The organism is Nannocystis exedens (genome assembly GCF_002343915.1).
Lineage (GTDB): Bacteria > Myxococcota_A > Polyangia > Nannocystales > Nannocystaceae > Nannocystis > Nannocystis exedens.
In genome coordinates this window covers 865,074-979,460 of record NZ_NETK01000001.1, presented here as the reverse complement: position 1 = coordinate 979,460, position 114,387 = coordinate 865,074, and the positions used below count along the sequence as shown (strand labels likewise).

Sequence of the window (114,387 nt, the reverse complement as noted above, 5' to 3'; positions counted from 1 at the left end):
TGCCGACAGCGCAGGCGGGCTTCGGCCCCGACGGGTCGTGCTGGAACGGCCCGATCGAGACGATCGAGCAGTGCCTCTACGCCTGCGAGAGCGGCTGGGAAGCGCTGCACAACGGTCACCCCGACGAGCCGGCCTGCTACCTGTGCGTCTCCGACGACGACTGCGCGGCCGGGCTGGCCTGCGTCGACGGTGACTGCCGGTCCCCCAATTGCGGCGACGGCACGCTCGACGACGACGAGGTGTGCGACGGTCAATTCGGCTGCAAGCTCGACTGCACCGCCGAGGGCTGCAATCCGCTGAGCAGCGCCGGCTGCGGCGAGGGCGAGCAGTGCTTCGTGGACCAGTCGTCGACGCTCTGTCTCGCTCCTGGGGGCGACCTGCCGGGGGCCCACGAGCCCTGCGAGCCGGAAGCGCCCGGCACCTGCGCGGCCGGCCTGCTGTGCGTGTCGGCGTTCGATGTCCCCGACTGCGACCCCGAGGTCTTCGAGTACTGCTGCGAGCATTTGTGCAACGTCCAGGACGGGCCGGAGGCGTGCCCGGGCGGCCTGACGTGCTACGGGATCGGGCTCGAGCCGCCGCAGGGCGAGTACGTCGGCGTCTGCCTGTTCTTCTGAGGCGATCGACGGGCGAGGCCCGGTCCGCGCGCATCTCGCCGGTGCTCGTCCACGGGGCGCCGGCCCGGCATGCCGAGTCCGGCCGTCGAGGAGGCGCGACGGCGACCCTGGTGATGCGGACGGAGGTCGATCGAAATCGATCGCCCGCGCACATGCGGAGGTGCGCGCGAGGCGAGGTCGCGGGAATCGCGGCGCAGCGATGTCCAGTGATCGAAAACCGGGGCCCCGTTACTCGACAGGACGACGTTCGGGGCCGCCGAACCCGCGGCTCCGCGTGTGGGGACCGACCCCATTTCCGCGCCCTGTCTCGCTCGCGAAGGACACCGACCATGACCCGACTTTCCTCCGTGCTCGCCCATCGCATTCTCGTCTCGCTGGTGCTCACCGGCGGCCTGGCCGTCAGCGGCTGTGTCGAGGACATGACCGCCGAGGAGGCGGAGGCCGATCCAGCCGCGTTCTTCGGCGACGAGGAGTGGTGGGACGAGGGCCCGCCGGCCGGCGAGGAGGCGAAGGACGAGGCGCTCGAGCCGATGGACGACCTCCGCGCGGAGACCGAGATCGCCGCCGCCCCGGCGTTCCAGCTGCCGTTCCCGTGCGGCCAGGTGTGGGCCGGCCAGACCCGCACGAATCACAGCCCGGTCAACTCGATCGACTTCAACCGCACCGACGACGTCAACGACCCGGTGGTCGCGGCCGCCGCAGGCAAGGTCACCCGCGTCGCCAACGAGGGCAACACGAGCTACGGCCGCTGGATCGAGATCGATCACGGCGGCGGCTACCGCACCCGCTACGCGCACCTGAACACGCAGACCGTGTCGGTCGGCCAGAGCGTGAGCCAGGGCCAGAAGATCGGCACCGTCGGCAGCACCGGCGGCTCCTCCGGCCCCCACCTGCACTACGAGCAGCGCCTGAACGGCACCGCCCAGAAGCCGGTGTTCAACGGCGCGACCGCGCTGTTCTTCGGCACCAAGAACTACACCAGCAAGAACAAGTGCAGCGGCGGCGGCTCCGGCGTGACCGGCACCGTGAACACCAGCGGCGTGGCGCTGACCGTGCGCTCGGGCCCGAGCACCGGCTCGACCGCGGTCGGCTCGGTCCAGGACGGCGCGACGGTGACGATCACCTGCCAGAAGCACGGCACCTCGGTGACCGGCACCTACGGCACGACGACGCTGTGGGACTTCATCGGCACCGGCTACGTGTCCGACGCCTATGTCAACACCGGCTCCGACGGCCAGGTCGCGCCGACCTGCAACTGAGCCCGCCTGAACGCGCAGCGCGCCGGCTCGCGAGCACCGCTCGCGCCGGCGCTCTCGTCGCGAGCGGGTCGGCGATCGCGAGCGCCGCCGGCGGCAGCGGAGCGCCGGGATCGGTCATCCCATGTCCTTGGGGACAGATTCTTCGACGCCGCGCGGCGCGTGCTCGTCAGCGGCAGACCGGCAGCGCGCCGGTCGAGGCGACCTGGAACGAGACGATCCGCGCCGGCTGCCCGCGGTCGACGGCGATCGACAGCTTCGCGGTGCCCTTGTCGCACTTGAGGGCGTAGGTGGCCTCGCGCGGGCCGCGGACCTCGAGCGGCTTGTCGAGCTGGCACGCGCCGTGCTCGAACTGCACGTCGTCGATCGTGCGCGTCAGCGCCGACCGGCGGAAGCCGGGCGAGAAGTGGGCGAGGAACGTGGCCTCGTCGAACTGCGCGAGCATCGGCGCGGCGGCCTCGGCCAGCGCCTGCAGCTCGGGGGCGGGCTGGCCGGACAGCCAGCCGAGGCTGAAGCTGGCGATCTTCGGCGTCTCCGCGCTGGTGAGGTGGACCGTCAGCTCGGCGTCGCCGTGCTCGCACTTGGCCCGGTACACGCCGGACCACGGGCTGCTGGCGCGCTTGAGCGCGCCGAGCGTGCAGGCGCCGAGGCCGGCGTGCAGCCACTGCATCTCGGCCGTCAGCAGCTTGGCGTTGCCCGGGGCGGTCCAGGCGTGGGTGCTCCACTCGCCGAACTTCGCCGGGTCCCACGCGGGCATGAGGCCGACGATCCGCTGCGCCGCCTCGGTCAGCTCGGGCAGCGGCTGCGGGGCGCGGGTCGCCAGCACGCCGCCGTCGGCGAGCACGCGCTGGAGCTGCACCGCGATCCCGTCGGTGTCGGTCCAGCCGGCGTTGCCGAGCACGATGATGCCGACGCCGGCGTACGGGAACATGCGGATGGTGGCGAAGTAGCCCTCGAGCGCGCCGTTGTGGCCGACGACGTAGGAGGCCTCGCAATTGTGGCCGACGCTCCACGGGAAGCCGACGCCCGAGGCGCCGCCCTCGACGCCGGCGGCGGCCGCCTCGTCGCCGGTGGTGCGCGCGCGGAAGCTGCGGAGGGCGCGGAGCCGCTGGGCCTCGCGCAGGGTGGAGCGGGCGATCGGGCCGACGTCGGCGTCGCCGCGCGGCGGCCAGGCGTCGAGCTGGAAGGCGACGAAGCGGGCGAGGTCGGCGACGGTCGACCACAGCCCGCCGGCGGCGCTGAGGGCGCTGTGACGACCCGCGGTGGTGGCGACGATCTTGCCGTCGACGGCCACGTGCCCGCGGGTGCGCTGCTCTGCCGGCAGTTCGGTCGCCTCCCACACGGTCTCTTGCATGCCCAGCGGCTGGAGGATCGAGTCGCGGATCGTGACCCCGAACGGCTTGCCCCCGGCGGCGGCGATGATGTGGCCGAGCAGCACGAACCCGAGGTTCGAGTACTCGGAGCCGATCCCCGGCGGGCGCAGCAGCGACAGGCCGTCGATCGCCTGCATGACCTCCTCGCGCGTGTGCGGCTTGCCGGTGATCGGCAGGTCGGGGTCGCGCGGCAGACCGGCGGTGTGCGTGAGGATGTCGCGCACGGTCAGCGGCCGCGCGTCGGCGTTGGGATAGACGAGGTGGTTCAGCTCGGGCAGCACGAGGGCCGCCGGCGCGTCGAGGTCGAGCAGGCCCTCGTCGGCGAGCCGCAGCGCGGTCATGCCGGAGAACACCTTGGTGATCGAGCCGATCCGGAACGCGGTGTGGACGTCGATCGGGCCGCCCTCGTCGACGTGGCGCACGCCGAAGCCCTCGCCCCACACCAGCTCGCCGTCGACGACGACGCCGACGGCCAGGCCGATCAGGCGGTCGTCGGCGACGATCTTGGCGGCGACGTCGTGGAGCTTCGGCAGCACGGCGGCGACCTTCTGCGAGCGCTTGACGTCGCTGAACACCGCCGGCGGGACCTCGCGCACCGCGAGGGTGACCCCGCTGCGCGGCGACTCGGCGGGGACGAGCGCGGCTCCGGGCGTGAAGGCGGGCCTCGGCCCGTGGGCACAACCGAGCCCGAGAGCGACGATGAACGGCAGCTGAGCGATGCAACGACGCATCCCGGCGATTATGGTCCGAGCCCCCCGGCCGGCGGTCACGGCCGGTCGCGGCTGTGCAGCGCGCCACCGGCGAGTGGCGCTCGCGCGCGTCGTCGCGACCCGCTCGGCCTCTCGCTGCATCAGGTCGACCCGGCGAAGCCTCGCGCCGCGGCGCTCACGAGCTCGTCGGCGGGCCTTCGAGGAGCACGCGGCGGAACACCTCCGAGAGCTCGCTCTGGCGCTCGTCGGCGGCCGGCTGGGGCGTGACGCGCTCGGCCCGGGTGTGGCCCCGCTCGTCGCGGTGGACGGTGTAGAGCCGCTGGTCGGGGTCGTGGAGGTCGAGGCCGGCGAGGATCGCCGGGTCGCGGGCGGTGAGCAAGATCTGCTTGCCGTGCCGGGCCGCCAGCGCGACGAGCCGGCGCGTCAACGCGGCGCCGAGCTTGGGCCCGAGCGCGGCGTCGATGTCGTCGATGGCGAACAGCTTCGGCGTGTCGGGGCTGATGACGAGGGCGAAGCAGAACAGCAGGAGGAGGAAGCCGTCGCTGGCGCTGCGCTGGTCGAAGTACGCCGGCGGACCGCCCTCGCCGGCGGCGAGGTGGCGGTCGCGGATCCGCACGGCGCGCTCGTAGGGCATCAGCTCGGCGCCGATCTGCAGGTCCTCGAACCAGTCGACCAGGCGCAGCTGCTCGCGCAGCTCGGCGAGCCGCGCCTCCTCGCTCGCGAGCGCCTTCAGCAGCGCGAACAGGCCCTCGCCGCGGACGCCGAGCGGGAGGATCTGGCCCTCCTGCTCGAAGCTCCGCAGGGCCCGGCTCTCGGGCGCGTAGATCAGGAACGACTTGAGCGGGTCGAAGTTGTCGAGCAGGAACATCTGCGCGAGGCGCCCGTCGATGAACTCCGCCAGCTCGTCGTCGCTGATCCGCTCGGCGTCGTCCTGGATCACCGACTTGAAGGCGGCGCGGAAGCTGTCGACGAGGAGGGTCTCCTTGGGCGAGCGGACGCCTCGCTCGGTCAGGACCTTCTTCCAGAAGCCGCGGCGGGACGGCGAGGTCTCGACGTGAAAGCCGACGCGCTCCTGGCCGTGGGCCAGGCGGAAGTCGATGCGCGTGTCGTCGCCCGGCGCGAACGCCGAGCGCATGAAGCGAGGCTCGGTGGCGCGGATGCCTCGACTGGCGAGGAACTCGTGGTCCAGCTTGTCGGCCAGCGCCGCGCCGGCGAACGCGACCGCCTCGAGCAGGTTGCTCTTGCCGCTGCCGTTGTCGCCGAGGAGCACCGTGACGCGGCCCGGCTCGAGGCGGAGGTCGCGGATCGACTTGAAGTTCTTGACCTGGAACTCGGTGAGCACGGGGCGCCAGGCTTACCGCCCCGATGCCGGACGGTCAACGCGGGTGTCATGGGCATCGGCGTCCGCGTCGCGGAGGACGCGGACGCCGATGCGTGACGACCGCGGCGAGCCGTCAGTCCGCGTAGGCGTCCATCGGCGGGCAAGTGCAGACGAGGTTGCGGTCGCCGAAGGCGTTGTCGATGCGGGCGACGTGCGGCCAGAACTTGCCGGCGGCGACCCACGGCGCGGGGAAGGCGGCGACCTCGCGCGGGTAGGGGCGCGCCCACTCGGTGGCGGTGACGACGTCGGCGGTGTGCGGCGCGTGCTTGAGCGGGTTGTTGTCGCGCGGCCACTGGCCCTGCTCGACCTTCCGCACCTCCTCGCGGATGGCGATCATCGCGTCGCAGAAGCGGTCGAGCTCGGCCCTGGGCTCGCTCTCGGTCGGCTCGATCATCAGCGTGCCGGCGACCGGGAACGACATCGTCGGCGCGTGGAAGCCGTAGTCCATCAGCCGCTTGGCGAAGTCCTCGGCCTCGATCCCGGCGCTGGCCTTGAGCGGGCGCAGGTCGAGGATGAACTCGTGGGCGACGCGGCCGCGCTCGCCGCGGTACAGCACCGGGTAGTGGCCCTCGAGCCGCTTCGCCATGTAGTTGGCGTTGAGGATCGCGACCTTGGTGGCGCGCGTGAGGCCGGCGGCGCCCATCATCAGGATGTACATGAAGCTGATCGACAGGATGCTGGCGCTGCCCCACGGCGCGGCCGAGACCGGGCCGATCGCCTGGTCGCCGCCGCACTTCACCACGGGGTGCCCGGGCAGGAACGGGGCCAGGTGCGCGGCGACGGCGATCGGGCCCATGCCGGGGCCGCCGCCGCCGTGCGGGATGCAGAACGTCTTGTGCAGGTTGAGGTGACAGACGTCGGCGCCGTAGTCGCCCGGGCGGCACAGCCCGACCTGCGCGTTCATGTTGGCGCCGTCGAGGTAGACCTGGCCGCCGTGCTCGTGGATGACGCCGCAGATCTCGCGGATCTGGGCCTCGAACACCCCGTGCGTCGACGGGTAGGTGATCATCAAGGCGGCCAGCTTGTCCGCGTGCTGGGCGGCCTTCTTGCGCAGGTCGCCGACCTCGACGTTGCCGCGCTCGTCGCAGGCGACGGCGACGACCTTGAAGCCGGCGAGCACCGCGGAGGCGGGGTTGGTGCCGTGCGCGGAGGTCGGGATCAGGCAGACGTCGCGGTGGCCCTGGCCGCGGCTCTGGTGATAGGCGCGGATGACGAGGAGGCCGGCGTACTCGCCCTGCGAGCCGGCGTTCGGCTGCAGCGAGACGGCGGCGAAGCCGGTGATCGCCGACAGCGAGCGCTCGAGCGCGGCGAACATCGCGGTGTAGCCGGCGGCCTGGTCGCGCGGGACGAACGGGTGCAGGTCGGCCAGCTCGGGCCACGACAGCGGGATCATCTCCGAGGTGGCGTTGAGCTTCATCGTGCACGAGCCGAGCGAGATCATCGAGCTCGTGAGCGAGAGGTCGCGGCTCTCGAGCTTGTGGATGTAGCGCAGCAGGTCGTGCTCGCAGTGGTAGCTGTGGAACACCGGGTGGGTGAGGAACTCGCTCGTGCGCGTCTGCTCGCCGAAGCCGAGCTCGGCCCCGCGGGCCAGCTCGGTGACGTCGAGCGACGTCGGGCCGCCGGCGAACACCTCGAGCAGGGCGGCGACCTCCTCGACGGTGCTGCGCTCGTCGAGGGCGACGCCGACCCGGCCGGCGTCGATCGGCCGCAGGTTGTAGCCCTTCGCCAGCGCGCGCGCGTGGACGGCGTCGGCGTTGACGCCCTGCAGCGCGACGGTCAGCGTGTCGAAGAACGGGGCGTCGCCGGGGTCGTGGCCGAGCTTGCGCAGGCCGGCGGCCAGCGCGGCCGTCAGCGCGTGCACGCGGGCGCCGATCCGCTGCAGGCCCTGCGGGCCGTGGTAGACGGCGTACATGCCGGCCATGATGGCGAGCAGCACCTGCGCGGTGCAGATGTTGCTGGTCGCCTTGTCGCGGCGGATGTGCTGCTCGCGGGTCTGCATCGCCATGCGGTAGGCCCGCTTGCCGCGCGCGTCGCGGGACACGCCGATGACGCGGCCGGGCAGCAGGCGCTTGTGCTCCTCGCGGCAGGCGAGGAAGGCCGCGTGCGGGCCGCCATAGCCGAGCGGGACGCCGAAGCGCTGGGCCGAGCCGACGGCGATGTCGGCCCCCATCTCGCCCGGCGGGCGCAGCAGGGTCAGCGCGAGCAGGTCGGTGGCGACCACCGCGAGCGCGCCGGCGGCCCGCGCCCTGGCGATGAGGGCGCTCGGGTCGCCGATCCGGCCGTAGGTGTCGGGCACCTGCAGCAGCACGCCGCAGACGTCGCTTGTCCCGAAGTCCATGTCCGCAGGGGCAGCCACGCGGACGGCGACGCCGATCGCCTCGGCGCGGGTCTTGACGACCGCGATCGTCTGCGGGTGGCAGTCGTCGGCGACGACGAAGGCGCGCTTCTTGCCGCCGGCGACGTGCAGGCACATCGCCATCGCCTCGGCGGCGGCGGTGCCCTCGTCGAGCAGCGAGGCGTTGCTCAGCGGCAAACCGGTGAGGTCGCTGACCATCGTCTGGAAGTTGATCAGCGCCTCGAGGCGGCCTTGCGAGATCTCGGCCTGGTACGGCGTGTACTGCGTGTACCAGCCCGGGTTCTCGAGGATGTTGCGGAGGATGACCCCGGGCGTGTGGGCCGCGTAGTAGCCCATGCCGATCAGCGAGCGCAGCACCTTGTTCTGCTGCATCAGCCTGCGGAAGCGGACCAGCGTCTCGGCCTCGCCGGGCTCGCGGTCGGCGACGACGCCTTCGCCGAGGTCGAGGCCGCCGGCGAGCCGGATCGAGCCGGGCACGGCCTCCTCGACGAGGGCGTCGAGCGACGACAGCCCGAGCGTCTGCAGCATCGCGGCGATGTCGTCGGGGCGTGGCCCGATGTGGCGGTGGACGAAGGTGTCGGTGGGCGCGAGGAGGGCGGCGATCGGGTCGACGGCGGGCATCGGCGGAGCGCATAGTAGCCGCGCGCTCTCGGGCCCCCAGGCCCCTCAGGCGAGAGTTTGGGCACTCACCGCCACGCGCTCATGGCGTCGACGATCGTGCGCGCCGCCTCGGGCCGGGCCGCGGTGCGCATGGCGTTGCTCATGGCCTGGAGTCGCTCGGGCGACTGGAGCAGACCGACGAGCGCGCCCGTCAGCGCCTCGGGCGTCCACTCCGACTCGCGCAGGAGCACCGCGCCGCCGGCGTCGACCAGCGCGCGGGCGTTCCACTCCTGGTGATTGTCGGTCGCGTGCGGGAAGGGCACCAGCACCGCGGGCTTGCCGACCGCGGTGAGCTCCGACAGCGAGGTGGCGCCGGCGCGGCACAGCACCAGGTCGCACCAGGCGTACGGCGCGGCCATGTCCTTGAGGAAGGCGGCCACCCGCGCGCGCGGCTCGCCGAGGCCGAGCGCCGCGTAGCCGCTCCTCACCCGCTCCTCGTCGCCCTTGCCGGTCTGGTGCCAGATCTCGAGGTCCGGCAGGCGCTCGAGCAGGGCCGGCAGGGCGGCCAACACGGCGTCGTTGATCGCCCGCGCGCCCTGTGAGCCGCCGAACACGAACAGGCGCGGGCCGTGCGGCGCCGCGGCCGCGGCGGAGGTCTCGCCGGCGGCGACGAGTTGGCCGAGGATCTGGCGGCGGATCGGGTTGCCGGCCAGCACGACCTTGCGCGCCGGGAACCGGCCGCGGACGTCAGGGAAGGTGCAGAACACCTTGCGCACCAGGCGAGACAGGATCCGGTTGGTGATCCCGGGGATGCTGTTCTGCTCGAGGATGGCGGTGGGGATCCGCAGCATGGACGCGGTCGCGACCACCGGCCCCGAGGCGTAGCCGCCGACGCCGACGACCACGTCGGGCCGCAGCCGGCGGAGCAGGCGGAGGCTCTGCCACCACGCCCGCGGCAGACGCAGAAGCCCGCGCACGAGGCCCATGACGCCGCGGCCCTTGATGCCGGCGACGTCGATCAGCTCGAGCGGATAGCCGCTCTCCGGCACCGCGCGGGCCTCGATGCCGCGGGCGGTGCCGACGAAGTGGACCTCGCCGCCGCGGGCCCGGATCTCCTCGGCCAGGGCGATGCCGGGGAACAGGTGCCCGCCAGTGCCGCCGCCGGCGATCACCACGCGCAGGCCGGCGGTGGTCGCCGCCGCCGCGCCGGGGCGGGCCTGCGGGGCCGCGCCCTGGGGGGTCACCGCCTCGCCGTCGCGCAGCAGGAGCCGCGGCAGAACGGGGGTCTCGGCGGTGGTGGCGAGGGCGCGGGTCATGACGCCGGGATATAGACCCTTCACTCCGAAGAGGCCAATTGGCGGCGCGTGGCGCTGCCGGTGCGCGTCCAGATCTTGACCAGCTTGCCGACCCGGGCCTCGTCCTGCACGAGGTCGACCAGCCGCTGGCCGTCGAGGACCTCGAGGAAGCGCTCGCGCGCCTGCGCCAGCGCCCGCACGAGGCCGCACGCCGGCACGATCGGGCAGGTGTTGTGGGCCCGGTCGAAGCACTCGACGAGGTGGAAGTGCGGCTCGGTGGCCCGCACGACCTCGCCGACGATGACGTCGGCCGGGTCGCGGGCGAGCCGCAGACCGCCGCCGCGCCCCCGCGCCGACTCGACGTAGCCGAGCCGCGCCAGCTGGTGCGCGACTTTGACCAGGTGGTGGTTCGAAATCCCATAGGCGGCGCTGACCTCGGCGACCGGCACCAAGCGGTCCCGATGCACCGCCAGGTAGAGGAGGGTGCGCAGGGCGTAGTCGGTGAACTGTGTGAGCTGCATCCTGGGGCTGGCCTCGTGGACAGAAAATATGTATGAAGAATACAACTTTTTTCCGGCGCGAGGCCGGGGGAGCGAGAGAGCGATGACGAGCCTTTACGACGAGCTGGGCGGGGCCGTGGCGATCGACGCCGCGGTCGACATCTTCTACCGCAAGGTCATGGCCGACGAGCTGTTGGCGCCGTTCTTCGACGACGTCGACATGGAGCGGCAGGCGGCCAAGCAGAAGGCGTTCCTGACGATGGTCACCGGCGGCCCGGCGCACTACACCGGCCGCGACATGCGGCGGGCGCACGCCCACCTGGTGGCCGAGGGCATCGACGACACTCACTTCGACGCGGTCGTCGGCCACCTCGCCGGCACGCTCAAGGAGCTCGGGGTCTCCGACGACAAGATCGCCCGCGTCGGCGCGCTCGCCGAGTCGGTGCGCAACGACGTGCTGGGCCGCACACCCGCGGTGTGAGCCATGACGGGACGGATCCGCCGCGGCAGCCTCGATGTGGTCCTCGAGCCCGGTGAGACCGCGCTCGAGGGCCTGTTGCGCGGCGGCGCCGAGGTCCCGTCGTCGTGCCGCGCCGGCGCGTGTCAGGCCTGCATGCTGCGCGCGGTGTCCGGCGACCCCGGCTCGGTCGCGCAGCAGGGCCTCTCCCCGGCGCTGCGCGAGCAGGGCTGGTTCCTGCCCTGCATGTCCCGCCCGACCGGCGAGCTGGTGATCGAGGAGGGCCCGCCGCCGGCGATCGGCGCCGCGATCGTCGACGTCGCCGAGATCGGCCGGGCGATCGTGCGGGTCCGCCTCGAGCCCGACGAGGAGCTGTCCTATCGGCCAGGTCAGTACGTGCAGCTGATCCAGGGCGAGCACGTGCGCGCCTACTCGCTGGCCAGCTCGCCGGCCGACGGCCGCACGCTCGAGCTGCACGTCCGTGTCCACAGCCTCGGCCGCATGAGCCGCTGGCTGGCCGCGGCCGCCCCGGGCGCCCGCGTCGGCCTGCGCGGCCCGGCCGGGTCCTGCTTCTATACCGAGGGTCGACCCGACCAGCCGCTGCTGCTCGTCGGCACCGGCGCCGGCCTGGCCCCGCTGCGCGCGATCGTCCGCGACGCCCGCCGCCGCGGCCACACCGGCCCGATCGCGCTGGTCCACGGGGCCTGCGACCCAACCGGGTTCTACCTCGTGGATGAGCTCAAGAGCATGGCCGATGAGACAGGAAACTTTCGCTATGTCCGTTGCGCCATGTCCGGAGAGCCATCCGATGGGGTGGAGATCGGCGACCTGACCGCGGTGACGCTGCGGCTGTTCCCGTGCCTCAAGGGCTGGCGGATCTTCCTGTGCGGCAGCCCCGACCGCGTCAACGCGCTGAAGAAGCAGTGCTTCCTCCGCGGCGCGGGCCTCAAGGACATCAGCGCCGACGCGTTCCTGACCGCCCGGATGCCGCCGCCGCCGCTGCGGCGCGGGCCGGCGCCGCCCGGGGGCTGAGGTCGCGCGTCACAGGCTCTGCTCGACGCAGTAGAGGTGGGCCATCAGGCTGCACTGCTTGCCGGCGCAGCCGGCGGTCCAGCGGGCGTCCGGCACCGTGCATTCGCCGACGCCGGCCAGCTCCACGAGCGCGACGTTCCAGTCGCCGCAATCGTCCCCGAAGTAGGCCCCCTGCGGGCTGGTCGCCGTCCACACCGAGCACACCCCGCAGCCCGCGCCGACGCCGACCTTGCCGTTCTTCTCGCTGCGGTCGATCGCGTTGTCGAGCATCCCGTCGACGAGGTCGACCCAGTCGTCGGCCAAGGGCATGCCGTCGATCCGCTTGTACGGCCGCTCCGAGTGCTCGAGGCGATCCCCGGCGGCTTGGCTGTCGGTGCTGAGCCAGGCCATGAACCGGCCCTTGAGGCCGGCGTCGTCCGCCAGCTCCTGACACTTCTCGTCGGCCTCGTCGAGCCCGCCGAGGCTGGACTTCAGGTTGACGCTCGAAACGAACACCCGCATGTACACGCGGACGCAATTCTCGCAGTTGTCGCCGTCCTCGTCGCACTCCTCGACGCCGGCCTGGACGACGCCGTCGCCGCAGAAGGCGGCGATGCAGCCCGAGCAGGCGTCGGTGTCGACCCTGTTGCCGTCGTCGCACGCCTCGACGCCGGCCTGGACGAAGCCGTCGCCGCAGACCGCGAACTTGCAGCCGACGCAGTCGTCGGTGTCGATCCTGTTGGCGTCGTCGCACTCCTCGCCGCCGTCGACGACGCCGTCGCCGCAGAAGCCGGGCCCCACGGTCGTCGAGGTCGACGTCGTCTCCGGCTCGGTGCTGGTCACCGGGGTGGGCTCGGTCGTGCTCGAGTCGGGGGTGGTCGTCGTGCCGGGCTGGGTCGTGCTCGCGTCGACGCCGGTCGTCGGGCTCGTGGTCGGATCGAGGGTGGTCGTGGTCGTCGACGTCGAGGTCGAGCTCGACGTCGTGCCGCTGGTGGTCGTGGTCGTCGCCGGATCGGTGGCCGAGCCGGTGTCCGTCCCGGAGGGCGAGAAGCAGGCCGGACTCAGCAGTACCAGGAGGACCCAGAGCGCGCGCGGGGCGACCATCGGCGCCATTGTTCAGGAGACGGCGCGCGCCGTCAAAGCGTCCGACCCCGCGCTTCCGGTGCCGGTGCGCCGGGATGTCCTCGCGCTCGACCGGGTGTTGGCCGGCGCGAATTCGTGCCCGGAAGCGCGGACACCCGCCCGCGACGCAGGTGCGCCAGCGAATACCGCGAGCGATGCCGAGGGGATCGGGCCAATCACGACAGCCTGGCGATCGTCTCGACCAGCCTGGTGCATGGCCGTGGGCGCGCCGCGAATGTCCACAGCAGCGCGGCGCGCCGGTTCGACCGGCTCAGCGCGGTTCGGGGGCGGCGCCGACCTCGGCCGCGGGAGAATCGTCGAAGCTGGTGCCGCGGTCGCTCGAGCGAGCGCGCATGTAGCTGATGCCGAAGATCGTCGCGATGAGCCCGATTCCTACCAGCAGGACGGCGGAGAGGGGGAACTTGTTGGGCGTGGGCACGCGTCCTGTATGGGCCGACGCGCCCGGCCGGCAACCCGGGCGAGCGGACCGCCGGCGTGCGGCGCCGACCCGGCGAAGCACGGCAAGCCGACCTCGCTCGCGTCACCTTCGCCCGAGGGCCGGTGATACGCTGGTCGGGTGCCGCGCAAGGTCATCTTTCTCGACATCGACGGGGTGATGAACGACCTCGGCACCAAGTCCGCGCGCAGCGGCCTCGCCGGGTGGCTCGACCCCGATCACGTGGCCGTGCTCAACGAGGTCGTGCGGGCGACCGGGGCCGTCGTGGTGCTGTCGTCGAGCTGGCGCCTGGCGATGCCGCTCGACGCCCTGCGGCTCGCCTTCGCCGAGGCCGGCTGCGTCGCCGAGCTCCTCGACGTCACCCCCGACCTCGACCGTGCCCGCCGCGGCCGCGAGATCGCCGCCTGGCTCGCCGTCCAGCCCGAACCACCCGTCCGCTACGCGATCCTCGACGACAGCTTCGACATGCCCGAGCTGCCCGGGAAGCTGGTCAAGACCTCGCGCGAGGTCGGCCTGACCGCGCGCGAGGTCCCGCGCTTGCTCGCGTTGCTCGCCGACTGACGACGCGGCTCGAGCCGCGGCGAGACACGGCCGGGCTTGAGATGCCCCGAAGGACATGTCAGGGAGCGCGCCTGCGAATCGCCGTCAGTTCGGCCGGATGCGCGTCCAGATCATCGCGGCGGGCTGGTAGGTGGCGAGGGTATCGCCGGGGCTGCAGGCGGGCCGCGCTCCGCCGGGGCAGGTGATGTCGGCGTAGTCGAATTCGTCCTGCAGGCGCGGGGTGCCGAGGCACAGCGCGCCGTTCGGGCCCCAGATCGCCTCGGTCTCGGTGAATTGCGCCGGGTTCGACCAGTCGTGGACCGGCCACTCGTCCTTGATGTCGATCGCCTGTCCGGGCTCGGTCCACGACACGCCGTCGCCGCAGTAGTCGGCGCGGACCATGCGGATCGCCGCCTGATAGGCCGACGCGCCCAGCGCCTGCGGGCGATAGCCCCACTTGAGCGCCTTGCCCATCGCGCCGGACAGGCAGGCGATCAGCATGGTGTCGCTGCGCGCGGACACGACCGAGGTGACCGGGTCGACGTGATGGCCGGCGAGCACGATCGCCTCGATGCTGCCGTCCTCGGCGACGGTGCAGGCGCCGGCGGTGGCGCCGAGGTCGCGGACGCGACCCGGGTCGACGGCGTGCGCGCCATAGGCGGGATCGTCGGGGAACGAGAACGTGTAGCCGTGGTAGTCCTCGGTCGGGTGGTACTGATGGGCGTGGATGTAGAGCTCGCGCGTGAGCGTGCCGGTGGGGGTGAGGACGTCGATGGTCCAGCGGGAGCGGATGAAGTCGCCGCCGGAGTACTGGGTCGCGCCCAGGCTGCCGTGGATCTCGCCGGCGCCGTCGACCCACACCGCGTCGAGCGGATCGGGCGCGTAGGCGCTGCGCGCCCGGTCCCACAAATGGACGTGCTGGAAGACGTGGCCGTCGTGCGGCGCGTGCGTCAGGTCGAGCTCGTTGAACGCGTGCTCGCCCAGGGCGCTGGTGTTGCCGTAGACGGGCGGGTTGGCGCCGCTGCCGCTGCCGTAGGTCGTGCGGAACAGGAGGTCGTCGTCGCCGGCGGCGTCCGCCGGTCCGTCGTGGTTCGCCGGCGGATCACAGCCGACGAACAGCGAGGTCGTCACGGAGAGCGCGAGCACGCCCGCGAGCGAGAGTCGTCGTAACATCATCGATTACCTTTCAGTCCGCGCATTCGCGCGTGGATGCAAATGTTTGTAGCAATGGTGGCAGCGTGAAGACGATCGCGCGCGCGGATCCGCCGGTTCGTGCGGTTGCACGGGCTCGTCGGGATTCGAGTACGCGCGGGTCTTCGCGCCGGAGGTCGTGGCGCCGTCCCGCTGAGCAAGCGCCGTGCCGTGTCGTCGCCATAGGGGGGGAGGGGGCCGTGGCGCCGTGTTTGCGAGTCGCAGGCGACGTCGCCCCATGGGGTCACCGACGCCGACCCCTGGGGCTTCCGGCGACGCCGGGTTCCGGGTCGGGGGGCGATCCGACGGGCTGGCTCACGGCCGCAGCCGGCCGGCGGGCGACCGCGGCCCCGCCCGCGCGGTCGATGCATTTGCGTCGCCGGCGGACTTCGGTCACAATCGGCCTCCGCTCCGGCCAGGCCCCTCCCGTGCACTGAAATCGCTCGCCATCCCCGGTTCATCGCGGTCTGAGCCGCGCTCGCTTCGCGCGCGGTGACGGCCGCCGCGTGCGCATTTCAGTCATTCGGAGTCGAGGGCCATGAGGCTCGGATTGATCTCGGACATTCATGCGGACCATCGCGCCCTCCTGCGGGCGCTCGACATCCTCGCCGAGCGCGGGGCCGACAAGGTCGTGTGCCTCGGCGACATGGTCGAGAAGGGGCTCGACGGCGATCGGGTGGTCGATACGCTGCGCGAACACGCGATCGTGTGCGTCCGCGGCAACCACGACGACAACGCGGTGCGCCGCCACCACGAGGGCGACCGCGCCGCGAACGAGCCGCTGCTGGGCGCCGACGCGGTCGCCTTCCTCGAATCGCTGGCGGGCGAGCGGGACTACTGCTGGGAGGGCGTGCGGGTGGTGCTCAGCCACATCGCGCCCGGAGGCGTCGACGAGCCGGTGCTGCCCGAGCTGCTGCCGAAGCGGCTCAAACGGGTCCTGCGCGGCTACGAGGCGGACCTGGTGCTGCTCGGTCACACGCACCGGCCGATGAAGGCGCGGCACGGCGACGTATGGTTCGTCAACCCGGGCTCGGTGGCAGGCTCGCGCCTGCGCGACAGCCATACCTGCGCGATCGTCGAGCTGCCCGCGATCGCCGTCGAGGTCTTCTCGCTGCACGACGGCCGACCGGTGGCGTTGCCGTCCGCCGAGCCGGCTCCGTGATCGCTGCGGCGGGCTCCGAAATGCCTGGCGAGGTCGGGCGGTACCGCGAATGGACAATCACCAGAGCGTGAAACGTGAGCGTGTCGGAGCGCCGATCACGAGCGTCGTCGCACCGCTGCAACTCGAGGAGCTTCGACACGCCGATCCTCGCCCTGGCGGGGCGGGCGCTCCGCCGGGGTGCGCGGCGCGACCTGCGACCGGGGCGGACCTGTGCGACAGGCTCGCAGCGTCATTCGCAGATGTCCCGAAGGGCAGGTCGATGCGCGGCCGCGTCACGCGGGTCTGTGAATATCGGTCCGGTTCCGGGTGACTCGCACACCGGCGCAGCGGGCGTCCCCCGCCTTCGCGGATGCGTGGAAACCCTGCCTCGGTCTCGATACTCTTGGCGAGTGGACGATCGCAGTAACGCTGCTCCTCTGATCATCATCGAGCTGGACGACGTTCTTCAGATCACGGGCTGGAACCGCCGCGCCGAACGAGCCTTCGGGATCACTGCGAGCGAGGCGGTGGGTCGCCCCATCGACGAGGTCCTGCCGGTGGCCGGAGACCCCGATTCCTGGGGGACAGCGTTGGTGGCCGACAGCGAAGACCCCGAGGTGCGAATCATCGCTCGCCCCGATGGCGAGGCGCTGCACTTCGAGGCGTGGTCGCAGCTGATCCGCGACCAGGACGGGGTCGTCGTCGGCGCGACGCTGTGCGGCCACGACGTGACGGCCCGCCAGCGCGAGCATCGTCGCCTCGGGATCGATTCCAGGCTGCTGGCGGCGATGCTCGACAACCTCGACCTCGCGGTGTGGGCGATCGACAAGCAGGCCAAATTCGTGCTGCAGCGGGGTAAGGCGCTGCACACGGCCGGGCTCCAGCGCGACCAATTCGTCGGCCAGAATTACTTCGACCTGTACGGCAACCTGTCGAACGTCGAGGACATCCGGCGGGCGATCGCCGGCGAGGCCTCGCTGGCGACGCCGGCCGAGGTGTACGGGATCCACTGGCTCAACTGGACCCTCCCGACGCTCGACGACGAGGACCTGTCGCTGATCTCGGTCGCGCTCGACGTCACCGAGACGAAGCGCACCGAGCTCGAGCTGCGGGCCAAGCTCGAGCTGATCGAGCGCCAGCAGGAGGTCATCCGCCAGCTCTCGACCCCGATCATCGAGGTGTGGGACGGCGTGATCACGCTGCCGATCGTCGGCCTCATCGACACCGTGCGCACGGCGGAGATCATGGACAACCTGCTGCAGGCGGTCACGCGCACGCGGGCGCGCTACGCGATCCTCGACCTCACCGGCGTCGAGGTGGTGGACACCGGCACGGCGAGCCACCTGATCCGCATGATCCAGGCGATCCGCCTGCTCGGCGCCGAGGGCATCCTCACCGGCATTCATCCGACGATCGCCCAGACGATCGTGTCGCTCGGCGTCGACCTGACGCGCGTGGCGGTGTTCGGCAAGCTGCGCGACGCCCTCGTGCATTGCCTCGGCAAGCTCGGCCGCGGCGTGCGAGCGGCCTCCTGAGGATCAGGGCTCGCTCGCCGGCGCGTCGACGCGGCGCGGCCGCCGGAAGCGGATCCAGTCGAAGCGCGCGATTAGGTCGGGCTCGCCGTCGACCAGCACCCGATTGTTGTAGGCGCGCACGCGCTTCCACACGAAGTAGGAGCGCGACGAATTCCCGTCGGTGGAGGCGATGAGGCGGACCTGCAGCGTCGCGCACCGGCGTTCACGAGCTGCGCCCGCTGCAGCGCTGGCTGCCGACGCTCGACGACGGGCCCAACCCGCTGATCCGCCAGGTCCAGGTCGCGCTGGCGGCCGTCCGCGCCGGAGTCACGGTCGCCGTCGACCTCGAGCTCGACGGCTTCGACACCCACGTCGACCACGACGCCGAGCACGTCCCGCTGCTCGCGCAGCTGCTCGCGGCCGTCGAATTCGCCGGCGAGGAGGCCGAGCGCCAGGGCGTCGCCGACGACCTGGTGATCGTGGTCGGCTCGGAGTTCGGCCGCACGCCCGGCTACAACGGGCTGCGCGGCAAGGACCACGGGCCGGTGACGAGCGTGCTGGCGCTCGGCAAGGGGATCGCCGGCGGGCGAGTGGTCGGCGCGACGACGGAGCGCCACGCGGCCCTGCCCGTCGACCCGACGACGCTGGCGGTCCGCGAAGACGGGGTGCGCATCGAGCCGAAGCACATCCACCAGGAGCTCCGCGGCCTGGCCGGCATCGCCGAGGTCTGCGAGGCGCTGTACCCGCTCGGAGTCGGCGACGGCGAGGACCTGCGCCTGCTGGGCGGGCGCGGCGAGGCGGCCGCACGCGCGCTCGCGTGAGCGGACGCGGGGGTCGAGGCCGGTCTCGCGCGAGTGCTCTGCCGCGCGCTGCAGCTGTCCTTCGGGACAGGACGCCGGGACGCGCCCGCCGGGCCCGCCCTGGGGCGGACCGCTCGCCCGCTGGCGTACGCGACGTTCGCGGCCACGCTTTCGCCGCGGCCTGCGCCGCGAGGGGACGAAGTGTCCATGCAGCGAATGACCGGACTCGACGCCAGTTTCCTGTACATGGAGTCCCCGGCGGTGTCGATGCACACCGTCAGCGTGATGCGGGTCGATGTGTCGAACATGCGCGGCGGCTACGCCTTCGAGCGCGTGCGGCGGCTGTTCGAGCGCCGGATCCACCTCGTGCCGCTGCTCCGGCGCAGGCTGGTCGAGGTCCCGTGCAACCTCCACCACCCGGTGTGGATCGAAGATCCGGACCTCGACCTCTCGCGTCACCTGCGACGAGCGACGCTCCCACCCCCGGGCGACATGCGGGCCCTCGAAGCCCTGGTCGGCGAGGTCGTCTCGACGCCCATGAACCGCGCGTACCCGCTGTGGGAGATCACGGTCGTCGAAGGTCTGCGAGGCGGTCAGGTGGCGCTCGTCTGCAAGGTCCACCACGCGGTCATCGACGGCGCGGCGATGGTCACGGTGCTCGAGCGGGTGATGAGCCGCGAATACGACGCCCCCGACGTGGCACCCGCGTCCAGGGCGTGGGCTGCCGAGCCGATCCCGGACGATCGTCGGCTGATCGTCGACGCGCTCCGCGATCGTCTGCGCGGCCTGCTCCGGCTGCCGCGCCTCGTCGGGCTGACGGCGCGCGCCGGTGTGCGCCTGCTCCTGCGCACGCGGGGCCAGGGGCTGTCGCTCCCGTTCACGGGGCCCAGCGCCTCGTTCAACGCCCCGCTCACGCCCCGGCGCCGCTTCGCCGCGCTCGACCTGCCGCTCGCCGACCTGCAGGCGATCAAGGTCGCGCTCGGTTGCACGCTCAACGATGTCGTCCTCGCCATGGCCGCCGCCGCGCTGCGACGCGCCCTGGAACGCCGCGGCGAGGCCCATCGCCGGCCGCTGCTCGCCAGCGTGCCGGTGGCCACCGGCGGGCCGGAGGATGCGCGGCTCGCAGGCAACAAGGTGTCGAGCCTCCTCGTCTCGCTGCGCACGGATCTCGCCGATCCGCTGGTCCGCCTGCGGGAGATCCATGCGCTCACCGAGGCGGCCAAGCACGCGCACGATCTCGAGGTCGGCGGCTTGCTCGAACAATGGACCGAATACGCTCACCCCTGGCTGGTCCGTCTGCTCATGAGCCGCGTGCTCCCCCGCCTCCCGCGGCCGCCGCTCAACCTCGTGATCTCGAACGTACGCGGGCCGGCGGACACGCAGTACCTCGTCGGCGCCGCGCTCGAATGCCTGTACCTCGGCGGACCGCTGCTCGAACGGATCGGGCTCAACCTCACGGTCTGGAGCTATCGCGAGACGGTGCATCTCGCCGCAGTGACCTGCCCGGACGTGAGCCCCGATCCCCACGTGCTCCTCCAGGATTGCGAGCAGGCGCTCGCCGAGCTCGTCGCGGCGATCCGGCCCGGGGTCGCCGCGGAAGGACGGCGCCCGCCGAGCGTGCATTCGCCGCGGCGGTCCGCGAGCGGCCATGCTCGTCGCTCCGCGAGGCCGACGACGAGCGGCCCGAAGCGACCCTCCGGATGAGCACGAACGCAAGCGGACGAGGGACCGCCGGCGGGCGGGGGGGCTGGCGACGCTCCTGCAGGGGCCCGGAGTCGGCGTGGCGTGAGCGGCGGACTCGACGCCGCCAGCGCCGCCATCACGGCGTGGATGGCATGGCGACGCAGACCGGGCTCATCGTTGGACCGCACGCGACGTCGACGCTCGAGTCACGACGGCGCGGATGTCGCGAGAGGGTCGTCCCGAGCAGCGCGACGGCACCGACCCTGTCGCGCAGGGACCGCCGGTCGACGCACCAGCCCGGCGGACCGGGTCGGGGCCGCTCGACCTCTCGCCCGCGAGGATCTCGATCCATGTCTGGGTCGCATGAGCGACACGGACACGAATTCGGATCGTCGAGAACAGGCGCGCAGAATCATCCTGACCGCGACGGTCGTGGGCGCGTTCTATCTCTGCTGGTTGATGCTCAGGCCATTCGTCGACGTGCTGCTCTGGGCAGCCGTCCTGGCCCTCACGTTCCAGCCCGTGCATCGGCGGATCCTCGCACGCACGCAGCGGCCCAACTTGAGCGCGGGGTTGACGACCCTGTTCGTGGTGGTCGCGATCGGGGTCCCGATGGGCCTCGTGACCTGGGCGATCGTCCGCGAGATCACGCCGGCGGTCGGGCTGCTCCAGACGGCCTTCGCGCAGCTCCTCGACCCCGAGTCCGAGCTGACCGGGCCGGCGATGCGGTGGTTGGACCGCCACGTCGACCTCGAGCAGATCCGCCACCAGATCAGCGAACAGCTGCAGACGCTCGGCCTGCAGCTCGCCAACCGGACCCTCGGCGTCCTCGGCGACGTGCTCGGCCTGCTCGTCCGGGCGCTGTTCGTCGTGTTCGTGCTGTTCTATCTGGTCCGCGACGGGAGGTTGGTGCGCGACGCCATGGCGAGCGCGATCCCGCTGCAAGACCGCCAGACCCGGGAGATCCTGCGCCGGATCGGCGAGGTCGTCGGCGCCAGCGTCAACGGCGTGCTCGTCATCGCGACCCTGCAGGGCGTGCTCGGGGGCCTGGCCTTCGCGGTGCTCGGGGTGCCGTCGGCGATCATCTGGGGCGTGGCGATGATCTTCCTGTCGCTGATCCCGCTCGCCGGCGCGTTCGTGGTGTGGATCCCGGCCGCGATCTACCTCGCCGTGTCCGGGGCCTGGATCAAGGGCATCCTGCTCGCGCTGTGGGGCGTGTTCGTCATCAGCCTGGTCGACAACTTCCTGCGGCCCCGGCTCGTCGGCAAGCGGGCCAAGCTGCACGAGCTCTTCATCTTCTTCGCGGTGCTCGGCGGCCTCCAGGTGTTCGGGCTCATCGGCCTCGTGCTCGGGCCCGTGGTGTTGGCCATCGCCCTCTCGCTGTTCGAAGCGTTTCGCTACCCGACGGAGGCCACTGCCCCGGGGCCATGAACGGCTCGCCTCGCTGCGACGAGCGGAGGCGTCGATCTCGACGCGGGTCGCAGGTCCGGGCCGTCACTCCTCCGCGCGGAGCTTGCACAGCTTGAGCCACTGCTGGACCTCGGGGTCGCGCAGCTCCGCGCCGAAGGCGACGCAGCCGGCGAAGTCGGCGAGCTCCATCGCCGCCTTGGTCTGCAGCTTGCGCGCCTCGGCCTCGGACGCCCAGCACTCGCGGTGTCGGCTCTGGTCGCGCAGCACGCTCCACCGCTGCGCGCGGCGGGCCTCGCTCGCCTTGGTGCGGATCCGCTGACAACGCGGGGTGAGGTGCGCTTCGTCGGTGCTCACCGCGGCCGCCGGCGCGGCGAGCTCCGGCTCCTGCGCGGGGCGGCGAGCCGCGGGCTTGCCGATCGCTTCGGACTTCCGTGGCGCCGGCTCCGGCGGGAGCGGCGGGGCGACGACGGGGGCCGGCTCTGCGGGCGGGACGACGACCGGCGGCGGTTCGGCCTGTGCGGGCGAGGGCGCAGGGGGCGGTGAGACCGGCGCCGACGCGGCGAGCTCGGGCTCCGTCGCGCCCCGGGGCCACGCCACGAACGCGACGCCGGCCGCCAACACCACGCCGACGGCGAGCGCGACCGGCCACGCCCGCCGGCGCCGACGAACCGGCTCGATCGTCGCCGCGACGTCCTCGGCCTGCAGCGGCGTTTGGCGGCGCAGATCGGCGAGCACCGCGTCGAAGCGGGGCACCAGCGCCGCGCCGTCGGCCGGGCGCGCGGCGGGATCGATGCTGAGACAGTCGGCGATCAGCCGCACGAGCCGGGGCGGCAGGCCGGGGCGGCGGGCGTCGATCGACGGCGCGGGGTGCAGCAGCTTGATGTTCAGCAGCTCGAACGCGTGCCGGGCGGTGAACGGCAGCGAGCCGGACAGCAGCTCGTAGAGCATCACCCCGACGGCGTAGACGTCGATGGCCGGGGTCGGCGCGACGCTGGTCGCCTGCTCCGGCGCCATGTAGTCGGCGGGGCTCGAGTGGGCGCCGGCCTCGGACGGGTGCTCGCCGGATTCGGCGTTCAGCGCGATCTTGGCGGCGAGCCCGAAGTCGAGCAGCTTGACGACCTCGCCGCCCGGCTGGGCCGCCACCATCACGCTGCTCGGCTTGAGGGCGCGGTGGACGATGCCGGCGCCGTGCGCCGCCGCGAGGGCCAGCGCGACCTGGCGCATCAGCACGCACGCGCGCTCGGCGTCGAACACGAGCACCTCCTCGAGCTCGTGCGCGAGGTTGCGGCCCGCGAGGTGCTCCATCACCACGAACAGGCGGCCGTCCGGCAGCGCGCCGGCGTCGAACACCTCGACGATGTGCGGGTGCCCGAGCGACCCCGCCTTGCACGCCTCGGCGCGGAAGCGGCGGGCGATCGACGCGCGCGCGCTCGGCTCGGGGTTCAGCACCTTGATCGCGACCTTCTGCCCGACCTCGACGTGTTCGGCGAGGTACACCGCGCCCATGCTGCCCTCGCCGATCGCCGCGACGATTTGGTAGCGCTCGTCGATCAATGTCCCCAGGGCCATGTCCTGGGGGGCAGGCGGGACGAACTCGTCGGGCGCACTGGCTGCGAAGTTGTCCATCGGCGACCCGAGCGAGCGCCTCAGGGTAACACGACGTCCGAGGCCGCCGCCGCTGCCGGTCGGCGCCGGCGGGCCGCTGTTGACCTTCGTTCATCGCCGGCACCGACGCGGCTGCGCACGGCCGCGCGGCGAAGTCGAGGTCGGGATGGGTGCTGCCGATCGCCGCCGCAGATCGCCCCCGATCCCAAACGTGCACACCTCCGCGTACTGTCGTCATTCGCCGTCGCCTCCGCGGGCTGCGCGCGGGCGAGCGCGGGGGGCGCGGCGCGAGCGGCAGATCGCCGCCGATCCCGCCGGGCCGAGCCGCGGGCGACGTCCGCGTTTGGGAGGCGTCACGGACGGAGAGGCCAGCAGCGCCAGGGCAGAGGGCGAGCCTCGTCGGCCCGCCGAGAGCGGCGGTCCTCGCCGCTATGATCAAATGGCCGATGGAACATATGATCATAGTGGTCGCTCGTCGGCGGCGACGATGTCCCGGTGCGGGCGCGGCTGCTGCTCGCCGACCACGGTGACCTCAACAGACGACGAGGAGCGGCGAGGAGATGCCCGGACGGCCGCGTCGGCTCGCGCGCGCTCGCGAACCATCCGAGCGAGCCCGAGCACCCTGACGGCAGCGAGCCCGACCCCGGGCGCCGGCGCCAACTCCCAGGCGGGCTCGGGGGGCCTGTCCCTTCGGGCATGAGAGAAGCGCCGATCTGCGGCGAGCTCGGCCGCAGGTCGCGGGCGCGAGACTCGCGCGGTCCGAGGAATTACCCCGGAGTTCGTCGCCTCGCGGACGTCGGCCCCGCGGCGGCGCTCTGCACGCGGAGCGGCCCGCGGCGGCGCTGGTGCTGCCATTGCAGCCCGGTAGAAGGGGCGTGGGTCCTGTGCTCATTTGCCGCGCCTCGTTTTCGCGCCACATCTTCCCCGGTCGCTCCCCGCGCCGACCGGCGCCGCGACAAGGAAGGATTCGTCATGGCAAAGCCCCAGATCTACGACGTCTTGCACCGCGAACACGAAGAGGTCAGCGAGCTGTTCCACCAGCTCGAGGAGGCCAAGGGCGCCGAGGCGCTGGAGCTGTTCGCCCGACTCAAGCAGAAGCTGGTCCCGCACTCGCGCGCCGAGGAGGCGGTGGTCTATCCGCGGCTGCTCGAGGAGTCCAACACCGCCGACACCACCCGCGAGGGCATCGAGGAGCACAAGCAGGTCGACAAGCTGCTCGCCGAGCTCGACGCGATGACCCCCGACAACGAGGTGTGGCAGGCCAAGATCAAGGTGCTCGCCGACATGGTGGGTCACCACGTCGACGAGGAAGAGGGCGAGCTGTTCCCGCGGGCCAAGCAGGTCGTCAGCGACCAGGAGGCCGAGCAGCTGGTCGACGAGTACGCGCGCGAGCGCGACTCGTTCGTCGAGGACATCCGCCTGGAGCAGCGCGACGCGGCCGAGTGAGGCCGACGTCGAGCGCCTGTCCGAACGGACAGGCGACCGGCCACGAGAGGCGAAAGGTGAGCGACGAAGACAGGGATCCGTCCTCGTCGGGCGTGCGGCCGACGAGCGAGCGGGTGAGCTGGGGCGAACACGTCGCCCAGCTCGCCACCCGCTTCGTCGCCGACTCGCGCGTCCACTGGGTCGCCGTGCTCGTGGTGATCGCGTGGAACGTCACCGGCCCGCGGGTCGCCGACTGGACGGCGGCCTACGAGTGGATCGAGCAGGTCGTCGCCAGCCTGTCGTTCTTGATGCTGTTCCTGCTGCAGCGCTCGCAGAACAAGGACACCCTGTCGCTGCAGCTCAAGCTCGACGAGCTGATCGCCAGCAACCCGCGCGCGTCGAACCGGGTGCTGGTGGCCGAGGATATCTCGGAGGAGGAGCTGGTGCGGATGCGCCGTCACTTCCGCCTGCTGGACCGCCTGGCCCGCGAGGCCGGCGAGGGCCCGCTCGCGGAGGAGAACGCGTACCGCCGCCACGAAGAGGAGCAGCGGCTGCAGGCGGAGCAGAAGCGCGAGCCGTGAGCGGCGCCGCTGGCCCCCGCCCCTCGTCGACTCGTTCACGGCATGGGTTCGGCGGCCGCCGGGGCGTGGCTCGCGGCAGGCCCGGCGTGGGAGCCGCCTGTCTGTTCGCGCAGCTCGCCTGGCCGAGGAGCCAGGTGACGCGCGAGCGCCGGGCGGACGCGTCGTCCAGCGCGCCGGGACTCCGGCTCGGCGCGCCTCACTCGGCTGTCTCTTCGCGCAGCTCGCCCTGGTCGATGCGCCAGGTGACGCGAGTGCAGGCGCGCGCGAACGCGTCGTCGTGGCTGACCACCAGCAGCGCGCCCGGGAACTCCGCGAGCGCGGTCTCCAGGCGCTCGACGGCCGGCAGGTCGAGGTGGTTGGTCGGCTCGTCGAGGACGAGGCCCCACACCGGTCGGCCGAGCCCGAACGCGAGCAGCAGCTTGCGCGCCTCGCCGGGCGACGGTCGGCGCGAGCGCAGCAGCGCGCCGGGGTCGACGCCGAGGGCGGCGACCACCGCGAGCACCTTGCCGCGCTCGTCCGGCGGGAGCGAGCGCACCGCGTCGAGGTGGGCGACGGCTTCCTGTTCGGACATGTCCTGGGGCACATAAAGTACGCGCGCCGGCGGGCAGCGCAGGCGGGCCAGCAGGGCCCGGATCAGCGTGGTCTTGCCGGCCCCGTTGGGCCCGGCGAGGCGGACGTGGGCGTCGCGGGCCAGGGCCACCTGCACCGGCCCGAGCACCCGCCGGTCGCCGACGCGCAGCTCGGGCACGTCGAGGGCCGCGAGGTAGGCCGAAGGGGCCCGCTCGCCGGCGACCGCGATCGGCCCGCCGAGCTCGCCCTCGTAGGCGTGATCGGCCAGGGCCGCGGCGCTGCGATCGAGGGCGCGCCGGAGCACGCTCGCGCCGCGCCCGAGCGACTTCTCCGACCACTCGGCGAGGGTGGCGGCGCCGAGGGTGCGGGCGTCGCTGTCGTGCTTGCCCTTGCCGCGGACCCGCCGGCTGCGATGGGCGGTCGCGCCGGCGAGGGCGCGGCGCTGGTCGTCGAGGCGGCCCTCGAGCCGGCGGTGCTGGCTCTGCAGGGCCGCATGCGTCGCGTTGTGTTCGGCGCGCTCGGCCTCCCAGGACCGGCGGGCCCGGCTGTAGGGCAGCCACCAGTCCTGCACCTCGCCGCCGGTGACCCGCAGCGTGCGGTCGGTGAGGCCGTCGAGCAGCGCGCGATCGTGGCTGACGACCACGCCGAGGCCGCGATAGCCCCGCAGCGCGCCGATCAGCAGCTTCCGGCCGGCGTGGTCGAGGTGGTTGGTCGGCTCGTCGAGCAGCAGCACGTCCGGCTCGTCGACCAGGGCCGCGCCGATCTGCCAGCGCTTGCGCTCCCCGGGCGACAGGCTGGCCCAGCGCGCCAGCTCGGCGGGGGTCAGCGCGAGCTCGCCGTGCAGGCGCCGCGCCGGGCCGTCGTCGCGGGCGGCGAAGCGGGCGATCTCGGGGGTGCAGGCCTCCACGCTCTGAGGACATGTCGTAAGGGACAGGTCCAGAGGCTCGCGCTGGATCGATCCGCCGGTCGGCTCGAGCTCGCCCGCGAGCAGGCGCAGGAGCGTGGTCTTGCCGGCGCCGTTGGCCCCGACGAGGCCGGTCCAGCCGGGGACGAGGTGCAGGTCGACGCCGGACAGTAGCGGGAGGTCGCCGAACGAGAACGCGAGGTCGCGACAGAGAAGGGTGGCCATGAAGATGCTCCTGAATCTCGCCCGCGGCCGAATTGACGGGTTGCGGGCGGCTGGGGGACAGCGGGATTCAGGCGTGCAGCTTCAAGGGCGGGCCGGCTCCGAAAGGGTTCGACGTGGGGGACCATAGCCGCAGGCCGCGGGCGACGCAAGGGGGGCGCGCCGCGGGGCCGACCGGCGCGGCGGGAGCGACGGTCGGAGCCGATGACGGAGTCATCGCGACGTCGTCGGCGCGGTCCCGGTGGGCAGAGCGGTGGGTCAAGCGGTCGACGGCGCGGTCCTGCGTGACCGCGCGTCGATGGTCGCGACGATGACGACGGCAGGAGTCGTTCGACCGCGGGGCGGTCACGAGTGGGCCGAGCGTCGAGGGTCGAGGGTCGACGACTGCGGGAGTCACTCGTCGGCGCACTCGCGGGTGGACCGACGCTGCGACGGCGGAAGCGGCCGTGACATGCCGGGACGCGAGTGACTCCGCGTGCATGTGCACCAGGGGATTCACCTCTACGGTTCATTGCAGCAGCGCGGACCGGTCCCAGCTGCGAATCAATCGCTGTCGTCGACAGCAGGAGCTCGCACGGCGGCCGGCTTCTCGGGGCCGGCCCCGTGCGAACGAGCGGCATCTCGGCTTCGCCGGCTTTTGTGTCGGCGCGGGCGGCATCTGCTAGGTTGCCGCGCATCATGACCAAGCATGCGATGTTTCTGATGGCGCTGGCGATCGCCGGCTGCGGCGGCTCGAAGTCGGGCGACACCGATACCGATACGGGCACGGGCACGGAGACGGGCACGGCGACCGACATTCCCACGGGCACGGGCACGGGTACGGAGACGGGCACGGAGACGGGCACGGGCACGGGCACGGACACCGGGGCGCCCACGGGTACCGGCGGCGAGCAGCCGGTCCAGGTCGACGAGTCGGGGTGCCTCTCGCAATGCGTGGAGGACGTCGACGCCGAAAACGCGACCCTCGAGGCCGACTGCGAGGTCTGCGATTACGACCCTGTGCAGCACACCTGCGCGCCGATCGTCAAGTGCGAGGCGGTCATGGGCGAGTGGACGATCCCCGCCGGGCAGGAGGCGTGCTTCGCCGTCCACGGGGACAGCGGCGCCGAGACGCCGTCGATGATCGACAACCTCAGCCAGACCTGCATCGACGCCGGGAGCAACGCGCAGATCGAGATCGTCCGCACCGGCGAGGCGCCGGCCGGGACCTTCCCCGCCGCGATCTGCACGTGGTCGACGAGCCCGGCGACGGACTGTCCGAACCTGGGATGATGCCGTGAATCACCGCGGTGATTCCCAGCACCCCGAGCGGCCCGCCTTCACGGGGCGCGCCACTCCCAGGTCTGCTCGCCGTGGGCGCTGCCGCAGAACGGCGGATCGTCCTGCCCGATCAGGCAAAAGCCGCACGCCTCGTACAGGCGGCGCGCGGCGTCGAGGCCGGGCAGGGTCGTCAGGTACACGCGTGGATAGCCGCGCTCGCGGCAGAAGGCCATCGCGGCGGCGACCATGCGGCGGCCGAGGCCGAGCCCGCGGGTCGCCTCGTCGAGGATGAAGAAGCGGAGGCGCGCGGCCTCGCGGCCGGTCTCGGGTCGCGGTCCGTCGATCGTCAAGGCGCCGCAGATCACGCCGCCCACCTGCGCGACCCACACGCGATCGCGCTCGGGGTCGAAGCGGCGGAAGAACTCGCTCTGGCCCTCGGCGATCATGGCGTCGACGCGCCAGTCGGTGCCGTGGCTGGCGGTCATGCAGCGGCCGAACAGCCCCGCGATGGCGCCGATCAGGCCGGGTGGATAGTCGGCCATCGTGCGGACCTCCGTCAGCGTGACGCGCTCCGCCGCGGCCTCTCCTCGAGCGTCGAGCATGGCCGACGATCGGCCGCGACGGAACGCAGGTCAAGCAGAGGGCGTCGGAGCGGCGGACCGTGGCGAGCGTCCCGTGAGCGTCGCTGCAGGAGCGACGTGGGGCGAGAGAGGGCGGTTTTCGCCTGGTTTTGGCCGCGGGCGGATGGATCGGCGCACGCGTCGAGCGAACCGTGGGTGGGATCGATCGGCGCGCGCGTCGTGCGGGCCGGAGGCGGGGTCGATCGGCGCACGCGTGGTGCGAGCCGCGGGTGGGGGGGATCGGCGCACGCGTGGTGCGGGCCCGCGGGCCATGAGCCGCGATCCGGGGCGGTCTCACCGGGCTCGCCGCAGCCGCGCTGCGGACCGCGTTTCGCTGGGCCGGGCGGACTCGCTCGCGCGCGGCGCTTGATCGGTCGCGGCAGATCGGAAATGGTGGGGCATGACTTACGCTTTGACTGCTCGTTCGGGGTGCTCGCTGGTGTGTGTGGTCTGGCTCGTCGGTTGCGGCGACGCCGGCGGTGATTCGGCCTCGGACGGCGGGTCCGCTGCGAACGGGAGCGAGACCGAGACGGCGACGGCGAGCGAGCCGACCGGCACCACGCCCGGCAGCGAGAGCGAGAGCGACAGCGACAGCGACAGCGAGGGCGACGGTCCGACCGGCAGCGGCACCGATGGGTCGGCCGGGACGGTCAGCGCGGGCAGCGACTCGATGTCGGATCCGGGCTCGACCGGCGCGACGATGGGCGTGACCGACGGCGGGGGCGAGTGCGGCAACGGGGTGCAGGAGCCCGGCGAGCAGTGCGACGACGGCAACCTCGACGACGGCGACGGCTGCGAGTCGAGTTGCCTCTTGCCGCACACCTGCGGCGACGGCAAGCACGAGGTCGGCGAGGCGTGCGACGACGGCAACACCGCGGACGGTGACAGCTGCAGCGCCGACTGCCAGGTCGAGACGCCGCCGCAGGTGTGCGGCAACGGCTCGATCGAGAAGCCGGAGCTGTGCGACGACGGCAACCGCAGCGGCGGCGACGGCTGCGAGCCGGACTGCACGTTCACGCCGCCGGACTGCGGCAACGGCGAGATCGAGCCCGGCGAGGCGTGCGACGACGGCAACCAGGTCGACGGCGGCGAGTTCGACTACTGCAAGAACGACTGCACCAAGCATCACCCGGCCGCCTGCGGCGCGCCGGTGAGCTACGCGGTGTGCGACGACGCGATCGACCTGGCCGACAAGACCGATCCGCGGGACGCCCTGCGCGCGATCGGGGTGTGCGATCTGCAGGCCGACGACTCGGTGGTGGTCACCGCGTTCGAGTTCGACCCGGCGGCGCAGCCGAACACCTGGCAGGTGGCGCGCGGCTTCGGCAACTACGCGGCGGACCTCGACGGCGACCCGAACACGCCGCCGCAGCGGCTGTACGCGCCGCGCGAGGGCCACACGTTCTTGATGCTGTCGACCGGGACGATCGCCGCGCCCGACGCGGACGGGGTGGTGGTCGAGGCCACCAACTCGCAGGTGAAGCAAGGGGCCAACGGCAACTCCGGCGACGACGCGCTGCCGAGCCCGTTCAAGGCGGTCGACGGCAGCAACGACGGCGCCGGCGGCACGCCGTTCGTCGGCTGCGACAACGGGGTGCCGGGCGGCGACGGCGACTGCTCCGACACGCTGCAGGCGCAGTGGGAGAAGACCAACGGCAAGGTCAACGACCGCATCTACTTCACGTTCAAGACGGTGGTGCCGGCGGCGACGTACGGCTTCACGTTCGACTTCGTGTTCTGCTCGTCGGAGTGGCCGGGCTACGTCGGCACGGTCTTCAACGACATGTTCTTCGCCTACCAGGTCGACCCGACCCCCGACGACCCGAACGCCAACCCGCCCGTCGACGCGTACAGCGGCAACGTGGCCTTCATCCCCGACCCGAACGACCCGACGCAGGGGCTGCCGCTGACGATCACCGCGCTCGACAGCTACTTCGACGGCCCGGGCTACACGAAGGCCGAGCCGCAGCTGTGGGGCACCGGCTTCGAGGGCCACGCGTGCTCGGACTGGTTCACCGCCCGCGGCGGGGTCCAGCCCGGCGCCGAGATCACGGTCGGCTTCTTCCTCGCCGACATGTCCGACGCCAACTGGGCCACCGTCGCCCTGCTCGACGCGTTCCGCTGGGACTGCGAGGGCTGCGTGCCGAGCGAGGCCGACGACTGCGGGATCAAGCCGCAGTGAGGCGCGGCGGCCATCCGGTCGAGGCGCCGCGCGGGCGGCCGGTGCTTCGGGGCTGACCGCGCGGGTGCCGACGCCGGTGACATGACCGTCAGTCATGTCCATGAGCACATGCTCGATCGGGCATGTATTCATGGACATGATGCGCCGCAGGACGTGCGGAGCGCGGGCGATCGCGGGCGGCCCTGCGTCGGATGGGGCGAGCGCGACGTCGCGACGGTACGGAGGACGCTTGCGGCGCTCCTCGGGACCCGGGAAATCGGGGCTTCGCCGTCGGCGCGCGGGGGCCGGGTGATCGAGCAAGCGTTGGAGCGGCCGCTCGTGGTGATTCGTCATGAAGTGGCCTCGTACTCGTGGACAGCGGGGTCGTCACGGCGCGAGCGCGCGGCTGGTCGCGCCGAGCTCCGACCGCGCCGGCCGCGAGGCGACGCGACAGCGGGCGTGGTCGGCGGCCGCGGTCGCCTGGACCTCGGCGAGCCAGCGCTGGCGCTGCGCGGCGGTGCGGGTGCGCGTGGCGAACAGCGCGGACAGCTTGACCGGCGCGAGCCCGACGAAGCGCAGGGTGCCGTTGACGAAGGAGCCGTGCAGCGCGCGGTAGTGCCACAGCGCGTACCACCACGAGGGGCTGTCCATGGTCGTCAGGACGCGCGCCGATCGGCCGGCGAGCAGGCCCTCCGGCAGCGCCTTGCCGGGCCGGTAGGCGAAGGCCCAGTCCGGGAGGAACAGCCGATCGACGAGCGCCCGGACGACCGCCGGCGGCGAGACCCACCAGGTCGGAAACACCCACACGAGGTGCGCGGCGGCCTCGATGCGGGCGCGCAGCGCGACGAGGTCCGGCTCGAGCGCCTGGTCGCCGCGGAAGCCGCGGCGCAGCACCGGGTCGAAGCGGAGGTCGCTCAGGGTCACGATCTCCGCCTCGCCCCCGGCGATGCGGAACCCGGCCTGGTAGGCCCGGGCGACGGCGGCGTTGAAGCTGGCGGGGTCGGCGTGGCCGAGGAGGATCAGCGCTCTTTTCATGCCGCTCAGCCTGCGGCGGCCGGCTCCGGGATGCCATGCGAAAATCTTCATACGTGCTATGCAGGTGCGCATGAGTCGACAGGTCGCGGCGACGGCCCTGCTGGGCGACTGGGACGCGGTGCGCTACCTCCTCGCGGTCGCGCGCGAGGGCTCGTTCTCGCGGGCGGCCCGGGCCCTGGCGACCGAGCAATCGACGGTGAGCCGCCGGATCGCCGCGCTCGAGGAGGCGCTCGGGCGCAAGCTGTTCGAGCGCGGGCCGCGGGCGGTCGTGCAGACCAGCTTCGGCGCGCAGCTGGTCGAGGCGGCGCTCGAGGTCGAGCGGGCGATGCTCGCCCTGCAGGACCGGGCCCACGCCAGCGAGGTGCGGGTGAGCGGGCGCGTCCGCGTCGCCCTGACCGAGGGGCTGGCGCAGCACCTGGTCGCGCCGCGCGTGCTCCCGCCGCTGCTGGCCCGCCACCCCGAGCTGGCGATCGAGCTGCACACCAGCGACGCCGCGGTCGATCTGGCGCGCCACGAGACCGACATCGCCATCCGCTTCTTCCGTACGCCCCGAGGGGAGCTCGTCGGTCAGCGGGTGGCGCGGCTCGAGCGGGTGCCGCTGGCGTCCCAGGCGGCCAGGCGGCGGCTCCGGGGCGTGGCGGCGCGCGACCTGCCGTGGATCTCGTACGTCCACCCGAGCTTCGTCGCGCCCGAGCGGGCCTGGCTCGACGCGATCGGGGCGCCGCGGGCCTCGCTCGAGTGCACCAGCGTCGAGACGCAGCTCGCCCTGGTGCGCGCGGGCCTCGGCGTCGCCGTCGCGCCGCGGAGCTACGTCGGGGTGATGCCCGAGCTCTGCGTGCTCGACGTGGCCGAGCTGCCGCCGCTGCCGCCGCTCGAGGTCCACATCGTCACCCGCGCCGCGATCCGCCGCGTGCCCCGGGTCGCCGCCGTCTACGAGGCCCTCGTCGCCGGGCTGCGCGCGCTCGAGGGCGGCTGAGCCGCGGTTCGGCGGTCGGATGACCTGTCGGACAGGTGCGTCGCGGTTCGATATGTCGATGCGACATGTCGGAAAGGACAGAACATGTGCTCGGGCCGAGAGCCTGACGCATCGGGCATGTCACGACGGCGGGTACAACGTCGGCCGGGGCATCGCCCTACCTCAACGGACATGTCACGAAGGACAGGTATCGGCCGGGCCGGTGTCCTGTCTTATCGGACATGTCGTGGAGGACAAGGCCCGATCGGCCCGGGCTCGCCGCTCACTCACGCGGTCATGCGCAGCGCCAGGCCCAGGAGCCGCGACAGCAGCCACTCCTGCGCCCCTTGCGGGCGATCGAGCTGCATGCGCTGCAGCGCCTCGCCGTCCTCGGTCGCCGCGCCGGTCATCGCGCGCACGGCGATCTGCAGCTTGTGATCGGCGTGCGCCTTGAGCCACGCCAGCGCCTTCGCCAGCCGCTGCTCGACGGGCGTGAAGTCGCTGCCGAGCGGATAGTCGGGCAGGGCGCCGGCGGCCCGGTGCGGGGCCAGGCGCTCGCGCAGCGCCGCGGGAGTGTTCTCGGCCCAGCGCGCCGGGGCCTCGAAGCTCCGCCGCAGCTTCGCGTTCGCCTGCGCCGCGGCGACCAGCCCCGCCTGAAAGCGGGCGTCGGCGATCGCCGTCATCGCGACCGCGCAGTCCTCGTCGGCGCGGCCGCGCAGGTCGGCGACGCCGTACTCGCTGACGTAGACGTCGCGCAGGTGGCGGGGGATGGTGGTGTGCCCGTAGCTCCACACCACGTTGGAGGTGGTGCGGCCGCCGCTGTCGCGGGTGGCGCGGAGCATCAGGACCGAGCGCGCGTCGGGCAGCGCGTGGGCCATGGCGACGAAGTTGTACTGCCCGCCGACGCCGGAGACGACGCGACCGCCGTCGAGCGCGTCGGAGGTCGCGGCGCCGAGCGCGGTCGCCATCATGCAGGTGTTGAAGAAGCGGGCGTCGCGGCGCTGCAGCCGCTTGAGCGGCTCGTCGCGGCCGTCGAGGTCGTTGATCGCGCTGACGCGGCGCATGCCGATCGCGCGCCGCTCGTCGTCGGGCAGCTCGCGCAGCCACGCGTAGAACTCGGGCGAGCCGAGGTAGAACGCCCCGTGCAGGTACTCGCCCTCGCGCGCCAGCCGGGTCCGATCGTCGGCGTCGGCCGAGCCGTCCGCGAGGCGCCGCATCAACGCGAGGTCGTCGACGACCTTGCGCCGCACGACGCCGACCTGCACGAGGCGGCGAAAGCCCTCGTTGACCATCTCGCTGCAGCCGTACAGGCCGGCGGCGAACGGCGCGAGCGCGGGGTCGTCCGCGCGCGGCGAGCCGAGCGCGCGCAAGATCCGGCGGTAGGCCGCGTTGTCGGTGTGACGCAGCACGAGCGCGTGGCTCAGCGCGTCGGCCAGCGCGCCGATGCCGATCTGCAGGGTCCCGCCGTCGCGCACCAGCGTGCTGGCGTGGAAGCCGATCGCGTAGTCGGCGTCGCCGACCGGCTGGCGCGGCAGGCCGAACAGCGGCGGGTAGGGGCCCGGCGGGGTGACGACGAGGTCGAAGAATTCGCTCGGCACGGCCGCGCTGCCGCCGAGCCACGGCAGGGCCGGATCGACCTCCGCGACCAGCAGCGGGCGCGGCCCGCCGCGCGCGGCCACGGCGTCGAGCGCGTCGAGCGTGACGTCGGTGTTGCACGACAGCGACAGGCGCGTCGGTGCGGCCTCGCCGGGCTCGCGCGCGACCTTCTGCACGATCACGTTGAGCCCGCGCTCGGCCAGGGCGCGGGCGACGTGGGTGTAGTTGAGGCTGGTGTAGCGCCGCTGCGCCGCCGCCGAGCCGAGCAGCGCGCCGGATTGCAGGTAGAACTCCTCGACCTCGACGTGCGGCGGCAGTCTGTCGCGGCGCAGGTCCTCGACGTAGGCGAGGCGCGGGAAGTCCTCGCCGAAGTGACGGCGCACGAACGGGGCCAGAAAGCGCGCCTGCAGGCCGTCGCCGGGGTCGGGCGGGTCGAGCGAGAGGGCGGTGTAGAGGTGCAGCGGCCGCGCGGGGTCGGCGGCGATCTCGTGGTACAGCGCGTTGAGCAGCCGGTGCGGCTTGCCGAGGCCGAGCGGGGCGCCGACGTGGAGCGGGCCGGGCACGCGCGCGAGCAGGACGTCGACGGCGTCGTCGAGGGAGGCGAGGAACGTCGGCGCGGGTCGCATGGGGAGGAGCGTAGCGTCTTCGCCGGCCGCTGCCGCGTGCCGGCCGGCGAATTCGCCGAGGCGCCGTGGGAGCCGGCGATGGCTGCAAGGACGCGCGGTGGATGCTCGACGAGGCGAGCCGCGCCGAGCGGGCGCTGGCGGTGCTGCCGGCGATCGCGGCGCTGATGGAGCGGTACATCGAGCGCGGGCACGGGCGCGACGACAGGACGGTGATCGCCCGCGTCGCGGTGACGGAGCCGCGCGAGTCCGCTACGCTGCGAAACCCATGGACCCGGCCGCCTATCCCGTCCGCACTCCGCTCGCTTACTGGCTGGTCGTCGGCGTGCTGTTCGGGCTCGCGGCCGGGGCGGGCTACGTCTGCGCGCTCGCGCTGGCCCAGGGTGTGTATTCGTGGAAGATCGTCGGCCTCGGCGGCCTCGTCGTCGCGGCGCCGGTGATCTATTTTTTGACGACGGCGGAGTACCGCGCGCGCGGTGAAATTCGCGTCGGCACGGCGCACGTCGAGGTGCCCGACGGTCGCGGCGCGCCGGTCCGCTTCGCCAGCGCCGGGCTGCAGCTCACGTTCACCCGCGTGATCGTCCGCTACATGTTCACGGTGCTGCCGCTCGGCGAAGTGCCGCGCGGCGTGGTGATCGAGCTGCGCGAGGGGGCCAGGCGGCGCCGGATCTCGACGCTCGTCCTCGTCGACCCGCGGCAGGGCGAGGCGCTCGTCGCCGATCTCGAGCGCGTGCGGCGAGGTCTGCCGCCGGAGGGCCCGCGGGCGCAGGAGGAGCCGCCGTCACGTCGACCCGAGCGCCCGCGCGACGAGCACGAGGCGCAGCTCGACCGCGAGCTCGCGGCGATGGACTGACGCGGGCGCCACGGGCCCAAACTCGCGGCAGCGATCGCGCGGCGCGTCGGTGCGTGCGGCTCCGCCTGCGATTCGTCTCGCGCCGGTCGGGGTGCGAGCGCCTGCAAATGCGACCTTGCCCCGGTGCGGCGCAGGCGCACTCGCGGTCGCCCGTGCGGTGTTCGCGGCGTTGCGGCTCTCCGAGCGCCGGCGATACGCTGACGGGATGACCCGCTCCATCGGCTGGTTCGCGCTCGCGCTCGTCGTCGCCTGCGGCGGCAACGAATCGACTCCCACCACGGACACGGACACGGGCACGGGCGCGGGCCCGGGCACGGGCACCGAGACCGGCGGCGAGGCGATGGGCGGCAGCGTCCTCGTCCGCTACGACACCGCCGACCTCGGCGACGACTGCATGTTCGGGCGCTACGTCTCGCGGCTGATGGCCCCGAGCGACGACGAGGTCGTCGCCATCGGTTACGAGACACCGTGCGGCCACAACGACAACATCTGGCTCGGCCGAATCGCCGCGGCCGACGGTGCCCTGCTGGCCAGCTTCTCGCACAACGGCGTGCAGAACTTCCGGGACATCGGCTACGACGCCGCGCCGACCGGCGACGGGCGCTGGGCCGTCGTCGGCACCGTCGACTTCCAGAACTCCGTCCCCGAGAGCGGCGCGACCTGGTTCGGCGTGTTCGCCGGCGACGGCACGGAGAGTCCGTCGGTGGACCTCGCCGGCGACGCGCGCGACCTCGCCGTCGTCCCGGGCGGCTACGTCCTCGTCGCCCGCGCCGACCCCGACGCCACGGTGGTGATCGGCCTCGACGCCGCCGGCGCCGAGCGGTGGCGCACGACCCGCGAGTTCTCGATTCCGAGCGGGATCACGGCCGACGCCGCGGGCAACGTCTACGTCGCCGGCGTTCTCTCCGACCAGGCCCCGCCCGGCAAGCACGTCGCCCTCTTGTTCAAGGTCGATCCGTCCGGCGCCATCGCCTGGGAGCGCACCCACGACCCCGAGCCGAGCACAGATCAGGCGCCGAGCTACTTTGTCGACGTCGCCCTCGCTCCCGACGGCGCGATCGTCGTCGGCGGCTACGAGCGCCGGCCGGAGGCCGTCGACACCGGCCTGCTCCTCGTCCACGACCCGGGCGGCGAGCAGACGGCCCTGCACCGGCTCCCCGAGGGGTGCAGATCCGTCCGCGCCTTCGCCGTCGACCCGGGCAACGGCGACTTCGTCACCGTCTGCTTCGACCCCGACGGGATGAACGTGGTCATGAAGTTCTCGCCCGCCGGCGAGGAGCGCTGGCGAGCCGCGCTGGACACCGCCACGCCGCCGAGCACGATCGCCGTGGCCCCGAACGGCGCGATCTGGACCACGGTCGCGAGGTTCACGATGGAGGGCGAGCTGCGCGACGAGATCGTCGGGCTCGTCCCCTGAGCGCGCGTCGCTTCGCTCGTACGTCGAGCCGTCCCGACGAATCACGCGACTCGAGCGAATGCATGCGGCGCTGGCGGCAGGATTCCGGCGAGCGTCTGGTTGCGTGCATTCCAGTTCGTCCTCTCGATGTCGCCGGAGGGCGGCGGGCGAAATTGCGCATCGCGCTCGGCGGGTTCTGCCGGCGGACAGGGCCGCGAAAAAGTTCCTTCGGGTCCGAGGGTCGGCCGTGTCGAAAACGGCCCGGCGGAAACGACAGATGTCGTGAGCACGGCCGAGGTGCCGCCCAGGCAGGGCCGGGGTTCATCCCAACGTCGACACGGCACACATCACGAAGGAATCACCATGGCAGCCAAGATCAAGCAGCGGATCTCGACCTTCCTCTGGTTCGACCACCAGGCCGAGGAGGCGGCGAACTTCTACGCCTCGATCTTCCCCAACTCGAGCATCGACAAGATCACGCGCTACAGCCACGAGAGCAGCGTCCCCGGCATGCCGAAGCCGGGCTCGGTCATGACCGTGGGCTTCACCCTCGACGGCGTCGAGTTCGGCGCGCTCAACGGCGGTCCGCAGTTCAAGTTCACCGAGGCCATCTCGCTGGTCGTGCATTGCGAGTCGCAGGCCGAGGTCGACCATTACTGGGATCGGCTCGGCGAGGGCGGCGATCCGAAGGCGCAGCAGTGCGGCTGGCTCAAGGACAAGTTCGGCGTGTCGTGGCAGGTCGTGCCGGACGCGCTGTTCGAGGTGCTCGAGGACCCGGACCCGGAGCGGGCCAGGCGGGCCACCGCGGCGATGATGCAGATGAAAAAGATCGACATCGCCGCGCTGCGCAGGGCCGCGGCCGGCTGACCCGCGCCGGTCCGTGACCGACCGGCAGGTAGCGCCGGGCCATCGACGGAGCTCGCCTCGCGGCACGACGACGATGCCGCGGAGGCGCTGGCGAAGGCGACGCACCTGACCCGGCTGAAGAAGCGGAGCCTCCTGCAAACGGGCTTCGGGCTCGCGGGGGCGACACACCTCGCGTGCAACCCTCACCTCGCCGGCCTGCGCGAGCTGCTCGTCGATCGGAACCCGATCCTGGACGACGGCGCGGCCGCGTTCGTGTCGGCTCCGTGGCCCCGGCTGCGAAAGCTCGTCCTCGCTTCCACGGGGCGCACCGACGAGGGGGTGCGCGCCCTGGCCGCCGCGCCGCTGCTCGCCGGGCTCACCGCGCTCGATCTCGGCAGCGACGAGATCGGCGACGATGCCCTGCGCGCGCTCGCGCCCGGAGCTTGTTGGCGCATCCTCGCCCGTGCTCCGTGGTTTCGCCGTGGTCTTGTAGTCGGCTGCGAGGGCGCCTTCAGGGCGCCTCGTCTCCTTGCGGGAGCTGTGGGGCAACTTCACGCGGTTCAGCGCCGATGGCGTGGCCGCGCTCGCAGCAGCGCCGCGCCTCCGCCGGCTCGCCCGTCTGCACCTGACCTGCCAGGCGATCGAGTGGGAGCTCGGCCCGCTGGCCCGCGCGCCGTGGCTGAGCTCCCTGCAATGGCTCCGCTGCGGCGCCTGGGACGAGGACGCCCCGGCGCGGAGCGAATTGCACGCGGTCGCGCCGGACCTGCAGGTCCTCTGATGCACCGGTCGCGCGATCGCGCGACGCGGCGAGTGCCACGATTCGGTGACGCCGCAATCACGCAGGTGCGCGCGCGTCGGGCCCGGCGTACGGTCGGGTGGGTGTGGCGGCGATAGGCGGCGGCCTGGCGAGCGGCTCCGCGGCTGGCCGACGGCAGTGCGGTTACCGTCGGTGAGCGCCTGGGCGCCGGTCGCCTCTACCTCCTTGACGCCGCACGCCGCGTCCCGGAAGATTTCGCATTCTGTATGCTCCGATGCGGTGAACCGTGGCGCCCGGGACGATCTCGCTGCCACGATTCGCCGATTCGGTACATCTGGGGGGGAATCACGTGAATCACGAAACTTACGACGTAGCCATTCTCGGCGCGGGGATCGCCGGCTCGGTGCTGGCGGCGATCCTGGCCCGCCAGGGCTTTCGCGTGCTGCTGCTCGAGAAGGGCGCCCATCCACGCTTCGCCGTCGGCGAGGCCATGCAGCCCCAGAGCTCGATGTTGCTGTGGATCCTGGGCGAGCGCTTCGACGTGCCGGAGATCCAGCACCTGAGCTGTACGCAGAAGATCCTGCGCCACGTCACCCGCAACTGCGGCGTGAAGAAGACGTTCGGGTTCCTGTACCACGAGGCCGGCAAGCCGCAGGACCCGCAGCAGGCGCACCTGCTGATCCCGCCGCCGACGCCGCTGGCGTCCGAGAGCCACCTGTTCCGCGCCGACATCGACCACTACGTGGTGAAGGCGGCGATCCGCCACGGCGCGACCTACCGCGACCGCACCGACGTGGTCGACTTCACGCTCGGGGACGACGGCGTGGTCCTGCGCACCGCCGGCGACGAGGTGTTCCGCGCCCGCTTCCTGGTCGACGGCACCGGGCACAAGTCGCTGGTCGCCGAGCGGCTCGGGCTGCGGCCGAAAGATCCGCCGCTGCGCACCCAGTCGCGGACGATCTTCACCCACATGCGCGGGTTCCGGCGCTACGACGACCTGCTCGCCCCGCACGAGCGGCCGGGCCTGTCGCGCGGCTGGTACGAGGGCACGCTGCACCACATGATCGACGGCGGCTGGTTCTGGGTGATCCGCTTCGACAACGTGCCCGGCTCCGAGAGCGACCTGACCAGCATCGGCCTCACCCTCGACATGCGCAAATACCCGGAGCGCGGGATCCCGCCGGAGCAGGAGTTCTGGGAGGTCGTGAACCGCTACCCGAGCATCGCCCGTCACCTCGAGGGCGGCGTCGCGGTGCGGCCGTGGGTCGGCACGGGCCGGCTGCAGTTCACCGCGACCGACAGCGCCGGGCCGCGCTTCTTCCTGATGTCGCACGCCCACGGCTTCATCGACGCGCTGTACTCGCGCGGGATGATCAACACGTTCGAGACGATCCACGCGCTCGCGCCGCGGCTGATCCAGGCGCTGCGCGACGACGACTTCACGCTGTCGCGCTTCGACTACCCGCGGCGGCTGCAGGACGGGATGCTGCTCGACAACGACCGCATGGTCCACAACTCGTTCCGCTCGTTCGCCAATTTCGCGACCTGGAACGCGTTCTTGCGGGTGTGGCTCGCCAACATCATCTTCGGCGACCTGCGCATGTTCCGGGTGTGCATGAAGTACCTGGCGAGCGGCGACAAGGCCGAGTTCGCGGCCCTCGACGCCGACGCGGTGCCGCTGAGCCAGGCGCCCGGCGAGGACCCGCTCGAGGATCTGAGCCGCTTCACCGACGCGACCTTCGACCGCTGGGAGGCCGGCGAGCTGACCGCCGAGCAGGCCGCGGCCGCCGTGTTCGCGCAGCTCGGCCGCACCCCGCTGCCGCCGATCCACGCGTGGAGCGACCCCGCGGCGCACCACCTCGACCTGCTGCCGGAGAAGCTGGTCAAGATGGTCGACTGGGGCCAGACGGTGGCGCCGCGGCCGATGAACCGGTGGTTCGACTTCGACCTGGGGATGCTCGACCGCCTGCGCGCCGACGCGGCCGCGTGAGCGGCGACGCTCGACCGGGCTCGCGCCGCTTCGATGCGCTGTATCGAGGGACATGTCCGAAATGTTCGGGCATGTCCCTCGGTACGCTGTCTCCGGGGACATGTCCGAATGTTCTGACATGTCCTATGGGACATCTCACTCGCCGAGGCCGTAGCGCTTGATCTTGTCGTACAGCAGTGCGCGAGCTCGCCGGCTCGCCGCGCCCTCGCCCCCGGAGACGAGCCCTCGCCCGAGCCGCGCGGAGCGATGCGGACCGCGACCGCCATCGCCCCGGACTCTCGCATGTCGGCGATTGATCAATTGGCCGACCGGCCCGGGTCTCGACCCACTGACCCGATCCGTGATCGTCCGAGCCGCGCACGCACCGGTTCGAACACCGACAGCCATGCGAACGGCTCCCGCGGCCAGCCGCGCGGGCGAGAGCGGGCGGTGCGGCCCGTCGTCCTCGTTCGGCCGCACGCCCGCGCGCTCGCGGCCCGCGGCTCGCTTCGGCTCGCTGGCCGCGAAGCGCCGCGACCGCGTCGCGGTCATGTCATTCGCGGTCGACGCCTCGCGCGGACGCGGACGGCCGGCGGCGGTGCGGTTCGACGAGGGCGCAGGCCCGTGCGGTCGCGGCGGACGGCGACGAAATCTCGTGGCCGTCCGCTGGACGGCGAATGCCGCCCGGCCATATTCCCGGGGCCGACGCCATGGCGGCGGCGGCGAGAAATGAGGCGACCATGATGTTCGAGATGCTCATGAGTGCGTTCTTGATCGCGCTTCCCGTGCCCGGCGACGCCGATGAACTCGACGACGAGTTCACCGCGGAGCCCGGCGAATCGGCCGCGCCTGGCGACGAGTTCACCGAGGAGACCCAGCCGGCGGCGACCTACGAATGCGTGGTCCCGGACGAGAGCGGCGCCGAGACCTATTGGGAAACCGGAGGCGAGGTCCGGATCTACTGCCTGGCCTACTGCGAGGGCTTCTCCGACTACCGCAGGGCCTGGCGGCGCCCGGTCAACCCGGTCGACAAGCCGGACGGCTGGTGTCGCAGCAAGGCGAAGAAGTACTGCCACCGGTACAACCTCGACTACTACGATTCTTGCTACGGCGAGCGTTACTGACGCGCGCCGCCGCGAGACAGGGGGCCCGCGCTCCGGGTCGTCGCGCCCGCGTCACCGCGTCGCCGGCGATCGGCGCCGCGACCAGCGGCCGAGCGCGAGCCCGGCGACGAGCCCGACGACCAAGAGGCCGCCCGCGTCGGTGCGCGCGGCGGAACAGCCGCTGCCTTGCTCCTGCTTGCATACGTACGGGGCCAGATCCGCGGCGGAGATCTGCGTCATCCGCCCGACGTCGGCGACGTCGTAGACGCAGGTCTCGCCGCCCGGCAGCGCGCAGAACGACTCGGCCGGGCACTGCGTCAGGATCTTCTGCGGCGCCCCCTCGCCGCACTTGGCGCCGGCGCTGCGCAGGACTTGAAGGACGGTTTCGGGGTGCCGGGTCAGGACTTCAGGCATGGCCGCAACCATGGCCCCGACCCCCCGCGCCGCAAGCGAGGGGCCGGCCGGCCGCCGCCGCGGCCGCCGTCGAGGTTTATCAGAGCACATGTTACGAAGGACATGTATAAAAAAGCATGTCCTTCAGGGCATTGTCGTCGTCGTCCCGCGCCGCGGCGGTCCGTCGCGCGGCGCGAAACCAGGCGACGCCGGGCCGGGCCGGGCCGGCGTCCGTGCAGAGACCGTGAGTCCGCGGCCGGCGAGGTCGCCCGCGCTCGGGCCGGCGTCGATGCGCTCGCGATGCCGGCGCTCTGCCGCGCCGGGCTCACCGACGTGAGGACCGTCCGAGGCCGAGAGCCCGCATCCCTGTCGCGTCGCCGCCGCTGTTCGGCCCGCAGAACATCGGCTAGCATGCCGCCACCGTCCCCTACGATCATTGGGGCCGGCGCGGGATGAACCACGGGAGCGTGCGCATCGAGCGGATCGAGCGGGTCTTGCGCGTCATCGCCGAGGCGCGTGAATGCCAGCCGGCGGAGCGCCGGTCGCACCTCGTGCGCGGGCTGCTGCAGGTCATCGGCGGCCGCTTCGCCACGGTGTTGAACATCAGCGACTTCCGCGCCGGCGGCCTGGGCCGACCCTGCGACGTGCTCATCGCCGGCCTGGACGAGCCGCTCGAGCGGCTGTTCGCCGTCTATCGCGCGCAAGGGGTCGGCATGAACCCGGCGCTGGCCCGGTTGATGGAAAATCGACCGCTCGAGCAGGCCCACGTGCGAGTGGCGCCGCGGCGCCAGCTGGTCGACGACGCGGTCTGGTACCGCACGCCGTTCGTCGCCGAACAGCTGCGCGCCGCCGACACCGACGATGGGATCTGCGCGGTGCGCTACGGGGCCAGCGCCGGGCACGTGCGCGGCTTCGCGGTGGTGCGGGGCTGGGGGGAGCGCCCGTTCGAGCCCGAGGACGCGGCGCTCGTCCACGTGTTCACCGCCGCCGCCGACGGGCTGCTCGACGACGAGGCCCCCGTCCCACCCCGGCCGCAGCGGCCGCTCACGCCGCGCGAGGCGCGGGTGCTCGAGCTCCTGCTCGGCGGCCAGACCGAGAAGCAATTCGCCGAGCACCTCGGTCTCAGCATTCACACAATTCACCAGTACACCAAGGCCGTGTTCCGCGCCTTCGGAGTGTCGGGCCGCGCCGAGCTGATGGCCAAGTTCATCCCGGCCGGCTGCGCCGCGGGAGAGTCCGTCCGCCAGGCCCGCGGCGGCGGACGGCGCCCGCGGTCGCGACCGCGTCCCGACGCCGTTCAATGATGGCAGTCGACGCGGTCGCCGCGGTCGAGCAATCAGCGCACGTGGGTGCTAGGTTTCGCCCCGAGGGCCCGCCCTCGAGCGACCGCCGTCACGACAAAATCCTGGCGTAATGATTGCGCGGCCACGGGCGCCGACGGGGCCCGTCGCGTAGGCTGAGGCCCCGATGGCCAACACTTCGGCGGAGGAGCTGGAGCGCGCGCTCGTGGTCTTGCAAGCGACCGCGGACGCCTTGCCGTACAGCATGTTCTGGAAGGACATGTCGCTGCGTTACTACGGCTGCAACGTGCTGTTCGCCGCCCAGGCCGGCCTGGCGACGCCGGCGGAGATCTGCGGGCGCGACGACTTCGACATGCCGTGGCCGCGCGCGCAGGCGGAGAAGTTCCGGGCCGACGACCGCGAGGTGCTCACCACCGGGGTCGCCAAGCCGACGATCCTCGAGGTGCTGCGCGTCGACGGCGAGGACCGGTGGGTCGAGACGCACAAGGCCCCGCTGCGCGACCGCACGGGCGCGCTGCTCGGCGTGGTCGGGTGGTTCCACGACGTCACCGCGCGCAAGCTGGCGGAGGAGGAGACCGCGCGCGCCCACCAGGAGGCCCTGCAGGAGCTCGCCACGCCGCTCCTGCCGGTCGCCGACGGGGTGGTGGTGATGCCGCTGGTCGGCACGCTCGACGCCCACCGCGGGGCACAGGCCACGCAGACGCTGCTGGCCGGGGTGGCCGAGCACCGCGCCCACACGGCGATCCTCGACGTCACCGGGGTGCGCACGATCGACACGCACGTGATCGAGGGCATCGTCCGCGCCGCCCGCGGCGTCCGCCTGCTCGGGGCCGAGGCCGTGATCACCGGGATCCGCCCGCCCGTGGCCCAGGTGATCGCGGGGCTCGGGATCGACCTCGGAGCGATCGTCGCGCTCGCCGATCTCAAGGCCGGAGTGGCCCATGCGCTGCAGGCGCGGCGCGGTTGAGCCACGAGCGCATCTGTCGCTGAGGACATGCCTTCAAAGGCAGGTCAGGAGGTGACGGCGGCCGTTCGCTGCCGGCGCGGTCGGCCGGTCACACGGGTCGCACGGGGACATGCGTCGACAGCCGTGCCGGGAGGCCGGTGGATCGCGGCGGGCCGGGACGACATGTGCTTCAGGACAGGTGGCCCGCGTCGTTCGCACCCGCGCCGGGTGCTCCCGGCCCGCGTGGCCGACGCGACGCCCTCGCGAGCCCCGGCCGTGTTGCGCCGGGCCGGCTCGAGCCGCGCGCTTCAGCCCACGTTCTCGCGCGGGAAATGGTGCGCGTACGGCTGCGCCTCGACCAGCACGCGCGCGAACGACGGGCGCGCCTCGAGCCGCTCGAGGTAGGCGGTGAGCGCGGCGAGGCGGCCGCGCAGCGGGGCGATCTTGTCGGCGTAGTGCAGGGCCGGGGCGGCGGCGCAGTCGGCCAGGCCGAAGTCGCCGGCGGCCCACTGGCGGCTCTGCATGCGGGCCTCCAGCACGCCGTAGGCGGCGTCCAGCGTGCGCCGCGCCTCGGCCACGCCGAACGGGTCGCGGCCGTCGGCCGGGCGGATCCGGTCCCCGACGATCTTCTGCATCGGCGACATCACGTAGAGGTCGAAGAAGCGGTCCCAGGCGCGGACCTCGAGCGCCGCCTCGGCGTCGGCCGGGAGCATGCGGTGCGCCGGCGCGGCGTAGCGGTCGAGGTATTCGACGATGACGCTGGTCTCGGGGACGGTGCGCCCGGCCGTGGCGTCGACCAGGACGGGCATCTTGCCCATCGGCCACAGCGCGTAGAAGTCGGCCCGCGCCCGCGGATCGGCGAGGTCGAGGTGCTGGTAGGTGAAGGCGGTGCCGGCCTCGTAGAGGGCGATCAGGACCTTCCAGCAATAGGAGGACAGGGGATGGGCGTGCAGCGTCAGGTCGGGCATGGGGGAGCCGTCTCCGCGAGGGATCGCGGGCGGCCACGACTAACACGCCCTCCGCGAGTGTCAACGACGATGCCGCCGCCGGCCGCGGCTGCACGCGGCGCAACCCGATAGGAACCGTCGCAGCCACGCGCGGGCTTCGGCGGTCGCGGGTCCGCGCGTCGTTCGCGGGCGCCCGGGCGTCCCCGCGACGCCGACAGGGCGCTGCACGACGGCGCGTGGCCCCGGCGCTCGCGCCTTCAGACATGACCGGGAGAACATGCCTGAAAGGACAAGTTTGAAGGGACATGCCTTTCAGCGCATGTCCCGAAAGTCACGCCGTCACTGCTCGACGAGGATCACCGGCGAGGCGGTGAGGTCGAGGCCGAGGAGCCCGCCCTCGGGGGCCAGCGGGGTGGCGGTGCCGGTCTGGCTGAAGTCCCACGCGTGCAGGTCGAAGCTCTTGTCGGTCGGCAGGTCGAAGTGGGCCTGCGCCGACTCGTCGGTGCCGAGCGCGTAGGCCCAGGCGACGATCGCCTGGCGGTCGTCGGGCAGGCGGAACGCGTAGGCGCGCACGTCCGCGGGCGCGCCGAGAGCCGCGGTCGCGGGCGGGTCGGCGCGCGAGTCGGCCAGCAAGGTGTTGAGGGTCCTGGCGGCGACGCCCGTGACCGAGGGCACCGCGTCCTCCTTGGCGCCGAGGTCCTTGATGTCCTGATAGAGGCCCATCTCGCCGAACGGGTCGCCGGGGTCGCCGTCGCTGAGGATGAACCAGTCGGCGCCGACGAACTTCTCGGCCTGGGCCCGCGCGAACACCTTGACATAAAAGTTGCGCGCGTACTCGACGCCGCCGGGCTGGCCGTTCAGGGCGGTCTTCGGCGCGCCGACCTCGGTGACGTTGTAGGGCCGCTCGGGCACGCCGGCGGCCGCCATCTTGGCGGCGAAGGCGTCGCGCGAGGCGAAGAAGCCGTCGGCGCCGGCGTCCGAATTGCCGGGGGTCCACAGCGGGTAATAATGATAGTTGAGGATGTCGAAGTAGGCCGCCCCGGTCTCGGGGAACTCGGCGGTGACGGTGCCGCCGTCGGGGTTGTCGGTGTAGCGCAGCAGGGCGTCGAGGAAGTTGGGGTAGCCGATCCCGCCGAGGGCGATCTTGGCGTCCGGATCGGCCAACAGCGCCGCCTCCTTGCTGACCCGCAGCATGCGCACGTAGTCGAAGATCGAGCCGCCGAACCGCACGAGCTGCTCCTTGGTCGGCGGGTCGGTGTCCCACGTCTCGGTGTAATTCCAGTCGGCGACCCAGTCGGGCTCGTTCCAGATCTCCCACATATCGACGTGGTCCTTGTACGTGCTGACGGTCTTGTACACGTATTCGGCCCAGTAGTTGTCGGGGTTGATCTTGCCGTCGACGACCGCCGGCTCGTACAGGTTCTTCGGGATCCAGTGGGCCAGCTCCCAGTCGGGCGTGCCGTTGGGCGCGGTCGAGTGCTCGGCGATCGGCGAGGTCAAGAAGGCGATGTGCCGGTCGAGGCCCATGTCGGCGTAGGCGGCGATGTCGGCGACCTCGATGTCGTAGCCCCAGGTGACGAGGTGCCGCTCCGGCAGCGAGACCCGGATGCTGTTGCAGCCGACCTGTCCCGCGAGCCAGGCGCCGTCCGGGTCGCTGAAGCCCGGGTTGCGCACGCCGATGTTGATCCCGCGGCGGAACGGGCCGCCGAGCTCGTTCGGGTCGGGCGGGTCGCCGGTGGTGCCGTCGGTGGTGGTGACCGGCGGGGTGGTGTCGCTCGACTCGCTGGTGCCGTCGGTGCCGGTCGGTACGGTCGGCCCGCCGGTGGTCGGCGGCTCGTCGGTGGTGGTGCCAGGCGTGTCTCCGGTCGACGGCCCGCCGCTCATCGTCGCCGCCGCGCCGGTCCCGTCGGTCGTGTCGGTGTCCCCGCCGCCCCCGCCGTTGCACGCCAGGATGCAAGCCACTGGCGCCCCCCGAAGCCATGCCGTACGTCGCATGCGCCGATCCAAACACAAAACCCCGGCGCTGTCGCCCGTGGACGCCCGCGGCCCGGATCGTCGATTTACGGGCCGCAGGAGCCCGGGCGAGGCGTCTCGGCGAATCCCTCAGCGCGTGTGCGGACGCCGAGGTCGTGGAGCCTCAGTCGATTTCGCGCCTGTGAGTAATGGCGAGAGTCGAAGGAGACGGAATCGTCAATCGCGGCCAAGCCGACCGCGAGCGACGTCCGCCTATTCGTAAAGTCGAGCCAACGCCACGGCCGCGGAACGACGACAATGCGCGTCGCGCTGTCTCGAAGGGTGGGCGCCGCGCGCGCCGGGCGGTCGGGGCCGCAGGGCTGGGCGCGAACCACCAGAGTCGCGCGGAGAAAAATGCTGCGTCGAACAATTGCTTCGTCGCGGGCGGTCACTGGAAAGTCGAGGAGATGCCATGTTGAATCTTACCCTGTCCGACAAGTCGACCTTTTCGTGTTCTCTGTCCGGCCTCGGCCGCGCGCTGCGAGCCCTGGTGCCGCTATTGGCCCTGTCTGCCGCGGCCTGTGACGATATGGACGATGTTCCCCACGACGCCGAGCTCGAAGCGCCGGCCGCCCCGGACGAGCTGGAGCTCGTCGCCGAGGCCCCGGAGGCCGAGGAGGCCGCGCAGCCGGAGGAGGGCGACGATTCGCCCGGCATGGACGGCCCGGACGAGCTGCAAGCAGCGCCCTCCGACCCGGTCGCGGCGAAGCACCCGATGTGCTGCGAGATCGTGTACGGCAGCGACCCCTTCGACGTCAAAGTCTTCCTGGACAACCCGGGCCCCATCATCCTGTCGGATTGCAGCAGCATCAACGCCGGATACTTCCCGATCAAGTACAAGGTCTATCACTATTACGGCATCCCCGCGCCGTACAGCGGCGTGACCGGCCCGCTCCCGCTCGGCACGGCGCGGGAGATCCCGCTGTCGTACAGCGGGGCGCCGGGCGCCATGAGCTGCGAGGCGTGGTTCGAGACCTGATTCGCAGGAGCCGGGCCGGACCGGCGCGAGCGCTTTGCATCGCGTCGGTGGGTCGCCGACCGTGATGACGCCTCGGCGTGGCTCCGGCGGGTCGCGCGGACCTGCGTCGGAGCGGCATTGCGAGCAATGTCCCGACTCCAAGGGCCGCGGTCTCATGCACCGGCGCCAGGCCGACCCGTCGTGAGGCCGTCGCCGTTCCCGGCGGCGGGCGCTCGCGGGCCCCGAGAAGCGTTCGCAACGGGGCTCATCGCGCGGTGCGGCGGACGTATCATCAGATCATCGATGCGCGGTCCGGAGCGGCCGTTCAGGAGCGCAAAAGACCGGCGGAAGAATTCGGCGGAGCGCCACGCGCTCCTGCGATTCGGCCAGGAGCACGCCGGCGAGCCTCCGAACATCGTGCGGGACCTGCAGAGGTCGGGGAAATGCCGCGACGAGGCGAGCGCCATCCTCGACGCGGCCCGGGCGCCTCGGGCCGGCGCGCGACGTCAGCGGCGCGTCGCCTGGCGGGTCGCGTGGGCGATGCCTTCCTGCAGGGTCGACAGCGTGATCACGCCGCGGAGGTCGACGTCGAGGCCGACGAGGGTGCGGGCGACGTCGGGGCGGATGCCGGTGAGGATCGGCTCGACGCCGAGGAGGCGCACGGCCGCGGCGGCGCGCAGGAGGGCGCCGGCGACGGCGGTGTCGGCGTGCGGGACGCCGGTGACGTCGAGGATCGCGTGGCGGGCCTTGCGGGCGGCGCAGCCGGCCAGCAGGACCTCGATGATCTGGTCGGCGCGGGCGCCGTCGAGGGTGCCGACGATCGGCATGGCCACCACGTCGTCGCCGAGCGGGATCAGCGGGGTCGAGCGCTCGGCCAGCGCCTGGGCCTGGGTCCGGATCAGCTCGTCGCGGATCTGCGTGCGCTCGGCCTCGGCCCGGTTGCGCTCGGTGACGTCGAGGTAGACGACCACCGCGGCGAACATCTCGCCGCTCTCGTCGCGCACCGGGGCCGCCTGCAGCTCGAGGGTGACGATGCCGCCGCCCTCGCCCTGGCTGACGACGTCGACGACGCCGGCGTGCGGCTCGCCGGTGGCGAGGGTGCGGTAGAGCGGCAGCTCGGTGAACGGGACGGGGTCGCGCGTGCCGGGCCGGTAGATGGTGAAGGCCTCGTAGTAGACCTTCCCCCCGTCCTCGATCCGGCTCCGGCCCATGGTCTCGACGCCGATCTGGTTGGCGAGCAGCGGCTTGTGGGTGCCGGCCTCGGCCAGGTAGACGCCGACCGGCAGGTTCTCGAGCACCGCCGTCAACATCCGCCGCTGGCGCTCGGCCTGCCGCAGCGACTCCTCGCGCTCGGCCAGCAGGCGGCGGCTGGCGAGGAACGAGGCGAGCCCGAAGGACAGGGTCTTGAGGACAGATCGCTCCTCGCCGGTGAACGCCCGCGGGGCGCGGAAGTGGAGCACGACGACGCCGATCACCCGGCCGACGGCCTCGCTGTGCAGCGGCAGCATGGCCTGGGCGCGGATGCCGTGGCCGGTGATGAATTCGCGGTAGACGGCGTCGCAGCGCGGGTCGGTGGCGATGTCCTCGAGCAGCACCGGCGCGGTCTGGTCGTACCAGAGCTGCGAGATCGAGAGGTGGGAGCGGAGGTCGATGTCGGCCTCGGGGGGCGGCACGAGGCCGGCGCCCTCGAACCACTGGGCGACCGGGCGGGCGAGGATCGGGACGCCGTCCTCGAACTCGGTGGTGAGGTGGAGGTTGATGGCGAACGGGCCGAGCGGGCGGAGGTAGACGAGCGCCGCCTCGAGCAGCTCGACCTCGCTGCGCGCCTCGGCGAGCCCGGTGAAGACGGTGGCGAGGATCTGCGCGGTCGAGGCGGACAGCTCGACCGGGGGGGCGTCGACGTGGGTCATACGAGATGGCGAGAGGGCGAGGGTAGCCCGGCTCGCGACGGCGTTCACAGGTCCGCGCGCGCACGGGTTGCGCGCCTGCGCGCGGCTCAGTGCCGGCGCTGGCCGGTGGCGTGGAAGATGCCGTCTTGCAGGGTCGAGAGGGTGACGAGGCCCTTGAGGTCGACGTGGAGGGCGACCAGCGCGCGGGCGACGTCGGGGCGGATGCCGGTGAGGATCGGCTCGACGCCGAGGAGGCGCACGGCCGCGGCGGCACGCAGGAGGGCGCCGGCCACGGCGGTGTCGGCGTGCGGGACACCGGTGACGTCGAGGATCGCGACCCGGGCCTTGCGGGCGGCGCAGCCGGCCAGCAGGACCTCGACGATCTGGTCGGCCCGCTCGCGGTCGAGGGTGCCGACGATCGGCATGGCGACGACGCCGTCGCCCAGCGGCACGAGCGGGGTGGAGCGCTCGGCCAGCGCCTGCGCCTGGGCCCGGATCAGCTCGTCGCGATAGGCGGTCCGCTCGGCCTCGACGCGGTTGCGCTCGGTGACGTCGCTGAAGGCGACGACGGCCGCGAACATGGCGCCGTCGCCGTCGCGGAGCGGCGCGGCCGAGACCTCGATCGAGATCCGGTCGCCGCCGGGGCGAAGGATGTCCATCGCGCCCTGGCTCGGCTCACCGCTCGTGAGCGTCTGGACCAGCGGCAGATCCTCGGCGGGCATGACCTCGTCGGAGCCGACCCGCATGCACTGATAGACCTCCTGGTAGTTGTCCGTGCGCGCGTTGGGGTCGACGCCGCGGCCGAGCATCTCGACGCCGCGGTGATTGACGAGCAGGACCTTGCCGGTGCCGGCCTCGGCGAGGAAGACGCCGACGGGCAAGTGATCGAGGATGGTGTGGAGGGTGGTGCGCTCGCGCTCGAGGGCGCGGAGGGCCTCGCGCTGGCGGAGGAGGTGACGCCGGGCGACGAGGAAGGTGGCGAGGCCGTTGGCGATCACGACGAGCGCGTCGCGTTCGTCGGCGCCGAACTGGCGCGGCTCGGCGAAGTCGAGGCGCACGGCGCCGACGACGTCCAGGACGTCGCAGCGCAGCGGCACGATCGCGGTGGCCGCGACGCCCGCGGCCTGCAGCGCGCCGCGAGCCGCGTCGCAGCGCGGGTCGGTCGCGACGTCGGCGACGTACACGGGGCCCTGGCGCCAGCGCAGCTCCTGCGCGTCGAGGGCAGGCCCCGCGTCCAGGGGGGCGCGTCCCTCGGGGGCCCAGCGCGCCAGACGACCGCCGCCGTCGTCGAGCAGCTCGACGCCGGATGGTGCAAGTGCACGGAAAAGCGGGCCGCATGCCGTCAGTAACTCGAGTTCGCTGCCGGCACGGGTGAGCCCGGTGAAGACTTGCGCCAGCGCGGCCTCGAGGACGGGGGATGTTGGAGAGACGCTGTCGACGGAGCTGGGGGCCATGAGACCTCGGGTAGTTCCCGGGGTGAGGCTCCCATGGATCCACCGTGTCCGGATCGGCTAATTTCGCGCGATTGGCGCGATTCCGCGCGTTGCGCCCGGCGACCCGATGCGCGACGGTGCGCCCGTGACCGGGCCGTCTCGCCTCTCCACGCTCGCCGTCCACGCCGGCGAGCGCCATCCGAACCCCGACAACGCGATCGTGCCGCCGATCGCGTGCACAGCGACCTACACGTTCCGCGACACCGCGGAGCTGCGGGATCACTTCGAAGGTCGGGTCCAGCGCGAGGAGTACGGGCGCTACGGCAACCCCTCGGTGGCGGCGGTCGAGCGCAAGCTGGCGGCGCTCGAGGGGGCCGAGGACTGCGCGCTGTTCGGCAGCGGGATGGCGGCGATCTCGAGCGCGCTGTTCGCCCTGCTGCGCGGCGGGCAGCACGTGGTGCTGACGGCCGACGGCTACCGGCGCACGCGCCAGTTCGTGACCGGGTTCCTGCGCAAGTTCGGGGTCGAGGCGACGCTGGTCGAGCCAGGCGACTACGAGGCGCTGGCGGCGGCGATCGTGCCGGGCAAGACGCGGGTGCTGCTCGGGGAGTCGCCGACGAACCCGTACATGCGCGTGGTCGACCTCGACCGGCTGGCGGCGATCAAGGCCCAGCACCGCGGGTCGGGCCTGAAGATCGTGATCGACGCGACCTTCGCCACGCCGGTCAACCTGCAGCCGCTGCGGCGCGGCGCCGACCTGGTGGTCCACGCCGGCACGAAGTACCTCGGCGGTCACAACGACCTGCTGGCCGGGGCCGTGTGCGGCGACGCCGGGCTGGTCGGCGCGATCCGGGACCTCCGCGGGATGCTCGGCGGGGTGCTCGACGGCCACAGCGCCTACCTGCTGCACCGCGGGCTCAAGACCCTCACGCTCCGCGTCGAGCGGCAGAACGCCAGCGCGCTGCGGATCGCCGGCTTCCTCGAGGCGCACCCCGAGGTCGAGCGGGTGTTCTACCCCGGGCTGGCGTCGCACCCCGACCACGCGGTGGCGCGCGAGCAGATGCGCGGGTTCGGCGGGGTCGTCAGCTTCCTCGTCCGCGGCGACCTCGACCGCACGTCGCGCTTCATCGACCGCTGCCGGGTCCCGCGGATCGGCCCGTCGCTCGGCGGGGTCGAGAGCCTGATCGAGCAGCCGGCCCTGATGTCGTTCTACGAGCTGTCGACGGCCGAGCGCGAGGCGGTCGGGATCCGCGACAACCTGGTCCGCCTGGCCGTGGGCGTCGAGGACGTCGAGGACCTGATCGCCGACCTCGACCAGGCGCTGCGGGCCTGAAGGACAGGCGCGCAGGGACGTGCCCCTCGGGGCAGGTCCGAAGAGGCATGCCCCCCAGAGCATGCCCGTACGAACAGGCGCGTCCTCACGCCTTGGGCTGGGCCCCGGCGACGATCCGGCGCAGGTTGGCGAGCTGGATCGGCTTGACGACGTGCTCGTCGAAGCCGGCCTCGTGGGCGCGCTCGCGGTGCTCGGCCGAGCCGTAGCCGGACAGGGCGATCAGCACCGGCGAGGGGCCGTCGAGCTGGGCGCGGACGCGGCGGGCGACCTCGTAGCCGTCGATCCCGGGCAGGCCGATGTCGACGAAGGCGACGTCGGGCCGCTCGGCGAGGGCGCAGCGGACCGCCTCGAGGCCGTCGGCGGCCTCGGAGACCTCGTGGCCCTGCAGCTCGCACAGCTTGCGCAGCATCTTGCGGCCGTCCTCGTTGTCGTCGACGACGAGGATCCGGCGGCGAGGCGGGGCCGGCGGGGGCTCCGTCGGGGGGGCGGCGACGAGCTCCCGCCCGGCGTGCAGCGGCAGGCGGATCTTGAGCTCGGTGCCGAGGCCGAGGCCGTCGGAGGCGGCGGTGATGGTGCCGCCGTGCAGGTCGATGAGGCCCTTCGCCAGCGTCAGCCCGATCCCGAGCCCGCCGTGCGAGCGGTCGAGCGAGCGCGTGGCCTGGGCGAACAGGTCGAAGATCGCCGGCAGGGTGGCGGCGTCGATGCCGATGCCGTGGTCGCGCACGACCAGCTCGGCCTGGCCGTCGACCCGCGCGAGGCGGACCTCGATCGTGGTGCCGGGGTCGGAGTACTTGCTGGCGTTGTCGAGCAGATTGGTCAGCACCTGCTCGATGCGCCCGCTGTCGGCGGACACCTGCACCGGCCCCGGCGGGAGCTCGACGCGGATCACCTGCCGGCGCGGGTCGGCGACCCGCTGGCGCATGACGTCGACCACGCGCGCGACCAGCGGGGCGAGGTCGGTCGGCTCGCGGTGCAGCTCGATACGGCCGCGAGTGACGCGCGAGACGTCGAGCAGGTCGTCGACGAGCCGGGTCAGCAGGGCGAGCTGGCGCTGCATGATCTCGCGCGTCTGCTGCTCGAGCTCGTCGTGCGGCGGGAAGCGGTCGAGCACCGGCAGGCCCATGTGCAGCGCGGCCAGCGGGTTGCGCAGCTCGTGCGCCAGCATCGCCAGGAACTCGTCCTTGCGCCGGTCGGCCTCGACGAGCTGGCCGTTGCGCGCGACCAGGTTGGCCTCGGCCTCGTGGAGGCGGAGCAGGGCGCGCACGGTGGCGATCAAGTCCTGCGGTTCGAACGGCTGGGTGAGGTAGCCGTCGGCGCCGGCCTCGACGCCCTCGACGCGGTTGTTCGAGGTGACGAAGGTGGCGGAGGTGTGGAGGACCTTGATGTCCTTCGTGCGCGGGTCGGCCTTGAGCCGGCGGCAGACCTCGAGGCCGTCGATGTCGGGCAGGCGGACGTCGAGCACGACGAGGTCGGGCTTGGCCCGCGGGTCCTGGGCGAGCGCGAGCGCCTCGTGGCCGGTCGAGGCCTCGGCGACCTGCATGCCCGCGTTCTTGAGCATCTTCGAGACCACGTAGCGGTTGGCCACGTGGTCGTTGACGTTGAGAATTTGGGGTTTGCGGGTCTCCCTCACGCTCCACCTCGTTCGCTGCCCGGCGGCCGTTCGCGGATGCCGGCGTGCCGGAGCGCGTCGCGGATGCGGTTGATCGCCAGCTCGCGCGACAGGTGCTCCTTGGAAAGGATGGCCTCGGTGCTCTCCGCCAGCCGCCGGCGCTCCTCCACCGGGAGCGCGTGCGAGGTGACGATGATGACCGGGATCGGCCGCGTGCGCGGATCGGCCTTGAGCTGGTCGAGCACGTCGAACGCGGTCATGTTCGCGAGCAGGAAGTCGAGCAGGATGACGTCGGGGCGCTCGCTCCGCGCCAGCTGGACGCCGGTGGTGCCGTCGGCCGCCTCGAGCAGCTGGTACGGCGTGCTCTCGAGGAATTTCTTGATCAGGTAGCGCGCCGCCGGCTCGTCGTCGACGACCAGGACCTTGGCGCCGCGGCCGGAGGCGAGCGTGTGCAGCTTGCGGATCAGCTTGTCCTCGTCGACCGGCTTGAGCCAGAACTCGTCGGCGCCGAGGGCCCGCGACCGCGACTCGCGGTTCATCGCCGTGCACACCAGCACCGGGACGTCGTGCGTGGTCGGGTCGCGCTTGATGTCGGCGAGGAAGTTCGGCAGCGGCTGGAAGCCGGCCATCGACAGGTAGCGCTCGTAGACGAACACGGCGCTGCGATCGTCTTCGACCACCAGCACCGGCGCGCGCGTCGGATCGGGCTTCTTCGCGGCCTGCTCGAGCCGGCGGTAGGCGTCGTTCTCGGCGTGCTCGAGCGGCACGAAGACGGTGAAGATCGAGCCGGCCCCGGGGGTGCTGTCGAGCTCGATGCGGCCGCCGAGCGCCTCGGCCAGCTTCTTGGCCAGCGGCAGGCCGAGGCCGGCGCCGGTCGCCGCGCGCTGGAGGGCGCCGTCGATCTGTACGAACTCCTCGAACACCCGCGCGTGGTCCTCGGGGGCGATGCCGATGCCGGTGTCCTCGACGGCCACGCGGAGGTCGTCGTCCTCGACGACCGCCGACACGCGGACCACGCCGCGCTCGGTGAACTTGAGCGCGTTGGCGATCAGGTTGCGGAGGATCTGGGCCAGCTTGCCCTGATCGGTCTCGAGCTCGACGTCCGGCGCCGGCTCGAACACCAGCTCGACCGCGTGGTCGTCGCGGACCAGCGGGCGCATCGCCCCGCGCAGCGCCGACCAGAAGTCGCGCAGGGCGAAGCGGGCGGCCCGGATCGTGGCGTTGCCGGCGTCGAGCCGCGAAAGGTCGAGCATGTCGTCTATCATCCGCGACAGCTCCTCGGCCGAGTCGCGGATGAACGCGACCTGGGTCTGCTGCTCGTCGTTGAGCGGGCCGTCCGAGCCCGACAGCAGCAGGCGCGAGAGGCCGAGGATCGAGTGCAGCGGGGTGCGGAACTCGTGGCTGACGCCGGCGACCACGCGGCTCTTGATCTCGGCCGAGGTGCGCAGGCGATCGGCGTGCTGCTCGAGCTCGGCGTGCAGCGCCCGGACCGCCTTGTTCGACTCCTCGAGCCGGGTCTTCTGCCGCGCGAGCTGGCGGTTGAGGTTGACGATATCGGTGACGGCGCGGGCGGCCTCGTGGATCGCGTCGGCCAAGTCCTGCGGCAGGAAGCTGGCGACCAGGGCGATGCGAGCTTCGGCCGGCCGCGCCGAGAACGACAGCGTCACCGGCTTGCCCGCGAGCACCAGCGCGAGCTCCCAGGCGGTCACCCGCTCCTCGGCCGCCCTGCGCAGCAGCTCGTCGAGCTTCTCCTCGCAGCCCGGCACCACCGCCGCGCGGAGGTCGGTGGCGACCTGGAGCCCGTGCCGTTGGGCTCGCGCGTCCGCCCACTCGATCCGGCCGTCGGGGGTCACGACCAGCGCGAGCTCGCGGCTGAGCGCTTCGATCGTGGCTGCCAGCGAGTCGGTCAGGGCGTGCATACGGCTGAGCGCGGAGGCTCTCCCCTGTGTGGCGCATCCACAAGCTCGCGTCGACCCGTGATGTAAAAATGTTAGGTAAGTCACCCGTCGCTTGACCCGGCGCCGATCGCGGGGCACGGTGGGAACGTGAACCCGGTCTGCGAACCTCTTCGCCGGCTCAAGGACGACACGGCGGCGCTCCACCTGCGCGCGGAGCTCCATGTGCGGATCCTCGACGCCGACGCGACGCTGACCGACTACCGCGACTACCTCGCGGCGATGCTGGGGTACCACGCGCCGCTCGAAGACCTGCTGGGGGCGCACGACGGGCTCGGCGCCGCCGGGTTCGACGCGCCGCGGCGGCGCAGGGCGCCGATGCTGGCGGCCGATCTCTGCGCCCTGAGCGACGACCCCAGGGAGGTCCCCCGGTGTACGGCGTTGCCCGCGGTGACCTCGCTGGCGCGCGCGCTCGGGGTCGCGTACGTGCTCGAGGGTTCGACGCTCGGCGGGCGCTACATCCTCGCCAGGCTGCCGCCGGCGCTGGCGGGCCTGCGCGGGCACGCCACCGCGTTTCTGACCGGCCACGGGCCCGAGACCGGCGCCCGCTGGCGGGACTTCGCGGCGATCGTCGCGCGCGAGCTGAACACGCCGGCCGCCGAGGCCGAGGCGGTGGCCGGCGCCCGCGAGACGTTCGAGCGGCTGATCGACTGGTTGGCGCCGCGGACCCGGGCGGCCGGCGCGGCGCTGCGGGAGGCGTCGTGACGCCTGCGCTCGCGCAGCTGCGCGAGCGTTATCTGCGGGCCCAACTGGCCGGCGATCGCCGCGAGGCGGTGCGCCTGCTGCTCGAGGACGGGCTGGGGTCGGGGGCGCAGATCGACGAGCTGCAGGTCCACGTCATCCGCGCGGCGCAGGACGAGATCGGGCGGCTGTGGCAGCTCAACCGCGTGAGCATCGCCCAGGAGCACATGGCGACGGCGATCTCCCACCTCTCGTTGGCGGCGCTGTTCGAGCGCGCCACGCCGAAGCCGCCGCTCGACGAGCGCGTGCTGCTGGCGTGCGTCGAGGGCGAGCTCCACGAGCTGCCGGCGCGCATGGTCGCCGACGCGCTCGAGCTCGAGGGCTTCGACGTGCGCTACCTCGGCGCCAACGTGCCGACCCGCGACCTCGTCGCGGCGGTCCAGGACGAGCGGCCGGACCTGATCGGCCTGTCGGTGACGATGAGCTTCAACCTGCCGGCGCTGCGGACCGCGGTGGCCCGCGTGCGCGAGGTCAGCGACAGGCCGATGTTCATCGGCGGGCACGCGACGCGCTGGTCGCCGGGCCTGGCGCGCGAGCTCGACGTGACGCAGGTGGGCGACGCCGAGCTGGTGGCGACGGCGCGCCGCCTCGTGGGGGTGGAGCCATGATTCGTCACGAAGCCTTGATCGGCCGGCTCGAGGCGGCCTGCGACCGCCTCGGCGAGCGCGTGCTCGGCGAGATGTACGCCGACCCGTTCTGGCGCGAGCGCTTCGGCGAGCGCGCCGACAAGCACGGCCGCCAGGACAACCGCTTTCACGTGCAGTACCTGCAGCAGGCGCTGGCCGACGACGACCCCGCGGTGATCGCCAACTACGCGCGCTGGCTGCAGCAGGTGCTGACGGCCCGCGGCATGTGCACGCTGCACCTGGCCGAGAACTTCGAGCGCCTGGCCGTGGCCGTCGCCGACGAGCGCTGGCCCGACGGACAGGCCGCGGTCGACCTGCTGCAGGCCGCCAAGGCGGCGCTCGCGTACCCCGACGGGCTGGCGGGCGAGGTGCAGCGCCGCGCCGACACGATCGTCCTGGCCGCCGCGGTCACGCTCTCGACCGCCGGCGAAGACGAACCCCTGCCGGTCGCGGAGCTCGCCACGCTGGTATCCTACTGCGCCGACGCGCTCGCGCTGACCTCGCCGCGGGCGCTCGCCGACCACGCGACCTGGCTGGCCGGCTACCTCGAGCGCCGCGGCGTCCCGCGATCCCGCCTGGTCCGCCGCCTCGACGCCATCCGCGCGGCGATCGAGCAGCTGCTCCCCGGCGAGCCCGCGATCGCCGAGCTGTTCGACGCGGCGCTCCCGGCCGCGTGGGGCGAGCGTTTCTCTGGTTGAACGGACATGTCCGGGACGACATGTCTTATGCGCCAGGCGGGAGAGCCGCGAGAGGCGGGCTCGCGCCGTCTGAACGGGCATGTCTCGCGGGACATGCTCCGAGCGCCAGTCGCTTCGGTCGCGAGAGGCGGGCCCGCGCCGTCGGAACGGGCATGTCTCGCGGGGACATGCTCCGAGCGCCAGTCGCTTCGGCCGCGAGAGGCGGGCCCGCGCCGTCCAGACGGGCATGTCTCGCGGGACATGCTCCGAGCGCCCGTCGGGGCGGCCGCGAGGCAGGCCGCGGCACCGCGATGTTCGGGTCCGCCGACCGCCGACGCGGCCGGCGCGACGGGCCTGGAGGCTCGAAGCGAGCCGGCCGGGCGCCGCGGCAGCCGGCCGGCTCGCGCGTGAGGAACCGAGGCAAAGGGCGACCGCAGGCCGGGTGCTCGCGGTCGTGGAGCCCCACCCACGCGCAAAAGGCGGGGGATCGCCCGCGCCATGATTCCGGTGCGCGCGTCGTTCGGCCCCGAACGGTCGCGCTGCCCGGGGCCGCGGCGCTCCGGCGAGGGCGGCGCGCTTGCGCGGCTCTGCGGCGGCGCGTTAGCCTGACGGGCGATGTTGCGCAAGCTCGCCGTCCTCGCGCTGGCCCCGCTGTTCGCCTGCGGTTCGACCCATCCCACCCCCACCGAGACGGACGGAGCGAGCTCGACCGGTGACAGCGACACCGCGGGGACCACCGGGGAGCCGAGGTACCGCGCGACGATCCGGCGCACCAGCTTCGGGATCGCGCACATCCAGGCCGACGACCTCGGCAGCGCGCTGTTCGGCCAGGCCTACGCGTTCGCGCAGGACCACGCGTGTACGCTGGCCGACCAGATCGTCAAGGTCCGCTCGGAGCGGGCCAAGTACTTCGGCCGCGGCGACGGCGACGCCCACCTGACCAGCGACTTCGCCTACCTCGCGCTCGAGGTCGGGCCGCGGGCCCAGCGGATGTGGGACGCGGCGCCGGCCGACGTCAAGGAGGCGATCGAGGGCTACGCGGCCGGGTACAATCAATACCTGCGCGACACGCCGCCCGGCGCGCTGCCGGCCGATTGCGCGGGGGCGCCGTGGGTGAAGGAGATCGAGGCGCTCGACCTGGTCCGCTATTACGTCGACCTCGGGCTGCTCGGCAGCAGCAATCAACTGGCGGGCTACATCGGCACGGCGCAGCCGCCCGGGTCGCCGCTGAAGCTGCCGGGCGGGCCGCTCGCGGGCCTCGGCACGCTGACGAGCGGCGGCTTCGGCAGCAACGGCTGGGCCCTCGGCGCCGACAAGACCGAGAGCGGCGGCGGCATCGTCGTCGCCAACCCGCACTTCCCGTGGACCGGCGAGCTCAAGTTGTGGGAGAGCCACGTGACGGTGCCGGGCGAGATCAACATCTACGGCGTCGGCCTGATGGGCGTGCCCGGGGTGCTGATCGGCTTCAACGACGAGCTCGGGTGGACGCACACGTTCTCGTCGGGCACGCGCTTCACGTTCTACAAGCTGACCCTCGACCCGAACGACCCGACCGCCTACCTGTACGACGGGACATCCCGGCCGATGACCGCCAAGACCTTCGAGGTCGAGGTCGCCGGCGGCGAGAAGGTGTCGCGCACGCTGTGGTACAGCCATTACGGGCCGATGCTCAACGTCGATCCGATCGGCTGGTCGACCGACGTCGCGCTGACCTACCGCGACGCCAACATCGAAAATCCGCGGCTCATCGAGCAGTTCCTCGGCATGGACCGGGCGAACAGCCTCGACGCGTTCAAGCAGGTCTATCAGGACGTGCAGGGCATCCCGTGGGTCAACACGATGGCCGCCGACAAGCACGGCAACGCCTGGTACGCCGACGCCTCGGCGACCGCCCAGATCTCCGAGGCCGCGATCGCCGGCTGGCAGGCGGCCATCGAGGACGACTTCCTCACCGGCCTGCTGTATCAGCAGGGCGGCCTGGTGGTGCTCGACGGCAGCGACTCGACCTACGAGTGGCAGGACAGCGGCGACGCGCGCGCGCCCGGGCTGGTGCCGTTTTCGGACATGCCGCAGCTCGACCGCCGCGACTTCGTGTTCAACGCCAACGACTCGTACTGGCTGGCCAACCCGGCCGCGCCGCTCGAGGGCTTCTCGCCGCTGCACGGGGCCGAGCGCGCGCCGCAGTCGCCGCGCACGCGGATGAACGCGATGCTGCTGCAGAACGAGGCGCCGTTCGTCGCGGCCGGCGAGGACGGGACGTTCACGCTGGCGGAGATCCAGGCGGCGATCCAGGGCAACCACTCGCTGACCGCCGAGCTGGTGCTCACCGATCTGCTCGCACGCTGCGACGCGCAGCACCTGGTCGAGGTCGCCGGCAGCGTCGTCGACCTGCGCACGATCTGCCAGCTGCTCGGCGCGTGGGACCGGCGCTTCGACCCCGACAGCGTCGGCGCGGTGCTGTTCCGCGAGTACCTCGCGGCCTACGGGGCAGACTCGGTGCTCGACCGCGGCTCGCTGTTCAGCGCGCCGTTCGACCCCGACGACCCGATCCACACCCCGCACACGCTGATCACCCCGGCCGAGGGCCAGGTCGACGGCGCCCTGGTCGCGCTCGGCGAGGCGGTGGTGAACCTCCGCACCGCCGGCGTGCCGCTGTCGGCCCCGCTCAAGCAATTGCAGCGAGCGCCGCGCGGCAGCGTCGAGATCGGGGTCCACGGCGGGTTCGCCAAGGAGGGCATCGCCAACGTGGTCGGCTACAACGCCGGCCTCAACTCGACGCTGCTGCCCAAGGTGTACCGGCCCGAGACGATCGACGGCACCGCCGGCCTGACCGAGCGCGGCTACGTGATCAACTACGGCTCGTCGTTCGTGATGGCGGTCGAGCTCTTGCCCGACGGGCCGCGCGGCGAGGCGTTCTTGACCTACTCGCAGTCGGAGGACCCGCGCTCGCCCCACTTCCGCGACCAGACCGAGCTGTTCGCGCGCAAGCAGTGGCGCCCGCTGCTGTTCCGCGAGGCCGACATCGCCGCCGACCCCAACCTGCGCGAGACCGTGGTCGAGGGCGGGTGAGGCCGATGCGCGCGCTCTTCCTCTACGCCGGGATCGCCCTGGTCGCGGGCTCGACGCTCGCGCTCGAGATCTTGCTGACGCGGATCACCAGCGTGATCGCGTGGTACCACCTGTCGTTCTTCGTCATCGCCCTGGCGATGCTCGGCATGACCGCGGGCGCGATCTACGTGTTCATGCGGCCAGGTCGCTTCGGCCAGGCGGTGCTCCACCGCCGGCTCGCCCGCAGCTCGGCGCTGTTCGCCGCGCTGGCGCCCCTGGCGGTCGCGTGGACGATGTCCGGGCCGCTCCTGCCGGTCACCGACCTGATGGGCTTCTTCGCCCTGCTCGGCTTCGGCGCGGCCCTGGCGGTCCCGTTCGCGGCCGCCGGCGTGGCGCTGACGCTGGCGCTGACCCGCACCGGCCTGCCGCCGGGCCGCGCCTACGGCTGCGACCTGCTCGGCGCCGCGGCCGGCTGCGGGCTCGTGATCCCGCTGCTCGACGCGGTCGACGCCGCCAGCGCGGTGCTGGTGGTCGGCGCGGTCGCGGCGCTCGGCGCCCTGGCCTTTGCGACATGTGACGAAGACCCTGGCGAAAAGCGCAGGTCCCTCGGGACATGTGGGGCGCTGGCGCTGGCGCTGCTCGCGTTCGCCGGCCTCAACGCGAGCGCCGAGGCGCCGCCGCTGCGCCCGGCGTGGGTCAAGGGCCTGCGCGAGGACCCGCGCGAGTTCATGCACGTGGCCTGGAACACGCACTCGCGGGTCACGGTCGGCGCCGAGATCGCGCTGCCGCCGTACCTGTGGGCGCCCGGGCGCAACATGCCGCTGGCGGCGCGGGCGCCGATCCAGCAGCGGGTGCTGAAGATCGACGGGGCGGCGGCGACGATGATGGCCGAAGGGTCAGGTTCGGACCACGCCTACCTCGACTGGGACCTCAGCACGTTCGCCCACCGGCTGCGCCCGCACGGGCCCGCGGCGGTGATCGGCGTCGGCGGCGGGCGCGACGTGCTGGCGGCGCTGCGCAGCGGCCACGCGCCGGTGGTCGGCGTCGAGCTCAACGCGGCGATCGTCGACCTGCACCGGCGCTCGATGGCCGACTTCTCGACCATCGCGTCGCGCCCGGGCGTCGAGCTGCACACCGACGAGGCGCGCAGCTTCTTCTCGCGCGACCGCCGGCAGTACGAGGTCATCACGATGTCGCTGATCGACACCTGGGCCTCGACCGGCGCAGGGGCGTACAGCCTGTCGGAGAACGGGCTGTACACGGTCGAGGGCTGGCTGGTGTTCCTGCGCCGCCTGGCCCCGACCGGGGTGTTCACGGTGTCGCGCTGGTACAAGAAGGAGTCGCCCGGCGAGACCGCCCGCATGGTCGCGCTGGCGATGGAGGCGCTGTGGCAGCTCGGGGTCGAAGAGCCGCGCGCGCACCTCTTGCTGCTGCAGATCGAGAGCGTGGCGACGCTCCTGGTCTCGCCGACGCCGTTCAGCAAGGAGGACCTCGACCTCATGCAGCGCGAGGCGGTCCGGATCGGCGTCAACATGGTGCTCACGCCGCGCCGCCTGCCGGCCCAGCCGCTGCTCGCCGAGCTCGGGGCGATCGAGGACCGCGCGGCGCTGTGGCAGTGGGCGTCGCGGCAGACGCTCGACCTGACGCCGCCGACCGACGACCGCCCGTTCTTCTTCAACATGCTGAAGCCCGGCAGCTGGCTCGAAGGCCAGGAGGACATCCGCGAGCTCGACCTCGGGTTCCTCGGCAACCTGCAGGCGACGCAGACGCTGGTGTACGCGACGCTGGTCAGCCTGCTGCTGACGCTGGCCGCGCTGCTCGGGCCGCTGGTGGCCCGGCCGGCGGCGACGGGCGAGGAGCCGCGCCCGCAGCCGGCGACCGGCGGGCTGGTGCCGGCGACCCTGGCGGCGGCGCTGGCCTACTTCGCGCTGATCGGCCTCGGCTTCATGTTCGTCGAGATCGCGCTGCTGTCGCAGGTCGGGGTGTTCGTCGGCCACCCGACGCTGTCGCTGGCGGTGGTGCTCGGCGGCATCATCCTCTCGGCCGGCGTCGGCAGCCTGCTCAGCGGCAAGCTGCCGGTCGAGCGCGGCGGCGCGATCGCGTGGCTGTTCCCGCTGATCCCGGCGCTGATGGTGGTGGCGGTCCGCCTGGCGACCGGCCCTGTCACCGAGAGCTTCGCCGGCGCCGAGACGGCCGTGCGCGTGCTGCTGTCGATCGCCCTCATCGCCCCGCCCGCCCTCGGGATGGGCATCTGCTTCCCGCTCGGCCTCCGACTGGTCGAAAGGGCAGGCGGCCACGCGGTCACGCCGTGGCTGTGGGGCATCAACGGCGCCTTCGGCGTGTGCGCCAGCGGCCTGGCCCTCGGGACATCCATGACGTGGGGGATCTCGACGACGATGGCCGTCGGGGCCGGCTGCTACCTCGGGCTGGTCGCGTGCGCGCGCAAGCTCGTGCGCGCAGGGGCGTGACGGCGTTTGCGCTCGTCGCAGGCGCATTCACGCGGGCGACCGGTCGACAGCCTGTACGAAAGTGCAGGTTGTGACGCGCGCTCAATCCGGGTCTAGACGTACAAGGGTCGCGCGCAGAACGCCGAGGGCGAGGCAGGCGACGAGCATAGAGATTGTGCCGGCGCGCTCGGCAGCGCCCCAGGGAGGATCTCGCATGGCGACGAGCATCGCCGAGAGGGCGAGGATGCAGAGCCCGTCGCTGACGAAGTGCCCCGGCGTGCGTGTGCCGACCTCCTCGCTGCCGGCTCGCGCCGTGGCGATCGTGCGCCGTCCGGCGCGGATCCGCCGGACGAGGATCCAGTGGCCGCCGATGGCGACGGCGAGGCACAGGAGGAGACCCGCGCCATCCTCGGCGGAGACGCCGCGGACGACGCCGGCGATCACGGCTCCGGTCGCCAGCACGGCGAACATCTGAACCAGCAGATCCAGGAGGATGGCGAGGACGGCGAACAGCGCGGGCATGACGTCAACCCGGCCGGGTCACCGCGCGCAGCCATTGCAGGTAGGGCTCGCCGCAGGCGCTCGGCTGGAGGGCGACGACCTTGGGGACCGTGTACGGGTGGACCTCGGGGATCGCGGCGTAGAGGGCGTCGAGGCGGTCGGGCGTGGTCTCCATGACGACGAGGGCCTCGTCGTCGCTGCAGATCTGGCCCTCCCACCAGTAGCGCGAGCGCACCAGCGGGATGATGTTGCCGCAGCCGACGAGGCGCCGCTCGAGCAGCGCGAGGAGGATCTTCTCGGCCTGGTCGGGAGGACAGGTCATGAGGATCACGTGGATGTCGGGGGAGCCGCCGTGCATGGCCCGAGCGTAGCGCAAGATCGGGCGGCGTCAGCAGACGCAGCTGCAAGCGGCCGGCGGCTCGGGATCTTCGTCGAGGCATTGCTGCCAGCCGTCGGGCTCGACGCCGCAGGTGCCGCCGATGTGGTTCACGATGTCGAAGGTGCCGTCGCCGAGGTCGCGGATGTACACGCGCTCGTGATCGGGACAGCCGCTCGCGAAGCAGCCGTCGCCGACGTAGTGGCCCGGCAGGCAGGCATGTTCCCATCGTACCGGATCCCCCGGCCGGGGCGAGCCCGCGGGGAGCGATGATATGTCTTTATGGCCAGGTTGTTTGCACTCGACGGCCGCCCGCAGGCGCGCAATCCCGCGCGACCGGCCGCGCGCCGCGCTTGCCCGCGCCAGGGCCTGGCGAGTAACCTGCCGCAATGGGGCGTGGGCTTGTGCTGGGGTTCGTCGGCGTCGTCGCCTGTGGTCCGACCCCGCCGCCGGCGAACGATACGGAGGGCGGCAGCATGGGCACGAGCGGGGGCTCGACGAGCGGGCTGCCGCCGCTGACGAGCGGCGGGCCGACGAGCCCGCTGCCGAGCACCGACCCGACGCTGACGAGCGGCCCGGTGCGACCACCGAGCCGCCGACGACCGGGATCGAGACGACGACCGGGGTCGAGACGACGTCGCCGACGACGCCGACGACGATCACCTCGACCACCGGCGACACGACCGACGGGGGCGATTGCGCCGAGTCGCGCGGCTGTCCCCTGGACCAGGTGTGTGTGGCCGGCGCGTGCGTGCCGGTGCATGGGCTGCCGAGCTGCCCGGTCGAATCGATGGTCACGTCGAGCTTCCCGCTGGTGCACGCGCCGAGCTCGGTGGTGGTCGCGGATTTCGACGGCGACACCGACCTCGACATCGCCACCGGCGCGCCCGGGCTCTCGCGGATCGAGGTGCAGCTCAACTCGGGGTCCGGCGATTTCGTCCCCGGCTCGCCGATCGGCCTGATGCCGGCGACCGGCGAACTACACCTCGCCGCCGGCGACGTCGACGGCGACGGCGACCCCGATCTGGCGGCGGCCCAGCAGGTCCCGAGCGACGTCAACGTGCTGATCGGGCAGGCCGGCCAGTGGATGGTCACCCCGACGCTCGACGCAGTGAGCGGGACCCGGCGGGTCCACTTCGCCGACGGCGACGGCGACGGCATCCGCGATTTGGTGACGATCTGCGAGACGAGCCCGACGGTCGCCACGTGGACGTCGACGGCGTTCACCGGCGGTCTCCTGGCCGACTTCGACGGCGACGGTCGCCTCGATCTGATCGCCGTCGGCGAGCTGCCCGCGGTCTCGGTGCTGCGCGGAGACGGCGACGGCGGGTTCGTCTGCGAGCAGGTGTTCGAGCTCGAGGCGCCGACGACCCGCGATTTGCTCGCGGCCGGCGACGTCGACGGCGACGGTCGGATGGAGATCGTCGCGGGTGAGCCTGATCTGCTCGAGATCCAGATCGTCACGACGCTGTGAGGCCGTCGCTCGATTGCGCGTACACGGATGCGAATACGCGGAGCAGCGGGCCTGTGTCGCAATGCCGATGGGCAGTAGTGCGCAGCGCGAAACTGCGCTGCGCAGGCGCTCGGCTTGACACGGCTGCGCGGCCGGTCGGATAAGGCTTGGCGGCCTTTGGCGGCCCTCGCACTTATGGCGAAACCGATCATCGTCACCTGGGGCGGCGTGCAGTCGACCTTCGATCACGAGAAGCTCGACCGCGCCAAGCTGTACGGCAAGCGTCAGCGACAGATCCTCGACCCCCACGAGCAGCGCTGCGAGCGGGCCGAGCTGTCGCGCGACGGCACGCTGTTGATCCGCTCGGGGATGACCGCGCAGGGCTACTTCGACGAGAGCAACGCGTGGATCCCGAACAGCAAGCTGGTCGGGCTCGACGCCGACGGCAACCCGCTGCCGCACATCGGCAGCACGCTCGGCGAGCCGCAGAAGCTCGAGGGCCCGGTCGAGCCGGGCGAGCTGCTCGACCTGGCGGTGCGCTCGGTCTACACGCTCGACCCGAACGGGCTCGACCCCAAGCTCGAGGGCGAGCTGCGGGCCGGCAAGGTGTTCCGCTTCGTGTTCTCCTACCGCGGCGGCTACGACACCGAGCTCGCCTACCTGGTGTGCAACGGCGGCGCCTACTTCGCGCTGGTCGGCTCGCCGGCGGTCAGCGAGTGGTGCGAGCTGCAGACCACGGTGACCGACGATCCGGGCGGCGACGACGACGGCGACGAGCTCGACTTCGAGATGTTCTGAGGGACAGGTCAGGGAGACAGCCATGCGCAAGATCCAGCTGATGAACGAGGAGAAGCGCGACGCCACGCTCGCGCTCGAGTCGGTCAAGGAGAAGCAGGGGCCGGTGTCCGGCGTGCCCGGCAAGAAGCTCGAGTTCCGCCGCTACCTGGCGACGACCGAGGCGGGGACCTACGCCAAGCTGAGCGCGATGCCGGGCGACCTGGCGCAGGCGTTGATCGACGGCGACCCGGAGATCGACATCGAGCAGGTCGGCAAGCAGGTCGGCGACACGCAGACGGTGTTCCTGTCGAGCAAGGGCGAGGTGCTGCACGCCTCGCCGAAGCTGGTCGACGTGCTGTTCGGGCCCGACGGGACCGAGCGCGAGCGCAAGCCGGCGGCCGACATCCCGGCCAACACCAACGAGAAGGAGTCGCCGGTGCGGTTCACCAACCGGCGCATGCCGAAGGCCGAGGTGGTGACCAAGTTCGCGTTCCGCCGCACCATCCAGATCAAGCACGTCGACGGCCTGTCGTTCGACTTCCTGTACAAGATGGCGAAGGAGCTGCACGACAAGGGCGAGCTGGCGCTGCTCGGCGCCGGCAGCAAGGGCCGCGACCCGCTGATCTTCCAGGAGAACGGCACGCCGTACCGCGGCTTCCTCGAGGGCCGCGTCGACGGCCAGAAGTACAAGCTGCTGCTCCACCTCTCGAACCTCGAGCTGCGCGCCCCGGGTGCGGCGTCGACCTGACCTTTCGGACAGACTGGAGATTGTCATGAGCCTGTTCTCCACCGACAGCGCCCGTCCGCTCGGCAAGGGCAAGCAGAGCCCGGCCGGCAGCCTGCTCGATACCGAGCTGGCGGCGATGTTCCGCAACTACAAGCGCGCCGTGGCCGGCAGCTACCGCGCGCTGCCCTTCGAGGACCTGGCCCGCGGGGCGGTCCCGTCGGGCGTCCTGCAGGTGTCGCCGAAGATCGACGGCGAGCTGTGGTTCCTCGTGCTCGACGAGCAGCAGGCGATCCTGTGCTCGCCGACCGGCCGCGTGGTGTCGGGCGACGTGCCGGTGCTGATGGAGGCCAAGGCGGCGCTCGGGCGCAAGCAGGGCCGCACGGTGCTGGCGGGCGAGCTGTTCGCCGCCAAGCCGCCGGGTCAGGGCCGGCCGCGGGTCGGCGACCTCGGCGCGGCGATGGGCGGCGAGGCCCAGGCGCAGGTCGAGCGCATGGCCTACTTCGCGTTCGACGTGCTCCACGGCGGCGACGCCGAGACGCCGAACCGCCCGCCGCTGTACGTCGACCGCCTGGCGCTGTGCCAGCGGCTGCTCGCCGGCGGCAAGCGGCTGCAGGCGATCAAGACCGAGCAGGCGACCGGCGCCGAGCAGGTGATGCAGCGCTGGAACGAGTGGGTCGAGGGCGGCAAGGGCGAGGGCCTGGTCGTCCGCACCGCCGACAACCTGGTCTTCAAGCTCAAGCCGACGATCGACATCGACGCGGCGATCATCGGCTACACCGACAGCTCGGACGAGCCCGAGGCGGTCGGCTCGCTGCTGCTGGCGATGATGCGCGACGACGGCCAGTTCCAGGTCATCGGCGCCTGCGGCAACATGCCGACCGACCAGCGCAAGGCGTTCTACCAGCAGCTGTCGGGCAAGAGCGTGGCGTCGAACTACCGCTACGCCAACAGCAAGGGCGCGCTGTACCGCTTCGTCCCGCCGGAGACGGTGATCGAGGTCAAGGTCACCGACATCCAGGGCGAGGACTCGAGCGGCGACCCGATCATGCGCATGGTGCTCGAGCACAGCCAGACCGGCTGGCGCACGATCCGGGAGATGCCCGGCGTGTCGATCCTGCACCCGGTGTTCTCGCGGATCCGCAGCGACAAGACCGTCAACCCGGTCGACATCCGCGTGGCCCAGGTGCTCGAGCGGGTCCAGATCGACAGCCTCAACAAGAAGGCCGAGCGCCTGGTCCTGCCGGCCTCCGAGGTGATCCGCCGCGAGGTCTACGCCAAGAGCGCCAAGGGCCAGCAGGCGGTGCGCAAGCTCGTCATCTGGCGCACCAACAAGGAGAAGGTCGACCCCAACTACCCGGCCTTCGTGGTCCACTGGACCGACTTCTCCGCCGGGCGCAAGACCCCGCTCGAGCGCGAGGTCCGGCTGGCGCCGACGCTCGGCGAGGCGCTGAAGATCGGCGACGAGATGATCGCCGAGAACATCAAGAAGGGCTGGGACAAGGTCGGCTGAGCGGCTGACCGCGAGGGCATGCCCCTCGGAACATGTCCATCAGACCTTGGCGAAAGGGGCAGGTGCTTCGGGACCTGCCCCTTCGTTCATGCGCGGGGCGGCTCAGGCCGTCTCGCCGCCGTCGATCGCCAGCGCCTGGCCGGTGACGCCGCCGGCGCCGGGCCGCGCGAGCCAGGCGACCAGGTCGGCGACCTCGGCCGGGCTGCGCAGCCGGCCCTGCGGCGAGAAGCGGGCCAGCGCCTTGCGGGCCTCGTCCTCGCTGCGGCCGGTGGTGGCCTGGATGTTGCGCGCGGCGTCGGCGACGATGTCGGTGTCGGTGAAGCCGGGGCAGACGGCGTTGACGGTGATGTCCTTGCTGGCCAGCTCGACCGCGAGGGCGCGGGTCCAGCCGAGCAGGCCGGCCTTGCTGGCCGAATAGGCGGCCGTGTACGCGTAGCCCTTGAGAGCCGCGGTCGAGGCGACGTTGACGACGCGGCCCCAGCCGGCCGCGAGCATGCCCGGGACGAGGGCGCGGGTGAGGACGAACGGGGCCGTGCAGTTGAGCTCGAACAGGCGGGCCCACACGTCGTCGCCGGTGCGCGCGAGCGGGGCGGAGTAAGCGGCGCCGGCGTTGTTGACGAGGACCTGGACGCGGCGCCCGAGCTGGCCCTCGAGACCTGTGACTTCGGACAGGAAGGATCGACGGGAGTCCGGGTCGCCGAGGTCGACGGCGAGGACGTGGGCGCCGTGCGGGGCCGCCAGTTCGGCCCGCGTGCGCCCGAGCGCGTCGCGGTCGCGGCCGGCGATCAGGAGGGTGTGACCCGGCGCGAGCGCCTCGGCGACGGCGCGACCGATGCCGCGGCCGGCCCCGGTGATGAGGGCGAGCGGTGCGTTCGACATGCGCGGCAGTGTACCCGGGCCGCGCAGGGGCGCGGGTTCGTGCCGGCGCCGCGGGCTCACGCGCCGCGCAGCCCGGAAGGCGCCGAGGGGCCCACTTCGCCGGCACGGGGCCCTCCTCACCGTGTCCCGCGCTCAGGCGCCGCTCCGCCTCGACGCAGCCCTCGCTCGGGCGTCGCGCCGCGGAGGTTCCGCCGACCACGCAGCGAGGCGGCGCGTGCTCGGCCGCGGCAATTGATCGGACACCGGCCGTCACTGTCCCGGCAGACGCTGTCGGCCGGCCGCGTTCGCCCGCGTGGGGTCGGGTGAGGGTCGGCCGGGGCGTCGCCATTTCGAAGGACGAGACGATGAAGTCGACGACGGTTCAGTTGCCATCCATGCGCGAGATCCAGCAGCGAATGTTCGCCTGGATCGGCGGGTCGCTGCTCTTGAGTGGTTGCCCGGGCTTGCCCGCCGACGGCGATCCGTCGACGGAGAGCGACGCCTCGTCCTCGACGACCGAATCGACGCCGCAGACGACCGCCTCCCCGAGCGAGGCGAGCGAGACGACCAGCGGCGAGCCGACGACCAGCTCGACGAGCTCGACGAGCGATGACGCAACGGACTCGACGGGCGACGACTCGACCAGCGCCGCGATGACGACGAGCGACGGCTCGACGAGCTCGACGAGCGACGGCGCGACGAGCGACGGCTCGACCACCGAGGGGGTGATGACGAGCGAGTCGACGAGCGACGGCTCGACCGCCGAGGGGGTGATGACGAGCGAGTCGACGAGCGACGGGACGACGACCTCGACGACGGGCGACTCGACGGGCGATTCGACGAGCGACACGACGAGCGACGGCTCGACCACCGGTGAGCCGCTGACTTGCGGCGACGGCGACGTCGAGCGCGGCGAGGCGTGCGACGACGGCAACAACCTCGGCGGCGACGCGTGCACGCCCGCGTGCGAGCACAACCCGAAGATCGTGCAGGCCGTGTGCGGGACCTACCACTCCTGCGTCGTGCTCGAAGACGGGACGATGCGGTGCTGGGGCAGCGGGGCCTCCGGCCAGCTCGGCTACGGCGACGGCACCGACCGCGGCGACGACCCTGACGAGCTGCCGACGCCGTCGGTCCCCGTCGGCGGCACGGTGCTGCGCGCGAGCTCGAGCGGCATGCACACCTGCGCGGTGCTCGACACCGGCAAGGTCCGCTGCTGGGGCCTCGCCTCCGGGGGCGCGCTCGGGAACGGCGCCACCAACGGGGCGTTCGGCAACAACGCGAGCGAGGTGCCGCCGCCCGACATCGACGTCGGCGCGCCGGTCCGCGACGTCGAGGCCGGCGGGGGCTTCACCTGCGTGATCACGGAGGCCGACAACGTGCGCTGCTGGGGCAGCAACCTCACGGGAGAGCTCGGCTACGGGCACACCGACAACCTTGGCGATGAGCCCGGCGAGCTGCCGGTGCCCGACCTCGAGCTCGGCGGTCCGGTCGCGCAGCTCGCCGCCGGGACCAGCCACGCGTGCGCGGTGCTGAAGGACGGCACGCTCCGCTGCTGGGGCCACAACTCCTTCGGTCAGCTCGGCTACGGCGATACCGAAGCTCGCGGCGACGAGCCGGGCGAGATGCCGCCGCCGCCGGTCGACGTCGGCGGCCCGGTCGCGCAGGTCGCCATCTCGACCGACTTCGCGTTCACGTGCGCCCTGCGGACCGACGGCGAGGTGCGCTGCTGGGGCGACAATCAGGATGGTTCGCTGGGCCTCTATTCCCACGGCATCTTCGGCGCCGTCGGCGACGAGCCGGGCGAGATGCCGCCGCCGCCGGTCCAGCTCGCCGGACCGGCCACGGCCGTCTCGGTCGGCGCCCTGTCCGCCTGCGCCCTGCTGGCGACCGGGGAGCTGCAGTGCTGGGGCAGCAACGGTCACGGCGCCGTCGGTGTTCCCGGCAAGGTCAGCGTCTTCATCCCGACGATCGTCGAGGTCGGCGGGCCGGTGCTCCACCTCGACAGCGGTAACAGCCACCGCTGCGCCGCGCTGGCCGACGGGACGCTGCGGTGCTGGGGCGGCAACATTTTCGGGCGCCTCGGGCTCGGCCACGAGATGACGATCGGTCTCGCCGAGTCGCCGGCCTCGGTCGGCCCGGTGCCGTATTGACGGACGCGCCGCAGCGCGAGCCGAACCCGTCGTGCGTGCCGCCGGCCCGATCGCGCTGGAACGTGCGCCGTGGCGCTCGGTGACGACGAGGCGCGGACCGGTTCAGGATGCCCGATGGATCATGTCCAAGCGGCGTTGTCCTTGCTTCCATGTTCGAACGGGCATGCCCGATCGGACAGCCAGCCGCGCTACTTCTTGAACGGCGAGATCAGGTCGGGCGAGGTCGACGGCTTGGGCTCGGGCTTCGGCTTGGGCGCGGGCTCGACGGGCGAGGGCGCGGGCTCTGGCTTGACCTCGGGCTTCTTGCTGGCCGCGGTCTTCCTGGCGGCCTGTTTGCCGTGGGGCAGCGGATCGAGCGTGACGGCGACGGTCCGGTCCTCGCTGGGGACGAGCTTCACCTGGGCCTCGGCGCGGCCCTCGGCGCGCAGGCGGAGCTGCCGCTCGGCCTCGCCGCGCGGGAGCTGCAGGCCGTGCGGATCGGAGGTGTTGCCGAGGACCGCGCCGCCCTCGTCGAGCACCTCCGCGGCGACGCCGGCGGTGTCGATGCGCACCATCACCGTCGGCGGCGGCAGCGGGAGCAGGTCGGGGCCGGCGGCGGCGACGGCGGGGCGGGGGCGGGCGGGGGCAGCGGCAGCAGCTCCGGCGAGCTGGTCACCGGGGCATGTTCCTTGGGACCTGTCTCTTCGGCGCTGTCCGAAGGGTCTTGTTGGGTGAACAGCACGAGCGCGCCGGCGGCCACGGCCGCGCCGGCGAGGCCGGCGACGAGGGCGAGGTTCCAGCGGCGCCTCGGCGGGGCGAACGGGGCCGGGAAGGCCGGCGCGGTGGTCTCGGGCAGGGTCGGGCGCGGCGGGGCGTCGGCGCTGCGGAACTGCATCGGCGCGCCGCGGGCCGGCTTGGCCTTGAGCGGCTCGGGCACGATCTCGGGGGCGACGCCGGCGTCGACGGCCGCGAGCGCGGCGGCCAGCTCGTCCATGGTCTGAAACCGCAGGTCGGGGTCCTTCTGCAGCGCCTTGAGGACCACGGCCTCGGCGGCGGCGGGGATGTCGGCCCGAGGCGCGACGTCCCGCGGGCGCGGCGGGGCGTCGAACATGTGCTTGTTGAGCAAGCCCATGAAGGTGTCGGCGATAAACGGCGGCTTGCCGGTGAGCAGCTCGAACAGGATCACGCCGACGGCGTAGATGTCGACGCGGTGGTCGTGATGCAGGCCCTGGGCCTGCTCGGGCGACATGTACTCGGGCGTGCCGAAGATCATGCCGGTGCGCGTGAGCGCCTGGCCGACCCCCTCGTCGGGGTTTTGCAGCTTGGCGATCCCGAAGTCGAGGACCTTGACGACGTCGCGGCCGTCGCGGTCGAGGCGGAAGCAGTTGCCCGGCTTCATGTCGCGGTGGACGATCCCGCGGTCGTGCGCGGCCTGCAGGGCGCGGCAGATCTGCACGGCGATGCCCCGCGCGCGCGGCCACGGCAGCGGCGCCTCGCGCTGGATGACGGCGGCCAGGTCCTCGCCCTCGAGGTACTCCATGACGAAGAAGGCGGCGCCGTCGGCGGTCTCGCCGAAGTCGTGGATCTCGATCACCCCGTCGTGGTCGATGGCGGCGGCGGCCCGCGCCTCCCGCAAGAATCGCTCCTTGAGCTCGGGCTTGAGCGCGTACTCGGGGGCGAGGATCTTGATCGCCACCTTCTTGCGGATGAGCGCGTGCTGGGCCAGATACACCGAGCCCATGCCGCCGGCGCCGAGCAGCCGCTCGAGCGTGTAGGTGCCCTTCAGGAGGTCGCCGATCCGCCGGTCCGTGCGTGCGCTGCCGGGGTCGGGAGCGGCGGGGCGGACGGTCTGCGCGCCGGCGTCGATCGGCTGGGTCTTCGCAATCGGCTCGGACATTCGCGGCTCCGTGCGCGCACGGGCGCCGGGGGCTCAGTGTGGCACCGACCGCCGGCGCCCGTGAAGGTCGGGCATCGCCGGTGCGCTCGTGCGGTCGATAACGCGCGGCGCGAACGCAGTCCGCTTGTCGCTGCTTCGCCGGTGGTGGTAGCGTCGGTCGTGCTCTCGCGCGGACGGAGGCGTCGAAACGGCCGAATTCCCGCGCTGGCGCGGTCCTGCCGGCTCACCGCCGCGCTCGGCCTGAGCCTCGCGCTCGGCCTCGGCGGGCCGACGTCGGCCCGCCAACCCGAGCCCGCGCCTGCGGCCGGCGCCGACGAGGCCGAGGCGCAGCGGCTGTTCGAGGAGGGCTCGCAGGCCTACAACCTCGGCAAGTTCGACGTGGCGATCGCGCGGTTCGAGGCGGCGTACGAGCTGAGCCACGCCGAGGCGCTGCTCTACAACCTCGGGCAGGCGTACAGCAAGCGCTACGAGGTCGAGGCCGATCCGGCCCACCTGCGCAAGGCGCGGGTGCTGTTCCTCAACTTCGCCAAGATCACCGAGGCGGCCGGCGGCGACAGCCTGGATGCGCGCGCCCGGGTGGCGGCGATCGACGAACAGCTGGCGGAGCTGGGCAAGGCCGCGGCGAAGCCCGAGGGGCCGACGCCGGCGCCGGCGCCCGAGCCGCCGCAGCCGCCGTATCGGCCGGGGGCGGCCGGGATCGCCGGCTACGCGCTGATCGGCGGCGGCCTGGTTTTCGGGACAGGTCTGGGCGCGCTCGGCCTCGTCAGCGCCGCGCGCATCGACGACCAGCGGCGCGACGAGTGGCAGTACGTGCCGCTGTCGGCCGCGCGCGAGCAGCAGTACGCTGACAGCTACCAGTCGGCGCGGGCGCTGGCGTTCGCCGGCATCGGCGCCGGCGGGGCGCTGCTGCTGACCGGCGTGGCGCTGGTCGTCGTCGACGCGGTGCGCGGCGGCAAGGCCGGCCCGCGCCGCGCCCAGCTGCGTCCCGGCGGTTTGGCGCTGGCGTTCTAGCGGAGGTCCATGCGCGCGCGTCTCTCCTCGCTCTCCGTCGCCGCGATCGCTGCGGTCAGCTGCTTTCAGGTCGAGCCCTTGCCCGACTGCCCGGACCGGGCCGGGGACGGCGGGCTCTACACCCCGCACCACGTGTGCATGCCGCGGGCCGGCGAGGCGCTCGAGATGCCGGTCGCGCCGCGCCGGCTGCTGCGCGGCGACTTCGACGACGAGGGCGTCGACAACGACTTCGCGGTCCTGCTCGACCTCGGGATCATCCAGATCTACACGACCCGCGAGCGGAAGACGACGCTGAGCGCCGGGCTGGCGGTGGACGGCCGCGTCGAGGCGATCGCGGCGGCGCGCTTCTTCGACGGCGGCGAGCACGGCGACGACCTGCTCGGCGTGACGGCCGGCAAGCCGATGAGCGGCACGCCCGGCAAGGTGTTCGGGTTCCACAACGGCGGCGACCTGTTCGCGCTGACGACGCCCGAGCAGTTCGACGCGGCGACGATCCTCCCGTGGGGCAACTGCCCGGCGCCCAACAGCGTCGAGACGCTCGACATCGTCGGCATGGACAACGCGGCCGGGCTGGCGATCGGCTGCGAGAGCGGGCCGCCGCCGATCGACAACCCCGACGCCGAGCCGCTCGACGGGATGGTGGTGGCGGCCGAGGGCGGGGTGCTGTTCGCGTCGCAGGGGCGCCTGGGGCTGCAGATCCCCGAGCTCTTCGGGGTCCACGCGGTCAACGTCGCCCAGCTCGACGGGCTCGGCCTCGAGGACATCGTATTCGCCCACCGGCCGCTGGACAGCGAGCACGAGTCGCTCGCGGTCTACCTCGTGGCCGAGGACGCGTTCAGCGGCCAGGGCAAGGAGGCCGAGCGGCTCGATGTGCCGCTCGAGCACTTCGAGATCCGCCGGGTCCTGCTCGACGACCTCGACGGCGACGCCGACGTCGACCTCGTCGCCGTGCATCCGTCGGACCGCGGGATCACGGTGGTCCGCCAGCGCCGCAGCGAGCCGCTGTTGTTCGAGGCGCCGCAGTTCTTCGCGGTCGGGCAGGAGATCCGCGACGCCGAGCTCGGCGACTTCACCGGCGACGGCGAGGTCGACATCGCCGTCGCCCACGACGTCGACGGCACCGGCCTCAACGCGGTCAGCGTCCTGATCCGCACCCACGACCTGTCGCCCGGCCAGATCGACTACGCGCTGGCCCCGGCCGGGGAGGTCAGCGGCGAGATCGTCGACCTCGAGCCGCTCGACTACGACGGCGACGGCCGCATCGACATCGGCGCGGTGGTGAAGGTCGGCAGCGAGGGGCGGGTGTTCTTCTGGCTCAACCGCTCGCCCGGCGGCGACTAGCGCTGCTTCGCGCGTCCTCGCGTGCCTCCATCGCCGGCGCCGGGCAGCGAGCGCGCGGCCCCTGGCGCCGGTCGGACCCGCGGTGACGGGCTATCCTCGTCGCATGGTGCGTCCTGACGACGCGGACGAGCGCGACCCCGAAGGGGGCGGCTCGGCCGCGTCATGCTGCACCGTTCCAGCGGGTGAGAGTCCCGCCCGGGTAGGCGCCGGAGCGCCCGGTAGCAGGCCCCAGGTGCGAGGAGAGATCCTCGCGGCCCGAGCGGGGCGTCAAGAGCCTCTACGGAGGGAGCAAGAACGCGGGCCGCAACATCAAGTGAAGCCTGCGTCGCGGATGTCGGCGTCGAGCACGTGGTTTCCACCGCGTGCTCCCATGACGCGCAGGCGCTCGAGCGCCTGCGTCGCGCTGCGCTTCGGCCGAAAGCCGTACGAGCACAGCGCCGCGGCGGGGATCCCGTAGTAGCCGCCCTTGCCGCACGGCTCGGAGCCCCGCGAGGTCACGCCGGCCAGGCGGACCTCGCCCGAAGCCAGCGTGACGAACGCGGGGCCGCCGGAGTCGCCGCCGCAGCTGTCGATCCCGTCGCCGCCGGTGCGGAACTCGAGGCCCGTGGGGCTGAGCCGCACGATGGGCACGTCGACCTGGCGCTTGACGTGCGTCTTGCTCGCCTCGTCCCGCCCGTAGCCGACCAGCGTGACGTCGCCGCCGATCGCCATCGCCTCATCCCACTCCTCCTGCCCGCGCAGCGGGCGGGCCGGCGCGACGTCGGTGACGGGCTCGGCGAGCACGAGATAGCCGTAGTCCCAGACGTCCCACTTGCAGACCTTCAGGTCGCTGCAGTAGTCGGGGTGAAAGCCGGCGCGCTCGACCGCGACGACGCGCGTGCCCGGGGCGGTGACGTCGACCCCGAAGCGGACCGAGATCGGCAGCCACCCGGCGTCGATGATGCAGTGCGCCGCCGTGAGGACCACACGCTCGGAGACGAGCGTGCCGGTGCAGATCGAGGGGCCGTACGTCATCGCCACGACCTCGGGCCACGCCCCCCGCTCGACGACCGTGCCGCCGAGGATCGGCGCCGGCGGGCGCTCGGGCGCGGCGACGGGCCGCGGCGCGGCGAGGACGACGAGCAGGCCGACGGGCACCATTGGTAGATCCTTTCTTATCAAGCGCGGTCTCCCGCGCGGAGATTGACAGGACCCCCGTTCAAACCGTGCGTGCCGATCTCCCGCACACGGCTTACGGGTGGTCTCTCGGGCCGTCGCATTACGCGGCCTCCGGGTACTTCGCCGTCACTTCGCCGTCTTCCATCACGCCGGCTTCGAGCCACTGCCGCACCAGCTTGAGGACCCTTCGATCCGAGATCCGCATCTCGACGAGCTTCATCAGTCGCTCGTGATCGATGCTGCCGAAGTAGTCGCGGATGTCGGCGTCGAGCACGTGGTTTCCACCGTGCTGCTGTGCGGGACGCGGCGCCGCGGCGCCCGACCGCGGCAGCCGGCGCCGCGATCCATGAGCCGGCGCTGACTCGCCGAAGCCTCGAGGAAAGAACATGCCCGAGAGGACATGCCCGCGAGGACATGGCCTTCGGTACCCGCCAGTTCTTTCCGCAGCGCGAGCAGCGGCACCGCGGGGGCCAGCGATCGATCGAGCGCGCTGTCCGCCGCGACGGGCGAGGATGTCCCGAAGGACAGGGCGCGCCGTCACTCCGGGGTCGGCAGCAGCACCAGGTCGCGGAGGGCGACCTGCGCGTCGGGGCGCTCGGGGTCGAGGACTTCCACCCGCAGGCGCGGGGCAGGGCCGGGGAGGGCGACGGTCGTCGGCGGCGCGTGCCAGGCCCCGTCGAGGCTGTCGGGCGGGTCGAGCTCGAGCACGACGGCGTCGTCGGCCAGCACGCGCACGCGGCCGGACGGGCTCAGGCGCGCGCCGCGCAGGGTCGCGGCCATCGTGATCGAGGTGGCGCTCGGGACATGTTCCACGGGGAAGGTCAGCGGGTCGCCGGCGCGGACGATCAGCGAGGGGCCGTCGAGCTCGCGGCCGCGGTCGAGGCCGGCGCGCAGGCGGGTGAGGGCCCGGCCGGCGGTGAAGCGGGCCGGGGTGACGCGGTGGCCGAGGTCGTGCGGCGGGCTGTAGGTGCGGGTCCAGGCGGGGGTGCGGTCGTCGGGGCCGCGGTCGGGGCCGAGCAGGCGGACCTCGGCGAGGCCGCCGTACGGGCAGGCGAGGTCGTCGCGCGGGCGCGTGCTGCCCCACAGCTCGACGCGGCGGGGCGGGGCGGCGAAGGCGATCGGGCCGAGCGTGTCGCGGGCGCGCGCGGGGCCGGGGCCGGGCGGGTCGGTGGCGACCGGCTGGCCGTCGACGACGACGCGCCAGCCGGGGGTGTCGCCGCCGGGCTGGGCGACCAGCACGAGCGAGCCGGGGCCGTCGCCGGGCGGGAGGTCGAGGACCAGCGGGTGCTCGGTGTCGAGGCAGGTCTGTCCGTCGGGCAAGTAATACGAGGACAGGTTCAAAGGGCCAGGTCCCTCGGCGCGGCCGTCGTCGATCCGCCAGCTGCGGACGGCCGCCCGCCGGGCCGGGTCGACCCGCACCTCGAGCAGGCCGACGCGCAGGTCGGTGCGGGTGACGCGGTCGGGGATCCGGTCGTCGACGGGGGTGAGGCGGTCGAGGTAGAGCTCGGCGAAGGCGACCGGGCGGGCGACGAACGGCGGCGGCAGGAGGTCGTCGACGAGCGCCAGCGGGGCGGCGGCGCCGGGGAGGCGCAGCGGGTGGGTCGACTCGCCGAGCAGCAGGTACACGGGCGGGGCGTCGCCGCCGGCGGCCGGCCCGGCGACCAGCAGCTCGTGCAGCACGGCGTAGGCGGCCTCGCGGCTGCGGTAGGGCAGGACGGTGCGGCCGTGGCCGAACGCGAGCGCGCCGCCGAGCTGGCTGTACACGTGGACGTGGTGCCAGCCCTCGCCGCCGGCCAGGACGACCGCGCGCTCGGGGAGCTCGGCGGCCAGGTCGTCGATCAGCCGCTCGGCGCCGGCGAACTCCTGCAGGCGAGTGGCCGGCCACCGCAGGTACGGCAGCGCCTGGGCGACCAGCAGGCCGAGGCCGAGGACGAGGCTGACCCATCGGGCATGTCGCTTGAGCACTGTGCGTTCGGACATGAACCAGTGGACATGTACGAGAGCGCAGGCGGCCAGCAGGCAGGCGGCGGGCAGCAGCTCGGGGACGAGGTAGCGGCCGTAGTAGTAGAGGCCGACCTGGGGCAGGTTGCGCTGGGCGTAGAGGGCGAGCGCGGTGACGGGGAGGGTGGCGAGCGCGAGCAGCCAGACGTGGGCGGCGCTCGCGGCGGGGCGCAGGCGGGCGAAGGCGACCAGGCCGAGGCCGGCGGCGACCAGCAGCGGGGCGCCGAGCAGCGGCAGGGCCGGGTCGAGGCGGCTCCACGGCGGTCCGGGGGCCCACAGCAGCCGCCAGGCGAGGACGGCGAGGGCGGCGAGGGCGGCGAGCACCGGCGGGAGCCGGCGCACGCGGCCGCGGACGAGGTCGAGGGCGGCGTCGAGGGCGAGGTAGACGACGATCGCGCCGAGGCCGAGGACGACCGCGCCGACCGGCGACAGCGCGGCGACCGGGCCGAGCTGGCGCTTGAACTCGTCGTGCAGGTACGGGTAGCCGGTGGCCAGGTGGAGCGCGAGGCTGGCGAGCAGCAGCCCCATGAGCAAGGTCGGCGCGGACATGCGCCGAAGGCCAGGTTCGGTGCGCAGCCACAGCACCGCCAGCAGGGCCGGCGCGGACAGCCACAGGTTGCCGCGGACGAAGCCGGCGAGGCCGAGCAGGAGGGCGGCGGTGAGCTCGCGGCCGTGGCCGGGGTCGCCGAGGAGCGAGGCGGAGGCGGCGGCCGTGCGCGGGTCGCCGTCGATGGGGCCGCGCGCGGTCGAGTCGGCGGCGGGGCGGGAGGCGAGGCCGCGGGAGGTCGAGTCGGCGGCGTCGCCCCGCGGGTCGCCGACGGCGTCTGCGGAGTCGAGCGCCGCGGAGCCGGACGCGGTCGCCCTCGCGGGGCGCGCAGCGGCGTGCAGGTGGGGTGGCGAGGGGTCGGGGGGCCTCGCGTCGCCGCGGGCGGTCGCCTCGACGGCCTGCGCTCGCGCGGCGTGGCGACGGCTCGCGGCGCCCGCGGTCGCGTCGACAGCGGCCGGCGCGAGGCCGCGAGCGACGGCGAGGGCGGCGGCGAGCAGCAGCAGGCCGGTGAGCGACTCGGTCAGCGGGGTGCGGGCGGTCCACACGGCGATCGGCGACAGCGCGAACAGGCCGGCGGCCAGCCACGAGGCGCCCCCGCGCGGCCACAGGCGCTCGCCGAGGGCCCACAGCGCGAGCACCGAGAGCGCGCCGGCGAGCGGAGTGACCAGTCCCATCGACCATGGCCCGAAGACCAGGCCGAACAGCGCCAGCAGCGACGGGTGGAGGTGCAGGAACTGCGGCACGACCTCGCCCTCGTCGCGGCGGGTGAGGTAAAAGCCGGGGCGGTAGGCGCCCTCGTAGCGGCCGACGCGGGCCGGGCTGCGGTCGGCGTGGTAGAGGCCGAGGATGTCCCCGGGGCCAGGTCGCAGCTCGGCCTCGGCGCCGGCGCGGGCCAGCACCGGGTCGGTGTGGCCGGTCCGGCCTGTGCGCAGGGTGTGGCGGGCGCGGAGGACGTAGGTGCCCTGGTCGCGGCCGCCGAGGTCGGCGGGGATCGGCGGCCAGCGCAGGGCGCCGGCCGTCAGCAGCAGCGCCACCAGGCCGGCGGCGCGCGGCAGGCTGTACGCGAGCCGACGGCGCGGGGCTCGCTGTCCCCAAGGCCAGGCGAGCACCGCCAGCGCGATCGCGGTGAACGAGAACGACGGCGCGGAGAAGATACCGGCCACCGCCAGCAGCGCGGCGAGCAGGCCGAGCCCGGCGAGCGCGAGCGCGGCGACCAGCGCGATCGACTCGGGGCAGGCGAGCGGACCGCCGCGGACCTGCCAGCGCCGCGCGAACGCGACGACCACGGCGGCGAAGGCGATCACGGGCGGCACTGCGCGCGAGGATAGCGAAAAAATCCGCGCCCCTGGCGGGGCGCGGCGGGAGCGGACATGGCCGTACGATCATGTCCGGCGAGGGCCCGGCCTATCGCCGCAACCCTCGCAGGTAAGCGCGTCAGCTGCCCGAGGCGCGCCGCTTCTGCCCCGGCGGCGGCGGCGGCGTCGGTCGGTTGGTGGCCGAGGGCTGGCCGGTGCCGGTGCTCCCGACCTTGTGCATCGGCGTGGTCGACACCGTCTTGGCCGGCGTCTCCTCCTCGATGACCTCGACGTCGGTGCGGCGCACCTTGTCGCGCACGGTCTCGGTGTGCGTCTCGACCTCGCGGCCGACCACGACCTCCTCGACCACGCGCGCCTCCTTGGCGACCACGGCCTCCTCGGCGTACTCGGTCATCTCCACCGTCGACTCGCGGAAGGCGTTCAAGTCCTCGCCGGTGGCCGGGCGATCGACGGGGCGGCGCTTCACCGTCACGTGCTCCTCGCGCAGGCTGACCTGCTCCTCGACCGGGCGCTCGGTGACGTGCGAGTAGATCCGGACGCGGCCGTGCTCGATGACTCGCTTGCCGACCAGCAGGTCCTCCTCGACGACCTTCATCTCCATCGAGGTGTCCTTGAAGTGCGGCTGGTCGACCTGCTGCGCGCGCTCGGGCTCGCGGGCGCCGGTCGTGCCGGACACGCCCGTCGCGGCCGGCGTCTGCTGCTGCTGCTGGTTCCGCATCGTCGCCCCGGTGGCGGCCGGCTGGGTGCGGTAGGTCTGCCGCTCGCGCGTCAGCTGGTCCATCGTGAACGGCTGAACGCCCGGCTCGAAGCCCTTGTAGCCGGTGGAGTGGAAGTGCTCGCGGCGGCGGTCGACGTCGACCGCGCCCGCGCCGCTCATCATCGAGGCGACGTCGGCGGCGCGCTCGTCCGAGGTCTGCACGAGCACGAGGGTGCCGCCGCGGCGCACGGCCTCGGCGTAGAAGTGGGCGTCGTGCTCGGGCACGCCGGCCTGGGTCAGCGCGCCGACGAGGCCGCCGAGGGCGGCGCCGGCCGCTGCGCCGACGCCGGCGCCGGTGAGGGCCGCGAGCAGCGGGCCGGCGGCGACGATCGGGCCGATGCCGGGGATGAAGATCGAGCCGATGCCGGCGAGGAAGCCGAGCACGCCGCCGACGCCGGTACCGACGATCGCGCCGGTGCCTGCGCCCGTCTTGGCGCTCTCGGCCATCGCCTCGTGGCGCCCCTCGGCGGGGTCCTTGTTGAGGTCGATCGGGATGTTCTCGAGGTTGTTGGCGACGACGCTGATGTCGGCGCGGTCGATGTTGCGTTTCAGCAGCGCAGTGACGACGGCCTGGGCGTCGTTGAAGTCATCGAACAGACCGATAACGGTTTTCATGGCGGCTTCTCCTGGGGTGGTGCGGTTGTGGGTGATCGTGATCGCCTCGGCGCGGAGGCGCATCGTCTGCTGCTCGCGCATGTGCACGCGGTGGACGCGGACGTGCAGCTCCTCGCGCAGGACGAGCTGCTTCTGCACGACCACGACCTCCTCGTGGATCGGCAGGATCATGGTGTCGCCCTCGTAGCGGACCGGCGCCGGGGCCTCGACCGGGCGGCCGATCGGGACCCGCCAGCTGACGACGTGGTCCTCGACGCTGGTCAGCTCGACCGGCTGGTCGCGCTCCTCGACGGTCTTGTCGATGCGCACGCGGCCGTGCTCGCGCACCCGGGTGCCGACGTGGAGCCGCTCCTCGAGCCGGGGGATGACGGTCTCCGCGCGCGGCCCGGGCGCGTCTCGGCTGTCCTCGGGGACATGTGGAAAATCGGCCGCGCGCGGCTCGGCGGCGCCGGCCTGCGCGTCGCTGTCCCCGGGGACATGTCTGTGCGGCGAGGTCGTCATCGTCGGGTCATGGCGCGGCGAACACGTAGATCAGGACGGTGGCGATCAGCAGGACCAACAGCGCGGGGATGAGGACGGGGGTCAGCCACGGCACGCGCACGGGCGGGCCCTCGGCGTCGGCGTGCGGGGTCCGCTGCTCGAGCAGCTGGGCGCTGGACGGAGGTTGGATGCCGAGCTTGCGCATCGTGCTTGCCTCGCTTGGGACGGCCGTTGCGGCGCGACGGCCGCGACCCGGCTCGCAGGTCGCCTTGCTGTGGTCCCGGTCGCGACGGCGCGCCAGCGAGCGGGTGCGCGAACTCCCCGGGCGACGGCGGCCGCGACGACGCGGCGAGGACCGGGCCCAGCCGACGCGAGATCCTCTATGCTGCGGCCGTGCTCCCGCGGACGATCACGGCGCTGTCGATCGCGGCCGTGGCCGTCGTCGCCGCGCGGACGAGCCCGGCGATCACCGCCGAGCTGCTGGCGAAGGAGGGCCCGGCGGAGCACGCGTCGCACGCGGTGCTGGCGGCGGCGGTGGTGGCGTGGGCGCTCGCAGGGCGAGCCGTCGACCGGCCAGCGGTGGCGCTGGCGATGGCGGGGTTCCTGGCGCTGGTGCTGGTCGAGGAGGTCGACTGGGGCAGCGTGTACGGCTGGTCGGCCGTCGGCGAGCGCGTCGCCGCGGTGTTCGGCCACCGCAACATGCACAACGCCGCCCGCGGGTCGTCGTACCTGCTGTTCGCGCTGCCGCTGGCCGGTTATTACCTGGCCCCGGGGACAGGTCGCCGGCTCGGCCGGGCCCGGCCGATCGCGGACGAACGGTGGGCCTTCGCCGTCATCGCCGGGCTGTTCGTGGCCGGCAACATGTCCCCGGCGTGGGAGCGCGCGGCCCAGGAGCTGCTCGAGCTGCTGCTCTACGCGCTGCTGCTGGCGACCGGGGTGCGGGTCGGGCGGGCATCTGGCGTAAGGGACAGGTGAGCGGAGCGCGGGCTGACGGCGGCGACGCTTCCGCGGTCGGGCTTGGACATGTCGGAAGAGACAGGTTGTCGACGGTGCGAGGTGCCCGCGTCAGACTCTCGTGGGGGGAGGGACGGTGAGCGGTCGCGGCGGGAGCAGACACGCCGTCGAGGCCGTGAAGAGGCGTCTGTTCGGCGGTCGCCCTGGCCGTCGAACAGGCGCCTCGCAATCTGCTCTCAATGCTTCCTGCAGCGGAGCCGGCCTCTCACGGCTGCAGCCCTTCCCCGGACCCCCGCGAGGCGCAGTGGGCGCTTCGCGAAGCGACGCGACGCTCGGACTCCGCACACCCGCTCGCGGCGGCCGCAACACGCCCGGGCGGCGCAACAATTCCCGGCGCGCTGCAGCGCCGGAAATCGGCGCCCCGGGACCATCGCGCCGACGCTCACGGGGGCGCAGGCGACCGGACCTGGCCGAAAGGTCAGGCCGTGGTGACCGCGCCCTCGGGGCTCGCGGGCGCCCGGGCGCTGGCGTCGTCGTCGATGCCGAGCTCGGCGAGGACCTCGGACTCGCTGGCCAGCTCCTCGGTCGGCGCGGGCGCGAGGGCCTGCGCGCGGGCGGCCCGGATCCGCTCGACCCGACCCTTGCGCAGCAGCACCATCTCCTCGATGAGGCCGAGGGTGATGTAGCAGCCGACCAGCATGATCAGCACCGCGGGCCGGGAGATCCGCACCGCCACCAGCACCGCGCTGGCGAGCAGCAGGCCGACCACCGCCGTCGTCCGCTTGGTCAGCTTGAGGTCCTTCATCGAGCGGAAGCGGACCCGGCTGATCATCAAGTAGGACAGGACCGTGACGAGCGTGGCGACCAGGATGTGGTTGGTCGTCTGGTTGATGCCGATCGCGTGGAACGCCATCACCGTCGAGATCAGCACGGTCGCGGCGACCGGGATCGGCAGGCCCAGCATGTACTTGCCCGGCTTCTCGTCGATCGCCCGCAGCGACAGGACGTTGAAGCGGGCCAGGCGGAACGCGCCGCCGGCGACGAACAGGAAGGCGATGAACAGGCCGGCGCGGCCGAAGCCCTCGAGGCCCCAGCGGTAGATCACGAGCCCCGGCGCGACGCCGAAGGTGACGAGGTCGCTGAGGCTGTCGAGGTGCAGGCCGAGCTCCGACTGCGTGCGCGTGAGCCGGGCGATCCGGCCGTCGGCGGCGTCGAAGAAGAGGCCGAGCATGATCGCCAGCGAGGCCTTGTAGAGCGCGTCGCTGCCCCCGCCCTCGTCGCTCAGCCGCGCGCACACCGAGATCGCGTAGAAGCCGCAGAACAGGCCGGCGAGGGTGAACAGGTTCGGCAGCAGGAAGTAGGTCTTGCGGAAGTCCATCGCCGGGGGCCTCCGAGGGTAGCAAGAAATCGCGCGCCGGGCGCTGCTTTGTCGCCTCGGGCGGCGAATTTGCCGAGTTCGGTTGACAGGTCGGCGGGGGCGGTCGATGGTGCGTCCGCGCTCATGACGCTGCTCCTGCGGGTCGCCTACGACGGCACCGATTTCCACGGATTTGCCCGCCAGGAGGGCACCAGGACGGTGCAGGGGGTGCTCGAGGCGGCGCTCGGCGAGCTCTACCAGGGCCCGGTGCGGACGCGGGCCGCCAGTCGCACCGACGCCGGGGTCCACGCGCTGGGCCAGCTCGTGGGCTTCGAGCCGACGCTCCCCATCCCCGACCGGGGGGTGGTGCTCGGACTCACGAGCAAGCTGCCGCGCGACGTCGGGGTGCTCGGCGCGTGGACCTGCGAGCTGCCCGACGGCCGCCCGGTCGAGCCGCGGTTTTACAACGACGGCAAGACCTATCGCTACCGGATCCGCTGCACCCCGCACCGCGTGCCGACCACCGACCGCGGCGAGTGGCACCTGGCGCGACCGCTCGACGTGGCGGCGATGCAGGCGGCGGCCCCGGCGTTCGTCGGCGAGCACGACTTCGCCGGCTTCCGCGCCAGCTCGTGTCAGGCGCAGACGACGGTGCGGACGATGCTGGCGGTCGAGGTCGCGGCGGCCGCGGCGGAGGAGCCGGCCGGGCTCAGCACGGTGGCCGCGAGCGAGGCGCCGGCGATCGTGACGGTGACGGTCCGCGGCGAAGCCTTCTTGCAGAACATGGTGCGCATCATGGTCGGCACGCTGGTCGAGGTCGGGCTCGGTCGCCGGCCGCCGACGCAGATCGCCGAGCTGCTGGCGCGCCCCGATCGCCGCCGGGCCGGGCGCACGGCGCCGCCGCAGGGGCTCACGCTGGTCGAGGTCCACTGGCCCGAGCCGTGGCCGCCCGCCGACTGGCAGGCGCGCGCGCGCCGGCCGGACGAGGAGCCGCAGCCGCTCGCCGATCTGGTGTAGCTTGCCGCGTATGACGCTCTCCTTCGACAAGCCGGTGCGCGCGGTGGTCACCGGCGCGGGTGGCGGCCTCGGCCGCGCGTTCTGCCTCGAGCTCGCGCGTCGCAACGCCCGGATCGTGGCCGCCGACATCGACCTCGCCGGCGTCGAGGAGACGGTGGCGATGGTCGAGAAGCTCGGCTGCAAGGCCTACGCGCGCGCCTGCGACGTGGCGCAGCGACCGGCGGTGGCCGAGCTGGCCGAGGCGGCGACGTCGCTGCTCGGCGGGGTCGACCTGCTGATCAACAACGCCGGCGTGGCCACGAGCGGGCCGGTCGACGCGATCCCGCAGCAGGACTGGGAGTGGATCATGGGCGTCAACCTGTGGGGCGTGATCTACGGCTGCGAGCTGTTCGTGCCGCAGATGCGCGCGCAGGGCCGCGGCCACGTGATCAACGTCGCCTCGGCGGCGGGCCTCCTGTGTACGCCGATGATGGCGCCCTACAACGTGACGAAGGCCGGCGTGATCGCGCTGTCGGAGACGATGGCCGCCGAGCTGGCGCCGGCCGGCATCGGCGTGACCGTCCTGTGCCCGACGTTCTTCCGCACCCGCATCATCGACGCCGGCCGCCACCACGGCGAGGACAACCGGGCGTCGCGCGTGGGCAAGCTGATGGACCGCGCGACGCTGCAGGCGCCCGAGGTGGCCCGCTTCGCCCTCGACGCGGCCGCGGCCGGCACGCTCTACGCGCTTCCCCACGCCGACGGGGCGTGGCTGTGGCGGCTCAAGCGGCTGGCGCCGGAGCGGTTCTACCAGAAGCTGATGCCGCGCTGGTTCGGCAAGTTCACGCAGCGGTAGCTCGGGACATGTTTGAACGGGCATGTCCCGGCGGGCATGTCTGAGCGGGCATGCCCTCTGGCTCAGCCGAGCGAGAGCACGCCGTGGATGCCGATCGCCATGACGATGACGATGGCGGCCAGGACCAAAACGGTGCGCTGCAGCGAGAACACGCGGGTCAGCTCGCGCAGGGCGTTGAGCAGGTGGGTGATGTCGTCGCCGCTGGTGTCGACGACCCGGTTGAAGGCGTCGACGGCCCGCTGCAGCCACAGGCCGATGAGCACGAACACGACCGACTCGGCGAAGTCGCCGAGCGCGGGGCCGAGGCCCGCGCGACCGTGGCTGACGAGGCCGGCGATCCCGAGGATCAGGACGAAGGCGCCGACCGCCAGCGAGGCCGCGGCGACGAACCGCATGGCGTCGACGAGCTGGCGGATGATGACGTTCTCCGCGGCCGAGAACTCGTAACTTCGGGGGGTGCTCGTGGGGGTCATGGCGCCGCAAAGGGTATCAGCGGCGGCGAGAGGGGCGAAATTCGCGAGCCGCCGCCGAGCGAGCCCAGCGGAGCCGGGAGGCCGGCCGAAGGCTCGCGGGCGGGGCCGCGGAGACGGCGGCGCGAGGGCCGGGCGCGGCGCAGCCAGCGGGCGCGGCGAGCGGTGCAGCGAGAGGGCCGGACGCGGAACGGCGGCCGATCGTGACAGCGGGACGCGAGGTCAGGGGCCGCTGAGGCGGATGGCGAGGCCCCCGGCGGAGAACAGGCCGGCGACGATGTCGGCCCGGCCGTCGGCGTTGAGGTCGGGCAGGACGACCTCGACCACGTCGGCGGGGAACTCGAGCTGGACCGCGGCGGTGAAGCGACCGTCGCCGACGCCGCGCCACAGGCCGAGGCGGTCGCCGTGGAACAAGACGGCGTCGAGGCTGCCGTCGCCGTCGAGGTGGGCGAGGGCGATCGGGCCGGGGCGCGAGCCGAGGGCGGTACGTGGCCCTTCGGACAGGTCGGGCCCCAGCAGCGGGGCGAGGGCGACGGGCGCGGTGTCGAGGACGAGGACGTCGAGGATGTCGTCGTCGTCGAGGTCGCGCAGGTAGAGGCCGCCGGGGCGCAGGCCGGTGGTCATGGCCACGAACGGCCCGACGACGCCGGCCTCGACGGTGGCCCGGGCGAGGCCGTCGCTGCGCTCCCACTCGGCGAGGACCAGCTCGACCGGACCGTCGCGGCGCAGGCGACCGGCGACGAAGCCCCCGGGCTTCAGGCCGTCGAGGCCGGGGACGGCGACGGGCTGGACCTGCGGGGCGAAGAAGCCGCCGGAGGCGTCGGCGCGGACGAGGCCGACGGCTGGCTGTTCGGACAGGCTGCCGAGGACGAGCAGGTCGCGCCGGCCGTCGCCGTCGACGTCGGTGACGGCGGTGGTGCGGATCTTCAGGCCGACGTCGACCTCGACGGCCGGGGCGAAGCCGCCGGCGCCGTCGGCCCGGTAGACGAAGACGCCGGCGTCGCAGGAGGGGAACAGGAGGTCGGCGGCGCCGTCGAGGTCGAGGTCGCCGACGACCGGATAGGCGCTGCAGCCGGCGACCCCGACGTCGCGCGGCTCGCCGAGCCCGCCCTCGCCGTCGCCGCGCCGCAGGTCGGTGGTGATGGTGCCCGCAGCGGCGCCGACGACCAGGACGTCGTCGACGCCGTCGCCGTCGAAGTCGGCCGCGCGCAGGGCGAGCGGGCTCGCAGCCTCCGACTGGACCTCGAGGACATGTTCATTGAAGCAGATCTCGGCGTCGTGGTACTCGCCGTCGCCGCAGTCGTCGCTGCAGCCGGTCGATGCGAGCGCGGCGCAGGCGATGACGACGAGGGTGCGAACGGCCACCTCCGCAGGCTATCAGGCGCGGCGGCGGCCGCAAGCCGCGAGGTCCTGGAGGATGGTGTATGCTGGCGAACATGGTCGCCGCGCCGAAGCTCGCCACCTACGCGGATCTGCTCGCCACGCCCGAGGACGTGAAGGCGGAGATCCTGGGCGGCGAGCTGGTGACGCAGCCGAGCGCGCTGTTCGAGCACAGCTACGCGCAGAGCGGCGTGGTGGACGGGCTGCGAGGCCCGTTCGACCGCGGGCGCGGAGGCCCGGGCGGCTGGTGGATCGTGGTCGAGGTCGACGTGCAGTTCACGGACCACGACGTGGTCCGACCCGACGTGGTCGGCTGGCGGCGCGAACGACTGCCGTCGCCCTGGGGCAAGCGGCCGATCGACGTGGCGCCCGACTGGATCTGCGAGGTGCTGTCGCCCAGGGGCGTGCGGCGCGACCGCGTGGTCAAGCAGGAGCTGTACGCCAGGCACGGCGTGCCCTTCTACTGGCTGATCGACCCCGTCGAGGCGTTGCTCGAGGCCTTCACGCTCGAGCGCGGGCGCTGGGTGCTGACGGGGACGTACGACCGCAGCGCTGTCGCTCGCGTGCCGCCGTTCGAGGCGATCGAGCTGGTCGTCGCCGACCTGTTCATGCCCGAGCCGCCCGAGGCGGCGGACGACTGAGACGCAAGATCCTGTTGTGAGCCGGTGGAGCGCATGACGGAAGCCCGTCGGTGCGGCCAGACGAGGCGCGCCGAAACGTGGTAACGAGAGCGGGCGACGATGACGGGTACCGACGAGCGTGGCCACGCAGAGATCGAGGCGACCTACGACGCGGTCGCGCGCAACTACGCGGCCGAATTCGCGGACGACCTGGCGGAGAAGATCCTCGATCGCGCGCTGCTCTCGGCGTTCGCGGAGACGGTCGGTCGGGCGGCGAGGGTCGCCGACCTCGGCTGCGGCCCCGGCTTCGAGGCGCGCTTCCTGGCGGAGCTCGGCCTCGCGGTCACGGGGGTCGACCTCGCGGCGGGCATGATCGCCGAGGCGCAGCGCCGGCACGCGGGCGTACACGGGCTGGAATTCGTGAAGGGCTCGTTGCTGGCGCTGCCGTTCGCGGACGCCTCGCTGGCCGGGGCGGTGGCGATCTATTCGGTGATCCACCTCGATGTCGGCGCGCGGGCCAGGGCCTACGCAGAGATGGCCCGCGTGGTGCGGCCCGGCGGGGCGCTGCTGCTGTCGGTCCACACGTCGGCGGTCGGGTTCCCGGCCGGATCGATCCGCCGCCTGGAGGAATGGTGGGGCCACCGCGTCGGCCTCGACGGGCATTTTATCGCCGCGGAAGAAGTCATCGCGGAGCTCGGGAGCGTCGGCTTCGAGCTCACCGCCCGGCTCGAGCGCGGCCCGAGCACGCCGCGAGAATTCCCTAGCCAGCGCGCCTATCTGCTGGCGCGGCGGCGATGATCGAATTCGGCGGCCGCTGACCGGGCGCTCGACGGATGCCGTGGAAGGTGCGCCCACGGCGGCAGGCCTCGCCCCAGGAGGAGGATATGTCCGAAGGGACATTCATCGGAGTCGACGCAAAAAGGGCCCCGGCGCGGTTGCGGCGGGGCACTTTCGGCGGCTCAGCAGCGCACCCGACGATCAGGTCGCCTGCTTGGTGGCGCGCTGGCTCATCGGCACGTAGGGGCGGAGGTCGGCGCCGGTGTAGATCTGGCGCGGGCGGGCGATCTTCTGCTCGGGGTCCTGCAGCATCTCCTGCCACTGGGCCAGCCAGCCGGAGGCGCGCGGGATGGCGAACAGGACCGGGAACATGTCGACCGGGAAGCCCATTGCCTGGTAGATCATGCCCGAGTAGAAGTCGACGTTCGGGTAGAGCTTGCGCTTGACGAAGTACTCGTCGTTCAGCGCGATCTTCTCGAGCTCGAGGGCGATCTCGAGGAGCGGGTTCTTGCCGGTGACCTCGAAGACCTCGTGCGCGAGCTTTTTAATCACCTTGGCGCGCGGGTCGTAGTTCTTGTAGACGCGGTGGCCGAAGCCCATCAGGCGGCCGCTGCCGTTCTTCACGCCGGTGATGAACTCCGGCACGGCGCTGACGTTGCCGATCTGCTTGAGCATGTGCAGCACGGCCTCGTTGGCGCCGCCGTGGAGCGGGCCGTAGAGGGCGGCCGAGGCGGCGGCCAGGCTGCAGTACGGGTCGGTCTCGGCCGAGCCGACGGCGCGGGCGGCGTTGGCCGAGCAGTTCTGCTCGTGGTCGGCGTGGAGGATGAAGAGGATGTCGAGCGCCCGCTCGAGCACCGGGTGCGGCTCGAACCGCGGCTCGGCCATCCGGAAGATCATGTTGAGGAAGTTGCCGCAGTACGACAGCTCGTTGTCCGGGTAGACGTACGGCCGGCCGACGCTGTGGCGGAACGCCCACGCCGAGAGGGTCGGCATCTTGGCGATGATGCGGACGATCTGCTCGCGCCGCGTCCGGTCGTCGCGGACCTTCTTCGCCTCGGGGTAGAAGGTGGACAGCGCGCCCAGCATGCTGACCAGCTTGCCCATCGGGTGGGCGTCGAAGCGGAAGCCCTCCATCGACTTGCGCAGGAACTCGTGGACGAAGGTGTGGTGCGTGACCTCGTGGGTCCACTTGCGCAGCTGCGCCTCGTTGGGCAGCTCGCCGTGGAGCAGGAGGTAGGCGACTTCGAGGTAGGACGACTGCTCGGCCAGCTCTTCGATCGCGTAGCCGCGGTAGCGCAGGATGCCCTTGTCGCCGTCGATCAGGGTGATCGCGGACCGGCACGACGCGGTGTTCATGAAGGCCGGGTCGTAGGTCATCAGGCCGAAGTCGTCGTCGGACGTCTTGATCTTGCGCAGCGCGTCGGCGCGGATCGTTCCGTCCTTGATCTCGATCTCGTAGGTCTTGCCGGTTCGGTTGTCGGTGATCGTCAGGGTGTCGGCCATGGAGAGCCTCCGGGGGACGCCGCCTTCATTGACGGCTACATGGGAGCCAAGCTGGGAGCGAAGATCCACCAGCGATCGACAGCGCGATCGTCCAGGTCTCGGCCGCCAACCAGGAAGGTAACACCGGTCCCCAGGGTGATGGAATGGCCGCCGTGCACGCGGGTCGCCACCGTCTCGGTGAGCTCGACGGCGAGGTCCTTCCGAGAGACCCGCCACCACTGGGCGGCGCCCTGAGCGTACACGGCCAGATCATCTGCGAAGAGCCGGGGATCTGCGAGCGGCGCGCTGAGGAAGGCCGGCCGCTCCTCGACCTCGGTGCTCTCGACGGCCGCCGGCACGCGCAACACGAGCGCGTCGCCGGTGGGCTGTCCGCCGCGCAAGCCGCCCAGGCACAGCAGCTCGACGGTCGCGGCTTCATCCTCGTCGCCGGCGTCGAGGCGGATGCACTGGATGTTCGTCCAGTCGCCGACCGGGCCGAAGGCGTGGCCGCCCTCGGGGAAATACACGGCCGGTGCGTCGGCCTCGGCGCCGCCGACCAGCAGCAGGACCTCGTCGTCGCCGCGGTCGAGGGCGAGGAGGCGGGCCCCGGTGCGCGGGCCGTCGAGCGCGGCCACCGGGGCGAGGGCGATGACACCTTGGTCGTCGGGTTCGAGCGAGAGGGCGACCAGGTCGGTGTGGCCCCCGCCGCCGGCGAGGTAGACGCGATCGTGCCCGGGGCCGATGACCGTGGCGGCGCCCGGCCGGGCGCCGGTGTCGTCGCCGGTGACGGTGGCGACCGCCCACACGTCGGTGCCGGGATCGTACATGGCGGCGCCGACCCCGTCGTCGACGCCGACCCGCCACACCCGACCGCGCGCGTCGGCGACGAAGGCGCCGTCGCCAGGCTCCGGCGGGGACGACAGGCGCGCCCCGAGCTCGATGTCGAAGCTGGTCTCGTTGAGGAGGGCGATGTCGCCGGCGCCGCTCATCAACATCAGGCCGCGTCCGGGCGCGTGGACGGCCAGCAGGTCGGGGTCGGGCTCGGCGACCTCGCCCGGGTAGACCGACAAGACCCCGGGCCGAGCCATCAGCACCGCCAGGTCGCCCGGCGGCGACAGCATCACGAACGGCACGCTGCGGCCCCAGGCGAGCAATTCTGTCCCATCGGCCAGGTAGAGCGCGAGCGTGCGCTCGACGGCGTCGGGCTCGAACTCGAGCTCGACCTCGAAGTCGGTGCCGCGGACCGGATAGCTGACGAAGTAGGCGTCGGGGCCGAGCTCGAGCGCGAGGTTGTCGGCGCGATTGAGGTCGGTCGAGTCGTCGGGCAGGACGACGCGGACCGGGAACGGGACCTCGACGGTGCAGGCGGACAGCCCGAGCCCGAGGGCCAGCGCGGCCAGGCCGAGGCGACCCCGCGCAACGGCTGCGCGGACGCCGGCGACGCGGACGGTCTTGCGCCGACCGGTGGCGCCGTGGGCGATTTCGAGCGCGCTCGCGGCGATCTCGAGGCGGTCGGCCAGCAGCGCGCGCAGGGCCTCGTTGGCGGCCCCGTCGACCGGCGGCGCGGCCAGCTGGACCTTGAGCCGACCGTCGTGCAGGCCGACGACCCGGCTGCGAGCGGCCCGCGGGGCGACCAGGACGTCGAGCTCGCAGCCGCGGGCGTGGTCCCGGACCGGGCCGGGCGAGGAGGCGGGAGCTTGCGCTGCGCTCATGCGAGGGTGTCCTGGGCGAAGAAGAGGCGGTGGCCGGAGGCGCCGATGGCCGCGCGAGCGGGGGCCTCGCCTGGCCGAAGGACCAGGCACTCGCGGTAGAGGTTGACGGTGGTGCAGACGTGGTCGGGGACCAGGAGGACCGCCGCGCCGTGGTCGGGGAGCGCGCCGTGCTCGCGCCGCAGCGGCAGGTGCTCCTCGGACGGCGACAGCGGGACGAGGCCGGGCCAGGCCGGCAACCGACAGTTCGGGGCCGGCCGGTCGGGGGCGATCGCCTTGCTGCCGGCGTCGAGGGTGACGCGGTCGCGGCCGCGGCTGACCACCCGGGCGAGCACGAAGGCGGCCTGCCGCAGGCCGAGCAGCTCGGCCGCGGGCGCGCTGCGCAGGTCGCTGAGGACGACGGTGCCGGGGGAGATCCGGTGGCGCCACGGGCCGCCGTTCAGCCGCGCGTGATCGAGGGCGGCCGAGAAGCTGTGCGTGCCCGAGGTGACGAGCTCGAGCGGACCCTTGCCGATGCAAGCAATCGCCCCGGCCAGATCGCACAGGGCGTCGTAAGCGGCGGCGGCCTCCCGGGTCTGGCTCCAGGCGAGGTGGCCCTCGTAGCCGTGCAGGCCGGTGACGCGGAGATGGGACAGCGACGCAAGGTCGGCGACGGCCTCGCGCCAGACGGACGGGGGGCTGCCGGTGCGGGCCATGCCGAGGTCGACGTCGAGCTGGAGGTCGAGCGGGCCGGGGCCAGAGCGCGCCCAGCGATCCATGGCGAGGGCGTGCTCGGGGGCGTCGGCGAGGAGCTGCACGCGGGCGGCCGGGTGGGCGGCGAGCAGGCGCCGGGCGGCGTGGAAGGCGGCCTCGTGCAGCGGGTAGGCGAGGAGGACGTCGAGGCTGTCTTCACGGCCATCTTCGGCGGCGGCGCCGAGCAACAGCTGCAGCTCGTCGAGGGTGGCGCACTTGCAGCGGGTGACGCCGGCGGCCCACAGGCGGCGGACCAGCGCGGCCGACTTGAGGGTCTTGATGTGCGGACGCCAGCGGTCTGCGCCACGGTCGAGGTCGTCGGAGCCGTCGCCGCGACAGCGACGCAAGACGGCGGCGATGTTGTGGTCGACCGCTTCGAGGTCGACGACCAGCGCCGGCGAGGCGAGGCTCGGCAGAAGCGGGCCGAGGTCCGCCAGGATGGCGGCCGCGCGGGCGGCGTCGGGTCCGGGCACGGCGGGAGTGTGCAGCACCGGTCCTGCCGAGACAAGGCCGAGGGGGGCTAGGGCCCGGTGGCCGCGTTGTACTGCGAGCCGAGGTGGGTTTACCCTCCGGTCATGCGCATGACGCCTCGCTTGCTCCCGGCCACGCTCCTGCTCCTCTCCGCCTGCGGTGACGACGGCACCATCACCTCGACCTCGGCGACCGACGGCAACAACACCTCGACGGCGACCGTCGGCGCGACGATGAACCCGACCGAGACGACGACCGAGAGCGTGCCGACGACGACGCCGCCGACCGAGGGCAGCGGCACGGCCGACGACTCGACGACGCAGGTGTCGACGACCGAGCCGGTGACGACGACCGACGCGACGACGACGACGACGACCGACGCGACGACGACCACCACCACCAGCGAGAGCGACAGCGAGACGACGACGACGACGACGACGACGACCGGCGACGCCTGCCTCGAGGAGGTGCCGGACCCGAACTGTACCGGCAGCGACGAGGGCCTGATCTTCGTCTCGACCCCGGTTGACGGCGGCAGCGATCTGAACGACGGCACCACCCACGAGACGCCGGTGGCGACGATCGCCAAGGCGATCGAGCTGGCGCTCGCGTGCCCGGACAAGTGCGACATCGTCGTCAGCAAGGGGACGTACCCCAAGTCGGTGACGCTGGCCTCGGGCGTGAGCCTCTTCGGCGGCTACACGCCGAAGTCGTTCATCTACGACCTGCAGGCCAACACGACCACGATCGTCGGCAGCGAGGCGCGCGCGGTGCAGGCGACCGAGCTGACGGAGTCGGTGCGGTTCCACGGGTTCGTGGTCGAGGGCAAGGACTTCAGCGATCAGGGCCAGACGAGCTACGCGCTGTGGGTGAAGGACTCGGCCGACGACCTGCTGCAGGTCGAGCGCTGCACGCTGAACGCCGGCGACGGCGGGGCCGGCACGAGCGGGCAGGCCGGGACCAAGGGCGACGACGGCGGGATCGGCGGCAACGCCAGCGACGCGAGCGGCGGCGCGGGCGGGACGTCGAGCTGCGGGGCGAACGGCGGCGCGGGCGGGTCGGCGACCGACTGCGCGAGCGGCAAGGGCGGCGACGGCCTGGCCGGCGGCGACGCGACCCAGGGCGGCGCGGGCGGGATGAACGGCGCCAGCCAGTGCAGCCTCAACGTGATCAACGGCTGCGACGACAAGGGCGGCACGGGCGTGGGCGGCAGCGCCGGCGACAACGGAGGGGCCGGCAACGCGGGCTCGGCCGGGGTGGCGCCGACGGGAGCGTTCGACGCCAACGGCATGTGGTCGGGCACCAGCGGCGGCAGCGGCACGCGCGGCGCTCACGGGCGCGGCGGCGGCGGCGGCGGGGCCGGCGGGACGGACAAGGAGCCGTTCACCTGCGGGAACACGACGCACCTCGGCGGCGGTGGCGGTGGCGGCGGTGGCGGCGGCTGCGGCGGCGCGCCGGGCGGTCCGGGCGGCGCGGGCGGCGGGTCGTTCGGGATCGTGGTGATAAACTCGTCGATCCAGGTGTCGAACTCGCTGGTCAACGCCGGCAAGGGCGGCAAGGGCGGCGCCGGCGGCAAGGGCGGCAACGGCGGCGTGGGCAAGCCCGGCGGCAACTTCGGCCTCGGCAAGAACAGCGGCGACCCGGGCGACGGCGGCGGCAACGGGGCCGTCGGGGCCAACGGCGGCGACGGCGGCGGCGGCGGCGGTGCGGCCGGCGGATGCGGCGGGGCGTCGATCGCGGTGGCGCGCGTGAGCGGCGGCTTCGTCGGCCTGGCCAACACGCAGCTGCAAGCCGGCGAGGGCGGCGAGGGCGGCCTCGGCGGCGAGGGCGGCTTCGAGGGCAACGCCGGCGGCAAGCCGCAAGCGCCCGACGGCGGCGACGGCTGCCAGGGCGCGACGGCCGAGGAGCAGGTGTTCTAGCTCGATCGGGCAGGTCCCCGAGGACAGGTCCCAAGAGGCAGGTCCTCCGGGGCAGGTCCGATGGAGCAGGTGACGGCAGGCGACAGGCGCGAGGCGCGGCCGCCTGTCGTGGGCGGCGAACCGCGCGGGCGGCGGGCCGCGCCTCGCCCGGACGGCATGACGAGTCGTCGCGAGAAGGCGGGGAGCGAAGACCCGAACCGCGGAGCCGCTCGTGCGGGACGGAGACGGCGGCTCGACCGCGCCGGCGGGCGCGCGGCTCGAAAGCGGCGGGCGGAGCAGCGCGCGCGGCTCGTTCGGGACGCGGGCGGCGGCTCGGGGCGCGCGGCTCGAAAGCGGCGGGCGGAGCAGCGCGCGCGGCTCGTTCGGGACGCGGGCGGCGGCTCTTGGCGCGCGGCTCGAAAGCGGTGGGCCTGGGCCGCACAATCAAGAGCGGGCCAGTGAAGCGTGAACGAGTATTTCGCTGAGCGACGGAGCAGCGCGCGCGGCTCGTTCGGGACGCGGGCGGCGGCTCGGTCCCGCCCGAGGACGCGGGGCTCGAAAGGCTACGGGCGGAGCAGCGCGAGCGGCTCGTCATCCGTGTGTGCGGCGCGGCGCGGCGGTCGCGTTGTCTGTCTTTCAGGTCAGGTCGAGGCGGGCGGGCGACGGGGGCGGATCGAGATCTCGGCGCTCGCCGGCGCGCTCGCGGGCGGGGACCTGGAGGGTGGGCGGCGGCCGGCGGGCGGCCTCCGGGGCGCCGGCGGGTTGCGCGGGTGGCTCCGGTCGGGCATCCCGAGGCGGGTGAAGAGGTGGGTCCGGAGCGCGCCGCCGGCAGGAGTCGCGGCGCTGGCGGCCTGGGCGCTCGCGAGCTGCGAGCGGGCCGTGCTGATCGCGGACGACGGGCTGTGCGGCGGCGAGGTGCCCGAGGTGCTGGTCGGCGGCGGGCTGCGGCTCGAGGGCGACATCCTGTTGTCTTCGGGACATGTTGAATCGGACATGTCGGAGGAGGCATCCTACCGCAGCGCCGTCAAGTGCCGGGGGACGCTCGACCGCGCGTGGGACGTCGGCCGCAAGCTCGACCTGTCGTACTGCCTGGGCGAGTTCGCCGACGCGACGCTGCGGTCGCGCACGCGGGCGGCGCTGGTGCTGGCGACGGCGCAGTGGGAGCGGGCGTCGGGGGTGAACTTCATCCACCGCGAGGACCTCGACGGGACGCCGGCCTGCGTCGCGCCGGAGCAGGTCGCGTTCACGGTCCGCCAGGGGGCGGCGGCGGAGTGCGGCGAGGGCGGGTGCCCGCTGGCGTCGGCGTCGTTCCCGGCGACGGCGCCGGAGGACGAGGGGGCGCGGCTGCTCGTGTGGCCGGACGCGCTGGTGAGCGACATGTACTCGCCCGAGATGGTGGTGCTGCACGAGCTCGGGCACCTGCTGGGGTTCGTCCACGAGCACTCGCGGTTCGAGCAGTCGCGGGAGATCTGCGTCGACGCGGCCTCGACCGAGTTCCGCGGGCTGACGTACCCCGACCCGGCGTCGGTGATGGGCGACGCGCGTTGCCCGGGGATCTCGGCGGCCAGCAAGCAGGGCCGGCTGTCGCGCGGCGATCGCCTGGGCGCGTCGATCCTCTACGCGCTGCCGCGCTCGCGCGTCGACGTCGACGGCGACGGCCGCGAGGACGTGGTGTGGTTCCAGCCGGGCGGCGAGCGCTACGAGGTGTGGTACGGCGCGCCGGCGGGGCGGTTCGTGCGGCGGTCGTTCAGCCTGTGTACGCGCGATGGTCCGTGCCCGAGCCGGGCGCCGCGCTCGTGGCGACCGGTGGCGCTGGCCGGCGCCGACGGCCGCACCGAGGTGCTGATGTTCGGGCCGGAGGAGATCACGGACGAGCTGTGGCGGCCGCCGGCGCACGGCCGCGGCGGGTTCACGCGCAGCCGCGTGGAGGCGCCCGGCAGCGCGGCGCCGGTCGTCGGGGCGTTCGCGGGCGACGGGCGCGACGCGGTGTGGTGGTGGCGGCCCGGCGCGGAGGTCGACGTGCGGTGGGTGTGGCGCGCCGGCGGGGTCGAGGACGAGCCGCTCGACGACCGCTTCGCCGCCGGCTACGGCTGGCCGCTGGTCGGGCTGTGGACGCCGGGGGACGGCTCCGGGGCGCGCCGCAGCCAGGTGCTGTGGCTCGACGCGCAGCGGTTCACGGTCGAGTTGGGGGCGTTCGGGGATGACTCGAAGGACATGTTGCAGCGGACAGGTCTGCCGGCGTGCGGGCTGCGGCCGGGCGACGAGCAGGTCGGCCGGGTCGGCGACTTCGACGGCGACGGGCTCGACGAGGCGCTGTGGTGGGACCCGCGCGCGCAGGCGGCGGTGCGCTGGCACCCCGACCGACTGTGGCGCGAGGACGGGGGCTGCGCGCCGTCCGGCTGGTCGCGCCACGAAAGCGCGGGCGACCTGCAGGCGCGCGTGGAGGTCGGTGACTTCGACGGCGACGGAGCCGACGAGGCGTTGTGGTGGACGGCGGCCCCGGACCGGGCGTGGCTGTGGAAGATGGTGGGGCCAGAGGTCGAGCGCGTGCCGGCGCCGACGCCCCCGACCGAGGCGACGACCTGCGTCGGCGACTTCGACGGCGACGGCTGCGACGACGTGGTCTGGCACGCGCCGCACGCGAGGCCGCAGCTGTGGCGGGCGCGCTGCGCGGGGGAGATGGGCTTCGAGGTGGGCGAGCTCGCGGCACCGCCGCGCGGCGGGTACCCGATCGGCTGCGGCGGGTGAGCCGAGGGACGCCCGAGCGAGCATGGCGGGCCGGGGAGGTGCCGGGCAGGACGGAAGTGAGATGTCCTGAAGGACATGCATCGGCGCCGCGGGCGGGGCGCGAGCGAGGTGCCGAGACGTGTCGGCGCGGGGCGAGACCGCCGTTCTGGCAGATACGACCCTGTCGCCGTCGCTCCTGGGCGGGCCCGAGCAGGCTCCGGCGGCGCTCGAGGACGGAGTACGCCTCCGATGTGGGACGCGTGACCGGCCCGACTCGCAAGAGACCCATCGGGGCTGCTGGCGGAGGCGAAGTGACGAGCGAAGGCGGAGGCGACGGCAGCGGAGATGATGGCGGAGGAGAGGCCGGCGACGGCGGCCACCGCTGCACGATGTGCGGGGGCGAAGAGTAAGCCGTGCGGTGACGGCTGCTGTCGAGCTCGCTCGCGGTGACCCGGCGGCGGTCGCGTTCGCCGGCGGAGTGGGAACACCTCGCCGACCGTACGCTCGACGAGGCCGGGGCGCATGTCGGCGCTGGTCGAGGCGCTGCTGCAGCTGGCGCGGACGAGCGGCGGGGTGAAGCGGGCGCCTGTCGCCTGGATGGCGCGCCTGGACGGCCCGGCGCAGCGGTGGGCGGCGCGGGCCGAGGTGAAGGTGGTGTTCTCGGGGCCCGACGAGCTGGCGGCGCAGGTCGACCCGGACGCGCTCGAGATCGCCATCGGCAGCAACGCGATCGCGTACTCGCCGCCGGGCGGGGCGGTGACGCTGCACGTACATGCGGAGCGCCAGCGGATCGCGGTCACCGTCGACGATCAGGGACCGGGGATCCCCGTGGGCGAACGCGAGCGGGTCTTCGCGCCGTTCGTGCACGCGACGGCCCCCACGGCCGACCGCACGCAGGGGCGCGCGGGGCTCGGACTCGGGCTGGCGATCGCTCGCCGGATCGTCGAGGCCCACGCCGGCACGCTGAGCGTCGGCGAGGCGCCCGGCGGCGGGGCGAGGTTCGCGAGCCGGTTGACTCGCTCGAGCGATCCGGGCTTTACCGTTTCTTAAACGGCGGAACAGCCGGCCGGCGATCCACAGTAATGCGAGCACCGTGATGCGAGGGATCGGTCCCCGAACTGCGCGAGTGACCGGCAGCCTGCTGCTGGGGCTGCTGGCCGTGGTGAGCTGCGGCGGCGAGGCCGCAGAGCGGGCCAAGACGACGGCGCCCGAGCTGCCGGTGATCCGCGAGGGGGTGGTCGAGGTGCCGGCGGACTACGCGGATCGGGTGGGGATCCTCGTCGCGCCGGCGCATTACGAAGAAGTAACCCCGATCGTACACGTGACCGGCGTGCTCGAGTTCGACGCCCAGCGGCTGGCCGCCGTCGGCTCACGGATCGCCGGGCGCGTGGCCGACGTCAAGGTCATCGAGGGCAGCAAGGTCGAGGCCGGCCAGGTCCTGGGGACGCTGGTCAGCGCGGAGCTCGGCACGGCGCAGGCGGACATCGCGGCGATGGAGGCGCGGCTGATCGCGGCCAAACGCGACGTCGAGCGCAAACGCAGCCTGCTGGCCGAGGGCATCACGTCGCAGCGCGAGCTGGACCTGGCGATCTCGTCGGCCGCGATCGCGGAGGCGCAGCTGCGGGCGGCGAAGCAGCGGGTCGCGGCCCTCGCCGGCGCGCCGGCGAAGGGCAAGCTCGGGATCAACGCGCTGACGAGCCCGATCGCCGGCGACGTCGTCGGCGTGCACGTGTCGCGCGGGCAAGCGGTGGTGCCGAGCCACACGGCGTTCATGATCGCCGACCGCCGCAGCCTGTGGGTCCGCCTGTCGGTGTTCGAGGGCGAACTGCTGCACGTGCAGCCGGGCGACCCGGTCGAGCTGACGCCGACGAACCGCCCGGAGGAGGCGTTCGCGGGCGTGGTCGAGTTCGTCAGCGTGGCGCTGGACCCGATGACGCGCAGCGCCGAGGTGCGGGTGGTCGTCGACAACACGTCGGGCAGGCTGCGCGCGGGCCAGGCCGTCCACGCCAACATCCGCCCGGCCTCGGCCCGGCGCCGCGCGGTGGTGGTGCCCCGCCAGTCGGTGCTCCAGATCGACGGGGCGCCGATCGTGTTCGTGGCGACCGGCGAGCGGACCTTCGAGATGCGCAAGGTGACGCTCGGGGTCGGTGACTTCGAGCGCGTCGAGGTCAAGGAGGGCCTCAAGGCCGACGAGCGGGTGGTGGTGGCCGGGGTGTTCGCGCTCAAGGGCGAGCTGTACCGCTGAGCGGGCCACGCTGCGCGATCTGGGGCATGTCTTTGGAAACATGCTCGATCGGGCATGCCCGTGGGAGCATGCCTTTTTGGACAGGCGCTAGCCGATCGGGATGTGGATGCAGGCGTCGCCGAGGGTGGCGGCGAGGGCCTCGCCGACGACCTCGACGTAGCCGGCCTTGTCCTCGATGTCGCCCCAGATCGGCTCCTCGCCGAACGCCTTCATGAACTGCCACAGCTTCTGGTTCTCGGCCGGGACGCACTTCTTGATCAGGCCCGCGGTGAGGATGCAGGCGTCGCCGCCGCAGTCGGCCTTGGCCTCGCGGACCATGGCGGTGTAGGTCGACAGCACCTCGACCGAGGCGTCGGGGTCGTTGGTGAGGAAGAAGACCAGCAGGACGGCGTCCTCGTCGCGCAGGAAGCCCTGGTTGGCGTCGGCGTTGGTGGCGCCGGCGGCGTAGGCGGCGGCGGCCACCGGCATCTCGAGCGAGGAGCCCTGCTCGCCGGCGGCCGTGGCCGCGCCGGTGAACCACGCCTTGAGCGGGGCCGGGTCGTCGTCGGTGTTGGTGGCGAAGTAGGCCATGCCCTCGTGGACGAACAGGCGGCCCTGCGAGCCGTTGGCGCCGTTGTTGCCGCTGGTCGGCGGGACGTAGTAGGCGTCGATCGCCTCGACCTCTTCGGGGGTGGTGCCGATCACGCACTGCGTGTTGCCGACCGGGCAGTTGTCGGGGCAGCAGGCCTGGCCGGCGCCGGTGCAGTAGAAGTCGGTGGTGGTGATGCCGACGTGGAGGTCGACGCTCTTCGGCAGGTTGGCGATCATGGCGTCGACGAACTGCGGGAAGGCGGCGGCCAGCGCGGTCTGGTACTGCGCCATCGACTTCGAGTTGTCGACCACGAACAGCACGTCGACGGCGCCGCAGCCGGGCAGATCCTCGTCGTCCGGCAGGTCGTACTTCTCCGGGCCTTCGGTGGTGGTGACCGGCGCGCCGGTGCTGCCGGTGCTGCCGGTGCTGCTGGTCGGCGGGACGACGATGCCCGTGGTCATGCCGCCGGTGCTCGCCGGACCGCTCGGATCGCCGGCCTCGCTGGTCGACTGGGTGGCGTCGCCGCAGGCGACGAACAGGCCGAATGCGCAGGCAGGAGCGAGGAGGCGGACGTTCACGCGGCGAGTATGGCGCGAAGGTGCGCGCCCGTCGACGGCCGCGCGCTCGTCGGAAGGAGCGCCGAGCGAGCGGGCCGGCGGGGGCCGGGCTCAGGGCGCGGGCGAGGGGGCGGGCGCGGGACGCAGGGCCTCGGCGAGGCCGTGCAGCGCGGCGATCTCGGCCATGCCGAGGCGGACCTCGATGGTGACCTCGCGGCCGGTCTGGCCGAGGCCGACGCGGTCGAGGATCGCCGGCGGGATGCCGGCGCCGCGCAGGGCCTCGAACTGCTTCTTCAGCTCGGCCAGGGTGGCGCCGGCGACGTCCTCGCCGCGCATGCCGAGGGCGAGCTCGACGCCGAGGCCGTCGCGCAGGTCGAGGGCGCCGCGGACCTGCTCGAGGCCGGACAGGGCCGGCGCCAGCGAGACGGCGGCCTTGGTCGGGACCTGGCCCGCGAACCAGATCGGGCGGTCGGGCGCGACGCGGGCGACGAGCGGCTGCAGCGGCCCGGCGGCCGCGCTGGCGCCGGTGCCCGCGCGCAGGGCGTCGAGCTGCTGCGACCAGCCGGCGGTGGCGAGGAGGAGGACGTCGGGCCCGACGATCCGCCCGCGCGCGCCGCCGAGGACGACCACCGGCTCGGGGCCGCTGGCGTCGAGCTTCAGGCCGCGATCGGGGAGCTGTCCTTCGAGACAGGTGAGTCGCTCGCGCTCGCCGACGCCGTCGCCGACCAGGACGGCGGCGACGTCGACGCCGTTGGCCGCGACCGCGAGATCGAGGGTGCGCAGGTTCTCAAAGGGGACGCGGCAGGCGGCCAGGGCGTCGAGGGTGCGCCTGGCGTCGGGATCGGCGTCGAGGAGGGCGCGGTTCTGCTGCCACAGCGGGGCGGCCCGCAGCGCCTGCAGGTCGACGTGGGCGACCAGGCTGGCGTCGGCCGGGAGCAGCGCCAGCGGGTCGGGCCGGGCCGGCGCGGCCGGGCGCGAGCAGGCGAGGACGAACGCGAGCGCGAGCAGGACCGACAGGCGGAACGAGCGCAGGACGCGGCGCATGGTCCGGTGATACTTCGCGCGCGCAGGGCGGTCAACCGCGGGCCCGGGAGGGCTTACGGCGCCGGCCGTGGAGCCGCGCCAGGGGCCGAGACGGACGCCTGCCCGATCGGGCATGTCTCGCGGGACAGGTCTCCCCGCGGCGGATGCAGGTCGAGGCGACCTCGACGCCGGCGCGCCGGCGGGTCAGCGCAGCCAGGAGCGGGTCGACTGGACGTGCGGGTGGTCGGAGCCGAGGAGGCGCTCGAGGGCCTCGGCGGCGGCGGCCATCTCGGTCGCGCCGGCGGGGTCGCCGAGCTCGCGCAAGGCGGTGCCGCAGTTGAAGCGCGAGCTGACGGTCTGCCAGTGCTCGGAGCCGAGGACGCGCACGCGGATGTCGAGGGCCTGGCGGTAGTGGTCGAGGGCGGCGCGGTGATCGCCGCGGCCGTAGTGGATCTGGCCGATGGCGTTGAGGGTGGCGGCGACGCGGGCGTGGTTGTCGCCGTAGAGCGCGCGCAGGCCGGCGAGGTTGCGCTGGAAGGCGTCGAGGGCGCCGTCGGGATCGCCGGCGCGGCCGCGGGCGCGCCCGAGGTCGTGGAGGATCGCCAGGGTGTCCTCGTGGTGCGGCCCGCGGTGGGTCTCGGCGAGGCCGAGCGCGCGCTGATAGTGGACCAGCGCCTCGGGGTACTGGTTCTGCTGGAAGAGGACCTGGCCGATGCCGACGATGACGGGGATCAGGCGGCGATCGATGTCGGCGGCGTCGCCGGCGGCGCGCATCTGCTCGAGCTCGGTCATGGCGGCGTGGAGGTGGCTGAGCGCGTCGGCGAAGTGACCCTCGGCGAGCAGGAGCTCGCCGATCGCCTGCTGGGTGCTGATCGTGCGCGCGTGCCCGGGCCCGAGGGCGCGCAGCTGGACGGCCAGGGCGCGCGTGTAAGCGGCGAGGGCCTCCTCGCGCTGACCGGCGGCGAACAGGGCGAGGCCGAGGTCGAACAGGGTGTTGGCGGTGAAGATGTGACCCGGACCGAGCAGCTCGCGCTTGATCGAGAAGGCCTGCCGGTGGTGGTCGAGGGCGGCGCCGTGGTGACCCTGGGTGAACAGGATCTGGCCGATCGCCGACAGCGTGCTGGCGGTGTACGGGTGCTTGGCCCCCAGGACGGTCCGCTGCAGCGCGAGCGCCCGGTTGTAGTGATCGAGGGCCTCTTCGAACTTGCCCTGGCGCCGCAGCTCCTGGCCGACGGCGTGCAGGGCGATGGCAGTGTGCGGGTGTTCCTGAGACACGGTCCTCGCCGAGACAGCGCCGGCCAGTATAGAGGTCGGCGCCGGCTCGGCTCAACGCGCAAGCCTGCGCCGAGCCGGCGCGTGATCGCGCGAGCGTGCGCGCGGGCGCGCGAAGACGAGGCGCGACGGACGCTCGTCCGCAGCGCGGGACGCGTGATCCAGTCACATGTTTGATCGGACATGCTCACATGGTCATGTCTTCTCGTGAATGTTTGAAAGGGCATGTCCTCGAGTGCATGGCCGATCGACCGGCTCGAGGCGCCGCGCAGGCCCGACGGGCGCGTCGATCGCTGGCTGTCTCGCGGACGGCCGGCGAGGCGCGCCGCCCGTCAGGCGGGCGGGGCGGTGCTGTCGGCGGCCGGGTGGGCGCGCTCGATGAGGGGCACGCGGCTGCGGGCCTCGGCGGCGGGCAGGTGAATTTTGAAGACCATGGCCTGGCCGACCTCGCGGACGTCGAGGCGGCAGCCCTCGATCTTGAGCAAGGCGTCGGCGATCGGCAGCTCGAGGCCGAGGCCGCGGTGGCCGGGCAGGCGGTGGAAGCCCTTGCGCGCGAGGCCCATCTGCTGCTCGCTGGCGGGCTTGAGCGGGGTGGTGACGTGGAGCTGGAGGCCGAGCGGGGCGTCGGGGTCGCCGCGGCGCAGCTTGATGTTGAGCGAGCCGGCGGTGAGGCGCTTGCCGGCGAACAGCAGCAGGTTCTCGAGCGCCTGCACGAGGTGGCGCGGGTCGACGTAGGCGGTCGGCAGGCCGGGCACGGCCTCGACGGTGTAGTTGATGTGGTCGCCGCCGCGGCTGCGGGCCTTCTGCACGGCCTTGGAGATCAGCGGCGCCAGCGGGACCGGCTCGGCCTGCTTCTCGATCCGTCGCGCCTCGATCCGCGCCATGTCGAGGATGGCGTCGATCTGCTGCAGGAGGTCGCGGCCGGCGGCGGCGATCGTCTCGACCATCTCGCGCGTCTCGCCGTCGAGGGCGCCGTCGACGCCGCGGAGGAGCAGCGAGGAGAAGCCGAGGATCGAGTTGAGCGGCGAGCGCAGGTCGTGGCTCATGTTGGCGAGGAACTGGCTGCGCAGGCGGTCGGTCTCCTCGGCCTTCTCGAGCGCGACGAAGCGGGCGACGGTGGCCTCGTTCATGCGCGCGACGAGGGCCTCGATCGACTGCGCGAGCGCCTGCCACTCGAAGCCCTGCGGCGCGGGGGCCGGCTCCTCGGCGACCTGGGCGCGCACGCGGGCGAGGTCGCGTTCGCTGCGGCGCGCGTGCAAACCGATCGCCACCAGGCCGGCGAGCACGGCGAGGGCGCCGGCGAGGGCGAACGGGACGGCGTTGTCGACGGTCGCCCGCCGCATCGGCACGACCGCCCGCGCGCCGCCGCGCTGGACGGCGAAGCGGTCGAACTCGCCGTCGCCGTCGGCGTCGAGGAGGCCGTCGTCACCTGGCTTGATGGACAGATCCGGGCCGTACACGGCGCCGCGCGCGGTGAGGACGGTGGCGCCCGGGGCCTGGGCGAGGCGGCGCCCGAGGTCCTCCTCGTCGGCCGGGCCGGCGACGTCGATCAGGCCCTCGGCGGTGCGCTGGGCGACGGCGATGGCGTCGGCGCGGGCGTGGGCGTGCAGCCAGAGGTGGGCGCCGAGCAGCGGGGCGGTGACGCCGGCGAGCAGCAAGAGGCCGGCCCAGCCCAGCAGCCGGCTGGTCATGGGGGGCGGGCGATCGTCCAGCGGGAGCTGGGCGATCGGGCAGGAGAGGATGTCCCCGCGGACCGCTCGACGGGCCCAGCCGGCGGCCAGGGCGGCCAGCGGGGCGGCGATCGCGGCCCACAGGCAGGCGTGCGCGAAGGTGGTCGACCAGGTCCACTGCAGCGGGTTGCGGGCGATCAGCGCGTCGCTGAGGGCGATGACGAGGAGGCCGCTGAAGACGGCGCGCGCGACCACCCGCGGGACCCGCTGCAGGGCCAGCGCGGCCTGCTCGACCTCGGCCCGCGGGGCGACCCGCAGCAGCTCGTTGCGCTCGCGCGCGTCGAGCAAGGGGTGGAGCGGGACGGCGAGGAAGCCGGCGGCGCGCACGAGCCAGGCGCCGCTGACCGGGGCCGGCCGCCCGAGCTCCTCGGGCCGCAGCCAGCGCGCGGCCGGCAAGGCGCTGTAGACGGTGAGCAGGGCGGCGGTGAGGATGAAGAGGTGCGGGACGAGCAGGGCGAACAGCGGCCACGGAGTCGCGGCGCCGCGGCTGTCCCAGACGATCAGCGACCAGGCGACGTCGAGGCCGACGGCCAGGGTGTAGGCCGCGGCGACGCCGGCGAGGACGTCGCGCTCGGCCCGCAGCCGCGTCGGCTGGCCGGCCCGCGGGAAGCCGGGCGCGAGGTCGTCGACCTCGCGCGCGAAGCCGACGAGGTCCTCGGTGCTGCCCTCCCACTCGGAGGAGGCGTCGCGGTCGCTCACGGGCGGGCCTCCGGGGCGGCGAGGGGGCGCGCGCAGGCTGTCCCTCGGGACATGTCGACGTTCGCGCTCACGCGTCGGACTCCCCGCCCGAGGACGAGCTGCGCGGGCTCCAGAAGCGCTGACTGGCGCGGACGGCCTCCTCGGTCATGTCGATCGAGGCGGGCTTGCGCGGCGGGGTCAGCGGGAGCGAGAGGGTGAAGGTGGAGCCGCGGCCGAGAGCGGAGCTGACCTCGAGCGAGCCGGAGTGGTGGTTGGCGATGCTGCGGGCGATCGCCAGGCCGAGGCCGGTGCCCTTCTTGCGCTGGGCGAGGTTGCCGACCTGGCGGTACTCCTGGAAGATCTTGTCGATGTCCTCGGGGGCGATGCCGATGCCGGTGTCGGTGACGCGGATCAGCACGCGCCCGGGCAGCGGCTCGAACGCGGCCGAGATGATGATCGAGCCCTTCTCGGTGAACTTGGTGGCGTTCGACAGCAGGTTGTTGAGGATCTGGCAGATCCGCCGGCGGTCGCACACGACCCGCGGGAGGTCGCCCGGGACCTCGGTGCGCAGCTCGAGGCCGGCCTCCTGCACGAGCGGCCGGTGCTGCCGCCAGACCTCGTCGATCATGTCGGCCGGCGATTCGGAGGCGAAGTACAGCCGCAGCTCGCCCGACTCGATCATCGAGATGTCGAGGATGTCGTTGATGAGGCCGAGCAGCTGCATGCCGCTGGTGCGGATCAGGCGGATGTCCTCGCGCTGCTCGTCGGACAGCGGGGTCGACAGGCCCTCGAGCAAGAGCTGCGAGAAGCCGCAGATCGAGTTGAGCGGGGTCCGCAGCTCGTGGCTGACGGCGGCCAAGAACTCGGCCTTCGCCTCGGCGGCCTCGCGCGTCTGCAGCAGGGTCTCCTTGTAGAGGCGGTGCTCGCCGACGAGGTCGCGGCGCAGCCGCTCGAGCTCGGCCTGGAGGGCGCCGAAGCGGTCGGTGCGGGTGACGACGAGCGGGCGGCTGCCGGCGGCGGTGTCGATGTTGACGCGGTCGAGCCGGCGCGCGAGCGAGAGGACCTCGCCGCCGGTGTCGCGGGCGAACAGGCTGCCGGCGCGGGCGAACAGGCCGGTGAGCACGGCCAGGCCGAAGGCGGGCCACAGCTCGCGCGAGGTGGCCTCGGGCGCGGCGGCGGCGAGGATCCGGCCCATCGCCAGCAGGCCCGCCGAGCTGACTGCGCCGGCGAACAGCGAGCACCAGAGGGCCTGGGCAGTCTGGTGCTCGTCGCGCCCGACCGGCCGCGGGTTGCCGCCCAGGTGGAGATAGGCGGCCAGACAGGCCGGCGCGAGCGCGAGCGCGACGCCCCACACGGCCCCGAGCACCGGTCCGAGCGAGGGCAGGAGCACCGGCACGCTGGTGGTCTGGAGAACGCTGCCCCACAGCAGCGGGACGGCGACCACCAGCGCCGCCGGCGGGGCGATCACGAAGGTCCGCACGGCGTCGCGCCCGGCGGTCTCGACGAGACCTGTCCTTGTGGACAGGTAGACGACGAGCACCTGGACCCCGGCGACCAGACCGGCGACCACGGCGGCGGTCCGTCGCAGCGGCTCGTCGGTCATCCACGCCAGCGCGACCTGCGAGACGACGAGCAGGACGATGCCGGCGACCAGGGCGATCGCGAGGGCGTACACGGTCTGCCGCCGCGATGCGGTCTGGCTGCCCATTGCGGGCCGCGAGCGTAACACCCTTCGCGCCGCGACCGGGCGCAGGGCGGCCTGGCGGGCCTCGTGGGGCCGAAACGCCGGCGGCCTCGGCCCTCACCCGCAGGGGTGAGGGGGCGAGGCCGCGCCGGTCGAATCAGCGGTGCGGACGCGCAGCGCTCAGGCCGCGCCCTTGCGGGCCTTGATCAGCTCGACGAGCCGCGGGACCGCCTCTTCCCACTTGCCCACCAGGCCGTAGTCGGCGACCTGGAAGATCGGGGCCTCGGCGTCCTTGTTGATGGCGACGATCGTCTTCGAGCCCTTCATGCCGGCGAGGTGCTGGATCGCGCCCGAGATCGCCACGGCGAAGTAGAGCTCCGGGGCGACGATCTTGCCGGTCTGACCGACCTGCAGGTCGGCGGGGACCATGCCGGCGTCGGTCGCGGCCCGGCTGGCGCCCAGAGCGCCGCCGAGCAGGTCGGTGAGCTGCTCGAGGACCTTGAAGTTCGCGCCCTCGCGCATGCCACGGCCGCCCGAGACGATGACCTTGGCCTCGGTGAGCTGGGGGCGCGACGACTCGGTCTTCTGCACGCCCTGGACGACGGCGCCGCGGGTGTTGGCGGCGGCCGGGGCGAGGGGCTGGACGGGCACGGCGCCGGTCGGCTGGGCGTGCTCGAACTCGGTGCCGCGGGCGGTGAAGAAGAACGTGCCGGCGTTGACCTTCTGGTCCTGGAGGGCGCGGCCGGCCGAGATCGGGCGGACGAAGGTGTCGCCCGACTTGACCTTGACGACCTCGGAGACGAGCGGGGCGTCGAGGATCGCGGCCGCGCGGGGCAGCGCGTCACGCAGCGTCGAGGAGGCGGTGCCGCCGATCACGCTGGCGCCGAGGGTGCGCGCGGCGTGGACGATGGCGTCGGCCCACGCCTCGGCGGTGAACGGCTCGAGGGTCGGCCCGGCCAGGGTGTGGACGGCGGCCGCGCCGTAGCCGGCGGCGGCGATCGCCTGGGCGGCGGCGTCGGGGTGGGCGCCGAGCACCAGGAGGTGCAGCGGCTTGCCGGTGGCGCGGGCGATCTCGGCCGCGCAGGTGATGCCGGACAGGCTGTGCGGGCGGATCTGGCCGCCGGCGGTTTCGAGGATGACGAGGACCTTGCTCATGTTAGATGACCTTCGCTTCCTTCGTGAGCTTGTCGAACAGCTCCTCGACGGTCTTGACCTTCTGACCCGCCTTGCGGAGCGGCGGAGCGGCGACGCCGACGACCTGCTCGTTGTTGCCGACGGCGACGCCGAGGTCGGACGGCTTCAGCACGGCGACCGGCTTGCGCTTGGCCATCGTGATGCCCTTGAGCGAGGCGAGCCGCGGGCCCTCCTGGTAGGCGTGGGTCGCCGGGGTCGAGCCGTTCTTGACGCTCTTCGGCAGGACGATGCGGAGGTCGACCGAGACGACCGCCGGCAGCGGCACGCGCTTGACCTCGACGCCGTCGTCGACCTCGCGGCCGACGGTCAGCGCCTTGGCGGCCTGGTCCCACTCGACGGTGGCGGCGAAGCTGGCCTGCGGGACGTCGAGGAGCCCGGCGACGCGCTGCGGCACCTGGCCGCCCTCGTTGTCCTGCGACAGCTTGCCGGCGATGAGGAGGTCACAGGCCTCCTTCTTGAACACCGCGGCGATCAGCTTGGACACGGTGGCGGTGTCGAGCTTGTCCGGGTCGGCGTCGACGATGATGCCGCGGTCGGCGCCCATCGCCAGGAACTGCGTGAGCTGCTGGCGCTGGCTCTCGGGGCCGATCCCGAGGACGATCACCTCGGCCAGCCGCTGGGTGCCGCCGACGACCTCGGCGAGGCGGAGGGCGGTCTCGATGGCGTACTCGTCGAAGGCGTTCGGGACCCACTTCGAGGCAGAGTAGTCGAGCCCGCCGCCCGCGAATTTCAGGCTCTCGTCGGGATCCGGGATCCGCTTGACACAGACCAAAATCTTCAAAAGGGACTCCTCCTGCGCGAGGCTGTATCGCCCGGGCGAAGAACCCTGTCAATGCATCCGTACGGGTGAGTTTTTCCCCGAACGTGGAGCTTTCTCCGCGGTCATCCCCCGCCGCCCCGGCTGTCCGGACAAAAGGCCGCGGCGGTCGGGGACGCTTGCGAGGCCGCGGTGCGTGCGTTAGCGTTGCGCGGCCAATTCTGCCGGACGCTGCGACCTTGCGGCGAACTCGCCGGCTGCGCCCGCCAGGATCATCCGCGATGACCCGCTCCAAGTGCTCGCTCGCACCGCTGCTCCTCATCCTCTCGGCCTGTAGCCCGGCCTGCACCTCGGTGCCCGAGGCCGGCGCCCCGGAGAACAAGGGCGGGCCGGTCGCCGCGACCACCAAGGCCGAGACGCCGCCGAGCGAGGTCACGCCGCCGCCCGGCGGCGAGATCACCGAGGCCAAGGGCGTCGACCTGTCGCGCCTGTCGGAGCCGCAGAAGACCAGCTTCTTCCAGCTGATCAACAGCGAGCCGTCGGCCTGCGGCAAGCCGCACAGCCTGGCCGTGTCGCTGCGCGACGACGCCGCCTGCCGCGACTCGCTCAGCGTGTCGCAGTTCATCGCCGACGCGCTGGCCTCGGGCGCCTCGCCGAGCGACATCAAGGCCAACATGGAGTACGTCGTCGGCGCGCTCCAGCCGCGCAAGATCGACATCGAGGGCCGCCCGGTCTACGGCAACGAGCGGGCGCCGGTGACGGTGGTCGTGTTCGCCGACTTCGAGTGCCCGCACTGCCGCGCCGAGGCGCCGGTGCTGCGCCAGGCGATCGACCAGTTCCGCGGCCGGGCCAAGCTGGTGTTCAAGCACTTCCCGCTGTCGGCCCACCCGCGGGCCAAGGTCGCCGCGATCGCCACCGTCGCCGCCCAGGCCCAGGGCAAGTTCTGGGAGATGCACGACATCGTGTTCGAGAACCAGACGGCCCTGTCGGACGCCGACCTCCGCAAGTACGCGCAGAAGATCGGCCTCGACATGAAGCAGTTCGACGCCGACTTCGCCGCGCTCAAAGGCAAGGACATCGTCGAGGCCGACCGCGCCGAGGGCGAGAAGCTCGAGATCACCGGCACCCCGGCGGTGTTCGTCAACGGCCGCTACTTCAACGAGTACATGTTCGGCGGCACCGTGGTCGGCTGGATCGACGACGCCCTGCGCCGCTGAGGCGAGCGGGCGCGCGGCTCGACTCGACTTGACTCGGCGCCCAACCTGAGCCTGACTCTTTGGACATGTCACGACCCCGACCATGGATCGAGGCGTTCGCGCCCGCGACGGTGTCGAACCTCGGGCCCGGCTTCGACTGCCTGGGCCTGGCCCTGCGTGGACCCGGCGACCGCGTGCGCGCGCGCCTCGGCGAGCAGCCGGGCGTCACGATCGTCAAGGTCGAGGGCGACGGGGGCAAGCTGCCGCGCGCCGCCGACAAGAACACCGCCGGCGTCGCGGTCGCCGAGCTGCTGCGCCGCCACGCGCCGGACGCCGGGGTCGAGCTCGAGGTCTACAAGGGTCTGCCGCTCGGCAGCGGGCTCGGGTCGTCGGGCGCGAGCGCCTGCGCGGCGCTGGTGGCGGCCGATGCGGCGCTCGGCCTCGGCCTGCAGCCGGCGCAGTTGGTCGACCTGGCCCGCGAGGGCGAGCGGGTCGCCTGCGGCGCGGCCCACCCCGACAACGTGGCGCCGGCGATCCTCGGCGGCGTGGTGCTCATCCCGCAGCTCGACCCGCTGCGCCTGATCGCCCTGCCGAGCCCCGCCGACCTGTGGCTGGCGGTGTACACCCCCGGCTGCTCGGTCAGCACCGCCGAGGCGCGCGCGGTGCTGCCGGCCCAGGTGCCGCTGGCCGCGACGGTGCAGCAGGCCAGCCGGCTCGGGCTCCTGGTCCACGCGCTCCACTGCGGCGACCTGGCGCTGCTCGGCGAGGCGATCGTCGACGAGCTGGTCGAGCCCTGCCGCGCCCGCCTGATCCCCGGCTACCTCGACGCCAAGGCCGCCTGCTGCGAGGCCGGCGCGCTGGCCTGCAGCATCAGCGGCTCCGGGCCGACGACGTTCGCCCTGGCCGGCTCGCGCGGCCGCGCCGAGGCGATGCTCGCGATCCTCGAGGAGTGCTTCACCCTCGCCGGCGTGCCCGGCAACGGGCTGGTCGACCAGGTCGGACCCGGGGCCCGCGTGGTGTCGACCCTGTTGCATTGAGCATGTCCCACGGGGCATGTCGCTAGGGGCATGTCGTGCAGGGCGAGCGGTGCCCGCGGTCGCTGTGAGCCGGGCGACGGCGATCTGGGGTCGGGGCGCTCGGCGACGCGGGCGAAGACGTCGCGCGGGGCGCAGCTCGCCGACAAGGTACATGTCCCGAAGAACATGTCCGTCGAGACATTCTCGGACAGTCGGTCAGAACGCGAGGCCGAGGCCGAAGCCGAGGCCGCGCGGGAGGGCCAGCGGGCCGGCGGCGCGTAGCTGCACGCCGGCGAGCGCGCCGACCCGGGCCTGCTTGAGCTTGTGCAGGCGGACCTGGCTGGTCGGCCACAGGATCGCGCCGGGGACG

General features: G+C 73.0%; 95 protein-coding genes and 1 pseudogene (2 of these 96 running past the window's edge). 48 read left to right on the top strand and 48 right to left on the bottom strand.

Features of this window, described 5'->3' with window-relative positions:
• Together NAEX_RS03720 and NAEX_RS03715 are read left to right on the top strand one after the other, a co-directional pair.
• Positions 1-614: the 3' portion of a hypothetical protein gene (locus NAEX_RS03720; protein ID WP_096326138.1), read on the top strand. The gene continues 298 nt to the left of window position 1, outside the view; 614 of the gene's 912 nt are visible here — the last part of the coding sequence; its start codon lies beyond the left edge, outside the window; its stop codon occupies positions 612-614.
• Between the two features lie 329 nt (positions 615-943).
• Positions 944-1,873 carry a M23 family metallopeptidase gene (locus tag NAEX_RS03715; protein ID WP_211302346.1) on the top strand — a complete coding sequence of 310 codons (930 nt, stop codon included), beginning with the start codon at positions 944-946 and terminating at the stop codon, positions 1,871-1,873.
• Positions 1,874-2,039: 166 nt separating this feature from the next.
• Here NAEX_RS03715 and NAEX_RS03710 read toward each other — a convergent pair whose 3' ends face one another.
• From NAEX_RS03710 to NAEX_RS03690, 5 genes are all read right to left on the bottom strand, one after another.
• Positions 2,040-3,974, bottom strand: coding sequence for a serine hydrolase domain-containing protein (locus NAEX_RS03710; protein ID WP_170135427.1), 1,935 nt, complete (start codon positions 3,972-3,974; stop codon positions 2,040-2,042).
• Between the two features lie 154 nt (positions 3,975-4,128).
• Positions 4,129-5,295 carry an AAA family ATPase gene (locus NAEX_RS03705; protein WP_096326136.1) on the bottom strand — a complete coding sequence of 389 codons (1,167 nt, stop codon included), beginning with the start codon at positions 5,293-5,295 and terminating at the stop codon, positions 4,129-4,131.
• 112 nt (positions 5,296-5,407) lie between these two features.
• Entirely contained in the window at positions 5,408-8,311 is a 2,904-nt protein-coding gene (gene gcvP, locus NAEX_RS03700; protein ID WP_096326135.1) for an aminomethyl-transferring glycine dehydrogenase, read from the bottom strand.
• A 65-nt stretch (positions 8,312-8,376) separates the two neighbouring features.
• A complete protein-coding gene (gene murG / locus NAEX_RS03695; RefSeq protein WP_096326134.1) occupies positions 8,377-9,606 on the bottom strand; it encodes an undecaprenyldiphospho-muramoylpentapeptide beta-N-acetylglucosaminyltransferase in 1,230 nt (409 codons plus the stop codon).
• Positions 9,607-9,626: 20 nt separating this feature from the next.
• The gene (locus NAEX_RS03690; protein ID WP_096326133.1) at positions 9,627-10,106 is read right to left on the bottom strand and encodes an Rrf2 family transcriptional regulator; all 480 of its coding nucleotides are present in this window, start codon (positions 10,104-10,106) and stop codon (positions 9,627-9,629) included.
• Between the two features lie 82 nt (positions 10,107-10,188).
• Between NAEX_RS03690 and NAEX_RS03685 the strand changes: the two genes are divergently transcribed.
• The gene (locus NAEX_RS03685) at positions 10,189-10,566 is read left to right on the top strand and encodes a group I truncated hemoglobin (protein WP_096326132.1); all 378 of its coding nucleotides are present in this window, start codon (positions 10,189-10,191) and stop codon (positions 10,564-10,566) included.
• A gap of 3 nt (positions 10,567-10,569) precedes the next feature.
• A complete protein-coding gene (locus NAEX_RS03680) occupies positions 10,570-11,574 on the top strand; it encodes an FAD-binding oxidoreductase (protein ID WP_096326131.1) in 1,005 nt (334 codons plus the stop codon).
• 9 nt (positions 11,575-11,583) lie between these two features.
• On the opposite strand, the gene NAEX_RS51940 is transcribed toward NAEX_RS03680, so the two are convergent.
• Both NAEX_RS51940 and NAEX_RS49545 read right to left on the bottom strand, forming a co-directional pair.
• Complete coding sequence (locus tag NAEX_RS51940) at positions 11,584-12,657, bottom strand: DUF4215 domain-containing protein (RefSeq protein WP_245913607.1); 1,074 nt, start codon at positions 12,655-12,657, stop codon at positions 11,584-11,586.
• Positions 12,658-12,946: 289 nt separating this feature from the next.
• A complete protein-coding gene (locus tag NAEX_RS49545; protein WP_170135426.1) occupies positions 12,947-13,114 on the bottom strand; it encodes a hypothetical protein in 168 nt (55 codons plus the stop codon).
• 138 nt (positions 13,115-13,252) lie between these two features.
• On the opposite strand from NAEX_RS49545, the gene NAEX_RS03670 reads away from it, so the two are divergent.
• On the top strand, positions 13,253-13,693 hold the full coding sequence (locus NAEX_RS03670) for an HAD domain-containing protein (RefSeq protein WP_096326130.1): 441 nt from the start codon (positions 13,253-13,255) through the stop codon (positions 13,691-13,693).
• A gap of 84 nt (positions 13,694-13,777) precedes the next feature.
• Here the strand turns inward: NAEX_RS03670 and NAEX_RS03665 are convergent, their stop codons facing one another.
• Positions 13,778-14,848 carry an ADYC domain-containing protein gene (locus tag NAEX_RS03665; protein ID WP_143140434.1) on the bottom strand — a complete coding sequence of 357 codons (1,071 nt, stop codon included), beginning with the start codon at positions 14,846-14,848 and terminating at the stop codon, positions 13,778-13,780.
• Between the two features lie 553 nt (positions 14,849-15,401).
• On the opposite strand from NAEX_RS03665, the gene NAEX_RS03660 reads away from it, so the two are divergent.
• Positions 15,402-16,025 carry a metallophosphoesterase family protein gene (locus NAEX_RS03660; protein ID WP_096326128.1) on the top strand — a complete coding sequence of 208 codons (624 nt, stop codon included), beginning with the start codon at positions 15,402-15,404 and terminating at the stop codon, positions 16,023-16,025.
• Between the two features lie 389 nt (positions 16,026-16,414).
• Complete coding sequence (locus NAEX_RS03655) at positions 16,415-17,539, top strand: PAS domain S-box protein (RefSeq protein WP_170135425.1); 1,125 nt, start codon at positions 16,415-16,417, stop codon at positions 17,537-17,539.
• Between the two features lie 3 nt (positions 17,540-17,542).
• Here NAEX_RS03655 and NAEX_RS53670 read toward each other — a convergent pair whose 3' ends face one another.
• The gene (locus tag NAEX_RS53670; protein ID WP_256254035.1) at positions 17,543-17,671 is read right to left on the bottom strand and encodes a hypothetical protein; all 129 of its coding nucleotides are present in this window, start codon (positions 17,669-17,671) and stop codon (positions 17,543-17,545) included.
• A 77-nt stretch (positions 17,672-17,748) separates the two neighbouring features.
• Here NAEX_RS53670 and NAEX_RS03650 point away from each other — a divergent pair, with 77 nt between their 5' ends.
• The 3 genes from NAEX_RS03650 (at position 17,749) to NAEX_RS03640 (ending at position 21,432) form a co-directional block, all read left to right on the top strand.
• Complete coding sequence (locus NAEX_RS03650; RefSeq protein WP_096326126.1) at positions 17,749-18,339, top strand: DUF1501 domain-containing protein; 591 nt, start codon at positions 17,749-17,751, stop codon at positions 18,337-18,339.
• 186 nt (positions 18,340-18,525) lie between these two features.
• The gene (locus NAEX_RS03645; RefSeq protein WP_096326125.1) at positions 18,526-20,022 is read left to right on the top strand and encodes a wax ester/triacylglycerol synthase family O-acyltransferase; all 1,497 of its coding nucleotides are present in this window, start codon (positions 18,526-18,528) and stop codon (positions 20,020-20,022) included.
• 126 nt (positions 20,023-20,148) lie between these two features.
• Positions 20,149-21,432, top strand: coding sequence for an AI-2E family transporter (locus NAEX_RS03640; protein ID WP_338042612.1), 1,284 nt, complete (start codon positions 20,149-20,151; stop codon positions 21,430-21,432).
• Between the two features lie 63 nt (positions 21,433-21,495).
• Here the strand turns inward: NAEX_RS03640 and NAEX_RS03635 are convergent, their stop codons facing one another.
• Positions 21,496-23,037, bottom strand: a complete 1,542-nt coding sequence (locus NAEX_RS03635; protein WP_096326123.1) for a serine/threonine-protein kinase — start codon at positions 23,035-23,037, stop codon at positions 21,496-21,498.
• 951 nt (positions 23,038-23,988) lie between these two features.
• Between NAEX_RS03635 and NAEX_RS49540 the strand changes: the two genes are divergently transcribed.
• Together NAEX_RS49540 and NAEX_RS03625 are read left to right on the top strand one after the other, a co-directional pair.
• The gene (locus NAEX_RS49540; protein WP_170135423.1) at positions 23,989-24,462 is read left to right on the top strand and encodes a hemerythrin domain-containing protein; all 474 of its coding nucleotides are present in this window, start codon (positions 23,989-23,991) and stop codon (positions 24,460-24,462) included.
• A gap of 56 nt (positions 24,463-24,518) precedes the next feature.
• Positions 24,519-25,022 (top strand): low affinity iron permease family protein, encoded by a 504-nt coding sequence (locus tag NAEX_RS03625; RefSeq protein WP_170135422.1) that lies wholly within the window; start codon positions 24,519-24,521, stop codon positions 25,020-25,022.
• A 196-nt stretch (positions 25,023-25,218) separates the two neighbouring features.
• On the opposite strand, the gene NAEX_RS03620 is transcribed toward NAEX_RS03625, so the two are convergent.
• Positions 25,219-26,721 carry an ATP-binding cassette domain-containing protein gene (locus tag NAEX_RS03620; RefSeq protein ID WP_096326120.1) on the bottom strand — a complete coding sequence of 501 codons (1,503 nt, stop codon included), beginning with the start codon at positions 26,719-26,721 and terminating at the stop codon, positions 25,219-25,221.
• A gap of 675 nt (positions 26,722-27,396) precedes the next feature.
• Between NAEX_RS03620 and NAEX_RS49535 the strand changes: the two genes are divergently transcribed.
• Positions 27,397-27,990, top strand: a complete 594-nt coding sequence (locus tag NAEX_RS49535; protein ID WP_170135421.1) for a hypothetical protein — start codon at positions 27,397-27,399, stop codon at positions 27,988-27,990.
• Positions 27,991-28,037: 47 nt separating this feature from the next.
• Here NAEX_RS49535 and NAEX_RS03610 read toward each other — a convergent pair whose 3' ends face one another.
• On the bottom strand, positions 28,038-28,580 hold the full coding sequence (locus NAEX_RS03610; protein ID WP_096326119.1) for a GNAT family N-acetyltransferase: 543 nt from the start codon (positions 28,578-28,580) through the stop codon (positions 28,038-28,040).
• Between the two features lie 418 nt (positions 28,581-28,998).
• Between NAEX_RS03610 and NAEX_RS03605 the strand changes: the two genes are divergently transcribed.
• Positions 28,999-30,780, top strand: coding sequence for a choice-of-anchor L domain-containing protein (locus tag NAEX_RS03605; protein WP_096326118.1), 1,782 nt, complete (start codon positions 28,999-29,001; stop codon positions 30,778-30,780).
• 366 nt (positions 30,781-31,146) lie between these two features.
• On the opposite strand, the gene NAEX_RS03600 is transcribed toward NAEX_RS03605, so the two are convergent.
• Complete coding sequence (locus NAEX_RS03600) at positions 31,147-31,794, bottom strand: NAD(P)H-dependent oxidoreductase (RefSeq protein ID WP_096326117.1); 648 nt, start codon at positions 31,792-31,794, stop codon at positions 31,147-31,149.
• 70 nt (positions 31,795-31,864) lie between these two features.
• Here NAEX_RS03600 and NAEX_RS03595 point away from each other — a divergent pair, with 70 nt between their 5' ends.
• On the top strand, positions 31,865-32,770 hold the full coding sequence (locus NAEX_RS03595) for a LysR family transcriptional regulator (protein ID WP_170135420.1): 906 nt from the start codon (positions 31,865-31,867) through the stop codon (positions 32,768-32,770).
• 266 nt (positions 32,771-33,036) lie between these two features.
• Here the strand turns inward: NAEX_RS03595 and NAEX_RS03590 are convergent, their stop codons facing one another.
• A complete protein-coding gene (locus tag NAEX_RS03590; protein WP_096326115.1) occupies positions 33,037-34,971 on the bottom strand; it encodes an acetyl-CoA hydrolase/transferase C-terminal domain-containing protein in 1,935 nt (644 codons plus the stop codon).
• Positions 34,972-35,236: 265 nt separating this feature from the next.
• Here NAEX_RS03590 and NAEX_RS03585 point away from each other — a divergent pair, with 265 nt between their 5' ends.
• From NAEX_RS03585 to NAEX_RS03565, 5 genes are all read left to right on the top strand, one after another.
• Positions 35,237-35,821, top strand: a complete 585-nt coding sequence (locus NAEX_RS03585; RefSeq protein WP_096326114.1) for a hypothetical protein — start codon at positions 35,237-35,239, stop codon at positions 35,819-35,821.
• A 205-nt stretch (positions 35,822-36,026) separates the two neighbouring features.
• Positions 36,027-37,238: an NHL repeat-containing protein gene (locus NAEX_RS03580; protein WP_096326113.1), complete on the top strand. Its 1,212-nt coding sequence runs from the start codon at positions 36,027-36,029 to the stop codon at positions 37,236-37,238.
• A gap of 342 nt (positions 37,239-37,580) precedes the next feature.
• Positions 37,581-38,084, top strand: coding sequence for a VOC family protein (locus NAEX_RS03575; RefSeq protein WP_096326112.1), 504 nt, complete (start codon positions 37,581-37,583; stop codon positions 38,082-38,084).
• A 508-nt stretch (positions 38,085-38,592) separates the two neighbouring features.
• Entirely contained in the window at positions 38,593-38,841 is a 249-nt protein-coding gene (locus tag NAEX_RS03570; protein WP_096326111.1) for a hypothetical protein, read from the top strand.
• 328 nt (positions 38,842-39,169) lie between these two features.
• The gene (locus tag NAEX_RS03565) at positions 39,170-40,810 is read left to right on the top strand and encodes an NAD(P)/FAD-dependent oxidoreductase (RefSeq protein ID WP_170135419.1); all 1,641 of its coding nucleotides are present in this window, start codon (positions 39,170-39,172) and stop codon (positions 40,808-40,810) included.
• Between the two features lie 532 nt (positions 40,811-41,342).
• Here the strand turns inward: NAEX_RS03565 and NAEX_RS47240 are convergent.
• Positions 41,343-41,549 (bottom strand): hypothetical protein, encoded by a 207-nt coding sequence (locus NAEX_RS47240; RefSeq protein WP_143140432.1) that lies wholly within the window; start codon positions 41,547-41,549, stop codon positions 41,343-41,345.
• A gap of 10 nt (positions 41,550-41,559) precedes the next feature.
• Between NAEX_RS47240 and NAEX_RS03560 the strand changes: the two genes are divergently transcribed.
• Positions 41,560-41,913: a hypothetical protein gene (locus NAEX_RS03560; protein WP_143140431.1), complete on the top strand. Its 354-nt coding sequence runs from the start codon at positions 41,560-41,562 to the stop codon at positions 41,911-41,913.
• Positions 41,914-41,964: 51 nt separating this feature from the next.
• Here NAEX_RS03560 and NAEX_RS03555 read toward each other — a convergent pair whose 3' ends face one another.
• Positions 41,965-42,306 (bottom strand): hypothetical protein, encoded by a 342-nt coding sequence (locus NAEX_RS03555; RefSeq protein WP_096326108.1) that lies wholly within the window; start codon positions 42,304-42,306, stop codon positions 41,965-41,967.
• A 431-nt stretch (positions 42,307-42,737) separates the two neighbouring features.
• On the opposite strand from NAEX_RS03555, the gene NAEX_RS03550 reads away from it, so the two are divergent.
• Positions 42,738-43,589 (top strand): helix-turn-helix transcriptional regulator, encoded by an 852-nt coding sequence (locus tag NAEX_RS03550; RefSeq protein ID WP_096326107.1) that lies wholly within the window; start codon positions 42,738-42,740, stop codon positions 43,587-43,589.
• A 163-nt stretch (positions 43,590-43,752) separates the two neighbouring features.
• Entirely contained in the window at positions 43,753-44,553 is an 801-nt protein-coding gene (locus NAEX_RS03545) for a PAS domain-containing protein (protein WP_096326106.1), read from the top strand.
• Positions 44,554-44,840: 287 nt separating this feature from the next.
• Here NAEX_RS03545 and NAEX_RS03540 read toward each other — a convergent pair whose 3' ends face one another.
• Together NAEX_RS03540 and NAEX_RS03535 are read right to left on the bottom strand one after the other, a co-directional pair.
• The gene (locus NAEX_RS03540) at positions 44,841-45,500 is read right to left on the bottom strand and encodes a glutathione S-transferase family protein (RefSeq protein ID WP_177325901.1); all 660 of its coding nucleotides are present in this window, start codon (positions 45,498-45,500) and stop codon (positions 44,841-44,843) included.
• Positions 45,501-45,818: 318 nt separating this feature from the next.
• Positions 45,819-47,474 carry a glycoside hydrolase 5 family protein gene (locus NAEX_RS03535; RefSeq protein ID WP_143140430.1) on the bottom strand — a complete coding sequence of 552 codons (1,656 nt, stop codon included), beginning with the start codon at positions 47,472-47,474 and terminating at the stop codon, positions 45,819-45,821.
• Between the two features lie 430 nt (positions 47,475-47,904).
• Here NAEX_RS03535 and NAEX_RS03530 point away from each other — a divergent pair, with 430 nt between their 5' ends.
• Positions 47,905-48,471, top strand: coding sequence for a hypothetical protein (locus NAEX_RS03530; protein WP_143140429.1), 567 nt, complete (start codon positions 47,905-47,907; stop codon positions 48,469-48,471).
• A 485-nt stretch (positions 48,472-48,956) separates the two neighbouring features.
• Here the strand turns inward: NAEX_RS03530 and NAEX_RS03525 are convergent, their stop codons facing one another.
• Together NAEX_RS03525 and NAEX_RS03520 are read right to left on the bottom strand one after the other, a co-directional pair.
• Complete coding sequence (locus NAEX_RS03525) at positions 48,957-50,360, bottom strand: STAS domain-containing protein (RefSeq protein ID WP_096326103.1); 1,404 nt, start codon at positions 50,358-50,360, stop codon at positions 48,957-48,959.
• An 86-nt stretch (positions 50,361-50,446) separates the two neighbouring features.
• Positions 50,447-51,793 carry an STAS domain-containing protein gene (locus NAEX_RS03520; protein WP_096326102.1) on the bottom strand — a complete coding sequence of 449 codons (1,347 nt, stop codon included), beginning with the start codon at positions 51,791-51,793 and terminating at the stop codon, positions 50,447-50,449.
• A 124-nt stretch (positions 51,794-51,917) separates the two neighbouring features.
• Here NAEX_RS03520 and NAEX_RS03515 point away from each other — a divergent pair, with 124 nt between their 5' ends.
• Entirely contained in the window at positions 51,918-53,105 is a 1,188-nt protein-coding gene (locus tag NAEX_RS03515; protein ID WP_245913605.1) for a trans-sulfuration enzyme family protein, read from the top strand.
• A gap of 85 nt (positions 53,106-53,190) precedes the next feature.
• Here NAEX_RS03515 and NAEX_RS03510 read toward each other — a convergent pair whose 3' ends face one another.
• Complete coding sequence (locus tag NAEX_RS03510; protein WP_096326100.1) at positions 53,191-54,735, bottom strand: response regulator; 1,545 nt, start codon at positions 54,733-54,735, stop codon at positions 53,191-53,193.
• Positions 54,732-56,633: an ATP-binding response regulator gene (locus NAEX_RS03505; protein WP_177325900.1), complete on the bottom strand. Its 1,902-nt coding sequence runs from the start codon at positions 56,631-56,633 to the stop codon at positions 54,732-54,734. The genes NAEX_RS03510 and NAEX_RS03505 overlap by 4 nt, the downstream gene beginning before the upstream one ends.
• Before the next feature lie 126 nt (positions 56,634-56,759).
• Here NAEX_RS03505 and NAEX_RS03500 point away from each other — a divergent pair, with 126 nt between their 5' ends.
• The 5 genes from NAEX_RS03500 to NAEX_RS03480 all read left to right on the top strand — a co-directional run bounded on the left by NAEX_RS03500 (position 56,760) and on the right by NAEX_RS03480 (position 64,229).
• Entirely contained in the window at positions 56,760-57,374 is a 615-nt protein-coding gene (locus tag NAEX_RS03500; RefSeq protein WP_170135418.1) for a biliverdin-producing heme oxygenase, read from the top strand.
• Positions 57,371-58,018: a cobalamin B12-binding domain-containing protein gene (locus tag NAEX_RS03495; RefSeq protein WP_096326098.1), complete on the top strand. Its 648-nt coding sequence runs from the start codon at positions 57,371-57,373 to the stop codon at positions 58,016-58,018. The genes NAEX_RS03500 and NAEX_RS03495 overlap by 4 nt, the downstream gene beginning before the upstream one ends.
• On the top strand, positions 58,015-58,734 hold the full coding sequence (locus tag NAEX_RS03490; protein ID WP_143140428.1) for a hypothetical protein: 720 nt from the start codon (positions 58,015-58,017) through the stop codon (positions 58,732-58,734). Before NAEX_RS03495 ends, NAEX_RS03490 begins: the two co-directional genes overlap by 4 nt.
• A gap of 594 nt (positions 58,735-59,328) precedes the next feature.
• Positions 59,329-61,782: an acylase gene (locus NAEX_RS03485; protein WP_096326096.1), complete on the top strand. Its 2,454-nt coding sequence runs from the start codon at positions 59,329-59,331 to the stop codon at positions 61,780-61,782.
• A gap of 5 nt (positions 61,783-61,787) precedes the next feature.
• Positions 61,788-64,229, top strand: coding sequence for a hypothetical protein (locus tag NAEX_RS03480; protein ID WP_096326095.1), 2,442 nt, complete (start codon positions 61,788-61,790; stop codon positions 64,227-64,229).
• An 81-nt stretch (positions 64,230-64,310) separates the two neighbouring features.
• On the opposite strand, the gene NAEX_RS03475 is transcribed toward NAEX_RS03480, so the two are convergent.
• Genes NAEX_RS03475 through NAEX_RS49530 form a run of 3 tightly spaced genes read right to left on the bottom strand, consistent with a single transcriptional unit; the run spans position 64,311 to position 65,238 of the window.
• Positions 64,311-64,730 carry a hypothetical protein gene (locus NAEX_RS03475; RefSeq protein ID WP_096326094.1) on the bottom strand — a complete coding sequence of 140 codons (420 nt, stop codon included), beginning with the start codon at positions 64,728-64,730 and terminating at the stop codon, positions 64,311-64,313.
• 4 nt (positions 64,731-64,734) lie between these two features.
• Positions 64,735-65,067, bottom strand: coding sequence for a divalent-cation tolerance protein CutA (cutA, locus tag NAEX_RS03470; protein ID WP_096326093.1), 333 nt, complete (start codon positions 65,065-65,067; stop codon positions 64,735-64,737).
• A gap of 30 nt (positions 65,068-65,097) precedes the next feature.
• The gene (locus tag NAEX_RS49530; protein WP_170135417.1) at positions 65,098-65,238 is read right to left on the bottom strand and encodes a hypothetical protein; all 141 of its coding nucleotides are present in this window, start codon (positions 65,236-65,238) and stop codon (positions 65,098-65,100) included.
• Positions 65,239-65,875: 637 nt separating this feature from the next.
• Between NAEX_RS49530 and NAEX_RS49525 the strand changes: the two genes are divergently transcribed.
• The 4 genes from NAEX_RS49525 (at position 65,876) to NAEX_RS03450 (ending at position 69,552) form a co-directional block, all read left to right on the top strand.
• Positions 65,876-66,559 carry an FG-GAP-like repeat-containing protein gene (locus tag NAEX_RS49525; RefSeq protein WP_170135416.1) on the top strand — a complete coding sequence of 228 codons (684 nt, stop codon included), beginning with the start codon at positions 65,876-65,878 and terminating at the stop codon, positions 66,557-66,559.
• 174 nt (positions 66,560-66,733) lie between these two features.
• The gene (locus NAEX_RS03460) at positions 66,734-67,336 is read left to right on the top strand and encodes a hypothetical protein (protein WP_096326091.1); all 603 of its coding nucleotides are present in this window, start codon (positions 66,734-66,736) and stop codon (positions 67,334-67,336) included.
• Between the two features lie 22 nt (positions 67,337-67,358).
• A complete protein-coding gene (locus tag NAEX_RS03455; RefSeq protein ID WP_096326090.1) occupies positions 67,359-68,063 on the top strand; it encodes a hypothetical protein in 705 nt (234 codons plus the stop codon).
• 25 nt (positions 68,064-68,088) lie between these two features.
• Positions 68,089-69,552: an ATP dependent DNA ligase gene (locus tag NAEX_RS03450; protein WP_096326089.1), complete on the top strand. Its 1,464-nt coding sequence runs from the start codon at positions 68,089-68,091 to the stop codon at positions 69,550-69,552.
• A 102-nt stretch (positions 69,553-69,654) separates the two neighbouring features.
• Here NAEX_RS03450 and NAEX_RS03445 read toward each other — a convergent pair whose 3' ends face one another.
• Positions 69,655-70,431, bottom strand: a complete 777-nt coding sequence (locus NAEX_RS03445) for an SDR family NAD(P)-dependent oxidoreductase (RefSeq protein ID WP_096326088.1) — start codon at positions 70,429-70,431, stop codon at positions 69,655-69,657.
• 361 nt (positions 70,432-70,792) lie between these two features.
• The gene (locus NAEX_RS49520; RefSeq protein ID WP_096326087.1) at positions 70,793-71,128 is read right to left on the bottom strand and encodes a hypothetical protein; all 336 of its coding nucleotides are present in this window, start codon (positions 71,126-71,128) and stop codon (positions 70,793-70,795) included.
• A 10-nt stretch (positions 71,129-71,138) separates the two neighbouring features.
• On the opposite strand from NAEX_RS49520, the gene NAEX_RS03435 reads away from it, so the two are divergent.
• Positions 71,139-72,563, top strand: coding sequence for an RCC1 domain-containing protein (locus tag NAEX_RS03435; RefSeq protein ID WP_170135415.1), 1,425 nt, complete (start codon positions 71,139-71,141; stop codon positions 72,561-72,563).
• Positions 72,564-72,751: 188 nt separating this feature from the next.
• On the opposite strand, the gene NAEX_RS03430 is transcribed toward NAEX_RS03435, so the two are convergent.
• Positions 72,752-73,120, bottom strand: coding sequence for a hypothetical protein (locus NAEX_RS03430; protein WP_143825503.1), 369 nt, complete (start codon positions 73,118-73,120; stop codon positions 72,752-72,754).
• Positions 73,117-74,439, bottom strand: coding sequence for a serine/threonine-protein kinase (locus NAEX_RS03425; protein ID WP_096326084.1), 1,323 nt, complete (start codon positions 74,437-74,439; stop codon positions 73,117-73,119). Before NAEX_RS03425 ends, NAEX_RS03430 begins: the two co-directional genes overlap by 4 nt.
• A gap of 144 nt (positions 74,440-74,583) precedes the next feature.
• Between NAEX_RS03425 and NAEX_RS03420 the strand changes: the two genes are divergently transcribed.
• Together NAEX_RS03420 and NAEX_RS03415 are read left to right on the top strand one after the other, a co-directional pair.
• The gene (locus NAEX_RS03420; protein WP_143140426.1) at positions 74,584-75,450 is read left to right on the top strand and encodes a hypothetical protein; all 867 of its coding nucleotides are present in this window, start codon (positions 74,584-74,586) and stop codon (positions 75,448-75,450) included.
• 9 nt (positions 75,451-75,459) lie between these two features.
• Entirely contained in the window at positions 75,460-76,791 is a 1,332-nt protein-coding gene (locus tag NAEX_RS03415) for an FG-GAP repeat domain-containing protein (protein ID WP_096326082.1), read from the top strand.
• Positions 76,792-77,100: 309 nt separating this feature from the next.
• Here the strand turns inward: NAEX_RS03415 and NAEX_RS03410 are convergent, their stop codons facing one another.
• The 5 genes from NAEX_RS03410 to NAEX_RS49495 all read right to left on the bottom strand — a co-directional run bounded on the left by NAEX_RS03410 (position 77,101) and on the right by NAEX_RS49495 (position 83,870).
• The gene (locus tag NAEX_RS03410; protein WP_096326081.1) at positions 77,101-77,931 is read right to left on the bottom strand and encodes a S1 family peptidase; all 831 of its coding nucleotides are present in this window, start codon (positions 77,929-77,931) and stop codon (positions 77,101-77,103) included.
• A gap of 118 nt (positions 77,932-78,049) precedes the next feature.
• Positions 78,050-78,223, bottom strand: a complete 174-nt coding sequence (locus tag NAEX_RS49515; RefSeq protein ID WP_177325899.1) for a hypothetical protein — start codon at positions 78,221-78,223, stop codon at positions 78,050-78,052.
• Between the two features lie 263 nt (positions 78,224-78,486).
• The gene (locus tag NAEX_RS49510; protein WP_096326080.1) at positions 78,487-81,810 is read right to left on the bottom strand and encodes a hypothetical protein; all 3,324 of its coding nucleotides are present in this window, start codon (positions 81,808-81,810) and stop codon (positions 78,487-78,489) included.
• 121 nt (positions 81,811-81,931) lie between these two features.
• Entirely contained in the window at positions 81,932-83,686 is a 1,755-nt protein-coding gene (locus NAEX_RS51935) for a YsnF/AvaK domain-containing protein (RefSeq protein WP_096326079.1), read from the bottom strand.
• A gap of 7 nt (positions 83,687-83,693) precedes the next feature.
• Positions 83,694-83,870: a hypothetical protein gene (locus NAEX_RS49495; RefSeq protein ID WP_170135414.1), complete on the bottom strand. Its 177-nt coding sequence runs from the start codon at positions 83,868-83,870 to the stop codon at positions 83,694-83,696.
• 188 nt (positions 83,871-84,058) lie between these two features.
• Between NAEX_RS49495 and NAEX_RS03395 the strand changes: the two genes are divergently transcribed.
• Entirely contained in the window at positions 84,059-84,640 is a 582-nt protein-coding gene (locus NAEX_RS03395) for a hypothetical protein (RefSeq protein WP_096326078.1), read from the top strand.
• 457 nt (positions 84,641-85,097) lie between these two features.
• On the opposite strand, the gene pssA is transcribed toward NAEX_RS03395, so the two are convergent.
• Positions 85,098-85,997: a CDP-diacylglycerol--serine O-phosphatidyltransferase gene (gene pssA, locus NAEX_RS03390; RefSeq protein WP_096326077.1), complete on the bottom strand. Its 900-nt coding sequence runs from the start codon at positions 85,995-85,997 to the stop codon at positions 85,098-85,100.
• Positions 85,998-86,120: 123 nt separating this feature from the next.
• On the opposite strand from pssA, the gene truA reads away from it, so the two are divergent.
• Together truA and NAEX_RS03380 are read left to right on the top strand one after the other, a co-directional pair.
• Positions 86,121-86,993 (top strand): tRNA pseudouridine(38-40) synthase TruA, encoded by an 873-nt coding sequence (gene truA / locus NAEX_RS03385; RefSeq protein ID WP_096326076.1) that lies wholly within the window; start codon positions 86,121-86,123, stop codon positions 86,991-86,993.
• Positions 86,994-87,003: 10 nt separating this feature from the next.
• Positions 87,004-87,828, top strand: coding sequence for an SDR family NAD(P)-dependent oxidoreductase (locus NAEX_RS03380; RefSeq protein WP_096326075.1), 825 nt, complete (start codon positions 87,004-87,006; stop codon positions 87,826-87,828).
• Between the two features lie 62 nt (positions 87,829-87,890).
• Here the strand turns inward: NAEX_RS03380 and NAEX_RS03375 are convergent, their stop codons facing one another.
• Positions 87,891-88,301, bottom strand: a complete 411-nt coding sequence (locus NAEX_RS03375; RefSeq protein WP_096326074.1) for a hypothetical protein — start codon at positions 88,299-88,301, stop codon at positions 87,891-87,893.
• Between the two features lie 219 nt (positions 88,302-88,520).
• Positions 88,521-89,663: an FG-GAP repeat domain-containing protein gene (locus NAEX_RS03370; protein ID WP_096326073.1), complete on the bottom strand. Its 1,143-nt coding sequence runs from the start codon at positions 89,661-89,663 to the stop codon at positions 88,521-88,523.
• Positions 89,664-89,734: 71 nt separating this feature from the next.
• Here NAEX_RS03370 and NAEX_RS03365 point away from each other — a divergent pair, with 71 nt between their 5' ends.
• The gene (locus NAEX_RS03365; protein WP_170135413.1) at positions 89,735-90,319 is read left to right on the top strand and encodes a Uma2 family endonuclease; all 585 of its coding nucleotides are present in this window, start codon (positions 89,735-89,737) and stop codon (positions 90,317-90,319) included.
• A 99-nt stretch (positions 90,320-90,418) separates the two neighbouring features.
• Positions 90,419-91,096: a class I SAM-dependent methyltransferase gene (locus NAEX_RS03360; protein WP_096326071.1), complete on the top strand. Its 678-nt coding sequence runs from the start codon at positions 90,419-90,421 to the stop codon at positions 91,094-91,096.
• A 180-nt stretch (positions 91,097-91,276) separates the two neighbouring features.
• Here NAEX_RS03360 and NAEX_RS03355 read toward each other — a convergent pair whose 3' ends face one another.
• The 3 genes and pseudogenes from NAEX_RS03355 to NAEX_RS03345 form a co-directional block, all read right to left on the bottom strand.
• Positions 91,277-92,578: a citrate synthase gene (locus tag NAEX_RS03355; RefSeq protein ID WP_096326070.1), complete on the bottom strand. Its 1,302-nt coding sequence runs from the start codon at positions 92,576-92,578 to the stop codon at positions 91,277-91,279.
• Positions 92,579-93,972: 1,394 nt separating this feature from the next.
• Positions 93,973-94,269 (bottom strand): annotated as a pseudogene (locus tag NAEX_RS54350) (DUF167 domain-containing protein); the annotation flags it as partial.
• Entirely contained in the window at positions 94,266-95,471 is a 1,206-nt protein-coding gene (locus tag NAEX_RS03345) for an alanine racemase (protein WP_170135412.1), read from the bottom strand. The pseudogene NAEX_RS54350 and the gene NAEX_RS03345, both read right to left, overlap by 4 nt.
• A gap of 102 nt (positions 95,472-95,573) precedes the next feature.
• Between NAEX_RS03345 and NAEX_RS53660 the strand changes: the two genes are divergently transcribed.
• The 4 genes from NAEX_RS53660 to NAEX_RS03325 all read left to right on the top strand — a co-directional run bounded on the left by NAEX_RS53660 (position 95,574) and on the right by NAEX_RS03325 (position 102,339).
• The gene (locus NAEX_RS53660) at positions 95,574-97,388 is read left to right on the top strand and encodes a hypothetical protein (RefSeq protein WP_170135411.1); all 1,815 of its coding nucleotides are present in this window, start codon (positions 95,574-95,576) and stop codon (positions 97,386-97,388) included.
• Between the two features lie 777 nt (positions 97,389-98,165).
• Positions 98,166-100,115: an FG-GAP-like repeat-containing protein gene (locus NAEX_RS03335; RefSeq protein ID WP_096326068.1), complete on the top strand. Its 1,950-nt coding sequence runs from the start codon at positions 98,166-98,168 to the stop codon at positions 100,113-100,115.
• A 501-nt stretch (positions 100,116-100,616) separates the two neighbouring features.
• Complete coding sequence (locus NAEX_RS03330; RefSeq protein ID WP_096326067.1) at positions 100,617-101,144, top strand: sensor histidine kinase; 528 nt, start codon at positions 100,617-100,619, stop codon at positions 101,142-101,144.
• Between the two features lie 76 nt (positions 101,145-101,220).
• The gene (locus NAEX_RS03325) at positions 101,221-102,339 is read left to right on the top strand and encodes an efflux RND transporter periplasmic adaptor subunit (RefSeq protein WP_170135410.1); all 1,119 of its coding nucleotides are present in this window, start codon (positions 101,221-101,223) and stop codon (positions 102,337-102,339) included.
• 87 nt (positions 102,340-102,426) lie between these two features.
• Here NAEX_RS03325 and NAEX_RS03320 read toward each other — a convergent pair whose 3' ends face one another.
• The 7 genes from NAEX_RS03320 to NAEX_RS03290 all read right to left on the bottom strand — a co-directional run bounded on the left by NAEX_RS03320 (position 102,427) and on the right by NAEX_RS03290 (position 111,829).
• A complete protein-coding gene (locus NAEX_RS03320; RefSeq protein WP_096326065.1) occupies positions 102,427-103,488 on the bottom strand; it encodes a hypothetical protein in 1,062 nt (353 codons plus the stop codon).
• A gap of 90 nt (positions 103,489-103,578) precedes the next feature.
• On the bottom strand, positions 103,579-104,511 hold the full coding sequence (locus NAEX_RS03315; RefSeq protein ID WP_096326064.1) for a hypothetical protein: 933 nt from the start codon (positions 104,509-104,511) through the stop codon (positions 103,579-103,581).
• A 183-nt stretch (positions 104,512-104,694) separates the two neighbouring features.
• Positions 104,695-105,765 (bottom strand): tetratricopeptide repeat protein, encoded by a 1,071-nt coding sequence (locus NAEX_RS03310; protein WP_096326063.1) that lies wholly within the window; start codon positions 105,763-105,765, stop codon positions 104,695-104,697.
• Positions 105,766-106,094: 329 nt separating this feature from the next.
• The gene (locus NAEX_RS03305; protein ID WP_096326062.1) at positions 106,095-108,191 is read right to left on the bottom strand and encodes a sensor histidine kinase; all 2,097 of its coding nucleotides are present in this window, start codon (positions 108,189-108,191) and stop codon (positions 106,095-106,097) included.
• Between the two features lie 67 nt (positions 108,192-108,258).
• On the bottom strand, positions 108,259-109,878 hold the full coding sequence (locus tag NAEX_RS03300) for a sensor histidine kinase (protein ID WP_096326061.1): 1,620 nt from the start codon (positions 109,876-109,878) through the stop codon (positions 108,259-108,261).
• Between the two features lie 156 nt (positions 109,879-110,034).
• Entirely contained in the window at positions 110,035-111,009 is a 975-nt protein-coding gene (locus tag NAEX_RS03295; RefSeq protein ID WP_096326060.1) for an electron transfer flavoprotein subunit alpha/FixB family protein, read from the bottom strand.
• A 1-nt stretch (position 111,010) separates the two neighbouring features.
• Complete coding sequence (locus tag NAEX_RS03290; protein ID WP_096326059.1) at positions 111,011-111,829, bottom strand: electron transfer flavoprotein subunit beta/FixA family protein; 819 nt, start codon at positions 111,827-111,829, stop codon at positions 111,011-111,013.
• A 257-nt stretch (positions 111,830-112,086) separates the two neighbouring features.
• Here NAEX_RS03290 and NAEX_RS03285 point away from each other — a divergent pair, with 257 nt between their 5' ends.
• Together NAEX_RS03285 and NAEX_RS03280 are read left to right on the top strand one after the other, a co-directional pair.
• Positions 112,087-113,022 carry a DsbA family protein gene (locus tag NAEX_RS03285; RefSeq protein WP_096326058.1) on the top strand — a complete coding sequence of 312 codons (936 nt, stop codon included), beginning with the start codon at positions 112,087-112,089 and terminating at the stop codon, positions 113,020-113,022.
• Positions 113,023-113,087: 65 nt separating this feature from the next.
• Positions 113,088-114,038: a homoserine kinase gene (locus NAEX_RS03280; RefSeq protein WP_143140424.1), complete on the top strand. Its 951-nt coding sequence runs from the start codon at positions 113,088-113,090 to the stop codon at positions 114,036-114,038.
• A gap of 195 nt (positions 114,039-114,233) precedes the next feature.
• On the opposite strand, the gene NAEX_RS03275 is transcribed toward NAEX_RS03280, so the two are convergent.
• Positions 114,234-114,387, bottom strand: the 3' portion of a protein-coding gene (locus NAEX_RS03275; RefSeq protein WP_096326056.1) for a hypothetical protein. 347 nt of this gene lie beyond the right edge of the window; the window shows 154 of its 501 coding nt (coding positions 348-501); its start codon lies off the right edge, out of view; it ends in the stop codon at positions 114,234-114,236.

Bases quoted from the DNA above. Each gene is read 5' to 3' on its own strand.
- NAEX_RS03715 (WP_211302346.1), top strand. From the start codon at position 944: ATGACCCGACTTTCCTCCGTGCTCGCCCATCGCATTCTCGTCTCGCTG.
- NAEX_RS03710 (WP_170135427.1), bottom strand. From the start codon at position 3,974: ATGCGTCGTTGCATCGCTCAGCTGCCGTTCATCGTCGCTCTCGGGCTC.
- gcvP (WP_096326135.1), bottom strand. From the start codon at position 8,311: ATGCCCGCCGTCGACCCGATCGCCGCCCTCCTCGCGCCCACCGACACC.
- murG (WP_096326134.1), bottom strand. From the start codon at position 9,606: ATGACCCGCGCCCTCGCCACCACCGCCGAGACCCCCGTTCTGCCGCGG.
- NAEX_RS03690 (WP_096326133.1), bottom strand. From the start codon at position 10,106: ATGCAGCTCACACAGTTCACCGACTACGCCCTGCGCACCCTCCTCTAC.
- NAEX_RS03685 (WP_096326132.1), top strand. From the start codon at position 10,189: ATGACGAGCCTTTACGACGAGCTGGGCGGGGCCGTGGCGATCGACGCC.
- NAEX_RS03680 (WP_096326131.1), top strand. From the start codon at position 10,570: ATGACGGGACGGATCCGCCGCGGCAGCCTCGATGTGGTCCTCGAGCCC.
- NAEX_RS51940 (WP_245913607.1), bottom strand. From the start codon at position 12,657: ATGGTCGCCCCGCGCGCGCTCTGGGTCCTCCTGGTACTGCTGAGTCCG.
- NAEX_RS03665 (WP_143140434.1), bottom strand. From the start codon at position 14,848: ATGATGTTACGACGACTCTCGCTCGCGGGCGTGCTCGCGCTCTCCGTG.
- NAEX_RS03660 (WP_096326128.1), top strand. From the start codon at position 15,402: ATGAGGCTCGGATTGATCTCGGACATTCATGCGGACCATCGCGCCCTC.
- NAEX_RS03645 (WP_096326125.1), top strand. From the start codon at position 18,526: ATGCAGCGAATGACCGGACTCGACGCCAGTTTCCTGTACATGGAGTCC.
- NAEX_RS03640 (WP_338042612.1), top strand. From the start codon at position 20,149: ATGGCATGGCGACGCAGACCGGGCTCATCGTTGGACCGCACGCGACGT.
- NAEX_RS03635 (WP_096326123.1), bottom strand. From the start codon at position 23,037: ATGGACAACTTCGCAGCCAGTGCGCCCGACGAGTTCGTCCCGCCTGCC.
- NAEX_RS49540 (WP_170135423.1), top strand. From the start codon at position 23,989: ATGGCAAAGCCCCAGATCTACGACGTCTTGCACCGCGAACACGAAGAG.
- NAEX_RS03620 (WP_096326120.1), bottom strand. From the start codon at position 26,721: ATGGCCACCCTTCTCTGTCGCGACCTCGCGTTCTCGTTCGGCGACCTC.
- NAEX_RS49535 (WP_170135421.1), top strand. From the start codon at position 27,397: ATGACCAAGCATGCGATGTTTCTGATGGCGCTGGCGATCGCCGGCTGC.
- NAEX_RS03610 (WP_096326119.1), bottom strand. From the start codon at position 28,580: ATGCTCGACGCTCGAGGAGAGGCCGCGGCGGAGCGCGTCACGCTGACG.
- NAEX_RS03605 (WP_096326118.1), top strand. From the start codon at position 28,999: ATGACTTACGCTTTGACTGCTCGTTCGGGGTGCTCGCTGGTGTGTGTG.
- NAEX_RS03600 (WP_096326117.1), bottom strand. From the start codon at position 31,794: ATGAAAAGAGCGCTGATCCTCCTCGGCCACGCCGACCCCGCCAGCTTC.
- NAEX_RS03595 (WP_170135420.1), top strand. From the start codon at position 31,865: ATGAGTCGACAGGTCGCGGCGACGGCCCTGCTGGGCGACTGGGACGCG.
- NAEX_RS03590 (WP_096326115.1), bottom strand. From the start codon at position 34,971: ATGCGACCCGCGCCGACGTTCCTCGCCTCCCTCGACGACGCCGTCGAC.
- NAEX_RS03585 (WP_096326114.1), top strand. From the start codon at position 35,237: ATGGACCCGGCCGCCTATCCCGTCCGCACTCCGCTCGCTTACTGGCTG.
- NAEX_RS03580 (WP_096326113.1), top strand. From the start codon at position 36,027: ATGACCCGCTCCATCGGCTGGTTCGCGCTCGCGCTCGTCGTCGCCTGC.
- NAEX_RS03575 (WP_096326112.1), top strand. From the start codon at position 37,581: ATGGCAGCCAAGATCAAGCAGCGGATCTCGACCTTCCTCTGGTTCGAC.
- NAEX_RS47240 (WP_143140432.1), bottom strand. From the start codon at position 41,549: ATGAGCATCTCGAACATCATGGTCGCCTCATTTCTCGCCGCCGCCGCC.
- NAEX_RS03555 (WP_096326108.1), bottom strand. From the start codon at position 42,306: ATGCCTGAAGTCCTGACCCGGCACCCCGAAACCGTCCTTCAAGTCCTG.
- NAEX_RS03550 (WP_096326107.1), top strand. From the start codon at position 42,738: ATGAACCACGGGAGCGTGCGCATCGAGCGGATCGAGCGGGTCTTGCGC.
- NAEX_RS03545 (WP_096326106.1), top strand. From the start codon at position 43,753: ATGGCCAACACTTCGGCGGAGGAGCTGGAGCGCGCGCTCGTGGTCTTG.
- NAEX_RS03540 (WP_177325901.1), bottom strand. From the start codon at position 45,500: ATGCCCGACCTGACGCTGCACGCCCATCCCCTGTCCTCCTATTGCTGG.
- NAEX_RS03535 (WP_143140430.1), bottom strand. From the start codon at position 47,474: ATGCGACGTACGGCATGGCTTCGGGGGGCGCCAGTGGCTTGCATCCTG.
- NAEX_RS03530 (WP_143140429.1), top strand. From the start codon at position 47,905: ATGTTGAATCTTACCCTGTCCGACAAGTCGACCTTTTCGTGTTCTCTG.
- NAEX_RS03525 (WP_096326103.1), bottom strand. From the start codon at position 50,360: ATGACCCACGTCGACGCCCCCCCGGTCGAGCTGTCCGCCTCGACCGCG.
- NAEX_RS03520 (WP_096326102.1), bottom strand. From the start codon at position 51,793: ATGGCCCCCAGCTCCGTCGACAGCGTCTCTCCAACATCCCCCGTCCTC.
- NAEX_RS03505 (WP_177325900.1), bottom strand. From the start codon at position 56,633: ATGCACGCCCTGACCGACTCGCTGGCAGCCACGATCGAAGCGCTCAGC.
- NAEX_RS03490 (WP_143140428.1), top strand. From the start codon at position 58,015: ATGATTCGTCACGAAGCCTTGATCGGCCGGCTCGAGGCGGCCTGCGAC.
- NAEX_RS03485 (WP_096326096.1), top strand. From the start codon at position 59,329: ATGTTGCGCAAGCTCGCCGTCCTCGCGCTGGCCCCGCTGTTCGCCTGC.
- NAEX_RS03480 (WP_096326095.1), top strand. From the start codon at position 61,788: ATGCGCGCGCTCTTCCTCTACGCCGGGATCGCCCTGGTCGCGGGCTCG.
- NAEX_RS03475 (WP_096326094.1), bottom strand. From the start codon at position 64,730: ATGCCCGCGCTGTTCGCCGTCCTCGCCATCCTCCTGGATCTGCTGGTT.
- cutA (WP_096326093.1), bottom strand. From the start codon at position 65,067: ATGCACGGCGGCTCCCCCGACATCCACGTGATCCTCATGACCTGTCCT.
- NAEX_RS49525 (WP_170135416.1), top strand. From the start codon at position 65,876: ATGGTCACGTCGAGCTTCCCGCTGGTGCACGCGCCGAGCTCGGTGGTG.
- NAEX_RS03460 (WP_096326091.1), top strand. From the start codon at position 66,734: ATGGCGAAACCGATCATCGTCACCTGGGGCGGCGTGCAGTCGACCTTC.
- NAEX_RS03455 (WP_096326090.1), top strand. From the start codon at position 67,359: ATGCGCAAGATCCAGCTGATGAACGAGGAGAAGCGCGACGCCACGCTC.
- NAEX_RS03450 (WP_096326089.1), top strand. From the start codon at position 68,089: ATGAGCCTGTTCTCCACCGACAGCGCCCGTCCGCTCGGCAAGGGCAAG.
- NAEX_RS03445 (WP_096326088.1), bottom strand. From the start codon at position 70,431: ATGTCGAACGCACCGCTCGCCCTCATCACCGGGGCCGGCCGCGGCATC.
- NAEX_RS03435 (WP_170135415.1), top strand. From the start codon at position 71,139: ATGACGAGCGAGTCGACGAGCGACGGCTCGACCGCCGAGGGGGTGATG.
- NAEX_RS03425 (WP_096326084.1), bottom strand. From the start codon at position 74,439: ATGTCCGAGCCGATTGCGAAGACCCAGCCGATCGACGCCGGCGCGCAG.
- NAEX_RS03415 (WP_096326082.1), top strand. From the start codon at position 75,460: ATGCGCGCGCGTCTCTCCTCGCTCTCCGTCGCCGCGATCGCTGCGGTC.
- NAEX_RS03410 (WP_096326081.1), bottom strand. From the start codon at position 77,931: ATGGTGCCCGTCGGCCTGCTCGTCGTCCTCGCCGCGCCGCGGCCCGTC.
- NAEX_RS51935 (WP_096326079.1), bottom strand. From the start codon at position 83,686: ATGACGACCTCGCCGCACAGACATGTCCCCGGGGACAGCGACGCGCAG.
- NAEX_RS49495 (WP_170135414.1), bottom strand. From the start codon at position 83,870: ATGCGCAAGCTCGGCATCCAACCTCCGTCCAGCGCCCAGCTGCTCGAG.
- pssA (WP_096326077.1), bottom strand. From the start codon at position 85,997: ATGGACTTCCGCAAGACCTACTTCCTGCTGCCGAACCTGTTCACCCTC.
- truA (WP_096326076.1), top strand. From the start codon at position 86,121: ATGACGCTGCTCCTGCGGGTCGCCTACGACGGCACCGATTTCCACGGA.
- NAEX_RS03380 (WP_096326075.1), top strand. From the start codon at position 87,004: ATGACGCTCTCCTTCGACAAGCCGGTGCGCGCGGTGGTCACCGGCGCG.
- NAEX_RS03375 (WP_096326074.1), bottom strand. From the start codon at position 88,301: ATGACCCCCACGAGCACCCCCCGAAGTTACGAGTTCTCGGCCGCGGAG.
- NAEX_RS03365 (WP_170135413.1), top strand. From the start codon at position 89,735: ATGGTCGCCGCGCCGAAGCTCGCCACCTACGCGGATCTGCTCGCCACG.
- NAEX_RS03360 (WP_096326071.1), top strand. From the start codon at position 90,419: ATGACGGGTACCGACGAGCGTGGCCACGCAGAGATCGAGGCGACCTAC.
- NAEX_RS03355 (WP_096326070.1), bottom strand. From the start codon at position 92,578: ATGGCCGACACCCTGACGATCACCGACAACCGAACCGGCAAGACCTAC.
- NAEX_RS53660 (WP_170135411.1), top strand. From the start codon at position 95,574: ATGCGCATGACGCCTCGCTTGCTCCCGGCCACGCTCCTGCTCCTCTCC.
- NAEX_RS03330 (WP_096326067.1), top strand. From the start codon at position 100,617: ATGTCGGCGCTGGTCGAGGCGCTGCTGCAGCTGGCGCGGACGAGCGGC.
- NAEX_RS03315 (WP_096326064.1), bottom strand. From the start codon at position 104,511: ATGCGCCGCGTCCTGCGCTCGTTCCGCCTGTCGGTCCTGCTCGCGCTC.
- NAEX_RS03300 (WP_096326061.1), bottom strand. From the start codon at position 109,878: ATGGGCAGCCAGACCGCATCGCGGCGGCAGACCGTGTACGCCCTCGCG.
- NAEX_RS03295 (WP_096326060.1), bottom strand. From the start codon at position 111,009: ATGAGCAAGGTCCTCGTCATCCTCGAAACCGCCGGCGGCCAGATCCGC.
- NAEX_RS03285 (WP_096326058.1), top strand. From the start codon at position 112,087: ATGACCCGCTCCAAGTGCTCGCTCGCACCGCTGCTCCTCATCCTCTCG.
- NAEX_RS03280 (WP_143140424.1), top strand. From the start codon at position 113,088: ATGTCACGACCCCGACCATGGATCGAGGCGTTCGCGCCCGCGACGGTG.